At 61.3% G+C, this 111,041-nt stretch carries 114 protein-coding genes, 7 tRNA genes and 2 pseudogenes (2 of these 123 only partly in view); 54 read left to right on the forward strand and 69 right to left on the reverse strand.

What is annotated here, in order from left to right; translation table 11 throughout:
- Positions 1-1,329: the 3' portion of a carboxy terminal-processing peptidase gene (locus tag VMP31_RS18180; RefSeq protein ID WP_325509113.1), read on the forward strand. Its footprint begins 753 nt before the window's first position; only the last 1,329 of its 2,082 coding nucleotides appear in the window; its start codon lies off the left edge, out of view; it ends in the stop codon at positions 1,327-1,329.
- Positions 1,330-1,422: 93 nt separating this feature from the next.
- Positions 1,423-3,183: a bifunctional diguanylate cyclase/phosphodiesterase gene (locus VMP31_RS18185; RefSeq protein ID WP_325509114.1), complete on the forward strand. Its 1,761-nt coding sequence runs from the start codon at positions 1,423-1,425 to the stop codon at positions 3,181-3,183.
- Between the two features lie 8 nt (positions 3,184-3,191).
- Here the strand turns inward: VMP31_RS18185 and VMP31_RS18190 are convergent, their stop codons facing one another.
- From VMP31_RS18190 to VMP31_RS18200, 3 genes are read right to left on the reverse strand one after another with little or no spacing between them, the layout of a single operon-like run.
- On the reverse strand, positions 3,192-3,653 hold the full coding sequence (locus VMP31_RS18190) for a sel1 repeat family protein (protein WP_325509115.1): 462 nt from the start codon (positions 3,651-3,653) through the stop codon (positions 3,192-3,194).
- The gene (locus VMP31_RS18195) at positions 3,653-4,018 is read right to left on the reverse strand and encodes a hypothetical protein (RefSeq protein WP_325509116.1); all 366 of its coding nucleotides are present in this window, start codon (positions 4,016-4,018) and stop codon (positions 3,653-3,655) included. The genes VMP31_RS18190 and VMP31_RS18195 overlap by 1 nt, the downstream gene beginning before the upstream one ends.
- A complete protein-coding gene (locus tag VMP31_RS18200; RefSeq protein ID WP_325509117.1) occupies positions 4,015-4,338 on the reverse strand; it encodes a helix-turn-helix transcriptional regulator in 324 nt (107 codons plus the stop codon). Before VMP31_RS18200 ends, VMP31_RS18195 begins: the two co-directional genes overlap by 4 nt.
- 175 nt (positions 4,339-4,513) lie before the next feature.
- Between VMP31_RS18200 and VMP31_RS18205 the strand changes: the two genes are divergently transcribed.
- Positions 4,514-5,236, forward strand: coding sequence for a transporter substrate-binding domain-containing protein (locus tag VMP31_RS18205; RefSeq protein WP_325509118.1), 723 nt, complete (start codon positions 4,514-4,516; stop codon positions 5,234-5,236).
- Between the two features lie 5 nt (positions 5,237-5,241).
- On the opposite strand, the gene VMP31_RS18210 is transcribed toward VMP31_RS18205, so the two are convergent.
- The 4 genes from VMP31_RS18210 to VMP31_RS18225 form a co-directional block, all read right to left on the reverse strand.
- Complete coding sequence (locus VMP31_RS18210; RefSeq protein WP_325509119.1) at positions 5,242-5,688, reverse strand: YkvA family protein; 447 nt, start codon at positions 5,686-5,688, stop codon at positions 5,242-5,244.
- Positions 5,689-6,058: 370 nt separating this feature from the next.
- A complete protein-coding gene (locus tag VMP31_RS18215; protein WP_325509120.1) occupies positions 6,059-6,790 on the reverse strand; it encodes an FKBP-type peptidyl-prolyl cis-trans isomerase in 732 nt (243 codons plus the stop codon).
- A 188-nt stretch (positions 6,791-6,978) separates the two neighbouring features.
- Positions 6,979-7,055 (reverse strand) — tRNA-Asp (locus VMP31_RS18220).
- Between the two features lie 22 nt (positions 7,056-7,077).
- Positions 7,078-7,153, reverse strand: a tRNA-Val gene (locus VMP31_RS18225).
- 265 nt (positions 7,154-7,418) lie between these two features.
- Here VMP31_RS18225 and rdgC point away from each other — a divergent pair.
- Together rdgC and sugE are read left to right on the forward strand one after the other, a co-directional pair.
- A complete protein-coding gene (gene rdgC / locus VMP31_RS18230; protein ID WP_325509121.1) occupies positions 7,419-8,339 on the forward strand; it encodes a recombination-associated protein RdgC in 921 nt (306 codons plus the stop codon).
- 146 nt (positions 8,340-8,485) lie between these two features.
- Positions 8,486-8,800 (forward strand): quaternary ammonium compound efflux SMR transporter SugE, encoded by a 315-nt coding sequence (sugE, locus tag VMP31_RS18235; RefSeq protein WP_325509122.1) that lies wholly within the window; start codon positions 8,486-8,488, stop codon positions 8,798-8,800.
- Between the two features lie 173 nt (positions 8,801-8,973).
- Here the strand turns inward: sugE and VMP31_RS18240 are convergent, their stop codons facing one another.
- The 5 genes from VMP31_RS18240 to VMP31_RS18260 all read right to left on the reverse strand — a co-directional run bounded on the left by VMP31_RS18240 (position 8,974) and on the right by VMP31_RS18260 (position 13,680).
- On the reverse strand, positions 8,974-10,848 hold the full coding sequence (locus VMP31_RS18240; RefSeq protein ID WP_325509123.1) for an MFS transporter: 1,875 nt from the start codon (positions 10,846-10,848) through the stop codon (positions 8,974-8,976).
- Between the two features lie 282 nt (positions 10,849-11,130).
- Positions 11,131-11,460: an AzlD domain-containing protein gene (locus VMP31_RS18245; protein WP_325509124.1), complete on the reverse strand. Its 330-nt coding sequence runs from the start codon at positions 11,458-11,460 to the stop codon at positions 11,131-11,133.
- Positions 11,457-12,173 (reverse strand): AzlC family ABC transporter permease, encoded by a 717-nt coding sequence (locus VMP31_RS18250; protein WP_325509125.1) that lies wholly within the window; start codon positions 12,171-12,173, stop codon positions 11,457-11,459. The genes VMP31_RS18245 and VMP31_RS18250 overlap by 4 nt, the downstream gene beginning before the upstream one ends.
- Positions 12,174-12,264: 91 nt before the next feature.
- The gene (locus VMP31_RS18255; protein WP_325509126.1) at positions 12,265-13,107 is read right to left on the reverse strand and encodes an AraC family transcriptional regulator; all 843 of its coding nucleotides are present in this window, start codon (positions 13,105-13,107) and stop codon (positions 12,265-12,267) included.
- A gap of 3 nt (positions 13,108-13,110) precedes the next feature.
- Positions 13,111-13,680, reverse strand: coding sequence for a GNAT family protein (locus VMP31_RS18260; protein WP_325509127.1), 570 nt, complete (start codon positions 13,678-13,680; stop codon positions 13,111-13,113).
- Positions 13,681-13,918: 238 nt separating this feature from the next.
- Between VMP31_RS18260 and VMP31_RS18265 the strand changes: the two genes are divergently transcribed.
- Positions 13,919-17,395 (forward strand): hybrid sensor histidine kinase/response regulator, encoded by a 3,477-nt coding sequence (locus VMP31_RS18265; protein ID WP_325509128.1) that lies wholly within the window; start codon positions 13,919-13,921, stop codon positions 17,393-17,395.
- Between the two features lie 198 nt (positions 17,396-17,593).
- Positions 17,594-18,850: an MgtC/SapB family protein gene (locus VMP31_RS18270; protein ID WP_325509129.1), complete on the forward strand. Its 1,257-nt coding sequence runs from the start codon at positions 17,594-17,596 to the stop codon at positions 18,848-18,850.
- On the opposite strand, the gene VMP31_RS18275 is transcribed toward VMP31_RS18270, so the two are convergent.
- Complete coding sequence (locus VMP31_RS18275) at positions 18,836-19,660, reverse strand: MerR family transcriptional regulator (protein WP_325509130.1); 825 nt, start codon at positions 19,658-19,660, stop codon at positions 18,836-18,838. The genes VMP31_RS18270 and VMP31_RS18275 overlap by 15 nt on opposite strands.
- Positions 19,661-19,919: 259 nt before the next feature.
- On the opposite strand from VMP31_RS18275, the gene VMP31_RS18280 reads away from it, so the two are divergent.
- From VMP31_RS18280 to VMP31_RS18290, 3 genes are read left to right on the forward strand one after another with little or no spacing between them, the layout of a single operon-like run.
- A complete protein-coding gene (locus VMP31_RS18280; protein ID WP_325509131.1) occupies positions 19,920-20,795 on the forward strand; it encodes a M24 family metallopeptidase in 876 nt (291 codons plus the stop codon).
- Positions 20,792-22,567, forward strand: a complete 1,776-nt coding sequence (locus VMP31_RS18285; RefSeq protein ID WP_325509132.1) for an SDR family oxidoreductase — start codon at positions 20,792-20,794, stop codon at positions 22,565-22,567. Before VMP31_RS18280 ends, VMP31_RS18285 begins: the two co-directional genes overlap by 4 nt.
- Before the next feature lie 14 nt (positions 22,568-22,581).
- A complete protein-coding gene (locus tag VMP31_RS18290; protein WP_325509133.1) occupies positions 22,582-23,472 on the forward strand; it encodes a metal-dependent hydrolase in 891 nt (296 codons plus the stop codon).
- Positions 23,473-23,738: 266 nt separating this feature from the next.
- On the opposite strand, the gene rmuC is transcribed toward VMP31_RS18290, so the two are convergent.
- The 4 genes from rmuC to VMP31_RS18310 form a co-directional block, all read right to left on the reverse strand.
- Positions 23,739-25,100 carry a DNA recombination protein RmuC gene (rmuC, locus tag VMP31_RS18295; RefSeq protein ID WP_325509470.1) on the reverse strand — a complete coding sequence of 454 codons (1,362 nt, stop codon included), beginning with the start codon at positions 25,098-25,100 and terminating at the stop codon, positions 23,739-23,741.
- Positions 25,101-25,288: 188 nt separating this feature from the next.
- Complete coding sequence (locus VMP31_RS18300; RefSeq protein ID WP_325509134.1) at positions 25,289-25,636, reverse strand: sel1 repeat family protein; 348 nt, start codon at positions 25,634-25,636, stop codon at positions 25,289-25,291.
- A gap of 561 nt (positions 25,637-26,197) precedes the next feature.
- The gene (locus tag VMP31_RS18305) at positions 26,198-26,950 is read right to left on the reverse strand and encodes an RES family NAD+ phosphorylase (RefSeq protein WP_325509135.1); all 753 of its coding nucleotides are present in this window, start codon (positions 26,948-26,950) and stop codon (positions 26,198-26,200) included.
- 70 nt (positions 26,951-27,020) lie between these two features.
- On the reverse strand, positions 27,021-27,389 hold the full coding sequence (locus tag VMP31_RS18310; RefSeq protein WP_325509136.1) for an MbcA/ParS/Xre antitoxin family protein: 369 nt from the start codon (positions 27,387-27,389) through the stop codon (positions 27,021-27,023).
- Positions 27,390-27,532: 143 nt separating this feature from the next.
- Here VMP31_RS18310 and VMP31_RS18315 point away from each other — a divergent pair, with 143 nt between their 5' ends.
- Genes VMP31_RS18315 through VMP31_RS18325 form a run of 3 tightly spaced genes read left to right on the forward strand, consistent with a single transcriptional unit; the run spans position 27,533 to position 30,753 of the window.
- Positions 27,533-30,151, forward strand: a complete 2,619-nt coding sequence (locus VMP31_RS18315; RefSeq protein ID WP_325509137.1) for a YdbH domain-containing protein — start codon at positions 27,533-27,535, stop codon at positions 30,149-30,151.
- Positions 30,152-30,205: 54 nt separating this feature from the next.
- Complete coding sequence (locus VMP31_RS18320) at positions 30,206-30,397, forward strand: YnbE family lipoprotein (protein WP_257779194.1); 192 nt, start codon at positions 30,206-30,208, stop codon at positions 30,395-30,397.
- 11 nt (positions 30,398-30,408) lie between these two features.
- A complete protein-coding gene (locus VMP31_RS18325) occupies positions 30,409-30,753 on the forward strand; it encodes a YdbL family protein (RefSeq protein WP_325509138.1) in 345 nt (114 codons plus the stop codon).
- Between the two features lie 76 nt (positions 30,754-30,829).
- Here the strand turns inward: VMP31_RS18325 and VMP31_RS18330 are convergent, their stop codons facing one another.
- From VMP31_RS18330 to VMP31_RS18375, 11 genes and pseudogenes are all read right to left on the reverse strand, one after another.
- The gene (locus VMP31_RS18330) at positions 30,830-31,888 is read right to left on the reverse strand and encodes a methyl-accepting chemotaxis protein (protein ID WP_414705477.1); all 1,059 of its coding nucleotides are present in this window, start codon (positions 31,886-31,888) and stop codon (positions 30,830-30,832) included.
- A gap of 258 nt (positions 31,889-32,146) precedes the next feature.
- Positions 32,147-32,428, reverse strand: a pseudogene (locus VMP31_RS23475) (PAS domain-containing protein); the annotation flags it as partial.
- Complete coding sequence (locus tag VMP31_RS18335) at positions 32,425-34,686, reverse strand: putative bifunctional diguanylate cyclase/phosphodiesterase (RefSeq protein WP_325509471.1); 2,262 nt, start codon at positions 34,684-34,686, stop codon at positions 32,425-32,427. The pseudogene VMP31_RS23475 and the gene VMP31_RS18335, both read right to left, overlap by 4 nt.
- 167 nt (positions 34,687-34,853) lie before the next feature.
- Positions 34,854-35,159 (reverse strand): hypothetical protein, encoded by a 306-nt coding sequence (locus VMP31_RS18340; RefSeq protein ID WP_325509140.1) that lies wholly within the window; start codon positions 35,157-35,159, stop codon positions 34,854-34,856.
- Positions 35,160-35,446: 287 nt separating this feature from the next.
- Complete coding sequence (gene pcaD, locus VMP31_RS18345; protein ID WP_325509141.1) at positions 35,447-36,235, reverse strand: 3-oxoadipate enol-lactonase; 789 nt, start codon at positions 36,233-36,235, stop codon at positions 35,447-35,449.
- Between the two features lie 386 nt (positions 36,236-36,621).
- On the reverse strand, positions 36,622-37,827 hold the full coding sequence (gene pcaF, locus VMP31_RS18350) for a 3-oxoadipyl-CoA thiolase (protein ID WP_325509142.1): 1,206 nt from the start codon (positions 37,825-37,827) through the stop codon (positions 36,622-36,624).
- Positions 37,824-38,606 (reverse strand): CoA-transferase subunit beta, encoded by a 783-nt coding sequence (locus VMP31_RS18355; protein ID WP_325509143.1) that lies wholly within the window; start codon positions 38,604-38,606, stop codon positions 37,824-37,826. Before VMP31_RS18355 ends, pcaF begins: the two co-directional genes overlap by 4 nt.
- On the reverse strand, positions 38,606-39,478 hold the full coding sequence (locus tag VMP31_RS18360) for a CoA transferase subunit A (protein WP_325509144.1): 873 nt from the start codon (positions 39,476-39,478) through the stop codon (positions 38,606-38,608). The genes VMP31_RS18355 and VMP31_RS18360 overlap by 1 nt, the downstream gene beginning before the upstream one ends.
- Positions 39,479-39,654: 176 nt before the next feature.
- Positions 39,655-40,500 (reverse strand): IclR family transcriptional regulator, encoded by an 846-nt coding sequence (locus tag VMP31_RS18365; protein ID WP_325509145.1) that lies wholly within the window; start codon positions 40,498-40,500, stop codon positions 39,655-39,657.
- 607 nt (positions 40,501-41,107) lie between these two features.
- A complete protein-coding gene (locus VMP31_RS18370; protein ID WP_325509146.1) occupies positions 41,108-41,509 on the reverse strand; it encodes a type II TA system antitoxin MqsA family protein in 402 nt (133 codons plus the stop codon).
- A 2-nt stretch (positions 41,510-41,511) separates the two neighbouring features.
- Positions 41,512-41,808 carry a type II toxin-antitoxin system MqsR family toxin gene (locus tag VMP31_RS18375; protein WP_325509147.1) on the reverse strand — a complete coding sequence of 99 codons (297 nt, stop codon included), beginning with the start codon at positions 41,806-41,808 and terminating at the stop codon, positions 41,512-41,514.
- Between the two features lie 503 nt (positions 41,809-42,311).
- Between VMP31_RS18375 and VMP31_RS18380 the strand changes: the two genes are divergently transcribed.
- Positions 42,312-42,587 carry a hypothetical protein gene (locus VMP31_RS18380; protein ID WP_325509148.1) on the forward strand — a complete coding sequence of 92 codons (276 nt, stop codon included), beginning with the start codon at positions 42,312-42,314 and terminating at the stop codon, positions 42,585-42,587.
- 120 nt (positions 42,588-42,707) lie between these two features.
- Complete coding sequence (locus tag VMP31_RS18385) at positions 42,708-43,760, forward strand: DNA cytosine methyltransferase (RefSeq protein WP_325509149.1); 1,053 nt, start codon at positions 42,708-42,710, stop codon at positions 43,758-43,760.
- Positions 43,761-43,772: 12 nt separating this feature from the next.
- On the opposite strand, the gene VMP31_RS18390 is transcribed toward VMP31_RS18385, so the two are convergent.
- Both VMP31_RS18390 and VMP31_RS18395 read right to left on the reverse strand, forming a co-directional pair.
- A complete protein-coding gene (locus VMP31_RS18390) occupies positions 43,773-44,495 on the reverse strand; it encodes an MAE_28990/MAE_18760 family HEPN-like nuclease (protein ID WP_325509150.1) in 723 nt (240 codons plus the stop codon).
- Positions 44,482-45,585, reverse strand: a complete 1,104-nt coding sequence (locus VMP31_RS18395) for a DUF262 domain-containing protein (RefSeq protein ID WP_325509151.1) — start codon at positions 45,583-45,585, stop codon at positions 44,482-44,484. The genes VMP31_RS18390 and VMP31_RS18395 overlap by 14 nt, the downstream gene beginning before the upstream one ends.
- A gap of 773 nt (positions 45,586-46,358) precedes the next feature.
- Here VMP31_RS18395 and VMP31_RS18400 point away from each other — a divergent pair.
- Both VMP31_RS18400 and VMP31_RS18405 read left to right on the forward strand, forming a co-directional pair.
- On the forward strand, positions 46,359-46,637 hold the full coding sequence (locus tag VMP31_RS18400; RefSeq protein WP_325509152.1) for an antitoxin of toxin-antitoxin stability system: 279 nt from the start codon (positions 46,359-46,361) through the stop codon (positions 46,635-46,637).
- Positions 46,634-46,918, forward strand: a complete 285-nt coding sequence (locus VMP31_RS18405; RefSeq protein ID WP_325509153.1) for a type II toxin-antitoxin system RelE/ParE family toxin — start codon at positions 46,634-46,636, stop codon at positions 46,916-46,918. Before VMP31_RS18400 ends, VMP31_RS18405 begins: the two co-directional genes overlap by 4 nt.
- A 98-nt stretch (positions 46,919-47,016) precedes the next feature.
- Here the strand turns inward: VMP31_RS18405 and VMP31_RS18410 are convergent.
- The 4 genes from VMP31_RS18410 to dapA all read right to left on the reverse strand — a co-directional run bounded on the left by VMP31_RS18410 (position 47,017) and on the right by dapA (position 50,411).
- Positions 47,017-47,106, reverse strand: a tRNA-Ser gene (locus VMP31_RS18410).
- Between the two features lie 195 nt (positions 47,107-47,301).
- Positions 47,302-48,171 (reverse strand): phosphoribosylaminoimidazolesuccinocarboxamide synthase, encoded by an 870-nt coding sequence (locus VMP31_RS18415; RefSeq protein WP_325509154.1) that lies wholly within the window; start codon positions 48,169-48,171, stop codon positions 47,302-47,304.
- Positions 48,172-48,393: 222 nt separating this feature from the next.
- Positions 48,394-49,512 carry an outer membrane protein assembly factor BamC gene (gene bamC, locus VMP31_RS18420; RefSeq protein WP_325509155.1) on the reverse strand — a complete coding sequence of 373 codons (1,119 nt, stop codon included), beginning with the start codon at positions 49,510-49,512 and terminating at the stop codon, positions 48,394-48,396.
- Between the two features lie 17 nt (positions 49,513-49,529).
- Complete coding sequence (gene dapA / locus VMP31_RS18425; RefSeq protein WP_325509156.1) at positions 49,530-50,411, reverse strand: 4-hydroxy-tetrahydrodipicolinate synthase; 882 nt, start codon at positions 50,409-50,411, stop codon at positions 49,530-49,532.
- A 216-nt stretch (positions 50,412-50,627) separates the two neighbouring features.
- On the opposite strand from dapA, the gene VMP31_RS18430 reads away from it, so the two are divergent.
- Together VMP31_RS18430 and VMP31_RS18435 are read left to right on the forward strand one after the other, a co-directional pair.
- Positions 50,628-51,185, forward strand: coding sequence for a glycine cleavage system protein R (locus VMP31_RS18430; protein WP_325509157.1), 558 nt, complete (start codon positions 50,628-50,630; stop codon positions 51,183-51,185).
- Positions 51,186-51,195: 10 nt separating this feature from the next.
- Complete coding sequence (locus tag VMP31_RS18435) at positions 51,196-51,669, forward strand: peroxiredoxin (RefSeq protein WP_325509158.1); 474 nt, start codon at positions 51,196-51,198, stop codon at positions 51,667-51,669.
- A 356-nt stretch (positions 51,670-52,025) separates the two neighbouring features.
- Here VMP31_RS18435 and VMP31_RS18440 read toward each other — a convergent pair whose 3' ends face one another.
- The gene (locus tag VMP31_RS18440; RefSeq protein ID WP_325509159.1) at positions 52,026-53,090 is read right to left on the reverse strand and encodes an AI-2E family transporter; all 1,065 of its coding nucleotides are present in this window, start codon (positions 53,088-53,090) and stop codon (positions 52,026-52,028) included.
- A gap of 43 nt (positions 53,091-53,133) precedes the next feature.
- Positions 53,134-53,385, reverse strand: a complete 252-nt coding sequence (locus VMP31_RS18445; protein ID WP_325509160.1) for a sulfurtransferase TusA family protein — start codon at positions 53,383-53,385, stop codon at positions 53,134-53,136.
- A gap of 105 nt (positions 53,386-53,490) precedes the next feature.
- Here VMP31_RS18445 and VMP31_RS18450 point away from each other — a divergent pair, with 105 nt between their 5' ends.
- A complete protein-coding gene (locus VMP31_RS18450) occupies positions 53,491-54,924 on the forward strand; it encodes a M48 family metalloprotease (RefSeq protein ID WP_325509161.1) in 1,434 nt (477 codons plus the stop codon).
- Positions 54,925-55,066: 142 nt separating this feature from the next.
- On the opposite strand, the gene nadA is transcribed toward VMP31_RS18450, so the two are convergent.
- From nadA to aspS, 16 genes are all read right to left on the reverse strand, one after another.
- Entirely contained in the window at positions 55,067-56,125 is a 1,059-nt protein-coding gene (gene nadA, locus VMP31_RS18455) for a quinolinate synthase NadA (RefSeq protein ID WP_325509162.1), read from the reverse strand.
- Positions 56,126-56,315: 190 nt separating this feature from the next.
- Positions 56,316-56,391: transfer RNA gene (locus tag VMP31_RS18460), tRNA-Lys, on the reverse strand.
- Positions 56,392-56,449: 58 nt separating this feature from the next.
- On the reverse strand, positions 56,450-57,124 hold the full coding sequence (gene queC / locus VMP31_RS18465) for a 7-cyano-7-deazaguanine synthase QueC (protein ID WP_325509163.1): 675 nt from the start codon (positions 57,122-57,124) through the stop codon (positions 56,450-56,452).
- A 1-nt stretch (position 57,125) separates the two neighbouring features.
- Positions 57,126-57,773, reverse strand: coding sequence for a 7-carboxy-7-deazaguanine synthase QueE (gene queE, locus VMP31_RS18470; protein WP_325509164.1), 648 nt, complete (start codon positions 57,771-57,773; stop codon positions 57,126-57,128).
- A 657-nt stretch (positions 57,774-58,430) separates the two neighbouring features.
- Positions 58,431-59,249, reverse strand: coding sequence for a tol-pal system protein YbgF (gene ybgF, locus VMP31_RS18475; RefSeq protein WP_325509165.1), 819 nt, complete (start codon positions 59,247-59,249; stop codon positions 58,431-58,433).
- Positions 59,250-59,255: 6 nt separating this feature from the next.
- Positions 59,256-59,753 carry a peptidoglycan-associated lipoprotein Pal gene (gene pal, locus VMP31_RS18480; protein ID WP_325509166.1) on the reverse strand — a complete coding sequence of 166 codons (498 nt, stop codon included), beginning with the start codon at positions 59,751-59,753 and terminating at the stop codon, positions 59,256-59,258.
- 66 nt (positions 59,754-59,819) lie between these two features.
- On the reverse strand, positions 59,820-61,118 hold the full coding sequence (gene tolB, locus VMP31_RS18485; RefSeq protein ID WP_325509167.1) for a Tol-Pal system beta propeller repeat protein TolB: 1,299 nt from the start codon (positions 61,116-61,118) through the stop codon (positions 59,820-59,822).
- Positions 61,115-62,071: a cell envelope integrity protein TolA gene (gene tolA, locus VMP31_RS18490; RefSeq protein WP_325509168.1), complete on the reverse strand. Its 957-nt coding sequence runs from the start codon at positions 62,069-62,071 to the stop codon at positions 61,115-61,117. The genes tolB and tolA overlap by 4 nt, the downstream gene beginning before the upstream one ends.
- Positions 62,071-62,523: a protein TolR gene (gene tolR / locus VMP31_RS18495; protein ID WP_325509169.1), complete on the reverse strand. Its 453-nt coding sequence runs from the start codon at positions 62,521-62,523 to the stop codon at positions 62,071-62,073. Before tolR ends, tolA begins: the two co-directional genes overlap by 1 nt.
- Positions 62,524-62,557: 34 nt before the next feature.
- Positions 62,558-63,253, reverse strand: a complete 696-nt coding sequence (gene tolQ, locus VMP31_RS18500; RefSeq protein ID WP_325509170.1) for a protein TolQ — start codon at positions 63,251-63,253, stop codon at positions 62,558-62,560.
- A 2-nt stretch (positions 63,254-63,255) separates the two neighbouring features.
- Positions 63,256-63,708, reverse strand: coding sequence for a tol-pal system-associated acyl-CoA thioesterase (gene ybgC, locus VMP31_RS18505; protein WP_325509171.1), 453 nt, complete (start codon positions 63,706-63,708; stop codon positions 63,256-63,258).
- A gap of 52 nt (positions 63,709-63,760) precedes the next feature.
- Positions 63,761-64,813: a Holliday junction branch migration DNA helicase RuvB gene (ruvB, locus tag VMP31_RS18510; RefSeq protein WP_325509172.1), complete on the reverse strand. Its 1,053-nt coding sequence runs from the start codon at positions 64,811-64,813 to the stop codon at positions 63,761-63,763.
- On the reverse strand, positions 64,813-65,418 hold the full coding sequence (ruvA, locus tag VMP31_RS18515; RefSeq protein WP_325509173.1) for a Holliday junction branch migration protein RuvA: 606 nt from the start codon (positions 65,416-65,418) through the stop codon (positions 64,813-64,815). Before ruvA ends, ruvB begins: the two co-directional genes overlap by 1 nt.
- A 23-nt stretch (positions 65,419-65,441) precedes the next feature.
- On the reverse strand, positions 65,442-65,966 hold the full coding sequence (gene ruvC, locus VMP31_RS18520; protein ID WP_325509174.1) for a crossover junction endodeoxyribonuclease RuvC: 525 nt from the start codon (positions 65,964-65,966) through the stop codon (positions 65,442-65,444).
- 239 nt (positions 65,967-66,205) lie between these two features.
- On the reverse strand, positions 66,206-66,955 hold the full coding sequence (locus tag VMP31_RS18525) for a YebC/PmpR family DNA-binding transcriptional regulator (RefSeq protein ID WP_325509175.1): 750 nt from the start codon (positions 66,953-66,955) through the stop codon (positions 66,206-66,208).
- Positions 66,956-67,059: 104 nt separating this feature from the next.
- On the reverse strand, positions 67,060-68,835 hold the full coding sequence (gene aspS / locus VMP31_RS18530; RefSeq protein WP_325509176.1) for an aspartate--tRNA ligase: 1,776 nt from the start codon (positions 68,833-68,835) through the stop codon (positions 67,060-67,062).
- A 297-nt stretch (positions 68,836-69,132) separates the two neighbouring features.
- On the opposite strand from aspS, the gene VMP31_RS18535 reads away from it, so the two are divergent.
- The 6 genes and pseudogenes from VMP31_RS18535 to VMP31_RS18560 all read left to right on the forward strand — a co-directional run bounded on the left by VMP31_RS18535 (position 69,133) and on the right by VMP31_RS18560 (position 73,927).
- Positions 69,133-70,251 carry an HD domain-containing phosphohydrolase gene (locus VMP31_RS18535; RefSeq protein ID WP_325509177.1) on the forward strand — a complete coding sequence of 373 codons (1,119 nt, stop codon included), beginning with the start codon at positions 69,133-69,135 and terminating at the stop codon, positions 70,249-70,251.
- Positions 70,252-70,380: 129 nt separating this feature from the next.
- Positions 70,381-71,199, forward strand: coding sequence for an SDR family oxidoreductase (locus tag VMP31_RS18540; RefSeq protein WP_325509178.1), 819 nt, complete (start codon positions 70,381-70,383; stop codon positions 71,197-71,199).
- A 133-nt stretch (positions 71,200-71,332) separates the two neighbouring features.
- Positions 71,333-71,803: a Dps family protein gene (locus VMP31_RS18545; RefSeq protein WP_325509179.1), complete on the forward strand. Its 471-nt coding sequence runs from the start codon at positions 71,333-71,335 to the stop codon at positions 71,801-71,803.
- Positions 71,804-72,070: 267 nt separating this feature from the next.
- The gene (locus tag VMP31_RS18550; RefSeq protein WP_325509180.1) at positions 72,071-73,138 is read left to right on the forward strand and encodes a GGDEF domain-containing protein; all 1,068 of its coding nucleotides are present in this window, start codon (positions 72,071-72,073) and stop codon (positions 73,136-73,138) included.
- 174 nt (positions 73,139-73,312) lie between these two features.
- Positions 73,313-73,585, forward strand: a pseudogene (locus VMP31_RS18555) (cold shock domain-containing protein membrane protein); the annotation flags it as partial.
- Between the two features lie 117 nt (positions 73,586-73,702).
- The gene (locus VMP31_RS18560; protein WP_169852850.1) at positions 73,703-73,927 is read left to right on the forward strand and encodes a cold-shock protein; all 225 of its coding nucleotides are present in this window, start codon (positions 73,703-73,705) and stop codon (positions 73,925-73,927) included.
- Positions 73,928-74,088: 161 nt separating this feature from the next.
- Here VMP31_RS18560 and VMP31_RS18565 read toward each other — a convergent pair whose 3' ends face one another.
- A complete protein-coding gene (locus VMP31_RS18565) occupies positions 74,089-74,325 on the reverse strand; it encodes a SlyX family protein (protein WP_414705473.1) in 237 nt (78 codons plus the stop codon).
- A complete protein-coding gene (locus tag VMP31_RS18570; protein ID WP_325509181.1) occupies positions 74,300-74,725 on the reverse strand; it encodes an HIT domain-containing protein in 426 nt (141 codons plus the stop codon). The genes VMP31_RS18565 and VMP31_RS18570 overlap by 26 nt, the downstream gene beginning before the upstream one ends.
- A gap of 725 nt (positions 74,726-75,450) precedes the next feature.
- Here VMP31_RS18570 and VMP31_RS18575 point away from each other — a divergent pair.
- Complete coding sequence (locus VMP31_RS18575; protein WP_325509182.1) at positions 75,451-76,746, forward strand: OprD family porin; 1,296 nt, start codon at positions 75,451-75,453, stop codon at positions 76,744-76,746.
- 83 nt (positions 76,747-76,829) lie between these two features.
- Here the strand turns inward: VMP31_RS18575 and VMP31_RS18580 are convergent, their stop codons facing one another.
- Positions 76,830-77,237, reverse strand: coding sequence for a PaaI family thioesterase (locus tag VMP31_RS18580; protein ID WP_325509473.1), 408 nt, complete (start codon positions 77,235-77,237; stop codon positions 76,830-76,832).
- 280 nt (positions 77,238-77,517) lie between these two features.
- On the opposite strand from VMP31_RS18580, the gene VMP31_RS18585 reads away from it, so the two are divergent.
- The 3 genes from VMP31_RS18585 to VMP31_RS18595 all read left to right on the forward strand — a co-directional run bounded on the left by VMP31_RS18585 (position 77,518) and on the right by VMP31_RS18595 (position 80,973).
- On the forward strand, positions 77,518-79,233 hold the full coding sequence (locus VMP31_RS18585; RefSeq protein ID WP_325509183.1) for a proline--tRNA ligase: 1,716 nt from the start codon (positions 77,518-77,520) through the stop codon (positions 79,231-79,233).
- A 206-nt stretch (positions 79,234-79,439) separates the two neighbouring features.
- Positions 79,440-80,393, forward strand: a complete 954-nt coding sequence (locus VMP31_RS18590; protein WP_325509184.1) for a hypothetical protein — start codon at positions 79,440-79,442, stop codon at positions 80,391-80,393.
- Positions 80,394-80,400: 7 nt separating this feature from the next.
- The gene (locus VMP31_RS18595) at positions 80,401-80,973 is read left to right on the forward strand and encodes a transglycosylase SLT domain-containing protein (protein WP_325509185.1); all 573 of its coding nucleotides are present in this window, start codon (positions 80,401-80,403) and stop codon (positions 80,971-80,973) included.
- Positions 80,974-80,975: 2 nt separating this feature from the next.
- Here VMP31_RS18595 and VMP31_RS18600 read toward each other — a convergent pair whose 3' ends face one another.
- Both VMP31_RS18600 and VMP31_RS18605 read right to left on the reverse strand, forming a co-directional pair.
- On the reverse strand, positions 80,976-81,251 hold the full coding sequence (locus VMP31_RS18600) for an acylphosphatase (RefSeq protein ID WP_325509186.1): 276 nt from the start codon (positions 81,249-81,251) through the stop codon (positions 80,976-80,978).
- Between the two features lie 3 nt (positions 81,252-81,254).
- Positions 81,255-81,728 (reverse strand): TlpA disulfide reductase family protein, encoded by a 474-nt coding sequence (locus VMP31_RS18605; protein WP_414705478.1) that lies wholly within the window; start codon positions 81,726-81,728, stop codon positions 81,255-81,257.
- Positions 81,729-81,763: 35 nt separating this feature from the next.
- On the opposite strand from VMP31_RS18605, the gene VMP31_RS18610 reads away from it, so the two are divergent.
- Entirely contained in the window at positions 81,764-83,173 is a 1,410-nt protein-coding gene (locus tag VMP31_RS18610) for a PilZ domain-containing protein (RefSeq protein ID WP_325509188.1), read from the forward strand.
- A 127-nt stretch (positions 83,174-83,300) separates the two neighbouring features.
- A complete protein-coding gene (locus VMP31_RS18615) occupies positions 83,301-83,693 on the forward strand; it encodes a hypothetical protein (protein ID WP_325509189.1) in 393 nt (130 codons plus the stop codon).
- Positions 83,694-83,744: 51 nt separating this feature from the next.
- Here VMP31_RS18615 and VMP31_RS18620 read toward each other — a convergent pair whose 3' ends face one another.
- The gene (locus VMP31_RS18620) at positions 83,745-83,948 is read right to left on the reverse strand and encodes a hypothetical protein (protein ID WP_325509190.1); all 204 of its coding nucleotides are present in this window, start codon (positions 83,946-83,948) and stop codon (positions 83,745-83,747) included.
- Positions 83,949-84,116: 168 nt separating this feature from the next.
- The gene (locus tag VMP31_RS18625; protein ID WP_325509191.1) at positions 84,117-85,346 is read right to left on the reverse strand and encodes a virulence factor BrkB family protein; all 1,230 of its coding nucleotides are present in this window, start codon (positions 85,344-85,346) and stop codon (positions 84,117-84,119) included.
- 105 nt (positions 85,347-85,451) lie between these two features.
- Here VMP31_RS18625 and arsC point away from each other — a divergent pair, with 105 nt between their 5' ends.
- Genes arsC through VMP31_RS18640 form a run of 3 tightly spaced genes read left to right on the forward strand, consistent with a single transcriptional unit; the run spans position 85,452 to position 86,807 of the window.
- Positions 85,452-85,805 (forward strand): arsenate reductase (glutaredoxin), encoded by a 354-nt coding sequence (gene arsC, locus VMP31_RS18630; protein WP_325509192.1) that lies wholly within the window; start codon positions 85,452-85,454, stop codon positions 85,803-85,805.
- Positions 85,802-86,407: an NAD(P)H:quinone oxidoreductase gene (gene wrbA / locus VMP31_RS18635; protein WP_325509193.1), complete on the forward strand. Its 606-nt coding sequence runs from the start codon at positions 85,802-85,804 to the stop codon at positions 86,405-86,407. Before arsC ends, wrbA begins: the two co-directional genes overlap by 4 nt.
- Positions 86,400-86,807, forward strand: coding sequence for a DUF2069 domain-containing protein (locus tag VMP31_RS18640; RefSeq protein ID WP_325509194.1), 408 nt, complete (start codon positions 86,400-86,402; stop codon positions 86,805-86,807). The genes wrbA and VMP31_RS18640 overlap by 8 nt, the downstream gene beginning before the upstream one ends.
- A gap of 99 nt (positions 86,808-86,906) precedes the next feature.
- On the opposite strand, the gene hda is transcribed toward VMP31_RS18640, so the two are convergent.
- A complete protein-coding gene (hda, locus tag VMP31_RS18645) occupies positions 86,907-87,611 on the reverse strand; it encodes a DnaA regulatory inactivator Hda (RefSeq protein ID WP_325509195.1) in 705 nt (234 codons plus the stop codon).
- A 421-nt stretch (positions 87,612-88,032) separates the two neighbouring features.
- On the opposite strand from hda, the gene VMP31_RS18650 reads away from it, so the two are divergent.
- The 8 genes from VMP31_RS18650 (at position 88,033) to VMP31_RS18685 (ending at position 92,317) form a co-directional block, all read left to right on the forward strand.
- Positions 88,033-88,500, forward strand: a complete 468-nt coding sequence (locus VMP31_RS18650; protein ID WP_325509196.1) for a GNAT family N-acetyltransferase — start codon at positions 88,033-88,035, stop codon at positions 88,498-88,500.
- A gap of 84 nt (positions 88,501-88,584) precedes the next feature.
- On the forward strand, positions 88,585-89,013 hold the full coding sequence (locus VMP31_RS18655; RefSeq protein WP_325509197.1) for a VOC family protein: 429 nt from the start codon (positions 88,585-88,587) through the stop codon (positions 89,011-89,013).
- Between the two features lie 87 nt (positions 89,014-89,100).
- The gene (locus VMP31_RS18660; RefSeq protein ID WP_325509198.1) at positions 89,101-89,616 is read left to right on the forward strand and encodes a metal-dependent hydrolase; all 516 of its coding nucleotides are present in this window, start codon (positions 89,101-89,103) and stop codon (positions 89,614-89,616) included.
- A gap of 59 nt (positions 89,617-89,675) precedes the next feature.
- A complete protein-coding gene (locus VMP31_RS18665) occupies positions 89,676-89,984 on the forward strand; it encodes an NIPSNAP family protein (protein ID WP_325509199.1) in 309 nt (102 codons plus the stop codon).
- Between the two features lie 103 nt (positions 89,985-90,087).
- A complete protein-coding gene (locus VMP31_RS18670) occupies positions 90,088-90,531 on the forward strand; it encodes an MAPEG family protein (RefSeq protein WP_325509200.1) in 444 nt (147 codons plus the stop codon).
- A gap of 29 nt (positions 90,532-90,560) precedes the next feature.
- On the forward strand, positions 90,561-90,977 hold the full coding sequence (locus VMP31_RS18675) for a hypothetical protein (protein WP_325509201.1): 417 nt from the start codon (positions 90,561-90,563) through the stop codon (positions 90,975-90,977).
- A gap of 75 nt (positions 90,978-91,052) precedes the next feature.
- The gene (locus VMP31_RS18680) at positions 91,053-91,526 is read left to right on the forward strand and encodes an OsmC family protein (protein WP_325509202.1); all 474 of its coding nucleotides are present in this window, start codon (positions 91,053-91,055) and stop codon (positions 91,524-91,526) included.
- A 170-nt stretch (positions 91,527-91,696) separates the two neighbouring features.
- Positions 91,697-92,317, forward strand: a complete 621-nt coding sequence (locus VMP31_RS18685) for a dihydrofolate reductase family protein (protein ID WP_325509203.1) — start codon at positions 91,697-91,699, stop codon at positions 92,315-92,317.
- Between the two features lie 90 nt (positions 92,318-92,407).
- Here the strand turns inward: VMP31_RS18685 and VMP31_RS18690 are convergent, their stop codons facing one another.
- The gene (locus VMP31_RS18690; protein WP_325509204.1) at positions 92,408-93,478 is read right to left on the reverse strand and encodes an AI-2E family transporter; all 1,071 of its coding nucleotides are present in this window, start codon (positions 93,476-93,478) and stop codon (positions 92,408-92,410) included.
- A gap of 109 nt (positions 93,479-93,587) precedes the next feature.
- The gene (locus tag VMP31_RS18695) at positions 93,588-94,628 is read right to left on the reverse strand and encodes a DUF2066 domain-containing protein (protein WP_325509205.1); all 1,041 of its coding nucleotides are present in this window, start codon (positions 94,626-94,628) and stop codon (positions 93,588-93,590) included.
- A gap of 213 nt (positions 94,629-94,841) precedes the next feature.
- Here VMP31_RS18695 and purM point away from each other — a divergent pair, with 213 nt between their 5' ends.
- From purM to VMP31_RS18710, 3 genes are read left to right on the forward strand one after another with little or no spacing between them, the layout of a single operon-like run.
- Positions 94,842-95,900: a phosphoribosylformylglycinamidine cyclo-ligase gene (gene purM, locus VMP31_RS18700; protein ID WP_325509206.1), complete on the forward strand. Its 1,059-nt coding sequence runs from the start codon at positions 94,842-94,844 to the stop codon at positions 95,898-95,900.
- Positions 95,900-96,550, forward strand: coding sequence for a phosphoribosylglycinamide formyltransferase (purN, locus tag VMP31_RS18705; protein WP_325509207.1), 651 nt, complete (start codon positions 95,900-95,902; stop codon positions 96,548-96,550). Before purM ends, purN begins: the two co-directional genes overlap by 1 nt.
- 8 nt (positions 96,551-96,558) lie before the next feature.
- Positions 96,559-97,278 carry a DUF3108 domain-containing protein gene (locus tag VMP31_RS18710; protein WP_325509208.1) on the forward strand — a complete coding sequence of 240 codons (720 nt, stop codon included), beginning with the start codon at positions 96,559-96,561 and terminating at the stop codon, positions 97,276-97,278.
- 95 nt (positions 97,279-97,373) lie between these two features.
- Here the strand turns inward: VMP31_RS18710 and VMP31_RS18715 are convergent, their stop codons facing one another.
- The 5 genes from VMP31_RS18715 to cysM form a co-directional block, all read right to left on the reverse strand.
- Positions 97,374-97,913, reverse strand: coding sequence for a DUF2058 domain-containing protein (locus tag VMP31_RS18715; protein WP_325509209.1), 540 nt, complete (start codon positions 97,911-97,913; stop codon positions 97,374-97,376).
- Between the two features lie 74 nt (positions 97,914-97,987).
- Positions 97,988-98,821 carry a nucleoside triphosphate pyrophosphohydrolase gene (gene mazG / locus VMP31_RS18720; protein WP_325509210.1) on the reverse strand — a complete coding sequence of 278 codons (834 nt, stop codon included), beginning with the start codon at positions 98,819-98,821 and terminating at the stop codon, positions 97,988-97,990.
- A gap of 93 nt (positions 98,822-98,914) precedes the next feature.
- The gene (gene relA, locus VMP31_RS18725; protein WP_325509211.1) at positions 98,915-101,158 is read right to left on the reverse strand and encodes a GTP diphosphokinase; all 2,244 of its coding nucleotides are present in this window, start codon (positions 101,156-101,158) and stop codon (positions 98,915-98,917) included.
- 172 nt (positions 101,159-101,330) lie between these two features.
- A complete protein-coding gene (gene rlmD, locus VMP31_RS18730; RefSeq protein WP_325509212.1) occupies positions 101,331-102,683 on the reverse strand; it encodes a 23S rRNA (uracil(1939)-C(5))-methyltransferase RlmD in 1,353 nt (450 codons plus the stop codon).
- Positions 102,683-103,594: a cysteine synthase CysM gene (cysM, locus tag VMP31_RS18735; RefSeq protein WP_325509213.1), complete on the reverse strand. Its 912-nt coding sequence runs from the start codon at positions 103,592-103,594 to the stop codon at positions 102,683-102,685. The genes rlmD and cysM overlap by 1 nt, the downstream gene beginning before the upstream one ends.
- Before the next feature lie 150 nt (positions 103,595-103,744).
- On the opposite strand from cysM, the gene VMP31_RS18740 reads away from it, so the two are divergent.
- Genes VMP31_RS18740 through VMP31_RS18755 form a run of 4 tightly spaced genes read left to right on the forward strand, consistent with a single transcriptional unit; the run spans position 103,745 to position 108,381 of the window.
- The gene (locus VMP31_RS18740) at positions 103,745-106,495 is read left to right on the forward strand and encodes a response regulator (protein WP_325509214.1); all 2,751 of its coding nucleotides are present in this window, start codon (positions 103,745-103,747) and stop codon (positions 106,493-106,495) included.
- Positions 106,496-106,516: 21 nt separating this feature from the next.
- Positions 106,517-107,512 carry a 2-hydroxyacid dehydrogenase gene (locus VMP31_RS18745; protein ID WP_325509215.1) on the forward strand — a complete coding sequence of 332 codons (996 nt, stop codon included), beginning with the start codon at positions 106,517-106,519 and terminating at the stop codon, positions 107,510-107,512.
- 27 nt (positions 107,513-107,539) lie between these two features.
- Positions 107,540-107,980, forward strand: coding sequence for a hypothetical protein (locus tag VMP31_RS18750; RefSeq protein WP_325509216.1), 441 nt, complete (start codon positions 107,540-107,542; stop codon positions 107,978-107,980).
- A complete protein-coding gene (locus VMP31_RS18755) occupies positions 107,977-108,381 on the forward strand; it encodes an META domain-containing protein (protein ID WP_325509217.1) in 405 nt (134 codons plus the stop codon). Before VMP31_RS18750 ends, VMP31_RS18755 begins: the two co-directional genes overlap by 4 nt.
- A gap of 66 nt (positions 108,382-108,447) precedes the next feature.
- Here VMP31_RS18755 and dinB read toward each other — a convergent pair whose 3' ends face one another.
- Positions 108,448-109,509, reverse strand: coding sequence for a DNA polymerase IV (gene dinB / locus VMP31_RS18760; protein WP_325509218.1), 1,062 nt, complete (start codon positions 109,507-109,509; stop codon positions 108,448-108,450).
- 16 nt (positions 109,510-109,525) lie between these two features.
- Positions 109,526-109,741: a zinc ribbon domain-containing protein gene (locus tag VMP31_RS18765; RefSeq protein ID WP_325509219.1), complete on the reverse strand. Its 216-nt coding sequence runs from the start codon at positions 109,739-109,741 to the stop codon at positions 109,526-109,528.
- A gap of 239 nt (positions 109,742-109,980) precedes the next feature.
- On the opposite strand from VMP31_RS18765, the gene VMP31_RS18770 reads away from it, so the two are divergent.
- The 4 genes from VMP31_RS18770 to VMP31_RS18785 form a co-directional block, all read left to right on the forward strand.
- Positions 109,981-110,057 (forward strand) — tRNA-Met (locus VMP31_RS18770).
- 121 nt (positions 110,058-110,178) lie between these two features.
- Positions 110,179-110,255: transfer RNA gene (locus tag VMP31_RS18775), tRNA-Met, on the forward strand.
- Between the two features lie 124 nt (positions 110,256-110,379).
- Positions 110,380-110,456 (forward strand) — tRNA-Met (locus VMP31_RS18780).
- Positions 110,457-110,607: 151 nt separating this feature from the next.
- A protein-coding gene (locus tag VMP31_RS18785; RefSeq protein WP_325509220.1) for a cytochrome b crosses the window boundary here: on the forward strand, positions 110,608-111,041 show its 5' portion. The gene runs 115 nt beyond the window's last position; the window shows 434 of its 549 coding nt (coding positions 1-434); it begins with the start codon at positions 110,608-110,610; its stop codon lies beyond the right edge, outside the window.

Consider the following 111,041-nt stretch of genomic DNA (forward strand, 5'->3'; position numbering starts at 1 on the left):
GCCGTGCTGCAGAGCGATAACGAACACGTCAAGGTGGTGCGCCTGGTTCCGGCCGGCCCGGCCGAGAAGAGCAAGCAGATCTCTCCCGCCGACAAGATCATTGGTGTGGCCCAAGGCGACAAGGAAATGGTCGACGTGATCGGCTGGCGCCTGGACGAAGTGGTCAAGCTGATCCGCGGGCCGAAAGGCTCCAAGGTCCGCCTGGAAGTCATCCCCGCCAGCAACGCGCCGAATGACCCGACCAGCAAGGTGGTCGCCATCACCCGCGAGGCGGTCAAGCTGGAAGAGCAGGCGGCGAAGAAGTCGGTGCTCAAACTCAACCACGAAGGCCGTGACTACAAACTCGGCGTTATCGAGATCCCGGCCTTCTACCTGGACTTCAAGGCCTTCCGCGCTGGCGATCCGAACTACAAGAGCACCACCCGCGACGTCAAACGCCTGCTCACCGAGCTGGAGAAGGAAAAAGTCGACGGCGTAGTCATCGATCTGCGCAACAACGGCGGCGGTTCGCTGCAGGAAGCCACCGAGCTGACCGGCCTGTTTATCGATCAGGGCCCCACCGTGCTGGTGCGCAACAGCGACGGCCGCGTCGATGTACTGGCCGATGAAAACACCGGCATCTACTACAAAGGCCCGCTGGCCGTGCTGGTCAATCGCCTGTCCGCCTCGGCTTCGGAGATCTTCGCCGGTGCCATGCAGGACTATCACCGCGCGCTGATTCTCGGCGGCCAGACCTTCGGCAAAGGCACCGTGCAGACCATCCAGCCGCTTAACCATGGCGAGCTCAAGCTGACCCTGGCCAAGTTCTACCGGGTTTCCGGGCAAAGCACCCAGCACCAGGGGGTGATTCCGGACATCCAGTACCCGGACATCATGGACACCAAGGAAATTGGCGAAAGCGCCCTGCCCGAGGCCTTGCCATGGGACAGCATCAAGCCGGCGATCAAACCGGAGCTGGACCCGATCAAGCCGTTCCTCGCCGAACTGCAATCCCGCTACGACAACCGTACGGCCAAGAACGCGGACTTCACCTTCGCTCGCCAGCGCCTGCAGCTGTCGCAGAAGCTGATGGAAGAAACCACCGTCAGCCTCAACGAAAGCAAGCGGCGCGCCCAGCACAGCGATATCGAGGGTCAGCAACTGGCCATCGAGAACAGCCTGCGCAAGGCCAAAGGCGAAACCTTGCTGAGCAAGCTCAAGGTAGAGGAGGAGGACGCATTGCCGGTTGAAGACAAGAAAACCAAACCGGAAGATGATGCCTACCTCACCGAAACCGGGCGCATCCTGCTCGATTACCTGGGGTTGAACACTCGCCTGGCCAAACACTAAATAGCGAGCGTCATCAAAGGGTCATCAAACTGTCGTGAAATGCGGGGACTGGTAGCAATGCCAGTCCCCGTTTTTTATGCACAGAGAGCCGCCATGATCGTCACCGAGCAGTTCAGCGCGTTGGACACTATCCTCGCCAATGGCGACCTGCACAGTCTGTTTCAACCGATTTTCTCGCTCTCCGAACGACGTATTCTTGGCTATGAAGCCCTCAGCCGTGGCCCGTCCAATAGCGCCCTGCACTCGCCGATCAATCTGTTTGCCGTGGCGCGCAGCGCGGGCCGTTTGAGTGAGCTGGAGCTGCTGTGCCGCAAGAATGCCTGCCAGCGTTTCAGCCAGCTCAAGCTTGAAGGCAAGCTGTTTCTCAACGTCTCGCCCGACTCGCTGATGGAACCCAAGCACCAGCCGGGGCGCACCCTGCAACTGCTGCAAACCCTGGGCATTCCACCGAGTCAGGTGGTGATCGAGCTGACCGAACAATCGCCCACCGATGATTTCGCCCTGCTCGACACCGCCCTGCATCACTACCGCGCCATGGGCTTTTCCATCGCCCTGGATGACCTCGGCGCGGGCTACTCGAGCCTGCGTCTGTGGTCTGAGTTGCGCCCGGATTATGTGAAGATCGACCGTCACTTTATCGACGGCATCCATCAGGACGCGGTCAAGCGCGAGTTCGTCGGTTCCATCCTGAAAATGGCCAAAGCCTCCCGCGCCCAGGTAATCGCCGAGGGCATCGAACTGCCCGAGGAACTCGCCGTGCTCGCGGAAATGGGCGTCGACCTGATTCAGGGTTACCTGCTCTGCCGCCCGCAGGAGCAGCCGCCGCGGGAAGCCACCAATTTGCTGCCCCGCACCACCACCAGCAGCACACTGAGCGAGGACGTCAGCGACCTGCGCGGCCTGCTCAACCCGCAACGTGCAGTGGCCCTGAGTACCCCCACCAGCGAAGTGCTGGAGATGTTCCGCGCCCAGGCCAACCTGAACTCGCTGGCGGTGCTTAACGAAGCTCAGCAGCCCAGCGGCATCGTCCATCGCCATTCGCTGGCCGAAGCCCTGCTCAAGCCCTTCGCCAACGAGCTGTTCGCCCGCAAACCGATCAGCCGACTGATGAGTGATGACTACCTGGCGGTGGAATCCAGTCAGTCACTGCAGCAGGTCAGCCGCCTGCTTACCAGCCGCGCCCGCCAACGTATCGAAGAAGACTTCATCATCATTGAAGATGGCTGTTATGTCGGGCTGGGGCGGGTGATCGATGTGCTCAAGCTGATCACCGAACTGAAGATCCAACAGGCCCGCTACGCCAACCCGCTGACCCTGCTGCCGGGCAATGTGCCGATCCAGCAATGCCTGACCCGCTTGCTGCAGCAGAGCCGCGAAGCCGTGGTGTGTTACGTGGATATCGACAACTTCAAGCCGTTCAACGATATCTACGGCTACGCCAAGGGCGATGAAGTGCTGCTCAGCCTGGCGCAGTGCCTGAATGATAGGGTCGACCCGACGCGGGACTTTGTTGGCCATATTGGCGGCGATGACTTTCTGCTGGTGCTCGGCTCGCAGGACTGGCGCGCGCGGCTCAATCGTCTGCTGGAGGACTTCCAGAGCCAGTGCCGACGTTTCTACCGTGAAGAAGACCTGAACGCCGGTTGCTTTGTCGCCCATGACCGCAACGGCAAACGCCAGGAGTACGCCCTGCTCTCACTCTCACTGGGTGTGGTGCATGTGCACCCCGAGCAGTGCGCGCAACTGGATGCCAGCCAGCTGGCAGCCCTGGCCTCAGAGGCCAAACGCCACGCCAAGGCCGTGCCGGGTTACAGCCTGCATATCATCGACACCCAGGCCGATACGGCGGCCTGATCGCTGACTCAAAGGCCGCTCAAGCGATTCGACAGCGCGGCTAAATGCTCGGCCTGCGCCACATCGGCGGCAACGCCGCAGCGGTACAACTCAGCCAGGCGATAAGCCGCCGCCGGATGCCCGGCCTGTGCGGCCAGGGTCCACCATTCAATGGCCTGCTGCGCATCCGCCGCATGTTGGGTGTCGCCGGACAGACTCAGAACGCCGAGCTGGTAAGCGGCCTTGGCATCGCCGGCCCTGGCCGCCAGACCGAGCAAACGCCGACCTTCATTGCGTGCGCCCAAGCCCTGGCCGCGAAACAGCAGGATATGCCCGTAGAAGCTTTGCGCCTGGCGATCACCGCGCTTGGCCATACGGGCGAACTGCCCTTCCATCCAGCCCCAGGCCCGCGGTTGCTTGACCAGCCACGCCCAGTGGAACAGGCGGCGCGCCAGCAGATAGCCGATACGCGCCCGCAGCGCGCCGAACATCAGGCGTCTTCCGGGTAGCTGAACTCGAACACCCGAGCCACTTCGGCGGCATGCCAGGAGGCTGCGGCAATGCCATCGGAAGCACCGCTAAAGCGCCCCAATCGGCTGACACATTCGAAGAAGCCGGTACGCGGTAGACGGCTGGCACCCTGGCTGATCACCAGGGCACTGCGCAGCGGGCGCTCGGCCCGCGCGTCCATGGCCGCCAGATGCTCCAGCGCCGCCGCCAGGGTCTGCATCGCCGGGCTGGGCAGCGCCAGCCGTTCGATCAGCGCCCTGTAGGTCAGCAAATGCCGTTGTCGCTGGGCATCCTCCAGCTCGGCGAGCAAGGCTTGCCAGTGTTGTCGACTGATGCTCACGCTCAAGACTGTAACTCCCAACCATCCACACCCAGATGCCAGGCCAGGGCGCGCTGGATAGCGGCATCCGGCTGACGCTCACCGCTTTCGATCATGCCCAGATAATGCGGGCTGATCCCCACGTTGCGCGCCAGCTGCTCGGCGCTCAGGCCTTTGGCCTCACGCAGGGCCGCCAGCTGGCTCAAGGCCGGCCGTCCCTCAGGAGCAGCCTGTTCGGCAGCAGCTGGGGCTGTGCGCCCGGCCGCCTGTAATAACGCCTGATACTGCGCCCAGGGCAACACCGCATATTCCGGCTCACCGTCGCGCTCGATCACCTGCACATTCATCTATCCATCTCCATGCAAAGCGCTGGGACGCCAATTACCCGCTACAACTCCAACACAACGCCCCGGCCACGCTCTTAGCTACTCCAGTTCAGGTCCGCATCTTAACAGCCCATCGCGGCAAAACGCGTGTTCTATACTGCCCCTGCGACACCCCGTACACACCGAGGGCCGTGCCTTGCGTAGATTGCTATTCCTAGTATTGACCAGTTGCAACGCGTGGAGCAGCGCCGAGGAGCTACGCTGGGGGTTCGCCACCGCCGATGGCATGCCCTATGTCGAGGTGGTCGGACAGCAACTGCGCGACGGCTTTATCTATCGCCTCGGCCAGCAGGCCAGCCAGCAGCTCGGTTACCAGCCACGCTTCGTGGAGACGCCCAACAAGCGCATCGAAGAATTTATGCAGCGCGGCCACATCCACGTGATCTGCAACAGCAACCCACAATGGATGGCCGAGCCGCAGCGCTATCACTGGTCGCCACCGCTCTATGAAGAAGAAGATGTGTTGCTGCAACATCGCCAGCGCCCCCCCATCGTCAGCCTCGACGACCTGCTTGGCAAAGTGCTCGGCACCCAGCTCGGTTATGTCTACAGCGTTCCCCTGATGAGCGCATTCGCCAACCAGCAGATCACCCGCCAGGATCTGCGCGACATCGGCAGCGGCCTGAACCTGCTGCGCAAACAGCGCTTGGACGCCATTATCGAGATGCGCCGCCCCGCCAGCTTCCAGCTGGCCAAGCTGCCGGACGCACCACTGCAGATCAGCCCCTGGGTCATCGAGCGTTATCAGATGCACTGCACCTACAGCCCCACGCTACCGGTAAGCCCCGAGCAACTGGACCAGGTGCTGCAGACGCTACGCGATCAAGGGGTGATCAGCCGGCTGCTGGGCGATACCTGAGCCTGCTAGCTCCCCAGCCCCTGCTGCGGCTCATCCGCCACCGGCAAACGCTCTATCTTGAGTAATGTTTCCGGAGACTGGGCCATTCGCCACGCCTGGAATGCCGCAAGCTCATCGCGCCAGGTACGCAGCACCCAGGCCAGCACCGCCAGGTCGTCGACAAAGCCGATCGCCGGCAACCAGTCCGGTAGCGCATCCATGGGGGTAACGAAGTACAGCAAGGCCGCCACAACCGCCAGTAACGCTTGCCGGCTGACAGCTCGGTACTCGCCCCGCCACCAGGCCATACACAACCCTTGCAAAAGCTCCAGATCGCCGCGCAATGCCGCCAGAGAGACTCCGGCCTTTTCTCGCTTGCGCGCCACCGACAGGAGCAACCCGGGCAAGCGTCCTGCGCCGAGAAAACGTTGTGCCAAAAGCAGGTAACGCTCGAATCTTTTCGGTGCTTTCATCGCCTTATCCCTTCAATCCCGCGTGCTTACTGGGCTGGCCTGGGTTATCCACTAAAGCTGTGGATAACCTTGTGAACAGATTATCCATAACCCCGGCAAACGCCCAGCCCGTGCGGCCTCGCCACAGATCGGGTATTTTTTATCCAGCGCCTTAAAAACCATATAAATCAATAAGTTAAAAATAACAAATGGTTTCTATAGGCATCTTGTCGCAGGCCCTGACAAAGATTATGGAAAATGTGCATAACCGTAACAGCCATACCTCGATAACACCCCTTCAAGACCCTTCAGTCACGCTTGAAAACACTTTACCGAGGGCAGAAACAACAACGCCCCGTCGAGACGGGGCGTTGTACACAGCAGAGGCCTGTTACTCCTCGCTGGCAGCTTCGGCTTCGGCTTCGGCGTTAGCGTCCTTGATGGCGATCAGTTCCAGATCGAACACCAGTACCGAGTTGGCTGGAATAGCCGGCGTCGGGCTCTGCTCGCCATAGGCCAGCTCGCTCGGGATATACAGCTTGTACTTCTCGCCAACGTGCATCAGTTGCAGGCCTTCAACCCAACCCGGGATCACGCCACCCACCGGCAGGTCGATGGGGCTACCACGCTCGATGGAGCTGTCGAATACGCTGCCGTCGGTCAGCTTGCCTTCGTAGTGAACAGTCACCACGTCGGTGGCTTTCGGCTGGGCACCTTCGGCCTTCTTGACCACTTCGTACTGCAGGCCGGATTCAGTGGTGACCACGCCTTCACGCTTGCCGTTGTCGTCGAGGAATTTCTTGCCGGCCTTGGCCGACTCTTCGTTCAGAGCGACCATGCGCTCTTCGGCACGCTTTTGCAGGAAAGCAAAGGCTTCGATCAGCTCTTCGTCTTTCAGGCGCTGTTCTTTCTTGCCAATGGCGTCTTCGATGCCTTGGGCAACGGCGTCGGAATCCAGGTCATCCATGCCTTCCTGAGCCAGGCTCTTGCCCATGTTCAGGCCAATACCGTAGGAGGCTTTCTGTGCTGGGGTTTCCAGGGTGATTTCGCTGGTTTGCGAATCGCAACCTGCGAGAACCAAACCTACCAGGGCGACCGCCGCCGCTAAACGATGCTGTTTCATGCTTGTTCCTTGTCCGGTGCGCCCTAGGGCTAAATGGTGTGAAAGCGCGAGCTTAGCAGGCTGCCGCGATCACTGGCTACCGTGTTAGGAGACAGAAAATGCGTATAAGTTCAGATGTTTAGCGGAATTAAGCGAATGCTTGAGAGGGCGTTGCGAAGTGTCACTGGGGAGATGAGGCGAGTAAAAAATGGCGCAGCGGACGGGACTCGAACCCGCGACCCCCGGCGTGACAGGCCGGTATTCTAACCGACTGAACTACCGCTGCGCGTAACTTCAAAAAGCGAGTTTGGTGGGTGATGACGGGATCGAACCGCCGACCCTCTGCTTGTAAGGCAGATGCTCTCCCAGCTGAGCTAATCACCCTTCACTCTCGAAGTGGGGCGCATTCTAGACAGCCATCCGCACCTTGGCAAGCTCTGATTTAAATATTTTTTATCGACATAGCAAAGGCTTAGCGCAGGGTTGGCCTAAACCGCCAAGGGGAGAATAATGCGTCCCCGAATGCAACTTGCAAGCCGAGCAGTGAGTCGCAACGATCTGCACCCCTGGGTCTGGACTGGAACCAGGCACTGACGGCTTATGCTGCCTGCCCCTGCCGGCAGGCCTGTTAATGGAGAGTCACCCCCTTATGTGGTTTCGCAATCTGCTGGTTTATCGCCTCACCCAGAATATCCCCTTCGACGCCGAAGCCCTGGAAACGGCACTAGCCGCCAAACCGGCCCGCTCGTGCGCCAGCCAGGAACTCAGCACCTACGGCTTTATCGCCCCCTTCGGCAAAGGCGGCGACGCCCCGCTGGTGCATGTCAGCGGTGATTTCCTGCTGATTGCCGCGCGCAAGGAAGAACGCATCCTGCCGGGCAGCGTGGTGCGCGATGCGCTGAAGGACAAGGTCGACGAGATCGAAGCCGAGCAGATGCGCAAGGTCTACAAGAAGGAGCGCGACCAGCTCAAGGACGATATCGTGCAGACCTTTCTGCCACGCGCCTTTATTCGTAAATCCGCCACCTTTGCCGCCATCGCGCCGAAACAGGGCCTGATCCTGGTCGACTCGGCCAGCGCCAAGCGCGCCGAAGACCTGCTGTCGACCCTGCGTGAAGCCATCGGCTCGCTGCCGGTACGTCCGCTGACCGTGAAGATCGCGCCAAGCGCCACCCTCACCGACTGGGTCAAGGTGCAACAGGCCGCTCCGGACTTCCACGTGCTGGATGAGTGCGAACTGCGCGACACCCACGAAGATGGCGGCGTGGTGCGCTGCAAGCGTCAGGACCTGACCAGCGATGAAATCCAGCTGCACATGACCTCCGGCAAGCAGGTCACCCAGCTGTCCCTGGCCTGGCAGGACAAACTGTCCTTCGTGCTGGACGACAAACTGGTGGTCAAGCGCCTGCGCTTCGAAGACCTGCTGCAGGATCAGGCCGAACAGGACGGTGGCGACGACGACCTCGGCCAGCAGGACGCCAGCTTCACCCTGATGATGCTGACCCTGGTGGACTTCCTCCCGGCGCTGTTCGAAGCCCTGGGCGGTGAAGAGATTCCCCAGGGGATCTAAGGCCATGCATGCCCCTGGACCGTCGGTCCCGGGGCGCTTGCCAGCATCGACTCAATGTGCAAAATACTGCACAGCGTGAGGACGACCTCACCACTGCGCAAGTGATCAATACGGGACGGCCCCTCTATCTGTAATTGGAGGTGTTTATGTCCTGGATCATTTTGCTGCTGGCCGGCCTGTTTGAAGTCGGCTGGGCTGTCGGCCTGAAATACACCGACGGCTTTACCCGCCCCCTGCCTACCCTGCTCACCGTTGCGGCGATCATCGTCAGCCTGGCACTGCTTGGCCTGGCCATGAAGGAACTACCGCTGGGCACCGCCTATGCGATCTGGACCGGTGTCGGTGCCATCGGCACGGTGATAGCTGGCATCATCCTGTTTGGCGAAGCCCTGAGCCTGCTGCGCATCGCCAGCGTGGCGCTGATCCTCTGCGGGCTAGTGGGGCTTAAGCTCAGCCACTAGGCTCAAGGAAGTCATGCTGTTCACCTAAGAAAAATGCCGCTTCTCCTTGCCAGGGAAGCGGCATTTTTTCGCTCAGGGCCGGGGGGCCGACTAGGTGATAACCCATCAATTGGCTGATGGGTTATCACCCATCCTACGGTCGTGGGAGGGGCTTTAGCCGCGACAAACCCGCATCAGCGCCAATCCCCGCGCAGCGCCTCCACCTGAGCCTGTAATAGCTCGCGCTTGGCCAGCTCGGGCGCTACCGGCGTGCCAGCTACCAGAGTGATGCGCGACCAAATGCGTTTGAACAAACCCTTGCCTGGCGCGCGACTAAAGAAGCTGCCCCACAAGCCCTGCAGGGCCATGGGGATCACCGGCACCGGGTTTTCCTCGATGATCCGTTCGATGCCGTTCTTGAACTCGTTGAGCTCGCCATCGCCGGTCAGCTTGCCCTCCGGGAAGATGCACACCACCTCGCCATTACGCAGGTACTCGGCGATTTTCTTGAACGCCGCGTCGTAGATCAGCAGGTCTTCGTTGCGCCCGGCAATCGGCACCGTGCCAGCAGTGCGGAAGATAAAGTTGAGCACCGGCAGGTTGTAGATCTTGTAATACATGACAAAGCGCACCGGCCGGCGCACCGCGCCGCCGATCAGCAGTGCATCGACAAAGGACACGTGGTTGCACACCAGCACCGCCGCGCCCTCGTCGGGAATGATCTCCAACCCCTTGTGCTCGACCCGGTACATCGAGTGGCTGAGCAGCCAGATCAGAAAGCGCATGCTGAATTCGGGGACGATCTTGAAGATGTAGCTGTTGACCGCGATGTTCATCAACGAGATGACCAGAAACAGCTGCGGGATCGACAGCTCGGCCACCGTCAGAAACAGGATCGAGGCAATCGCCGAAATCACCATAAACAGGGCATTGAGGATGTTGTTGGCGGCGATCACCCGCGCCCGCTCGTGCTCCACGGTGCGCGACTGGATCAGCGCATAGAGCGGCACGATATAGAAGCCGCCGAACAGGCCGATGCCCAGGATCGAGCCGAGAATCCACCAGGCCTGGCCATAACTCAGCACCGCCTGCCAGTCATGGGCCAGTTCGGCCTGGGGGAAGCCGCCGGAATGCCACCACAGCAGCATGCCGAAAATGGTCAGGCCGATGGAGCCGAACGGCACCAGGCCGATTTCCACCTTGTGCCCGCTCATACGCTCGCAGAGCATCGAACCCAGGCCGATGCCCAGTGAGAACACGGTAAGAATCAGGGTGACCACACTCTCGTCGCCGTACAGCCACTCCTTGGCATAGGCCGGAATCTGCGTCAGGTACACCGCGCCGAGAAACCAGAACCAGGAATTGCCGATCAGCGAGCGCGACACCGCCGGGCGCTGACCCAGGCCGAGTTTCATGATCAGCCAGGACTGCCGCAGGATATTCCAGTCAAGCTTAAGTTCGGGCATCGCCGCATGGGCGCTGGGAATGGCGCGACTGGCCAGATAGCCCAGCACTGCCACGATCACCACCGACGCCGCGACGATGCTGGCGTAGCCCGTACTGGCCATGATGATGCCCGCGCCTATGGTGCCGGCGAGAATGGCCAGAAAGGTGCCCATTTCCACCAGAGCATTACCGCCGACCAATTCCTCCTCGCGCAGATGCTGGGGCAAGATCGAGTACTTCACCGGGCCGAACAACGCCGACTGGGTGCCCATGGCAAACAGCACCGCGAGCATCAGCGGCAGGCTGCCTAGCAGCACCCCTGTCGCACCCAGCAGCATGATGACGATCTCGGCCAGCTTGATCTTGCGGATCAGCGCGTCCTTGGGAAACTTCTCGCCGAACTGCCCGCCCAGGGCAGAAAACAGGAAAAACGGCAGGATAAACAGCAGCGCGCAAAGATTGACCAACAGACTCTTGTCGGCATCGGCGCTGATCTTGAAGAGAATCGCCAGAATCAGCGATTGCTTGAAGATGTTGTCGTTGAAGGCACCAAGTAGCTGGGTGAGGAAAAAAGGCAGAAAGCGCTTCTTACCCAGCAACGCGAATTGGGATTGTTCGGTCATCGTCCGTGTACCTGTCCGTAAGGCTGACTGAGGGCGTTGAGCATTGGACTGCAAGATGCCGCAGCAAAGCCACAGGTATCAACGATTTTTGCCGCTATTTCGCGGAGTGTGCTGTTCGTTGGGCTTCATGCCTCAGCGCCAACCTACCGGTGGCAAGCCATACGGGCGCGTTGGTAGCCCGGATGCAATCCGGGGGAAATATGCTGCGGTCAATACCGCTCCCCGGATTTCATCCGGGCTACAGGGTGCGTTTTTTTGTAGCCGTTGCAGACAACGGTGGAATCAGACCGGCAATTGTCCCAATGCCCAACGCAACAGAAAGAACACCAGCAAGCCGCCGCCGATGGTGGCCAGCAGGTGGCGGGTGACCGCGGCGATGGCAATACATGCCAGCCCCGCCAACAGGTAGGCATTATCCAGGGCCAGGGCCCACTGCTGGCCATCGGGCAGCAACATGCCTGGCACCACAATGGCCGTCAGCACCGCGGTGGGCACGTAGTGCAGGCCCTGGCGCACCAGGGGCGGAAAACGCAGATCGGGAAAGGCGAACAGGCTGTAGCGGATCACAAAGGTGATCAGCGCCATGCCGAGAATCAGCAGCCAGATGCTCATCGCGCGCCCTCCTCGACCGTCGCCGGCGACTCGCGCCGCTCCAGCGCTACACCGATGGCGATGCCGCTCAAGGCCGCGGCCATCAGCCCCAGTTTGTACGGCCAGGCATGGCAGAGCAGCGCCACCGCCGCGGCCACCAGGGCGGCGGCGATCTGCGGCTGGTTGCGCAGCGCCGGCACGACGATGCCGATAAAGGTCGCCAGCATGGCGAAATCCAGGCCCCAGCCCGCCAGGTTGGGGACGCTGTGGCCGAACAGCGCCCCCACCAGCGAACTGGAGATCCAGGACAGGTACAGCGCCAGAGTCACCCCGGCGTGGTACCACTGGCCATGCTCAGTCACGCCTTGGGACAGGTAGCGGCGCTGCACCACGGCAAAGGTTTCATCGGTCAGGCCGAAGGCCAGGGGCACCCGCCAGGTTTGCGCCAGCTGCCCGACGTAGGGCTGCAGGGCCGCGCTGTAGAGCACATGACGCAGGTTGACGACCAGGGTGGTGAGCAGGATCACCACTGCACCGCTACCCAGGCTCAACAGGCTGATGGCAATAAACTGCGCCGAGCCGGCATACACCAGCAGCGACATGCCCAGCGCCTGCCACAGACTCAAACCCGCCAGGCTGGCCAGCGCGCCGTAGATCAGGCCGAAAGGCAGGATGCCGACTATCATCGGGACGGAGTCCCGGCAGCCATAGAAAAAGTTACGTGAACGGCTCATGGCAAATCCTCCAGGCCGCCAAGCCTGCCCGATGCCCCGCGCGCCGTCTTGAACAATCTTGCGCAATGCCCCGCAGTTCGCGCGTCGAGCCCTATACCGTCACGCTGCAGGCCTTGCGGTATGCGCCAGGGCCAACGCCATAGGTCTGCTTGAATTGCCGGCTCAGGTGGCTCTGATCGGCGAAGCCCAGTTGCAGGGCCACGTCCAGCGGCGTGCAGCCTTTTTTCAGCAGACCGCGCGCCTGCTCCAGGCGGCGCTGCATCAGCCAGGCGTGGGGCGGCAGGCCGGTGGCGCGGCGAAATACCCGGGCGAAATGAAAAGGCGACAGATTGACTGCGGCCGCCAGCTGCTCCAGCGATGGCGGTTCGCACAACTGGCTGGCCAAGAGTTCCTTGCCCAGCGCCACGGCGCGCGGTTCCTGACCGACGCCACCCGCTGACGGCAGGCGCGCATAGCGCTGCAGCAACTCGAGCATCACTTCACGCCACAGGGTCTGGCGCTGCAGGGCGCAGGCCTGCGGGTCCTCCAGCAGTCGGTGCAGCGTACTCAGCCGCGCCGCCAGAGCCGGGTCCTGGTGCACGGTGTCGTGGAACATCGGCGACGCGGCTTGGGGCAAATCGAGTTCGCCCAGCAGCGTCTCGAGCGTGCCGGGCGGCGGGTAGAACACCCGGTACTGCCAGCCCTGCTCGACGCCCTTGGAGCCGGTGTGCACTTCATCCGGATTGAGCAGGGCGATGCTGCCAGCACCCGCCAGGTGCTCGACGCCGCGATAGCGATAACGTTCGGCACCGGCTTCAAGCACGGCGATCACATGACCGTCATGCACATGCGGGGCGAAACGGTGTTCGATAAAACGCGCGGACAACAACTCCAGTCCGTGCAAATCCTCGCTAGCGCTGAAGCGTGCGCGCTCCCCTCCCGTCAACGGCTGCATAGGTCAACCGCTGAAGCGCGCCTCCAGCTGCAGCTTGAGCGCCGGCCAGTCATGGTCGGTGATGCTGTACAGCACGCTGTCGTCCAGACGCCCGTCCGCCAGGCGACGGTGATTGCGCAGCTGCCCTTCGCGTACGGCCCCGAGCTTTTCGATGGCGCGCTGCGCGCGCAGGTTGCTGGCCGCGGTTTTCAGTTGCACGCGCACCAGCCCCCAGTGCTCGAAGGCATGCTTGAGCATCAGGTATTTCACCGTGGTATTCAGGCCGGTGCCGTGCTGGCCGCGGTCGAGCCAGGTCCAGCCGATCTCGGCGGCGGGCAGCGTGCTCATAAAGTCGCCGAAACGGGTGGTACCCACCAGCTGTTCGCCCAGGCGAATGACAAAGGGCAAGGCCTTGCCTTCGCGCTGCTCAAGCAGGCCCTGACGATACCAGTCAAGGCGCTGGGTGCCGCTCATATGGATCAGCTCCTGGCGATTGGCTTCGGCCAGGCTGATCAGGGCGGGAATATCGGCATCGACCATAGGTTCGATGCGCAACGCGCCACGTTGCAGGGTGATCAATTGCGGCTTGAACATAGGGTCCCTCCTCGGACAGAGTCGCAGGCTAGCCACGCTAACAGGGCTGGCCCGCGTGCACAATCCACAACAGTTTTACCCAAAGTTCATACCCCAAGCATTTGCGACCTTGGTCGCGCCTGACGGCATGGCGGTTTGCTGCGACACTGGGAACATTCACAGGCAAAATTGCCTGCTTAGCAGTGGGTCGCCCTGCTAAGACACGGAACGCCCCATTTAGTTTGCCAGTGGAGTAAGCATGACCCTGTCCAGCGGGCTCATCGCCGCGGTTGCGCTGATTTACATGGCCATCCTCTTCGCCATCGCCTTCTATGGCGACCGCCGCGCCACGCCCATGCCGCCCAAGGTGCGCGCCTGGGTCTACTCGCTGTCCCTGGCGGTTTACTGCACCAGCTGGACCTTCTTCGGCGCGGTCGGCCAGGCCGCCGAGCAGCTCTGGTCGTTTCTGCCGATCTACCTCGGGCCGATCATCATCCTGGTGTTCGCACCCTGGGTGCTGCAGAAGATGGTGATGATTAGCAAACAGGAAAACATCACCTCGATTGCCGACTTTATCGCCGCCCGCTACGGCAAGTCCCAGTCCCTGGCGATAGTGGTGGCATTGATCTGCCTGGTCGGCGTGCTGCCCTATATCGCCCTGCAGCTCAAGGGCATCGTGCTCGGGGTCAACCTGCTGACCGGCGCAGGCGCTGGGGCCACCGGTACCAGTGCCCAGGACACCGCCCTGATCGTGTCCCTGGTGCTGGCACTGTTCACAATATTGTTCGGCACGCGCAATCTGGATGTCACCGAGCACCACCGCGGCATGGTCCTGGCGATTGCCTTCGAGTCCCTGGTCAAGCTGCTGGCCTTCCTCGCCGTTGGCGCGTTCGTCACCTTCGGCCTGTACAACGGCTTCGCCGATTTGTTCAGCCAGGCCCAGCGTAGCCCGGCACTGGACGACTTCTGGGCAGAAACGGTGAACTGGCCGGCAATGATGACCCAGACCGGCCTGGCGATGATCGCCATCATCTGCCTGCCGCGGCAGTTTCACGTCACCGTGGTGGAAAACATCGAACCCAAGGATCTGCGCCTGGCGCGCTGGGTATTCCCCGCCTACCTGGTACTCGCCGCGCTGTTCGTGGTGCCCATCGCCCTGGCCGGGCAGATGCTGTTGCCGGCGGGCGTTACCCCGGACTCCTTCGTTATCAGCCTGCCGCTTGCCGAAGCCCATCCGGCCCTGGCCATGCTGGCCTTTATCGGCGGCGCGTCGGCGGCCACCGGCATGGTCATCGTCGCCTCGGTGGCCCTGTCGACCATGATCTCCAACGACATGCTGATGCCCTGGCTGCTGCGCCGGAAAAACACCGAGCGGCCCTACGAAGCCTTCCGCCACTGGATGCTCAGCGCCCGGCGGATCAGCATTGTGGCGATCCTGCTGCTGGCCTATGTGTGCTACCGCCTGCTCGGTTCCAACGCCAGCCTGGCCACCATTGGCCAGGTGTCCTTTGCCGCCATCGGCCAGCTGGCCCCGGCGATGTTTGGCGCGCTGGTGTGGAAGCAGGCCAACCGCCAGGGCGTATTTGCCGGGCTGATCTTCGGCGCGCTGATCTGGTTCTACACCCTGGTGCTGCCGCTGGTAGCCCGCAGCCTGGGCTGGCCACTGGAGAACTTCCCCGGTTTGCAGGGCCTGCTGTACGCGCCCCTGGGCTTTCAGGTCGACGCCCTGACCCGTGGCGTGGTGCTGTCGCTAGCAGGCAACTTCCTGCTGTTTGCCTGGGTTTCGTATTTTTCCCGCACTCGGGTCGCCGAACACTGGCAGGCCGGGCGCTTTATCGGCCACGACCTGGGCACCAAACCGAGCAACCGCAGCATGCTGGCGGTTCAGGTCGGCGATCTGCTGTTGCTGGCCAACCGTTTTGTCGGCGAAGACCGCGCGCGTCAGAGTTTTATGCGTTTCGCCTTCCGCCAGGGCAAGGCCTTCGACCCCAACCAGACCGCCAACAGCGACTGGATCGCCCACACCGAGCGCCTGCTGGCCGGGGTGCTGGGTGCCTCCAGCACCCGCGCGGTGGTCAAGGCCGCCATCGAAGGCCGCGAGATGCAGGTCGAAGATGTGGTGCGCATAGTCGATGAAGCCAGCGAGGTACTGCAGTTCAACCGCGCCCTGCTGCAAGGGGCGATCGAGAACATCACCCAGGGCATCAGCGTGGTCGATCAGTCGCTGCGTCTGGTGGCCTGGAACCACCGCTATATCGAGCTGTTCAACTACCCAGAAGGCCAGGTCTACGTCGGCCGGCCGGTGGCCGAGCTGATCCGCTTCAACGCCGAACGCGGCCTGCTCGGCCCCGGCAACACCGAGGAACACGTCAACAAGCGCCTGTACTGGATGCGCCAGGGCACCGCGCACACCTCCGAGCGGCTGTTCCCCAACGGCCGGGTGATCGAGCTGATCGGCAACCCCATGCCCGGCGGTGGGTTCGTCATGAGTTTTACCGACATTACCGAGTTCCGCGAGGCCGAGCGCGCCCTCAAGGAAGCCAACGAAGGCCTGGAACAACGGGTCGCCGCGCGCACCCATGAGCTGTCGCAACTGAATCAGGCACTGACCGAGGCCAAGGGCGTGGCCGAGGCCGCCAACCAGTCGAAAACCCGCTTTCTCGCCGCCGTCAGCCACGACCTGATGCAGCCCCTGAACGCCGCCCGGCTGTTCTCCGCCGCCCTCTCCCACCAGGACGAAGCTCTGCCGCGTGAGGCCCGGGAACTGGTACGCCATCTGGACAGCTCGCTGCGCTCGGCGGAAGACCTGATCAGCGACCTGCTGGATATCTCGCGCCTGGAAAACGGCCGCATCACCCCGAATCGCAACGCCTTCGTGCTGAATAACCTGTTCGATATCCTGGGAGCCGAATTCAAGGTACTGGCGGTCGAACAGGGCGTGGATTTCCGCCTGCGCGGCAGCCGCCTGCGGGTCGACAGCGACATCAAGCTGTTGCGCCGGGTGCTGCAAAACTTCCTCACCAATGCCTTCCGTTACGCCAAGGGCCGGGTGCTGCTGGGCGTGCGCCGCAGGAATGGCCAGCTGCGCCTGGAAGTCTGGGACCGCGGGCCGGGCATCCCGGAGGACAAGCGCAAGGTGATATTCGAGGAGTTCAAACGCCTGGACAGCCACCAGACCCGCGCCGAAAAGGGCCTGGGCCTGGGCCTGGCGATTGCCGACGGCCTCTGCCAGGTACTCGAACACAAGCTCGAAGTGCACTCCTGGCCGGGCAAGGGCAGCGTGTTCAGCGTTACCGTGCCCCTGGCCCTGAGCCCTGCACCCAAGACAGCGCTGCCGGCGCAGGAGATCAACGGCCAGGCCCTGAGCGGGGCCCAGGTGCTGTGCATCGACAACGAGGACAGCATCCTTACCGGCATGCACAGCCTGTTGTCGCGCTGGGGCTGCCAGGTGTGGACGGCGCGCAACCGTCTGGAGTGCGAGCACCTGCTCAGCGAGGATGTGCGCCCGCAGCTTGCTCTGGTGGATTACCACCTGGACGAAGGCGAAACCGGCACCGAGCTGATGGCCTGGCTGCGCACCCGCCTGGGCGACCCCATACCCGGCGTGGTGATCAGCGCCGATGGCCGCCCCGAGCTGATCGCCCAGGTGCACGCCGCCGGCCTCGACTTCCTGGCCAAGCCAGTCAAACCGGCCGCCCTGCGCGCCCTGCTGAGCCGGCATCTGACATTGCGCTAGGTCGCATGCTCCTGTAGGGCGGCCTGGCGGCTGGATGCCTGGTGCGCGCGGCGCACCCTACGGGCGACAACCCGACAAGCGAGGGAGGGGCTTTAGCCGCGACTGCCGGTAGCCGCGGCGCTCGCCCCTGACCTGTTGCAATGCGCCGCGCTTGCCAACTGGCTAGACTGCCAACAACCCGCCCCCCAAGGATGTGCCATGCCCGAAGCCCTCGACACCCTGCTGAACTTTGCCAGCGCCCTGGCCGCCGGCCTGCTGATCGGCATCGAGCGCGGCTGGCAGGGGCGCAATATCGAGGACAACAGCCTGGTCGCCGGTGTGCGTACCTTTGCCCTGAGCAGCTTGCTCGGGGCCTTTGCCATGCTGCTCAGCGAAAAATTCGGAGTAACAGCCTGGGCGGTGATCTTTATCGGCTTTGCCGCCCTGGTGGTGGCTTCCTACTTCGGCGAGTTGCAGCGCACCGGGGATATGGGCCTGACCAGCGAGGTGGCGATGCTGCTCACCTTCCTGCTCGGCAGCCTGGCCATGGCCGGCCATGCCCCGGTGGCCGCCGCCGGGGCCGTGGCGGTGGCCCTGCTGCTGAGCCTCAAGCGGGTGCTGCACAGTGCCCTGCTGCGGCTGAGCGAAGACGAGCTGTCCGGCACGCTCAAGCTGCTGTTTATCTCCCTGGTGCTGCTGCCGGCCCTGCCCAACCAGGGTTACGGCCCCTGGCAGGCCTTCAACCCCTACATCATCTGGTGGATGGTGGTGCTGATCGCCGCCATCGGTTTTGCCGCCTATGTAGCGATTCGTCTGGTCGGCACCCGCCATGGCCTGCTGATCACCGCCCTGCTCGGCGGCATTGTCTCCTCCACCGCCATGACCGTAACCCTGGCCCGCCTGGGCCAGGGCCGCAACCTACAGGCCATCCTCGCCTGCGGCCTGCTGGCCACCTCGGCCCTGATGTTTCCCCGGGTCTTGCTGGAGGCCGGCCTGGTCAATCGCGCACTGCTACCGGCACTGTTCTGGCCACTGAGCGTGACCGCCCTGATCTACACCGGCGGTGCCCTGCTGTATTACCGCCGGGCCGGCAACGAGAGCGAAGAAAGCCCTGAAGCGCCGCTGAAAAACCCCTTCGAACTCGGCCCAGCGCTGCGCTTCGCCGCGTTGCTGGCGTTGATCCTGCTGCTGATCGAAGCGGCGCAGCGCTGGCTGGGAGATGCTGGCGTATACCTGGTGGCGCTGGTCTCCGGGCTGGCCGATGTGGATGCCATCACCCTGTCCCTGGCGCGCAGTTCGCACACCGAACTGGACAATCAGGTGGCCGTACGGGGGATCCTGCTCGCAGCCCTGAGCAATAGCCTGGTCAAAGCCTTTCTGGTGGTCCTGATCGGTGGCCGCCAACTGGCCCTGCTGACCCTGCCGGTAATGGCCGCCGGGTTGCTGGCAGGGGCCCTGTTACTACTGCTGACCTGAGGAAGGCTGCAGAAAGCCCTGCAGCAACTGGTGCACCCGTTCGCTCAACTCGCGATTGGCCGCCTCGGGCAAGCCCCGGGCCAGTTCGGCATTGACCACCTGCTCCACCAGCGGCCGCAGTTGCAGCAACTGCAGGTTCAGGCGTTCCAGCTCCTCGGCATGGGGTAGCTCGCGCTGCAGCAGCGGGTTGACCAGTTGTTTGGCAATCATCTGCACGATGCCGGTCGCCACCTGCTGCACATGGCCACGGATCGCCGTCAGTTCATCGAGCAGGGCCTGCAGGGGAATACCTGCGCGGTATAACTCGACCCCGGCGGCAAACAGCCTGGGGCTTGGCACCCGCAGATGATCGCCGGCAAATTCCAGCAGGCCCAGAGCCTGGGCCTGCTCGATCACCCGATCATTCAGCTCATCACCAAACAGCGCCTGCAATTCGCCGAACTGCAAGGTGCCGGCCTGCTCTGGCTCATCGGCACCGCGAATGGCCTGCTCCAGGCCCAGCACGTGGGCCAGGTCGCGGCCCTGGGCCCAGGCGTCGAACAGCTCGCGGATGCTGGCGATGCTGTAGCCGCGCTCAAGCAACTGGCCGACCAGCTGCAAGCGCGCCAGGTGCTCGCCGCTGTAGATGCCCAAACGCCCGCGGCGCTCGGGGGGCGGCAGCAGGCCCTGATCCTGGTAGGCGCGCACATTACGCACGGTGGTCTGCGCCGCGCGGGCCAGTTCATCGACCCGGTATTCGGCGGCAACGGCACTGGCCAGGGGCGCGGCGCTGCCCAACAGGCGCTGGAGAAAAGCGGAGGCTGTATTCATGGTCGCGATCATAGCCGCCTCCCGGCAATGGCAACAACTGCCCCAACCAAGGGCTGGACTTTGCCTGCAAAGGCCTCGGCCAACCCCCGTCAGAATGGCGCAGAAGGCCGTGCCAGAGCCCTGCACGCCGGCCCGGTAACAGCGTAACAAGCCCCACAACATCGAGCTCGGATGGCTAGCCAGAAGTGCCAGGTAGGCACAACAATGATTGTTACATCAAACAATGTAACAGTCAGCCGTGACAGCCTGGAGAAACAAGATGCCTGCCAGCCCCACCCCGCTCAGCGAGCACGATCTCGAACAGTTTCGCAGCGTCCAGCGCCTGGCCTACCAGTGCGCGCAATGCATCGCCAGCGAACTCAAGCCCGGCATCAGTGAGAAGCAGACCGCCGCCCTGATGAAGACCTGGCTGCAGGATCACGGTGTGCGCGACTGGTTCCATCAACCCTTCGCCTGGTTCGGCCCGCGTACCGCGTTCAAGGGCTTCGACGGCCTGCGCCACCTGGGCGGCTTCAACCTGGCCTTCTACCCGGGCAAGACCGTGCTGGAGGAAGGCATGCCCTATATCCTCGACTGTGCGCCGACCCTGGGGGCCTACACCGCCGATATCGGCTACTCCGGGGCCCTGGGGCAGAACCTGCTGCTCGAGCGCCTGATGGACGACCTGATGGCGCACCGCCAGCTGATCGTCGAGCTGGTCAAGCAGCGCCGGCCCCTGGCCGAAGTCAGCCAGGCGGTAGACCGCCTCTGTGCCGAGCAAGGCACCTTGCCGCGGCACAAGGCCTACCCCTTCGAGGTGCTGGCCCATCGCGTGGAGAAACTCGACGCGCGCGACAGCGGCCTGTCCATCGCCCGCTTCGGCGTGCGCAATATCTACACCCTGACCCGCAACGCCCTGCTCACCGGCCGGCGCGCCGGCTGGTCGCCGCTGTGGTCGAGCAATAGCCGCTCCGCCCATGCCCCCACGCCCGGCCTGTGGGCGGTGGAACCGCACCTGGGCTGGCGTGGCGTAGGGGCCAAGTTCGAGGAGCTGCTGGTGGTCAGCGAGGATGACGCCTACTGGCTGGACGACGACCTGCCCCATGTACGGCGCTGGCAGCACCGCGGCCTCGGCAGCGCGCAGGTGGCGGCATGAACGCGCCCTTGCTGCTGGAGAGCGGCCTGCAGGCGCAGCACCTGCGGGTGCAGGGCGACGGCGTCGAGCTGGCGGTGTACCGCTGGGGCCAGGCCACGGGGCCGACCCTGCTGCTGGTTCACGGTTACCCGGACAACCACGAGATCTGGCTGCCGCTGGTGCGCGAACTGGCCGCCGACTACCAGATCATCGCCTACGATGTGCGCGGCTTCGGTGCCTCGCAGATTCCGCGCAAGCGCCTGGACTATCACCTGGAAAAACTGGCAAACGACCTGGAGGCGGTGATCGAGGCCACCAGCCCCGACCAGCCGGTGCATCTCGTGGCCCATGACTGGGGCTCGATCCAGGCCTGGGAAGCGGTCACCGAACCGCGTATCCAGCCGCTGCTGGCCTCCTACACCAGCCTCTCCGGGCCCTGCCTGGACCATGTCGGTCACTGGATGCGCGACCGTCTCGAGCAGAAGCGTCCGCGCGCCTGGGCCCAGGTCGCAGGGCAGCTGCTCAGCTCCTGGTATATCGCCCTGTTCCACCTCCCACTGCTGCCGGAGCTGAGCTGGCACCTGGGTCTGGGCAAGGCCTGGCCGCTGCTGCTGCGCAGGCTCGAAGGCCTGCGCAACGTGGCGATCAGCAACAGCCAGCGCGCCGATGGCGTGCACGGGGTCAAGCTGTACCGCGCCAACTTTATCCGCAGCCTGTTCAAACCACGCCTGCGCCACACCCAGGTGCCGGTGCAGCTGATCGTGCCGACCCGCGACCGCTTCGTGCGCCCGCAGCTGTTCGAGCAACTGGCGCTGTGGGCCCCAAAACTGTGGCGGCGCGAGGTCAATGCCGGGCACTGGCAACTGCTGGCCGAACCGCAGCAGCTGGCCGCCTGGCTGCGCGAGTTCACCGCCCACCTGGACGGTGCCCAGGCCAGCCGTGCCCTGCAGCAGGCCAAGGTCAGGGCCGGTGCCGCGCCCTTCGCCGGCAAGCTGGTGATTGTCACCGGCGCGGGCTCCGGCATCGGCCGCGCCACCCTGCTCGAGTTCGCCGAACAAGGGGCCACGGTGCTGGCCGCCGATATCAACCTGGCCGCCGCCGAACGCAGCGCCGAACTGGCCCGAGCCCTGGGCAGCGAAGCCTTCGTCTATCAACTGGACGTGGGCGACAGCGCGGCCATGGCCGCCTTTGCCGATTGGGTGGCTGCCGAATTCGGCAGCCCGGATATCGTTATCAACAACGCCGGCATCGGCATGGCCGGCAGCATGCTCGACACCAGCAACGCCGACTGGGAGCGCCTGCTGCGTATCAATCTGTGGAGCGTGATCGACGGCAGCCGCCTGTTCGCCCAGCAGATGATCGCGGCCGGCAAGCCGGGGCATATCGTCAACACCGCGTCGGCGGCGGCCTACGTGCCGTCGCGCAATTACCCGGCCTATGCCACCAGCAAGGCCGCGGTGCTGATGCTCAGCGAATGCCTGCGCGCGGAAATGGCCAGCCACGGCATCGGCGTCACCGCGCTGTGCCCGGGCCTGGTCAACACCGGGATCATCCAGGCTACCCGCTTTAACGGCCTAACAACCGAAGCAGAAGCCAAGCAGCAGGCCAAGACCCAACGCCTCTATAGCCGGCGCAACCTCAGCGCCGAAACTGTTGCGAAAAAACTGATCCGCGGCGTGCAGCGTAACCAGGCGGTGGTCGCCGTCGGGGCCGAGGCGCACCTGAGCATCGCCCAATGGCGGTTCGCCCCCTGGCTGTCGCGCCTGCTGGCACGCCTGAATCTGGCCGGTTGATAAGGAAGATAAAGATGAACCAAGAGCATCGCCTGCAACAGCGCAAAGTCCGTTTCGACTTCACCGACACCCCGCTGCACTGGGTGCCGAACGAGCCGGAAGCCTCGCATATCATGAACAGCCTGCACCTGATCCTGCCGGCCGGCGAATTCTGGTTCTGCCGGGTCTACAACAAAGCCCTGCCGCTGGTCACAGACCCGCAGTTGCGCGAGGACGTCCAGGGTTTCGTCAAGCAGGAAGCCCAGCATGCCCGCGCCCACGACAGCGCACTGACGCCCTACCTGCTGCGCCACGGCATCGATCCCACGCCCTTTACCCGACGCGTCCATTGGCTGTTCGACCAGGCGCTGTGCGACTTCCCCCTGGGCGACAACGCCATCAGCCGCGCCCTGCAACCCTGGTGGCTGCGCCAGCGGGTCGGCTTGATCGCCGCCGTGGAGCACTTCACCTGCGTGCTCGGCGACTGGATCATCACCACCCGCGGCCTGGATAACGCCGACCCGGTGATGCTCGACCTGTTGCGCTGGCACGGGGCCGAGGAAGTCGAACACCGCAGCGTCGCCCACGACCTGCACGTGCATATCGGCGGCAGCCTGCTGATGCGCTGGTTATTTATGCTGATTGCCACGCCGGCACTGATCTTCCTGTTTAGTACGGCGATGAAAACCATGATGCGCCAGGACCCGGTCACCCGTTACCGCCCCGGTTTTCTGCGCCTGTGGTACCACCTGGGCAAACGTGACCTGATGCCGCGCATGGGTCATGTCGGCCGCTCGGTGCTGCGCTATTTCAACCCCGGTTATCACCCGCGTAGCGAAGGTGATATCGGCGTGGCCCTCAACTACCTGGCCAGCTCGCCGGCGGCGCAGCGGGCGGCCGCGGAAAAGGGGCCGGTCAGCGCCTAACCCCGTAGGGCGTACTCGCGCAGCAAACTGGGGGGCAATTGCGTCTTTCAGCTTGTAGGTACCTGTAGGAGCGGGCCATGCCCGCGATGCGTTTCGCGGGCATGGCTCGCTCCTACAGGTCTTTGTGCAGATTTAATTTCTATATATAAAACAAAGAGTTATTTTTTGTTTTATGAGAGCGGCCCATGGCCGCGAAATGGCCCGTCGGCACAGCGCGGGCTTAGGCACCCCCGCCGCTCCTACACATTCCTGACGCGATGCACGCTCTACTCGGTGGCCTCGTCCAGCAACGCCACCCCGGCCGCCTGTTCGAGCAGGTCGGCGGGCAGGCTCTTGCTGGCGCGAGCGCCGAGCAGCTTGAGGTTTTCCACCCGGCTGACAATATTGCCGCGGCCGTCGCAGAGCTTGTTGCGCGCGCCGGCGTAGGCCTTGTCCAGTTGCTGCAGGCGCGCGCCCATTTCATCCAGGTCCTGGATAAAGGCGACGAACTTGTCGTACAGCGCCCCGGCGCGTTCGGCAATTTCGCGGGCGTTCTGGCTCTGCCGCTCCTGCCGCCACAGGCTGTCAATCACCCGCAGGGTGGCCAGCAAAGTGGTCGGGCTGACGATCACGATATGTTGATCAAAGGCCTCCTGGAACAAACCCGGATCGGCCTGCAGCGCCGCGGCGAAGGCAGCCTCGATCGGCACAAACAGCAAGACGAAATCCAGGCTGTGCAGGCCTTCAAGACGCTGATAATCCTTTAGCGACAAGCCCTTCAGATGGCTGCGCAGCGACAGCACATGCTGCTTCAGCGCCAGTTGCCGGCTGGCGTCGTCATCGGCGGCAATAAACTGCTGGTAGGCGGTCAGGCTGACCTTGGCATCGATCACCACCTGCTTGTCGCCCGGCAGCTGGATCAGCACGTCCGGCTGGAAGCGCTCGCCGTCGGCGCTCTTCAGGCTGACCTGGGTCTGGTACTCGCGACCCTTCTCTAGGCCGGCGTGTTCCAGCACCCGTTCGAGCACCAGTTCGCCCCAGTTGCCCTGGGTCTTCTGGCCCTTGAGGGCACGGGTCAGGTTGGTCGCCTCGTCGCCCAGACGCTGGTTGAGCTGCTGCAGGCGCTCCAGCTCCTTACCCAGGGAGAAACGTTCGCGGGCTTCCTGCTGGTAGCTTTCCTCGACACGTTTCTCGAAGGACTGGATGCGCTCCTTGAGCGGGTCGAGCAACTGGCCGAGCTGCTGCTGGCTGGTTTCGCTAAAACGCTGTTCGCGCTCATCGAAGATCTTCCCGGCCAGCTCAGCGAACTGGGCCCGCAGCTCATCGCGCGAACCCTGCAGATCGCTCAGGCGCTGCTGGTGGCTGTCCTGTTGTTCCTTGAGTTCGGCGGCCAGGGCGGCGCGCTGGGCATCCAGGCGGCGGATCTCGCCTTCCTGCTGTTCGCGCTGGCTGTGCCAGGCCTGGGCGGCTTCGCGGGCGATCTGCCGCTCGTGCTGCAGCAATTCGGTTTCGCGGTGCAGCGCGGCCAGTTCGGCCTGCTGATCGGCCTTGATCTCGCTGATCTCGGCGACCTCTTCGCGGCAATCATCCAGTTGCGCGGCCAGCCCGGCCTGGGCCAGTTGCGCATTGCTCAGGCGTTCCTGCAGCAGGCCGAACTCCAGCTGCTGGCTGGCCAGACGACGCTGCAGCGACCAGGCCATATAAAGAAGAGGAACAGCCGCCGCGGCAAAACCGAGCAGCGCCGGTGCCAGCGCGGTGGACAGATCGATTGGCATAAGCAGCTCCGCAGAAAAGTACTGGCAGTATAACCAGTATGTCTGGGCCTCGCTGCCTTGTGTCAGAGCTGTTTAAGCAGCTTCCTGGCCTCGGCCGAACCCTGGCCGGCAGCCAGTTCCAGCCAGTGGCGGGCCTGTTGCGGCTCGCTGCTGCGCGGCAGGCTGAGCAGTTCGCCCAGTTCGAGTTGGGCACGCATGTCGCCGGCACGCGCCGCCTGGCGCAGCAACTCCAGACCGATACGGCGATCACGCGGGTTGCCGCAGTCGCGGCAGAGCAATTGCCCCAGACGGCTCTGGGCCTGCACCACACCCTGCATGGCGGGCTGCTTGAGCAAGCCGCCGGCAAAACGCTTGACGCTCGACGCGTGGCCCAGGCGCGGGCTGTCGAGCAGCCACAGGGCGACGCGCATCGGCAGGCGAGCAGCAGTAGAAGGATGTTCTGCGGGTATACGAGGCAATACGCGAGGCATAGGAAGCAGCGGTAGCGGGAAAGGCGCGCAACTCTACTCCTTTTTTCGCCAAGGTAAAGCCTTGCCACAGGCTGTTTTAGCCGCCCTGGCGGCCAGGCCCCAAAGGGTCTGGCCGGGGTGTCTTGACGCCACTTTCCAGCCGCCAGCGCAGCGCTGCAAAAGAGCCGCCTGACGGGCTTTTCGCTGTCTTGTGGCCTGGCGACCGCCCCCTGGCCGCATGCGCGAGTTAATCCACAAAAGCTGTGGATAACTTCGTGGATAACATGGGAGCAAGCGCCCTGATCGCCTATGCCACGGGGGCCGAAGTCAAACTGGCGATTTTTTCACCAGTTAAAAAAGTTCATATTTTTCATTGACTTAAAAAAGCCGCATGAAGAATCAAGGGTTTACGTCAATCACGAAATGTACATTGACAAGACGCATCGCAAATGTGCACAAGTCTGCGCCGCCGTGCGTGAGCGCGCCCTTTTTCAGGGCAATAACAGCCGTAAAAGCCCCGCCCTAGGCGGGCAAGGGCAATTGGCCATCACGCAGAAAAATGGCCTGACGAAACACCCTCGGCTTGTCCGGCACCTGGGCGCTTTTGAAGGCGACATAGTCGGCCGTGGTTTCGCACAACCAGCTCAGCAGGTTGCGCGGCCGCTTCTCCGCCAGCGCTTGGGGCACGAACAGGGCCACATTGTTGCCACCCAGCGGGCAGCGCGCGGAACGGTACTCGAAAGCCTCGACCCCAGCCTCGCGCATGGCCGCCCCCAGCACCTGGGTGCTCTGGTAGGCCGCAACATGGCACAGCTCGGCCTGGTACGCGGCGAAGGGTGGGTGCTGCAACTGGATGCCGCGCTCGACCTGATAACGCGCCTCAAAGGTGCAGTGCTCGGAAAGGATGCGCCCGCTGGGCGGCGGTGTGGCCATGCCCTGCCACAGCAGAAAGCGGTAATAGGCCGCCTCGGCCATCGCCGTGTCGATACGCAGCGCACCATAGAACAGGCTGGGTTCGTGCAACGTGCCGAAGCGCGAGCCCCAGCGCAGGGGGGGATAGCGAAACGGGGTTTTCAGCAAGTAATGCAGGGGTTCGGCCTGCTGCGGCAATGGCGGCTTGCTGCCTTCCAGCAACTCCTCCAGTAGCGCCTGCTCAGCCAGGGTGTCCACCAGTTGCATGGTGGCGACCTGGGCCTGGCTTTCCACCAGGCGTACCAGACGCCCACGCAACGCTTTGATCTGCTCGGGGCCGTTACAGGCTTGCCAGATATCCATGGCGACCGGGTTCCTTATGCTTATTGTTATTCAGCCCCAGGCCGGGGCGCGGTCGGTTTGCAGTGCGGGCTCAGCCCTTGCCGCGAATGGCATCGAGGTATTCGACCACCCGCACCAGGCCTTGTACCTGCATCATCAGCAGCAGCGGCACGCCTTGTAGATGATGGTTATCGGTACGCAGGAAGTGCTGCATATCCGCCAGGTTGCCGCCAAACAGGGCGAACAGGGCGCGATAGGCGCGAATCAGCAGCAGCGCCAGCTCACCGGTCTTGCTCTGCACGCGCAGGCCGCTGTCGGTCCAGCGCGAAATCGCCGTGCGATGCACGCCAACGATATCGGCGAGCTCCTGCTGGGTCAGGCCCAACTGCTCGCGGGTATTGAGCAACGCCTTGGCCAGTACAGCGTCGGCGTCGGCCACCGGTCGAATCAATGCGCTCATCACCGCCTCCAATGTTCGTTTGCATCAAAAATAGCACTTAATGCTGCAAATACACAGCATAAAAAACACCCGGATTGGCAGCCCCAGGTCCATGGGTTAAGGTCTGCTGCAGAAATAGCCCTCCCCACCCTGGATCCGTGCCCATGATCAGCCGGCGTACCTGGCTGCGACTTATCAGCTTGCTCAGCCTGCTGGCCCTCGCGCTCGGCAGTTATACCTATCTCAGCTGGACCCGCCTGCTCGAACGCCAACAGATCGAGCAGCTGGACTGGCAAGGCCTGTCCCTCGACCTGGACGGCATCGCCCTGGCCCGCCTCGACGTGCGCCAGCGCCAGGCCGGGGGCAGCCTGCAGCTGCAGGTCGAGCAACTGCGGCTGCGCTGGACGCAACTGCGCCTGAGCCCGCCCTTCTGGCAACAGGTGCAGATCGCCAGCCTCACGATGAGCCTGCCGCAACCGACAACCACCACGGCAGCCAGCGGCCCCGAGCCCAGCATGCAGCTGGAACAGCTGGGTGCGGCGCTTGCCCTGCTGCCAGGTAACCTGGATATCCAGCGCTTTGTCATTGACCTGCCCTGCGCCACGCAGCGCTGCAGCCTGCTGGGCGACCTGCAGCTGAGCAGGCCGAACAACGCCGCGATTGGCGAACAGAGCCTGGCCTTGCAGCTCAACCTGCACCATCAACAACACCAGCTGAACTGGACGGCCCAGTGGCAAGGCAATAACGACGCCGTGGCGCTGCAACTGACCCTGGCGGTCGACCAGGTGCCACAACTGAGCCTTGAAAGCCACCTGTGGACCACTGCCGAGGGCCAGGCATGGCATGGCCAGTTTGCCAGCGCGTCAATGAGCCAGGCCGCTGTGCTGCAAAGCTGGCTGCAGCAATGGCTACCCGTTGCCCAGGGGGACGGCATGCAAGCGCCGACGGCGGCCAAGCTGCTGGCCGACTGGCAGCTGCAGCTCGGCCCTGGGCCGCTGAGCCTGAGTCAGCTGCTGCAGGCCAGCGGCCAGATCAGCGCCAGCGCCGACCTGCCCGAGCCCTGGCCGGTGCCCGGCATCGGCCTGCTGCAGGGTCAGCTCAACCTGGCCGCCCGTGCCCTCGACGGGCAGTGGTTCGCCGACAGCCTGGGGGCCGATCTGCAGCTCGCCCAGATCAGCAGCGCGGCGCTGCAGGCCCTGCCGGCCAACCTGCGCCCCGAGTCCCTGCACCTGCAGATAAAGGCCGCTGACCGTTTCGACGCCCTCGCCGCCAACCTGCTCGAACGCGCCCTGCCCCTGAGTTTCAGCCTGAGCAGCCAGGGCAGCAGCCGCTTCGACCTGCAGGGCCGCCTGGCCCTGGCCAACGCCGCGCCCTGGGCGCTGCAACTGGCGGACGCCAGCCTGACCTTGAACAGTCCCGGCCTGACCTTTGGCGACTGGGTAATCAGCGATCTGCGCAGCAAACTGGCGCTAAGCGGCTATCTGGACGAACAGCAGCTCACCCTCGCCCTGGGCCAGGGCTCGCAGCTCAGCCTGGGGCAGCTGCAGGGTGCCGAGATGCGCATGCAGCAGCTCAAGGCCAGCAGCAACGCCCTGCACCTGAGCGCCCAACATCAGGTCGGCGTGCTGCAGAGCTGGCAACTGCAGGGGCCGACCAGCCTCAGCCTACAGCAGTTGCACCAGGCCCAGCTCAAGCCCCAGGGCTGGCAATGGCAGGGCCAATTGGCGGCGAGCGAGGCGCAGATCAAACTGGACGGCAAACTCGGCAACGACGCGGATCTACAGCTCAACCTGCAGCTGCAGCACAGCAGCGCCGCCGGCCTGACCCTACAGGCAAAACTGGCCGAGCTGTTTCTGCGCAGCGGCAACCCACTGCAGCAGAGCTTCAGCGCCTGGCCGGCGCTGCTCAACCTGAGCGATGGCCGCCTCAACGCCAAGGCCAGCCTGAGTCTGGCCACCAATGCCAGCGCCCCCAGCGGCACGCTGGAACTCACCGGCAAAGGCCTGGGCGGCATCTATGACCGCACCGAACTGAGCGGCCTGGACACTCGCCTGCAGCTGCAACTGGACCCGCGCCAAGTAAAGATCGAGCTTCAAGAACTGCAGCTGCAGCAGGCCAATCCCGGCATTCCCCTCGGCCCGCTGCAGTTCAGCGCCAGTTACCAGGCCCCCCTGGCCACGCTCGACAAGGGCCGCTTGCAGGTACGCCAGGCCCGCGGTGAACTGGTGGGCGGCAGCGTGCAGCTCGACCCCGGCCAGTGGAACCTGGCCGAGGGCGATTTATTGTTGCCCCTGAGGGTCCAGGGCCTGGAACTTGAGCAGCTTTTTATTCTCTACCCGACAGAGGGCTTGGCCGGTAGTGGCACCCTTGATGGCCTGTTACCCCTGCGCCTCGGCAGCGCCGGGGCGACCATCGAACAAGGGCAGCTGGCCGCCCGCCAGCCCGGCGGCCAGTTGCAGTTCCACTCAGAGCGGATTCGCGCCCTGGGTCGCAGCAACCCGGCCATGCAACTGGTGACCCAATCGCTGGAGGATTTCCGTTATGCGACCCTGAGCAGCCAGGTCAACTATGATCAGCACGGCAAGTTGCAACTGGATATCCGCCTGGAGGGGCAGAACCCGGCCATCGAGAAAGGTCGGCCGATCCACTTCAACATCAGCCTGGAAGAAGACATCCCCACCCTGCTGGCCAGCCTGCAACTGACCGACAAGGTGAACGAGATCATCAAACAGCGCGTCCAGCAGCGTATGCTGGAGCGCCAGAAGGCCCCACAAGAGCCATAGGGCTTGCACCCTGCGCCACGCAAAGGCCGCAGGCCCTCACCAAGGAGAAGCGCCATGCGCTTACGCAGTTATTTCGCCGCCCTGCTACTGGGGTTGCTCAGCACCGCCTGCACCCCCACGGTACAGCTGGCCATGCCTAATGAGCCGATCAATATCAACCTCAATGTGAAGATCGAGCACGAAATCTATATCAAGGTGGATAAAGCCCTGGACAGTATGTTCAGCGAATCCAGCGGACTTTTCTGAGGAGCCAGACCATGACCCTGTTCAAACGTTTTGCCGGCCTGTTGCTGCTGCTCAGCCTGAGCCTGCCGGCCGCAGCCCTGAACCTTAATGAAGCCATGTCCGCCCTGAGCGACGCCAAGGCCAGCGGCCAGCTCGGGGAAATGCCCAACGGCTACCTCGGTGTGGTCAAGAGCGACGGCCAGGCCGCGGAAATCGCCCGCCTGATCAACCAGGCGCGGCGTGGCGAATACCAGAAGCTGGCGGCGCAGAACGGCATCCAGCTCAGCGATGTGGAAGCCATAGCCGGGCAGAAGGCCCTGGACAAGACCCCGCCCGGGCAATATATCCAGGTCAAGGGCCAGTGGCTGCGCAAGTAGCCGCAGCAGTAACCACAGGCCCCGTCGGCATCTGCCGGCGGGGCCTTTTTCTTGGTGATGTCCTTGCTCACCCCCCCTAGCTACGCCCTGACCTGCCCCGGTCGCCCCAGAACTGCTCGGCCAGCAGCTGCAGGCGTGTAGCCAGGCCGGCGACGTGGTGGGCGGCCTGGCGGCTCTGGTCGCCGGCCGTGACATTGCCGTCGGTGGCCAGGCGAATCCCTTCGAGGTTGCCCTGGATGGTGTCGCCCACTGCGCTCTGTTGCTCCACCGCCGCGGCGATCTGCACGCTCATATCGCTGATTTCGTTGACCCGCTGATTGATCCCGTCCAGCGCCACGGCGGCCAGTGCAGCCTGCTCGACACTGGCGGCGGCCTTGGCATGGCTGCGCTGCATGGCCGCCACCGCATTGGTGGTGGATTGTCGCAGGGTGTCGATGGTCTGCTGGATTTGCGCGGTGGAATGCTGGGTGCGCGAGGCCAGGCCACGCACCTCGTCGGCGACCACGGCAAAGCCGCGCCCGGCCTCCCCGGCCCGCGCCGCCTCGATGGCGGCATTCAGGGCAAGCAGATTGGTCTGTTCGGCAATGCCCTGGATCACCTCCAGCACCCGGTTGATTTCCAGGCCATGGCGTTCCAGTTGATGGATCACCGCACTGCTCTGCTGCACCTCGCCGGCCAGGCTGTCAATCTGCTGACGGGTCTGCTCGACCATCTGCAGGCCGCGGTCGGTTTCCTGATTGACCAGGCTGGCCGCGCTGGCGGTGAGCTGGGCATGCCGCGCCACCTCTTGCACGCTGCTGGCGAGCTGGCCGATGGCACTGACCACCTGGGCGGTTTCCCCCTGTTGTTGCACACAGGCCTGGTTACTGCTGCCCACCGCAGCCACCAGCTCGGCGGCTTCGAGATTCAACTCGCGCGCCGAGTCGGCCATGCGGCCGACCACCGCCCGGGTTTCCGCTTCGAGCATGCACAGGGCGAAATCGATCTGGCCAAAGGCATCGTTGCGCCCGGTATAGAGCGCCTGGCTCAGGGGGTTATCGGCAATCGCACAAGCCTTGCGCGCCAGTTTGTCGAGAGGGCTCAGGCTGTACAGCAGCCAGCCGCCCTGCAGCAGGCCGAGCAGCGCCACCAGCATCCCCGCCTGGGCCCAGCCGAGCAGACCAGAGGCTGCCAGCACAGCCGCCGCAACCAGGCTCAAGGCGACATTGCCCAAGCTGCAGCGCAGCGCCACGGCCAACCGCGGCCGGCGCAACAGCCGCGGCGTACGGCCGGCCCGCAGCTGGCCATAGAGCTGCTCGGCAGCCGCCTCCTGGGCCGGGCTCGGCAGAGTGCGCACCGATTGATATTCCACTACCTCACCATCGCGCAGCACCGGCGTGGCATAGGCGCTGACCCAGTAGTGATCACCATTCTTGCAGCGGTTCTTCACCAGGCCCATCCACGAACGGCCAGCCTTGAGGGTCTGCCACATATGGGCGAACGCCTGGGGCGGCATATCCGGGTGACGGACAATATTGTGGTTACTGCCCAGCAGTTCGGCCTCGCTGAAGCCGCAGATATCAATAAAGTCGCGGTTGACGTAGGTGATGCTGCCCTTGGGATCGGTGGTGGAAAGGATATTGGCACTGGCCTGGAAGCCGACCTGACGGCCACTGAGCGGAAGGTTGATTTTCATGCTTGGGCCTGGCTCCGTGCGGGTTGTGCGGCGGCTTCCGGCAGCAGGCAGACGACGCCCGCGCAGCAATCCGGCTGGCTGAACAGACGTTGCAGCTCGGCGGCAGGCTTGGGCCGGCCGAACCAGTAACCCTGGGCATAGCGACAGCCCTCGCCGAGCACGAAATCGAGCTGCTCGGGGCTTTCCACCCCTTCGGCCACCACCTCCATGCCCAGGCTGTGACCGAGCCTGATAATCGCCCGGCTGATCACCCTCAGCTCACCGTCGCCGCTGGTGCCATCGATAAAACTCTTGTCCACCTTGAGAATCTGCAGCGGGAAGCGCTTGAGGTAGCTCAGCGAGCTGTAACCGGTGCCGAAGTCGTCCAGGGCCAGCACCACCCCCAGGCGGGCCAGTTCACGCAGGCTGGCCAGGGTGTGTTCGCTGTCCTCCATCAGCAGGCTTTCGGTAATTTCCAGAATCAGGCTGGCGGGCGGCAGGCCGCTGGTCTGCAGAATGTCGATCAGGCGCGGGATAAAACTCGCCTGCTGCAGTTGCCGGCTGGAAATATTCACCGAGCAGCGCAGCTGCAGCTGACCGGCCAGTTGCCAGGCGCGGGTCTGCGCGCAGGCCTGTTGCAGCACCCAGTCGCCGACGCGGATGATTTCCCCGGACTCCTCCAGCGCCGGGATAAATTCCATCGGCGGGATCAGCCGCTCGCCACAGCGCCAGCGCAGCAAGGCCTCGACCCCGGCGAGGTAAGGCTGCTCCGCATCGAGACGGCAGATCGGCTGGTAGTGCAGTTCCAGCTCGCCGTTATCCAGGGCCTGGCCCATGGCCGATTCCAGCGCCAGGTTGTGCTGCGCCGCCACCTGCAACTCCTCACTGTAACGGGCGAACTGCGCCTTGCCCGCGGCCTTGGCCCGGTACAGGGCCAGGTCCGCAGCCTGCAGGGCGTCAAGCAGCTTGCCTTGGTCCTGCAGCGGCGCAATGCCGATGCTGGCGTTGACCACCAGGGTGCGCTCATCCAGCTGCAGCGGTTGGTGCAGACCATCGAGAATGCGCTGGGCCACCCGCTCGGCATCGCCGCTGCAATTGAGGTTGTCGAGCAGCACGACAAACTCGTCGCCGCCAAAACGAAACAGCTGATCGCCCGGACGCAGGCAGCCGCTCAAGCGCCTCGCCACCTCTACCAGTACGCGGTCGCCGACCGCATGACCGAGGCTGTCGTTGATCAGCTTGAAGCGATCCAGGTCGACGAACAGCAGGGCCGCCTCCCGCGCGCCCAGCTGGTGCTGACGTTGCACGGCCTGCTGCAATTGCTCATCCAGCCCGGTGCGATTAGCCAGCCCGGTCAGCGGGTCATGCCGGGCCGCATGCCTGAGGTGCTGCTCGGCCAGCTTGCGCGCGCTGATATCGGTTTGCGAGCCAGCCATGCGCTGCTGGCCCGGCTCGCTCTCCTCGGCCACCCCGCGCACCAGCACCCAGGCATAGTCGCCATCGCGCTTGCGCATGCGGTACTCGTGATGCAATAGCGCCGTGGCACCGCTCAGGTGAGCATCAATGGCCTGACGCAAGCCTGGCAGATCGTCCGGATGAACCCGGGCAAACCAGCCCTGGCTGGCATCACCGATAGCGTCGCGGCTGACCCCGAGCATGCTCGCCCAGCGCTCTGAGACATACAGTCGGTCTTCCCCCACATGCCAGTCCCAGAGGCCGTCATTGGCCCCGCGCAGGGCCCGGGTAAAGCGCGCCTCGCTGTCTTCCAGGGCGCTGTGCTGGGCCGCGCTGTAGGTGTCGATGGCCAGGGAAATATCGAAGAACACCGCCTTCAGCAAGCTGGTATACAGCTCGCAATGCGGGTGCTCGGCGAACAGGCTGGTAAGCATGCGGTCCAGGTACAGGCGATAGGCCCCCAGGTACCACTTCAGCTCCAAACCGACCTGCTGATGAATCATGCCGATACGCAAGCGCCCGTCGACATAATCGGCATCGAAGCGCCCCTCCCACAGGTCCCGGTAGTAAGCCCCCTGGCTGTGCTTGAGGCGGGCAACGGTCGCCGGCGAATGCAGCAGGGCCGAGGGCGTGGCGAAGTGTTCCAGATGGCCGTACAGCTGTTCGACAAAGGCATATTGCGCCTCGGCCATCTGCGCCCCGTGGGCCTGCAGCCGCCGAGCGTCCTCACGGCTCCAGTCGAGAAAGCGCAAGCGCTCGTCGATTTCCTCTTGATCCAGGCGCAAACGCCTGAGCAGCTCGGCAAAATTTTCTTTTATCTTCATCGTCATCACCGCCATCCTGGGTCAATGCGAAAGCAAAAAAAAACGCCGCGATGACCCGTTCGATAAAGGAACGATCATTGCGGCGCTTCGTCTTGCAGGCCCTGTGTCCTGCCCGGCAAAGCCGGTTCCCGCCTGAGGCGGAACCTACTGGGGGCATGTTTACAGCATCATTGCGGGCCTGACAATTCTGCCATCAGCTCACTCAGGCGTCGGCGCGCGCGCCCCACTTCCCGGGACTTGAAGGCATGCCGGGTGCTTTGCAGGATATCCACCACTTCGACCAGCGCCGCCTGTACTCGCCCCATCTGGCCCAACTGCGCCTCACCCAGCCAACGGCACAGCGGGGCATCGCGGCAGTCGCCAGCCTCGCACAGCACCTGCTGCGCCGCCTGGCCACCCAGCAACTCGCGCAGGGTGCTGGCCAGTTGCTGATCGTTACAGAGAATTCGCGCCTGCTGCCCGGAATCATTCATGCGAGCCAACTCCCTTGGAAAAGGAGTGCTTTTTATAATGGCAAATGGCCGCACCCGTTGATTCAGGTCAAACAAGCCGGCAACCCTGGGAAATGGCCGGACAATTGGCAGCAAAAGCCGGCCGAACTGCTCCCGCGCGCGCGCATGGGCGCGATAAACGAACGTTTTCCTGGTGGCTCTGACGGGTAGAGAAGTGATCTACCCGTTGCGGGTTGTAAGGCTATAAGTCGTAGGTTGGGTCGGGCGGCGTTCCGTTGAGCGCAGCGACGCCCAACAGGCAATGGCAATCAGGCTTTCAGAAAGGCCAACAACGCAGCGGTAAAGACCTCGCCGGCCTCGACATTGGACAGGTGCGCGGCATGCAACTCGACCAGCTGCGCGCCGGCGATCTGCTGCTGCATAAAGCGCCCGTGTTCGGGGGTGGTCACCGCATCCGCCGTGCCGCAGACGATCAGGGTCGGCTGTTTGATCGCGCCGAGTTGCTGGCGAAAATCGGCATCGCGCACCGCCGCGCAGTTGCCGGCGTACCCCTGGGCCGAGGTGGCTGCCAGCATCGCGGTAATACGGTTGGCCTGGGCCGGCTCGGCCGCGGCGAATTCGGGAGTGAACCAGCGCGCGATGGATGCATCGCGCAGGTCGCTCATGGCCTGCTGGCCGCCTTGCAGCACCATGTCGATGCGGCTGTTCCACACTTCATCGTTGGCAATCTTGGCCGCGGTGTTGCACAGCACCAGCTTGTCCAGGCGCGCGCCGGCATGGATGCCCAGCCACTGGCCGATCAGGCCGCCCATGGACAGGCCACAGAAATGCACCTGGGCGATATCCAGGTGATCGAGCAGGGCCAGCACGTCGCGGCCCAGTTGCGCGATGCTGTAGAAACCGTCACTGACCTGCGACTGGCCATGCCCGCGGGTGTCGTAGCGTAGCACCCGGAAATGCTCGGTAAAGGCCGGCATCTGCGTGTCCCACATGCCCAGGTCGGTGCCCAGGGAATTGCTTAGCAGCAGCACCGGCGCGCCAGCCGGGCCTTCGAGTTGGTAATTCAGGTCGCCATCGGCGAGGTGGACAACAGGCACGGGAAACTCCTTCCAATACATAGGGTTCGATGTTCGGCCAGGGCGCGTGCGCCCCAGCGGCATTGCCGTTGGCGATCAAGACCATTGTCACGGGCTCTTATCAAACAACAAATAATTTATTGTTTTACATGTAAAAATTAGATCAACACGAAGTCTTGTAGGCACCGATAACCGTAGGATGGGTGATAACCCATCGCCGCGATTGATGGGTTATCACCCATCCTACGGTCTTGATCCTTGAGCACCAGTTTGCTGCGCGACAGCGCGGTGTCGAAGACGGGGCAGGATCTCCTACATGAAGCACTGGTGCAGGCCGGCTCGGCTCGATACAACGAAGTTAGCCTGCGGTGCGCACGGTCTAGGTGGCCCCGCGTCACCCGCAGAACTCAGACCCGTTCGATGGCCAGCGCCAGCCCCTGGCCGACACCCACGCACATGGTCGCCAGGCCGCGCTTGCCGCCGGACTTTTCCAGCTGATGCAGGGCGGTCAGCACCAGGCGCGCGCCGCTCATGCCCAGCGGGTGACCGAGGGCGATGGCACCACCATTGGGGTTGACCTGGGCCGCGTCGTCGGCCAGGCCGAGGTCGCGAGTCACCGCCAGGCCTTGCGCAGCAAAGGCCTCGTTGAGTTCGATCACGTCGAAATCACTGACCTGAAGATCTAGCCGCTCGCACAGCTTGCGCACCGCCGGCACCGGGCCATAGCCCATGATCCGCGGCTCTACCCCGGCGCTGGCCATGCCGAGCACCCGCGCCCGCGGCGTCAGACCGTGTTTTTTCACCGCCGCGGCAGAGGCCAGGATCAGCGCCGCAGCACCATCGTTGACCCCCGAGGCGTTGCCGGCGGTGACGGTTTTGTCCCCTCCGTTTACCGGTTTGAGTTTGCTCAGGGCTTCCAGGGTGGTGTCCGGACGCAGGTGTTCGTCCTGATCGATCACGCTGTCGCCCTTCTTGCCCTTGATCGTCACCGGGACGATTTCTTCGGCGAAGAAGCCGGCGGCCTGGGCAGCAGCCGCACGCTGCTGGCTGCGCAGGGCGAAGGCGTCCTGATCGGCACGGCTGATCCCGAACTGATCGGCGACGTTGTCGGCAGTCTGCGGCATGGCATCCACGCCGTATTCGGCCTTCATCAGCGGGTTGATAAAGCGCCAGCCGATGGTGGTGTCTTCAATCTTCTGGCTGCGTCCGTAGGCGCTGTCGGCCTTGCCCATCACATAGGGCGCGCGCGACATCGACTCGACGCCGCCGGCAATCGCCAGCTCCACCTCGCCGCTGGCGATGGCGCGAAAGGCCGTGCCGATTGCGTCCATGCCCGAAGCGCAGAGGCGATTGAGGGTCACCCCCGGCACGCTGTCCGGCAGGCCGGCCAGCAGCAGGGCCATGCGCGCGACGTTGCGGTTGTCTTCACCGGCCTGGTTGGCGCAGCCCATAAAGACTTCATCGACCGCCGTCAGATCCAGGCCCGGATTACGCTCGATCAACGCCTTCAGCGGTACCGCGGCCAGGTCGTCGGCGCGCACTGGGGCCAAGCCGCCGCCGAAGCGGCCGATGGCCGTGCGCACGGCGTCGCAGATAAAGACTTCGCGGCTCATTCCTCACCCCCGGCCTGGCCGTGGGCGGCTGCGGTGCGGGCTTCCAGGGCGCGCAGGGCAGCGAGTTCGATCTCGGTCGGCGCGGCGGTGACGCTAAGACTATCGGCAAAGCGGATCTGCCAGCCGGTGGCCTCGATCACCTGCTCGCGGGTCACGCCCGGATGCAGGGTGGTGACGATAAATTCATTGGTGCCGGCTTCCGGCTCCATGATGCACAGGTCGGTGATGATGCCCACCGGTCCCGCGCCAGGCAGGCCCAGCTGCTTGCGGTGATCGCCGCCCTCGCCATGGCCGACCGAGGTGATAAAGGCCAGCTTGTCGACAAAGGTGCGGTGCGACTGCTTGAGGATGATCAGCACCTGCTTGGCGCTGCCGGCAATCTCCGGCGCGCCGCCGGCACCGGGCAGGCGCACTTTCGGTTGGTGGTAATCGCCAATCACCGTGGTGTTGATATTGCCGTACTTGTCGACCTGGGCCGCGCCGAGGAAGCCGACGTCGATACGCCCGCCCTGCAGCCAGTAGCGGAAAATCTCGCCGGTCGGCACCACGGTGTCGGCGGTTTCGGCCAGCTCGCCATCGCCGATGGACAACGGCAGCACGCTCGGCTTGGCCCCGATCGGGCCGGATTCGTAGATCAGAACCACGTCCGGCGAGGAGGTCAGACGCGCCAGGTTGGCGGCCTTGGATGGCAGGCCGATGCCGACGAAGCACACCGCACCGTTCTGCAGGCGGCGGGCGGCGGCCACGGTCATCATTTCATTGGTGCTGTAGGCGCTCATCAATTGGCCTCCTGCTGAGCAACCAGTTTGGCCTGGCGCAGTTTTTCTTGAAAAGCGGCGAAATCAGCGGTGCCGCGGATATATTCGTCGATCCAGGCGCTGAAGGTTTCGCGGTCGCGGGCAATCGGATCCCAGGCCTGATAGAAGCGGTTGTCGCGCTCGGAGTAGCCGAGGGCGTAGGACGGATGGGCACCGCCGGGCACATGGCAGACCGCGGTCAGCGCCCAGCTCGGCAATACGCAGGCGTTCATCGATGCATTGAGGTCGTCGACAATTTCTTCCACGGTAACGATGCAGCGCTTGGCCGCCAGGGCCGCCTCCTTCTGCACGCCGAGGATGCCCCAGAGCAGCACGTTGCCCTTGCGGTCGGCCTTCTGCGCGTGAATCACGGTGACATCCGGACGGACGCTCGGCACCGCCGCCAGCTTCTCGCCGGTGAACGGACAATCGATGAACTTGATTCGTGGGTTGACCTTGACCAGGTCCGAACCCTGATAGCCGCGCAGCACGGCGAATGGCAGGCCCGAGGCACCGGCGACGTAGGCGTTGGCCATGGCTGCGTGGCTGTGTTCCTCAATTTCCAGCGGCTGCGGCCAGCCCTTCTCCACCGCATCGCGCAGGCGATGGAGGGAACCGACACCCGGGTTGCCGCCCCAGGAAAACACCAGCCTCTTCGCGCAGCCGGCACCGATCAGCAGGTCATAGACCAGGTCGGGGGTCATGCGGATCAGGGTCAGCTCGCGCTTGTTCTGGCGGATAAGCTCGTGGGACGCCGCCGTCGGGATCAGGTGGGTAAAGCCTTCGAGGGCGATGCTGTCGCCGTCGTTGACGAAGCGCTGTATGGCTTCGGCGAGGGAAATGATTTCGGCCATCGGTGCTGCTCTCACTGGTTGGACAGTGCCACCGCTTGCAGGTGGCGAGTGAGTCAACAGTAGGCCGAGGGACAGCGGCAAACAATCCGATAATCGTCTTACCGTTCGATTATCGAACCATTAATAGCATTCCCCTCCACGCCTCGCGGCCACTGCAACCAACCGCAGGCAGCGATTTAGAGCGGTTTGAACAGCTGGCTGCTCAGCTCGCGGCTGGCATTGAGCATGATCGGCAGAAAGCGCTGCACCAGCTCGCTGGCGGGCACGCGCCCGGCGTGAGTGCTGACGTTCATCGCGGCCAGCACATGGCCCGCTGAGTCGTATACCGGCACGGCCAGCGAGCGCAGGCCTTGCTCAAGCTCCTGATCGACCAGACACCAGCCCTGCTGACGCACCTGCTGCAGGCACTCCCAGAGCGCATCCGGGGTATGCAGGGTGCGGCTGGTCTTGGCCTGCAGGTCGGCGTGATTGAGGTAGTCGTGCAGGCTGTCGTCGTCCAGCGCGGCGAGCAGAACCCGCCCCATGGAGGTGCAGTAGGCCGGCAGGCGACTGCCGACACTCAAGTCCACCGAGATCAGCCGCTGCGGAATCGCCGAGCGGGCGATATACAGCACCTGCTCACCTTCCAGGGTGGCCAGGTTGCAGGCCTCGTGCAGCTGCTCGCTGATGCGGTCCAGATAGGGCTGCGCCGAAACCGCCAAAGGCGTTGAAGACAGATAGGCATGGCCGAGGGTCAGCACCTTGGGCAACAGCGAATAGGTGCGCCCGTCGGTGGTCGCGTAGCCCAGCTGCATCAGGGTATACAGGCAACGGCGCACGGCGGCGCGGGGGATCTCGGTGCGGTGGCTGATCTGCGCAATGGTCAGGTGGCGCTTGCGCTCCTGAAAGGCATTGATCACCGCCAGGCCCCGGGCCAGGGAGGACATAAAGTTGGGATCGCCCGTGAACTCCTCGATACGCTTGGCCGGCGACACATAGGGCGGCGGTGCCAGGGTGGACAGCGGCGGACGATTTTCGCTCATGGGGCCTCCAGGGCAAGGGGACAGCGCCAGGCGATTATCGAACTGGTGCGCGATAATCGCAAACGCTGTTAGCGCCTGGCTCTGGCTCAGATGTGGCTGCGAACTGATGGAGGCCAGCTATACCCTACCCGCTTGATAACTAAGCGCCGGCTGAATGCGGTAAGGCTTAGCCGCATGTGGAGGCCGCTGTAACAGCACTGACCGTTCAGCTGGGTAAAGGCGGATTTGCGGACTTTTTTGAAATAGATGCCATGACAGGCGGCCCTCCAGATACTAAGAAGGATTCCGCCGCCCACATCGCGTGGTACAAAACGGTACCAGCAGACTCACTCTGACTGGCCCAGCACTGCGCCATTGCGGCTACAGCGTTTACAACGTATCGCTGACCGGACATCGATTCCAGTGCGTTTTAGACACTTAACCAGCCCGAAACAAAAAAGCCCCCGAAACTCTAGGAGCTTCAGGGGCTAGGCTTGCTATATGGCAGAAAGATCGGGATTTGAACCCGCCTGTGAGCCTTTCAGTGCGTGCCAAACCCGCTCAATTCTGGGCTTCCGCCCTCCTCACATGCTCGTTTCTGCTCAATTCGGCACAGTGATTTCGACACTCAGCCTGCACGCAGTTCGTTGATCAACTCTGGATGGCGCCCCAGGATCTTGAACAACTGTACCAAAGGTTGAGGGGCTTCCGTGCTGCCACGCTCGTAACGAGAAAACGCATTAGGTCCGCCGCCGAACAACTCGGCAGCCTCGCGTTGGCTCAAGTGCAATTGCTTGCGCACACTGCGAATCAACTCCTGATTGCCGCCCTGGGCGTTAACCTGTTGGCGGAACTCATTCATGGCGCGCATAACACGCTCGCTTTCAGCAGGCCCAGTCAGGGACTCGCCGCACGCATCGCACCAGTCAGCCGTTACGGCAGTAATCTGGGTGGTTTGCCCCTTGTAGGTGAAGGGCATATCGCGGGTCTCGTGAACCAGTTCCGCCCCGCCGCATACTGGACATTTCATGGTCACTTCTCCTTAAAGGAAACGATCAGCAAATCGGCCACCAGCGTGAACTTTAGGTACACCTGCCCAAATTCGGTTTCGGGCCGGTAAACGTCCTGCCAGTTCGTATGATCTGCATAGGTTGTCATACTCTTGAGAAAATCGCGGCTGCTCAAGGCATCGATCACGGCCAGCATATCGGCCACCTCCATGCCCATCTCAGCGCCCCCTTCAAGGGCCACGCGAGTGAAGCGATAACGCTGCTCGGCTACGGCCTGCTTCACCAGCTCCAGCTTGAAATGGGGTTTGCGTTTTTCCATGCGGCACAAAATAACCTTTTAGGTTAATTTCTTCAAGGCGGTTTTACATGGAAAATGACGTACGTACGCAACTGCGCGACCAGCTTCTCTCGGGGGCTGCATCCAGCCCCACGGTGCCGGTTGATCGTCAATATTTTGCAAGCCTTCGCCGCCGGGTACAGCAGGCCAAGCCCGCCGCAAGGCCTACCCCATCGGGCTAAAACTGCTCGCCGCCGAGCAATAGCGCTGCTTCATACGGTCACTATGATCCTTGCGATCATTGTCGTAGCGCGCTCGCCATGTTCTGCATTCTTCGTGGTAGTGCTGTTTGGCGGCTTTACGGCATTCGCGATAGTCGATTGAACCTTTGCGGTGGTTGGCGCAGACGCTGCTGCTGTCGATGTAGTTATTAACGGCTACCCACTCAGCCAGGTAGTTCGTGCCGCCATTCCAGCCTTTGATCCACTTTGAGGTGCGCTCTCGCCTTACGGTGTTCGTCTTTCTTTCGGGACTGGTGTTGGCAGATGTCTGATTTCATGAGCTTTTCCTTGCTGCTAGCCAATGGTCAGCAAATAAATCTGTCCCCTTTATCCTCTCTAGCAAAATTTGGAAAGCTCGCCTGCGAAGCATGCGGCTTCGACTTTCAAACGCGTTACGGTAACGCCGGGGCCGGCCTGATTGATGTTCACCACGTTCGCCAGCTTCACACCCTGCAGCTAGATCAAAAAACCCACCTGGATGACCTGGCCTGCTGTGTGCGAACTGCCACCGAGTCGTCCACGCTACACGCCATTGGCTGAGCCTTGAAGATCTCAAAAAGACACTTGAGAATGGTCAAAAGCATGTATAAATTTTCAGTATTCGTGCTCGATCTTTCACGACCAAACCGTTAGAATGAGCTCCGCCAGGAGACCATTACCATGCAAGACATTGACGCCGTTGACCTTTTCTGTGGTGCTGGCGGGCTGACCGCAGGCCTGCTTAAGACCGGTATTAGCGTACGTGCCGGCTACGACATTGATCTCAATTGCGAATATGCCTACAAGACGAACAACGGCGCGGAATTCATCGCTGAAAGCGTCGCCCTTGTTAAGGCCGATGACGTTGCGGCCTGGTATCGCCCAAATCGCCTCAAGCTACTGGCAGGCTGCGCCCCATGCCAGCCGTTTTCAAGCTACAACCAAGGCCGTGACACCACCACAGATGTTAAGTGGCCCCTGCTCTACTCCTTTGAAAAACTGATCAAAAGCATCAAGCCTGAGCTTGTCACCATGGAGAACGTTCCGGATGTGACTAAGCACCAGGTCTACAATGATTTTGTTAAAGGGCTTGAGGACGAGGGCTACCACATCTGGGCAGATACAATTCGCTGCATTGACTACGGCCTTCCTCAGCATCGCCGCCGTCACGTGCTGCTCGCCTCCAAGCTTGGCCCAATTACCATGATTCCCAAGACTCACAGCAAACCTGTGACCGTCAAAGAGGCAATTGGCAACCTTCCGAAGTTAGCGGCCGGAGAATGCGACCCTAAAGACCCGCTGCATCGAGCAGCAACCCTAACGCCGATCAACCTACAGCGCATCATGCTGTCGGAGCCAGGTGGCACATGGAAAGATTGGCCAGAGCACTTGCGCGCTGACTGCCATCGCAAAGCCAGCGGTAAAACCTACCCAAGTGTTTACGGCCGCATGCGCCATGACGAGCCAGGCCCCACCATGACAACTCTTTGCTATGGTTTTGGTAACGGCCGTTTTGGTCATTACGACACGACCCAAGCTCGAGCAATCTCGTTACGCGAAGCAGCAACGCTGCAATCGTTTCCAAAGAATTACAAGTTCATGCCTCCAGATAAAATCACCTTCAAAGCAGTCGGCCGCATGATTGGTAATGCAGTACCTGTCCGCCTAGGTGAAATTATCGGTCTCAGCATTCAAAGCCATCTTAAGGAGCTGGAGCAAAATACTGACTCCTGAATAGCTCCTTAATTAGACAGCTGCATACTTCCTTTGTCTAAGGTAGAAAGAAACAGACCACAACACTGATCTTAAATATACTGTTGTCTGATATTTAACCTTAGACAAATATTCCGGAGAAGTATCCTGTCCGCACTGCTCAAAAGAAAGCCTACCATGCGCCAGGGCATTCCTCTTATCCCTCAAGTCCTTTAATTGACGCAGTATCGGCCTTCCACTTAGATTAGGATCTGCAGTTTGGAAGCCATACCTCTTAGCTGTAGACTTTATTTCACCACAATCTACATTTCCGGAAAAAATCTTCTCTCTATCGTACCCCAATCGAGCCATAGCAACTTCAATGGGATGTATTCGTCCATCTATAGCTACGCCATGATTATCTTTAATAGCTCGCTTGAAGTGACTAAGAGCGACATTCTGAAGGCTTACACTTAACTGATCAAACCCTAGATTATCACTATCCACTGCTTTATGTATTGCATCTATAGCGTTGGTCATCGTAGCCTCGACCAAGTTATATAGTAGAAGATAGGTATTGGCCCTTAGCGTCTTAGTCAACTCCCTGGAAAGCTCCCCACCCTCAATTGACTGCATCACACCGTCAACTTCTCCAGCCAACGTAACTGATCGATTATTAGCGATCATCTCTACAAACTCGGTATACCTGCTAACCTCTGCACAACGCTGCCGAAAAAGATCATATAACTCAACAACGAGCACTTCACTGTTGGTCATACTCAACCTCTCGGCCAAGCAGGTTATCCCTTACGAAGTGAATGCGATTGAGCACCTTCGGCCTGGAGTTACTTGCATCTGAACGCGTGAGCACTTTGAACTCTTCGCTTGCGAGCCAGCCCATCGAAGCAGGTACGAGCCCAGGAATCTCTTGCTGAGCTAATGCCACCCCTACAGAAATTGATTCGAAGCGAATACGAGGTACAGATGAGTTATTCGGCGCTTTCTTGAACCCATTAGTAAAGAAACGCTGAACAAAGTTGAGCATATTTTCGAAGACCGCGCGCAAACCTTCCTTATCGAAACCCTTCTTATTCATGCGATCAAGATATTCGTCTAAGAATTCGTCGACACGCTTATTAAATTCTTTATAACGATGAAAATAGGCATAGAACCTCAACACCATTTCTTCATAATCACGGTGGTTTATCCGCACGTCGCTGATAGGGCAAAGCTGCCTAAAACGCAAATCAGCAGCTACTTCACGAATGAAATCCGTGAACTGACCATCTTGAGAGCCAAACCGCTGCTCCATATCTTTTAGCTTTGTACCACCTGTATTGAGTCGATCGAATAGCTGACGACGCGCCTCCTCATCGACCTCCATCAATTCAATCATCCGCATGGTCTTTCGTCTAAATCTAAGCTGACGGGAGACAGGAAAGTCTTTAAAGTGAAAGCCATTCAACATAGGCAGCATCTTCAAGTCATCTAGCTTGAACTCATTACTTAAAAACCTAACCAAGGTCCTTATACGCTGAGAACCGTCAACAATCTCTAAACGACCTTCATTCTCCCCTGTATGCACATCCGCCACATACAAATAGGGGATAGGAAGATTCAAAAGGATTGATTCAATAAATCGCCCCTGCTGCTCTTCACTCCAAACAAGCTCCCTCTGGTAATCCGGAATAAAAAGCTCTGCCTTATCCGTCTCTTCCAGCTTGTCCAAATACTTAGATACAATTACCTCAATCGGGTATTCTCGTATATCAAAATCTGTTTCTTTCTGCCGCTCAATTATTTGTTTTTCAGCGGCCAGCTTTTGATCATCACCTATAAGTGCGAACATTTCGCTTTGCTTAGCCATACACTCCCTCTTATTTGCTCAACACTTCAAAATCTTATTAGCAATTAGACTTTTCTTGCGAAAACTTAACGGGTATACCAGCATCTAACCACTTCTTTCGTGATCGCTATCACGCGTGTTAATTGGGCAACTCTGAATCAGCTTCTTCGTATTTTGACGATACATGGCCTTTGGCGGGGTCTACATCCCTTTCCAAAGCCATAGCTCGTATTGAGGGAAGGCTCTCCGCAGCTCTTCCAAACCCTCAATCCGAGTCTTCACCTTCCGATTGGTTGCCACAGTCTGCCACCGCTGGCGCTCCTTGATCGTTGTGGTTTCAGCGAACCTTGTCGCACCGAGGTGCCTTACAAGATTTCTGAGCCTCTCTTCGAATCATTCCAAAAAACTAATCGCGCGCTGTGTAAATCCACACGAATAGTGACGGAACGAGCATGGAACTGGAAGAGCTGGAACCGTCGAATCCTGGGCGGATCGCAACGGCCTTACCTACGGCACTGCACGCGCCTGGGCCATAAAAGGCGTAGTGCCTACCGTAAAGCTCGGCAAACACCGCATACCACCTTGGCCATGACCATGCGCTATCCACACCTTGCATCCGATCACCTGCAAGATGCCGTCAAGCTAGGCCCAGCTAGCGATCATCAGCGCTTTCTCAGCATCATCACACCTCAGCCATAACCGATGACCTGTGCTTTCCTATGCGGCGTGCATTGTTTAGCATGCATACAACGTATATACGTTGTAGATACGAATTTACTTAGAGGTGTCGCACCATGGCCAAAGAAGCCGTTTTCAATTTGAAGTTGGAGCCCGAGCTACGCGAAGGATTTATGGCAGCCGCAAAAGCCGCACACCTGCCGGCCTCTCAAGTGATGCGTGACCTTATGCGCGATTTCATCCGCCAGCAGCAACAGGCCAAAGAGCATGATGAGTTCGTGCAACGCAAGGTTGCTGTAGCCAGGGCATCGCTCGAGACTGGCCGTGGTCGATCGAATGATGATGTAGAAGCAGAATTCGCCACTCGCCGTGCTAAGGCTCAAGGCAACGAATGAAGGTTATTTGGACACCCGAGGCTTTGCAGGATCGTCTGGATATCTGGGAATACATCGCCGCCGATAACCCTGTCGCTGCCGTGCATATGGATGAACTATTCAGCGCGGCTGCGTCCACCCTTGCTGACTTTCCGCAAAGAGGGCGACTGGGAACGGTTGCCGGCACCCGCGAGCTGATACCTCACGAGAACTACCGCCTGATCTATCAGACCGAGAGTGACGCGGTCTGGATTCTTGCCCTGGTGCACGTCGCCAGAATGTGGCCTCCGCTCCAAAGCTAACCCTACCCCCGCTTTCGACACTTCTTCGACACTTGCCCAGCCTGAAACGAAAAAGCCCCCGAAACTCTATAAGTTTCGGGGGCTTCGGTACTTCGATATGGCGGGAAGATAGGGATTTGAACCCTAGGTGCTATCGCTAACACAACGGATTTCGAATCCGTCCCGTTCGGCCACTCCGGCATCTTCCCGTGGCGGCGCGCATGATAGCAGCTGAATGGCTTTTGGCGAACCCCCGTTTTTAAATTTTTCACATGCTTTCAGATGCTTGCGCTCAAAAGCCGTAATCAGGGGTTAAGCCTGGGTGACAGGGACCTGAGCCAGCGCCCACAAAAAGGGGCACCGCAGTGCCCCTCTGTGTCGCTGTGACAGCGGTTTAAAGCGGGTTAGACGGTCAGGCGGGTCAGGGCTTCGCGGTATTTGTCGGCGGTTTTCTGCGCGACGTCGGCGGGCACTGTCGGGGCCGGGGACTGTTTGTCCCAGCCGGTGGATTCCAGCCAGTCGCGTACGAACTGCTTGTCGAAGCTCGGCGGGTTCTGCCCTTCGACGTAGCTGTCGGCGGGCCAGAAGCGGCTGGAGTCGGGGGTCAGCACTTCGTCCATCAGGGTCAGGGTGCCGTTTTCATCCAGGCCGAATTCGAACTTGGTGTCGGCGATGATGATGCCGCGGGTGGCGGCGTATTCGACCGCGGCGCTGTACAGGGCGATGGCGGTATCACGCACCTTGGCCGCCAGCTCGGCACCGATGATGGCTTCGCACTGGGCGAAGGAGATGTTCTCGTCGTGGTCGCCGACGGCGGCCTTGGTCGAGGGGGTGAAGATCGGCTGGGCCAGCTTGGAGGCTTCTTTCAGGCCGGCCGGCAGGGCGATGCCGCAGACGGTGCCGCTCTTCTGATATTCCTTCCAGCCGGAACCGACGATATAGCCGCGCACGATGGCTTCCACGGCCACCGGCTTGAGGCGTTTGGCGACGACTGCACGGCCCTCGACCAGGGGCAGTTCGGCGGCCGGCACCACGTCTTCGACCTTATCCCCGGTAAAGTGGTTGGGCACCAGGCCGGCCAGCTTGTCGAACCAGAAATTGGAGATGGCGGTGAGGATCTTGCCCTTTTCCGGAATAGGCTCGTTGAGGATCACGTCGAAGGCCGAAAGACGGTCGGTGGCGACCATCAGCATACGCTTGTCATCGATTTCGTAGAGGTCGCGAACTTTGCCCGAGTAGATCTTCTTCAGGCTGAGGGTCGAGGCTGTGGTCATATCGAGGTTTCCGCCTATAGCGTGAAAGTCGCGTAGCGACGCCATCCTTGTGCCCTTCCCCCGGGGAGAAGGTGGCACGTTGCGCCGGGTAAGGGCAGCGGACGCACCGCGACGGCTTGCATGGGTCTGGCTGCCATTGCTGGCGGGCCCGTTGGTAAACGAAACAGGCGAAACCCACTGGGTTTCGCCTATCGGTATTGCAGGTACGGCGCGAACCTGGCGTTAGCCGAGGTTGTCCTGGATCAGGGTCAGCACGCGGCGCGCGACATCAGCCGGGGCCACGGTATCGATGTCCTTGTCCACGGTCACCTGCACGCTCTCGCCAACGGCGGTCAGGCGTACCTGATAGCGCTCGGCGCGGGCGTCGACCTCTTCCTTGCTCGGCGCGCTGCCGAACACCTTGCCGAAGAAGCCCGGCTCCTGGTCCTTCTTCTGAGCACCTTCGGCCAGGTTGACGTAATACACACCCAGGCTGCGGTTGATATCGTCGATGCGGATATCGGCCATTTCCAGGGAGCGGCCCACGCCCGACCAGGCGCGGTCGAAGTCGGCACCCAGGCTCAGCAGCGGGTTGCCGTTGCCGTCTTCGCTCAGGCTGACACGGCTCGGCGCATCGAAATCGCGGGCGGCCAGCAGAGACACCGAACCGCCCTGCTCGGCGCTACGCGCCAGGGCGACCAGCATTTCGTCGAGCAGCGCGGCATCCAGGCTGGGGTTGCTGCTGCGGTTGGTAAAGGCGACATCGGCCGTGCTACCGGCTGGACGCTCGGCGCTGACCACGAAGATTTCGCTGGTATTGCGCTGCACGCCTGGCTCGATGCGCACCCGCACGCGGGTTTCGGCATCCGGAGCAACGCCGGAAACACGGCTGCTCAGGCGACGCGCCATGGACGCGGACAGGGCATCGAAACGCTGCCAGGCGGTGCTGAACTCGCCGGTCTGCGGGCGATCTTCGCTGATCTGGAAGCCGTTGTCGGCAAAGAACTGACGCGCCACCGGCCAGACTTCGGCCGGTACGCGCTGGGCAACAACCCAGCGCGACTCGCCGCTTTTCTGCAGGCTGAACTCGCTGGCATCGGCCAGCACAGCCAGGGGCTGGGGCCGCGGTACTTCAAATTCGCCAACCACGGTGCTGCTAGCAACCTGTTGCGGTACGGGCAGCAGGGGGTCGAGGCGCTTGGTTTCGACATTGGCTGGCAGTTGCATCGGTGCCGTCTGACGGGCGTCTAGGTAGTCGCTACCGCGATCGCGGAAGTAGCCGTTTTCGCCATAGATCCAGCCACAACCGCTGGCACTGCCAATGATCAGGGCCAGTGCTGAAAGTCCGGTGAGTCGCTTCATGCGTAGTAATTCCTCAATTAAACCAATACGCCGGACTGGCGCAGGGCCTGACGCAGCGGTTCATGACAACGTGGGCTGAGCCAGGTCAGTGGCAGACGGATACCGTCCGGCATCAAACCCATTTCGTGCAGAGCCCATTTCACCGGAATCGGGTTGGATTCAATAAACAGTGCCTTGTGCAGGGGCATCAGGCGGTCGTTGATGGCGCGGGCAATCGCCGCTTCGCCACGCATGGCCGCGGCGCACAGGTCGCTCATGGCGCGCGGGGCGACGTTGGCGGTTACCGAGATATTGCCCTTGCCGCCCATCAGCATCAGCTCGACGGCGGTTGCGTCATCGCCGGAGTAGACGAAGAAGTCCTTGCTTACGCGGTCCAGTACCTCCTGGCCGCGCTGCAGGTCGCCGGTGGCTTCCTTGATACCGATAATGTTGTCGATCTTCGACAGACGCTCGACGGTCTCGGGCAGCATGTCGCACACGGTACGACCCGGCACGTTGTAGAGAATCTGCGGGATGGCCACCGACTCGGCGATATGGCGGAAGTGCAGGTACAGGCCTTCCTGGGTCGGCTTGTTGTAATACGGGGTGACCAGCAGGCAGGCGTCGGCACCAACCTCCTTGGCGGCCTGGGTCCACTCGACGGCTTCGCGGGTGCAATTGGCACCCGTGCCGGCAATCACCGGGATACGGCCGTTGACCTGATCGACGACGCGACGGATGACTTCCAGATGCTCCGTGGCGAAATCCAGCGTCGGGGATTCACCCGTGGTACCGACCGCGACGATGGCGTTGGTGCCCTCTTGCAGGTGGAAATCCACCAGTTTGCTCAGGCTGTCCCAATCAAGACCACCTTGCGCATCCATGGGCGTAACCAGTGCCACCATACTGCCCGCAATCATGCAACCGCTCCTGCCGGAAAAAGAGAGCCGTAATGGTACTGGTGCCACCTGCCTTGTACAAGCGAAGTACTGCGGCCCGGCGCAAGCAATCTTTATTGGCAAAGCATCGTCTGCGGTGCCCGCGAGCATTCCCCTGAGCAGCGCTTTTCGCTACCCTTCAGCCTTTATTCGGCGCTGCTTGTAAAAGCCGACCGCCCATCGTTTTAGGAAGGCTGCATGTCCACCCCCCCAGTTCGCGAACAATTCCTCCTTATCAGCGCCCTCGGCCCCAACGCCATGGAGCTGACCAACGTACTCTGCCGTACCAGTCATGAAAATCGCTGCGCCGTGGTCAGCACCCGCTTGAGCCGCCATGGCGAGTTCAGCGCCCTGGTGCTGCAGATCTCCGGCAGCTGGGATGCCCTGGCGCGCCTGGAGGCAAGCTTGCCCGCCCTGGCCAAGAAGCACAGCTTCTCAGTCAACGTGATCCGCAGCGCGGCCTCCGAGATCCGCCCGCAGGCCCTGCCTTATGTGGCCTACGTCAGCTCGGCCTACCGCCCGGACATTCTCAACGAACTGTGCCAGTTCTTTATCGACCACCATGTCGAACTGGAAAACCTGACCTGCGACACCTACCAGGCTCCCCAGACCGGCGGCACCATGCTCAACGCCACCCTGACGGTGACCCTGCCGGCCGGCACCCAGATCAGCTGGCTGCGCGATCAGTTCCTGGATTTTGCCGATGCCTTGAACCTGGACGCCCTGATCGAACCCTGGCGCCCACAGACTCCTTGAGGATTGCCTTATGGCCGTAGCACTCGACACCCCGGTTGCCGATTTCCAGGCCCTGGCCACCAGCGGCCAGCAGGTGCAATTGTCTGCGCTGCAGGGCCAACAGGTGGTGATCTACTTCTACCCCAAGGACAGCACACCGGGCTGCACCACCGAAGGCCAGGGCTTTCGCGACCAGTACCCGGCCTTCCAGGCGGCCAACACCCTGGTATTCGGCGTATCGCGCGACAGCCTCAAGTCCCACGAGAACTTCAAGTGCAAACAGGCGTTTCCGTTTGAGCTGATCTCGGACAAGGACGAGACCCTGTGCCAGCTGTTCGATGTGATCAAGCTGAAGAAGCTCTACGGCAAGGAATACCTGGGGGTGGACCGCAGCACCTTCCTGATCGATAAAGCCGGCGTACTGCGCCAGGAATGGCGTGGCGTCAAAGTACCGGGCCATGTCGATGCCGTACTGGCCGCCGCCCAGGCGCTGAACAAGGCCTGAAGCTTCACGCAATAAAAGCCGGTCAACTGACCGGCTTTTTATTGCGCTATGTACCCGTTAACGGCTGCACGATTGTCCGGTTTACGCCGATTAGCCCCCTCGCCCCTCAGGGGGCGGCCGGCTAGGCGAGGGTTAGGGAGAGGAGCTGCGCCACCCAGACCTGCACAACTGGCGGTTTGCCCCCCGCTTCTTGAACCGTAGGATGGGTGATAACCCATCAATTGACTGATGGGTTATCACCCATCCTACGGCTCTGAGCGCAAAAAATGCCGCTTCCCTGGCAAGGGAGAAGCGGCATCCTTCTTACTGTGAACAGCACCAGGTCAACTGACCGGCTTTTTTGTGCCTGCTATTACCTACTCCGCCACCACCTGCTCGCGGCGCGGCCAGGCGTCGATCACTGCCTTGAACAGGGTGGCCAGGGGAATCGCGAAGAACACCCCCCAGAAGCCCCACAGGCCGCCGAACAGCAGCACTGCGCAGATAATGGCCACCGGGTGCAGGTTGACCGCCTCGGAGAACAGCAGCGGTACCAGCACGTTGCCGTCCAGCGCCTGGATAATGCCGTAGACCACCATCAGGTAGACGAACTGGTCGCTAAAGCCCCACTGGAACAAGCCGATCAGCGCCACCGGCACGGTCACCACCACCGCGCCGATATAAGGCACCACCACCGACAGACCGACCAGCAGGGCCAGCAACGCGGCGTAGTTGAGCTCCAGATAGGCGAAGGCAATATAGGTGACCACGCCACAGATGATGATTTCGATCACCTTGCCGCGGATATAGTTGGCGATCTGCTTGTTCATTTCCTGCGCCACCTGACTGATCAGGGTGCGCTCGCGGGGCAGATAACTGCGGAACCACTCACCGATCAGTTGCCGGTCCTTGAGGAAGAAGAACACCAGAATCGGCACCAGCACCAGGTAGATCATGATGCTGACCAGCATCGGCAGACTGGACAGCGAGAAGGACACCGCCCACTGGCCGAACTTGCCCACCTCGCCGCGCACCGACTCGATCAGCTGCAGCACCTGGGCATCGGTAATCAGGGTCGGATAACGCTCAGGCAGCAGCAGAAACAGCGACTGCCATTCGCCGAGCATGCGCGGCAGCTCGTTGAACAGGGTGCTCAGCTGCTGCCAGAGCAACGGCATCAACACCAGCAGAAACAGCCCGAGCATGCTCATAAACAAGGTGAACACCAGCCACACCGCGGCCACCTGGGGCAGGCGCAAGCGCTCGAAGGCATTGACCAGCCCCTGCATGAGAAATGCCAGAATCAGCCCGGTGAGCACCGGGGCCAGCATGCCGCCAAGGGTCAATACCGCGGCAAAGCCAAGAATCAGCAGCACCGCCAGCACCACCGCCTGCTCGTCCGAGAAGTAGCGATGCATCCAATCGCGTAGCACCTTAACCATCAGCATTCCTTAAATACGCAGCAAGCGGAGCATCCGCAGGCAGTCAGGCCTTACGCAGCCAGTAGCGATAAATGCCATTGTCGACTTCTTCGCGCAGCAGACTATGCCCTGCCAGGGTGGCGAAGGCACGGAAATCACGCTGCGAACCCGCATCCGTGGCTTCCACTTTAAGCACCGCTCCACTGGCCAGGCGGTTCAACTCCAGCTTGGCCTTGAGCAGCGGCAGTGGGCAGCTCAGGCCGCAGGCGTCCAACTGCGCATCGCAGTCCTCGGCCGGCCATTCAATATCGGTCATGTTCTACTCCTGGAAGAGGATAAGGATACCCAAGGCCGCACAGGCCTGGCCAGCGGAGCAACCGGGCGGCTACAGTAGCGGCTTTGTTCGACACGAGCTTTGTGCATGAATCTTCTGCGCCCTACCCTGCTGATGCTCACCTGCCTGCTGACGACGCCTGGCATGGCCAGCGACCTGCCATCGCTGGGCGACGCCAGTTCCTCCATGGTTTCCCCCCAGCAGGAGCACCAACTCGGCCGCGCCTGGCTAAGCCTGGTGCGTGGCCAGGTCAGCCAGCTGTCCGACCCGCAACTCAAGGACTTCGTCGAGACCAGCGTGTATCGCCTCAGCGAAACCAGCCAGCTGCAGGACCGCCGCCTCGAATTCGTGCTGCTTAACAGCCCGCAGATCAACGCCTTCGCCGCCCCGGGCGGCATTATCGGGGTTAATGGCGGGCTGTTTCTGTATGCCCAGACCGAAGCCGAATACGCCTCGGTCATGGCCCACGAACTGGCTCACCTGTCGCAACGCCACTTTGCCCGCGGCCTGGAAGCCCAGCAGCGCATGCAGATCCCGGTCATGGCCGGCATGCTCGCCGGCATAGTCGCGGCCGCAGCAGGCGCAGGCGATCTGGGCATTGCCGCCATCGCCTCGACCCAGGCGGCCGCCATGCAGGAGCAACGGCGCTTCTCCCGGCAGAATGAACAGGAAGCCGACCGCATCGGCCTGGTCAACCTGGAGAAAGCCGGTTTCGACCCGCGCGCCATGCCAAGCATGTTCGAACGCCTGATGCGCCAGTATCGCTACGACCGCAAGCCGCCGGAGTTCCTTCTCACCCACCCGGTCTCTGAATCGCGTATCGCCGACACCCGCAACCGTGCCGAGCAGTACACCGGCCAGGGCACCACCGATAGCGTGCGCTACCAGTTGATGCGTGCCCGCGTGCAACTGATCTATGAAGACACCACCGGCCTGGCCGCCAAGCGCTTTCGCAATATGCTCGATGAAAACCCCGAACTGGAGGCCGCGCGCTACGGCCTGGCCATCGCCCAGATCAAGGGCGGCCAGTACAAGCAGGCCCGCGAAACCCTGCAACAACTGCTGGCCAAGGCCCCGAGCGATGTGGTCTACAACCTGGCCCAGATCGAACTGGACATGGCCTCCAACCACCTGGGCGAGGCGCAGAGCCGCATCGAGCGCCTGCAGACCCTGTACCCGAGCAACTACCCGCTGAAACAGGCGCGTATCGACCTGCTGATGAAGCAGGGCCGCACCCAGGACGCCGAACGCGACCTGGACCTGCTGCTGAAGGACCGGAGCAAGGACCCGGACGTGTGGTATCAAGTCGCCGAAGTACGCGGCCTCAGTGGCAACACCATCGGCCTGCACCAGGCCCGCGCCGAGTTCTTCGCCCTGGTTGGCGACTACAACCAGGCCATCGAACAGCTGGATTTCGCCAAACGCCGCGCCGTCAACAACTTCCAGCTGGCCTCACGGATCGACGCCCGCCAGCGCGAGCTGATGGATGACAAGCGGATTATCGAACAGATGCTGCGCTAGACCGGAAACCCCTGGAACACCGCTCACCGAAAGTAGCCCGGATAAACCTTGGCGCAATCCGGGAAGGACGTAGGCCGTAGGATGGGCTACGCACTAGAAACGCAAAAGCCAGGCAAATGCCTGGCTTTTTTGTGTCGCACGCTTATGCGTTGCCGCTGAGCTTGAGCCGCGCCGCCTGGGTAAAGTCGAGCATGCGTTTGAGCGGTTTGATCGCCTTGGGGATCAGCGCCGGGTCGACGAAGACCTCGTTGCTGCCCTCGCGCAGGCACTCCAGGGTGCGCTGCAGGGTATTCATGGCCATCCACGGGCAATGGGCGCAACTGCGGCAGGCCGCGCCGTTACCGGCGGTGGGAGCGGCGACAAATTCCTTGTCGGGGCACAGCTGCTGCATCTTGTAGAAGATGCCCGCGTCGGTGGCGACGATAAAGGTCTTGTTCGGCAGACGCTGCGCAGCGGCAATCAGCTGGCTGGTGGAGCCCACAGCATCGGCCAGATCGATCACGGCCGTTGGCGACTCCGGGTGCACCAGCACCGCAGCATCCGGGTACAGCGCCTTCATATCCTCCAGCTGCCTAGCCTTGAACTCCTCGTGAACGATGCAGGCACCGTCCCACAGCAGCATGTCGGCCCCGGTCTTGTTCTGGATATAGCGGCCCAAATGCTGATCCGGTGCCCAGATAATGCTTTCGCCGTTGTCCATCAGGTGCTCGACGATTTCCACCGCGCAGCTGGAGGTCACCACCCAGTCGGCCCGCGCCTTTACCGCTGCCGAGGTGTTGGCGTAAACCACCACGGTGCGCTGCGGGTGCTGGTCGCAGAACGCGGCGAACTCTTCCACCGGACAACCAAGATCCAGCGAGCAGGTAGCTTCCAGCGTCGGCATCAGCACGCGCTTTTCCGGGTTGAGGATCTTCGCCGTCTCGCCCATAAATTTGACGCCCGCCACCAGCACGGTCTGCGCCGGATGGGCATTGCCGAAACGGGCCATCTCCAGGGAGTCGGAGACGCAACCGCCGGTTTCTTCGGCCAGGGCCTGCAGCACCGGGTCGCAGTAATAGTGCGCCACCAGCACGGCATTCTGCTTTTTCAGTTCGGCGGCAATCTCGGCCCGGTAAAAAGTTTCCTGCTCAGGCGTCAGCGGCTTGGGCTGCTTGGCGTCGAGGTGGGCTTGAACCAGAAGGCGTTCGGAAATCTGCGTCATGTCATCAGGCCCTGTGAAGGTCTATCAGCGCGGAACTCGAGTATACCCGCCAGCCGGGCGTACGCGCAGAGCCGGCGGGAATATGGGGTGCCAGGCAAGGGATCGGGATAAAAACTACAGATAAAAAAAAGCCTGAAAATTCTTTCAATCAGAACTTTCAGGCTTTCTCGACCTTCCGTAGAAGGGAATATGGTGGGTCGTGTGGGATTCGAACCTACGACCAATTGGTTAAAAGCCAACTGCTCTACCAACTGAGCTAACGACCCGACGCGAGGCGCATGATACTGATTTAATTCAGTAATTCAACACTTTGCGAAAGTTTTTTTAGAAATAACGGGTCGGGTCATCCAACCCGGCCGCAGCAAAACCTGCCGCACGCAGGCGGCAGCTGTCGCACTTGCCGCACGCGCGACCCTGGTCATCGGCCTGGTAGCAGGACACCGTCAGCGCGTAATCGACGCCATGACGCATACCGGCCTGAACGATTTCGGCCTTGCTCATATTCTGCAGTGGAGCCTGGATGCGAAAGCCCTGCCCTTCTACGCCGGCCTTGGTGGCCAGATTGGCCATGCGCTCGAAGGCCTCGATAAACTCGGGGCGGCAATCCGGGTAGCCGGAGTAATCCACGGCATTGACCCCGATAAAGATATCCCGCGCGCCCAGCACCTCGGCCCAGCCCAGGGCCAGGGAGAGAAACACGGTATTGCGTGCCGGCACATAGGTCACCGGAATGCCCTCACCCGGCGTCTCCGGCACCGCGATGCTGCTATCGGTCAACGCCGAGCCGCCGATACCATTGAGGTTGAGGCCGATCACCTTGTGCTCGACCACGCCCAGATGCCGGGCCACCTGCTCGGCGGCCTGCAGCTCGGCGCGATGACGCTGGCCGTAGTCGAAGCTCATGCTGTAACAGCTATAACCCTCGGCCTTGGCCAGGGCTACCACGGTGGCCGAATCGAGGCCGCCGGAGAGAAGAATCAGTGCTTTCTTGTCGCTCATATCAGTGTCCCGGCTCGTCATTCCAGAGAATCTTGTGCAGCTGCATCTGCAGGCGTACGGGCAGGTTGTCCGCCACTATCCAGTCCGCCAGGGAACGTGCATCCAGCTCATGGTGGCTGGGCGACATCAGCACCTCGCCGGCACGTTTGTCCAACTGATACTGGATCAGTTTGGTCACCGCCCAGTCGTAGTCTTCCCGGGAACAGATGACGAACTTGACCTGGTCGTTGGGCGTCAGCAACTCGATATTTTCATAACGGTTGCGCGCCACTTCGGCCGAGCCGGGGGTCTTCAGATCCAGCACCTTACTGACCCGCGGATCGACCGCCGACACATCCAGGGCACCGCTGGTCTCCAGGGACACCTCGTAACCGGCATCGCACAGGCGCTTGAGCAAGGGAATGCAGTTGGGCTGAGCCAGGGGCTCGCCACCGGTCACGCAGATATAGCGCGGCTTGTAACCGGCAATCTGCTTGACGATGGCGTCCAGCGACTGGATCTCGCCGCCACTGAAGGCATAGGCGGTGTCGCAATACTGGCAACGCAGGGGGCAGCCGGTCAGGCGAACGAACACAGTCGGCAAGCCGGCGGTGCGCGTTTCGCCCTGCAGCGAATAGAAAATTTCGGTAATGCGCAGGGTTACTTGCATATCAGCCACGGGCGTGACGGCTAGACAGGCCATCCGCCTCCGTTGCGGGAAAAGGGCCGCGAATTGTATACGAAAAAAATTCCGGGAGAAATTTTTAACGTCGCGCAGCGACGGCCCGAAGGGTGGCCGCCAGGGATGGCAGGCCATAAAAAACTGCCTGGAGCAGTTTTTAACGTTGCGCAGCAACGGCCCGCAGGGTGGCCGCCAGGGATGGCGGGCCATAAAAAACTGCCTGGAGCAGTTTCTAACGCCGCACAGCAACGGCCTTAGAGGTCGCTTATCGCGGGTAGCAGGTTCTAAAAATGACGACGTACCCGTTATGCGCTGCATACGGCTTTTGTAGGGTGGATGACGCCTTATCCATCCACCGCACACTCTGAGGGTCTGGGTGGATGAAAAAGCGTCACCCAGCCTTGCCTACAAGAGCGGCTGGACGGCATTAGCCGCGAGCATGGACTTCACGTGATAAAAGCTCGCGGGCAAGCCCGCTCCTACAAAAGCGCCCATTTCACGCAACAGGTTATGGGGACATAGCCATAAAAACGGCCTGGAGCAGTTTTTAACGTTGCGCAGCAACGGCCCGCAGGGTGGCCGCCAGGGATGGCGGGCATAAAAAACCCGCGCAAGGCGCGGGTTCTTTGATCCGGCATCCGGCCTTTACGGCAGACGCTGCAAGTCGCGCTGGGCCAACTGCGCCGCCGAGCTGCCCGGGTACTGCGCAATCACCTGCTGCAGAATCCCCTTGGCCTTGCCGGTGTTACCCAGGCGCTGCTCGACATCGGCAAGCTTGAACAGCGAGTCCGGCACCTTGGCGTGGCTCGGGTAGGTCTGGCTGACTTGGGCAAAGGCCTGTCCGGCACCCTGCAAATTGCCCTGGGCCAGATTCACCTCGCCCAACCAGTACTGGGCATTGCCCGCGTACTGGCTATCTGGGTACTTGCGCAAGAAGGCGCTGAAGGCCTGATTGGCCTTGTCGAAGTCCTTGGCCTTGATCAGGTCGAAGGCGGCCTCATAGAACAGTTTTTCCTTGGCCGGATCGGCCGGCTCACTGCCGGCCGAGGCCTGCTGACCCGCTGGCGGGGTCGGCGTACCGCTGGCATCGATAGCGCCAGCAGCTGAAGAATTCTGATTGGTCGCGGCACCTGTTGCACCGCCACGCATACGTCCATCAAGGTCCTGGTAACGCTCCAGACTTTCCTGTTTCAGGCGCTGGATTTCATTCTGCTGCTCTTCAAGCAGGCCGCGCAGCTGCGCGATCTCCTGTTGCATCTGCTGCAACTGGTTGAACAGCATGCCCTGCGCCGAAACAGGGGCCGCAGCCCCTGCATCGGCGTAGGTGCCGGACGTACCATAACCAGCAGGGGGATAACTACTGCTGCCGTAACCGGCATTGTTATCCACCACGGGAATCTCAGCCAAGGCCGCGAACGGCAGGCTGAGCGCTATAACGGTCATGACACGGCGGCAAATACGCATATCGAATTACTTACGCAGTTCGACGCGGCGATTCTGAGCCCAGGAGGACTCGTCGTTGCCAGTAGCGATTGCACGCTCTTCACCGTAGGAAACCAGTTCCAGCTGAGCCGGGGAAACACCCTGCAGCACCAGGTAGCGCTGTACGGCCTTGGAGCGACGCTCGCCCAGAGCCATGTTGTACTCACGGGTACCGCGCTCGTCAGCGTGGCCTTCCAGAACGACGCGAGCGCCATTGCCTTGCAGGTCTTTGGCGTGAACGTCCAGAGCGCGCATGGCTTCTGGCTTCAGGTCAGAGCTGTCGTATTCGAAGTAGAAGGTGGTGATAGCGCGCAGAGCAGCTTCTTCGCTCAGGCTGCCATCAACAGCGCCAGTGTTGGCACCGTAACCAGCGTTAGGATCGGTAGCGCCTTCGCCAGCAGCGTCGCCGCCTTTGGAGGAACAACCTACAGCCACAGCGAGAGCCAAGCTCAGTGCAGCAAACTTACCAAATTTCAGCATTTCCATCATGTAACTCCTAATGAACCCCAGTGTGTTAAGCAGTTTGTAGCAATAAAACGGTGTAGCGCCGCATCAGTTCAGGTAAGGGGACCAAGAAGGCTCTCGAACTTCGCCTTGAGCGGTAGGCAGAGGGAGCCTTACGCGACCATTAGTGGACGCCAACATCAAGACTCCCCGACCCTGCTGGCGGGTCGCGTAGATTAGCATGCCGCCATTGGGCGCAACAGTAGGCGACTCATCCAGACTGGTGTCGGAAAGAATGCGCAAATTGCCGCGCTGCAGATCCATCGCAGCGACCTTGAACACGGTGTAACCATCCTGGCGGTGAATCATGACCAGGGTCTTTTCATCGGCGGACAGCTTGGGGTTGGCGTTGTAGTTGCCTACAAAAGTCACCCGCTCAGCGGCACCGCTGTTGATATTGGTTTTGTATATCTGTGGTTTGCCGGAACGATCCGAGGTGAAGTAGATGGTTTGCCCATCCTTGCCCCAGAACGGCTCGGTATCGATCGAGCCCTGATTGGTTACCCGGCGCAGCTGACGGCTGCCCATATCCATCACATAAATTTCCGGATTGCCGTCCTTGGACAGCACAAACGCCAGGCGATTGCCGTCCGGCGACCAGGCCGGTGCGCCGTTCAGGCCTTCAAAATTGGTGACCTGCTCGCGGCGACCGGTATCGATATGCTGAACGAAGACGCGCGGACGCTTCTGCTCGAACGATACATAGGCAATACGCCGACCATCGGGAGCAAAGGATGGCGACAGAATCGGCTCGCGCGACTGCAGCAGGGTCACCGCACGAGCACCGTCGTAGTCGGAGCGCTGCAGGGTGTAGCGCGTGTTATTGACCGAAAAGCGCTCGGCCGTCACGTACAGCAGACGGGTGGAGAACGCGCCCTTGACCCCGGTCAACTTCTCGAACGACTGGTCGGCGATATGGTGGGCCATGTCGCGCAGTTGATCGACGGCACCGCCCACGCTACCGGCCAGCACCTGCTGCTGGGTGGTCACGTTGAACAGAGCAAACTGGATCTGCAGACGACCGGCGTTCGGCACGATATTACCCACCATCACATACTGGGCCCCCAGGGCCTGCCAGTCGCGGTAGATAACTTCGCTGGCCTGGGACGGCAGGCTGATCATGTTCTGCCGCGGGATGGGCTCGAACACGCCGGAATTGCGCAGGTCCTTGCCGATGATGTCGGCCATGTCCTCGGGCAGTATATTGCCACCCTGCCAGCCAAACGGCACTACGGCGATGGGTGTCGCACGATCGGTACCACTGCTGATCACCAAAGGATCAGCCGCCTGCACAGTGCCGACCATCAGGGTCAGGCCTAGCAGAACGATACGCATCAGGGTATTCACAGACCTAAATCCTCCGGTTTGAAGACAGCGCGACGCTGCCGGTAGAGCCGATCAAAAGTGGCACGATCCAGCTGTTGCATTTCCGCGATGCGCCCAACATTGCGCACCGCCTGTACCGCTGAACTATCGAATGGGCCATCGCCGCTGGAGCGGGTCACGCTGGCATTGATAATGGTGCCATCGGGCAGCATCTCTATCAGCACTTCTACGCTCATGCCATTACGCGCAGATGGCGGACGTCGCCACTGCTCGCTGACCAGTTTTACGATCAGATCATCCAGGCTGCCTGCCACCTGGTCGCCATGGGTTTCGGCCAGCGCCTGCTGGCGGCCCACATCATCAGACAGCAATTCGGCCAGGGCCGCAGCCTTCTTGTCTTCTGTGGCTTTACGCTGGGCGGCCTCGGAAGTCTTTTTCTTGGCGTCATCGGCGGCTTTTTTCTTCGCAGCCTCTGCAGCCGCTTTCTTCTTGGCCTCTTCGGCGGCCTTTTTCTTGGCATCCTCAGCGGCTTTTTTCTTTGCTGCCTCATCCGCCGCCTTTTTCTTGGCGACGGCGGCCAGCTTCTTTTGCTCGGCAGCCTTGGCCGCCTCATCCGTTTTCTTCGCCGCTTCGGCCTTTCGAGCCTCTTCGGCCTTCTTTTGTTCCGCAGCCTTGGCCGCTACCTGCTGCTTTTCCTGCTCAGCCTTCTTCTGCTCGAGCTGCTCGGTTTCGTAGAGCGGCGCAGTGGTTTTCTTGGTTTCGCCGGCAATTTTCTGATTGGTCTGGGTGGTCGCCTGGCTTTGCGATTGCAGCTTGTACAGGGTTGCCTGCACCACTGGCCGAGCGGGCGGCAAATCCGGGGCAAAGGCGAAGCTGACGAACAGCATGGCAAACATGATGACGTGCAGGCCCACAGCCCAGACGACGGGCCAGAACAGATTTTCCGAAGGCGACGGCTCGCGCTGGTATTGCATCAGGGGGCCTCGGTAATCAGCCCGACGTTACCCACGTCGGCCTGCTGCAGACCACCCATGGCCGCCATCACCGTGCCGTAATCGACCGACTTGTCGCCGCGCACGAACACCTGCACCTGCTTACCCGTGGCACGGCTCTGGTTGATGATCGCGGTGACGGCGCGGGTCATTTCATCCAGGGTCATGGCCTGGTCCTGCACCGTATCGACATCGACCTCGGTGCCCATATTCCAGAAATAGGTCTTGTCGGCCTTGATCGAGATGGTCAGCACCTGGGCGTTATTGTCCTGCGGCAAGGCTTCACTGCTGACTTGCGGCAGATCGACCTTGACCCCTTGGTTGAGCATGGGCGCGGTCACCATAAAGATCACCAGCAGCACCAACATCACGTCGATGTAGGGCACCACGTTCATCTCGGCGACGGGCTTGCGTCTGTTGCGAATTCTGGCCATGGCTTGAGAAACCTGTATTGAGAATGCCTAAGGCTTAGTCGTCGCTGGTGTGCACTTTGCGGTGCAGGATCGCCTGGAACTCGTCGGCGAAGGTGTAGTAACGGCCAATCAGCATCTCGCCGCGGGAGGCAAAACGGTTGTAGGCGATAACCGCAGGAATGGCGGCGAACAGGCCGATGGCGGTGGCGATCAGCGCTTCGGCGATACCCGGAGCCACGGTGGCCAGGGTCGCTTGCTGCACCTGAGCCAGGCCGCGGAAGGAGTTCATGATCCCCCACACGGTACCGAACAGGCCGATATAGGGGCTGGTGGAACCAACGGTGGCGAGGAACGGCAGGCTCTGCTCGAGCTTCTCTTCTTCGCGCGAGATGGCTACACGCATGGCGCGCGCCACGGCATCCATCACCGCATCCGGGTCAACCCCCGCCTGCTGACGCAGACGCGAGAATTCCTTGAAGCCGGCGCGGAAGATCTGCTCCAGACCGGAATCCGGGTCCGGGTTGCTACCGGCCTGGCGGTAAAGCTTGGACAGGTCGATACCCGACCAGAAACGCTCTTCGAAGTTATCCAGAGCACGCTTGGCCGCGCGCAGCAGCGCGGTACGCTGGAAAATCATGATCCAGGACGTGACCGATGCGGCCACCAGCGTCAGCATTACCAGTTGTACTACCAGGCTGGCGTTGCTGATCAGACTCCACATCGACATGTGGTCAACGGCGTTGGCTTCCACGCTTACTCTCCTGCTTTAGATGTACCCGCGCCGCTCTGCTCGGCAAAGGCCGCACGCAGAGCTGGGGGAATGGCCCGGGGTTTCAAATTGTCGGCGCTCACACAGGCCACCAAAAACTGCCCTTCACAGAGCAGCACATCGTCTTGCACTCGCCTGACCTGTTGACGAAAACGCAGGCTGGCGCGGTTCAACTCCACCACTTCGGCACTTACCAGCAGCTCATCGTCCAGACGTGCCGGGGCGTGATAACGCGCCTCGGCCGAATGCACGACAAATAACAGGCCCTCACCTGCCAGAGCCGACTGGAGAAAACCCAGATCGCGCAGGCGTTCGGTGCGAGCCCGTTCCATAAACTTGAGGTAATTGACGTAGTAGACGATGCCGCCGGCATCGGTGTCTTCGTAGTAAACCCGACAACGATGGGCGAAAGACTGAACTCCGTTTTCTGCGCGCATACTCTAGTGCTAGCTCCTGCTCTTGCCAATCGTCTTGATCAAGTATTTTTTCCTACTCATCGTCGCCGCCAAACAGATCGGCTGTGGGCAGCTCACCCATGCGCTTGGGCACATTCAGGCCGAAATGCAGATAGGCGTGACGAGTGACCACGCGCCCACGGGGGGTGCGCATGATATAGCCCTGCTGAATCAGGTAGGGTTCCAGCACATCTTCGATGGTATGCCGCTCTTCGCTGATGGCCGCCGCCAGGCTGTCGACCCCCACGGGCCCGCCATCGAACTTCTCGATCATGGTCAGCAGCAGACGCCGATCCTGATGATCGAAGCCACGCTCATCGACATCCAGCAGGTTCAGCGCCAGATCGGCAATCTGCCGAGTAATATCGCCCTGCCCGCGCACTTCGGCGAAGTCGCGCACCCGGCGCAGCAGACGGTTGGCGATACGCGGCGTGCCACGGGCGCGCCGGGCAATCTCGTAGGCACCCTGCACTTCGATGGGCAAACCAAGAATTCCGGCCGAGCGCATGACGATGGTGGTCAGGTCGTCGACATTGTAGAACTCCAGGCGCTGAACGATGCCGAAACGGTCGCGCAGCGGGTTGGTCAGCATGCCGGCACGGGTGGTGGCACCGACCAGGGTGAAGGGCGGCAAATCGAGCTTGATCGAGCGCGCTGCCGGCCCTTCGCCGATCATGATATCCAGCTGGAAGTCCTCCATGGCCGGATACAACACCTCTTCGACAATCGGCGAAAGGCGGTGGATCTCGTCGATAAACAGCACATCGCCTGGCTCGAGATTGGTCAGCAGCGCCGCCAGATCGCCCGGTCGTTCCAGCACGGGACCCGAGGTGCTCTTGATCGAGACGTTCATTTCCTGGGCGATGATATTGGCCAGGGTGGTCTTGCCCAGCCCGGGCGGGCCAAAGATCAGGGTGTGATCGAGCGCCTCGCTACGCCCACGGGCGGCCTGGATAAACAGCTCCATCTGCTCGCGCACGCTGGGCTGACCGATATAATCGGCCAGTTTCAACGGGCGAATGGCGCGGTCGACCTGCTCGTCGCGGTCGCGCGGGGTGGAGGTAATCAGGCGATCAGCTTCTAGCACTACAGCATTCCCTTAAGGGCACGACGAATCATATCTTCACTGCTCAAACCGTCTTCCTTAATAGCTGAGACAGCGCGACTGGCTTCCTGGGGTTTGTAGCCGAGCGAAATAAGTGCACTGACCGCATCATTCTCCGCGCTTGAGACTGCACCCGCGCCCCGAGGTTCCACCACCAGGGCGGTCATCCCAGGCACGGTTTCCCAGGCCTTGAAGCGATCTTTCAACTCCACCAGCAGGCGCTCCGCGGTTTTCTTGCCGACCCCGGGGATCTTCACCAGCACCGAGGTGTCCTGCGCCTGCACGCAGCGTACCAGCTCATCAACCTCAAGCCCGGACATCAGCGCCAGCGCCAGTTTCGGCCCCACACCATTGAGGCGGATCAGCTCGCGAAACAGCTCGCGCTCGCGCTTCTCGAAAAAGCCATAGAGCAGGTGTGCATCCTCACGCACCACCAGATGGGTGTGCAAGGTCAAGGGTTCGCCCAGCGAGGGCAAACGGTACAGGGTGGTCATGGGCACTTCCAGCTCATAACCCAAACCATTTATGTCAAGAATCACGTGGGGCGGATGCTTTTCCGCCAGGGTGCCGCGCAAACGTCCGATCACCGCTGCTTTCCTTAAAAATTACGTTACAAACGAAGGCGCCCGGCGCGCCGCTTGGCACCGACCAGACCATGGGGAATCAGACTCTGCCTGTGATGGGCATGACACAGGGCAATCGCCAGGGCGTCCGAGGCGTCGATCTGCGGTTTCTGCACCAACTTGAGCAGGTGCATAACCATCATCTGCACCTGCTCCTTATCCGCCCCGCCGCTGCCGGCAATCGCCTGCTTGACCTGAGTCGCGGTGTATTCGGCGATATCCAACCCCGCTTCCATCCCCGCGACTATGGCCACACCACGGGCCTGGCCGAGTTTCAGCGCCGAGTCGGGATTGCGCGCCATAAACACCTGTTCGATACCCATGGTCACCGGGCCGTAGGTGTCGATCACCTCACGCACCCCACGAAACACGATCTGCAAGCGTTCAGGCATGGAGCCGCTGCCGGTACGGATACAGCCGGAGGCGATATATTCGCAACTGCGCCCGGTGTCGCGCACCACACCGTAACCGGTAATGCGCGAGCCCGGGTCGATACCGAGTATCAGCGTCATGCCTCTGTTCCACCCCGAGTGCCGGCCCACTGACGGCCGCCACACTGTCTATTTATCCAGTTGCCGAGTATAGGGCCCGCCCACGGCCCCGTCACCCGGGTAGCGGCTATAAAAAATCGTCAGGAACGATTTTTGACGTCACACCGCGACGGCACCGGAAGGGATGGCAGGACACAAAAAAACCGGCAGCGCCTGGGCATCTCACCCCTGCGCTTCCGGCTCGCCTATTGCGCCAGGACTCAGCCAAGCTGATCCATGATCTCATCGGGGATTTCGGCGTTGTGGTAGACGTTCTGCACATCGTCGAGGTCTTCGAGCATATCGATCAACTTGATCACTTTCTGTGCGGTTTCCAGGTCAGCAACCGGCGCGCTGATCGAGGGGATCATGGCGATATCGGCTTCATCGGCCTTGAAACCAGCAGCACTGAGCGCCTCGTTGACCCCATGGAAATCGGTAAAGCTGGTGGCCACCAGTGCCGAACCGTCCTCGCCCATCTCCACGTCGTCGGCACCGGCCTCCAGCGCCGCCTCCATCAGGGCGTCTTCATCGACACCCGCGGCGAAGCTGAGCTGCCCCTGGCGCTCGAACATATAGGCCACCGAACCATCGGTACCCAGGTTGCCGCCGCACTTGGTAAAGGCGTGGCGTACTTCGGCAGCGGTGCGGTTGCGGTTGTCGGTCATGGCTTCGACGAAGATCGCCACGCCACTTGGCGCGTACCCTTCATAGGTCAGCTCGATCATATTGTCGGCTTCGTCGTTACCGGCACCCCGTGCGATGGCGCGGTCGATGACATCACGCGACATATTGGCCGTCAGCGCCTTGTCCACCGCCAGGCGCAGGCGCGGGTTGTCTGCCGGCAGCGGCCCGCCATGCTTGGCAGCAACGGTCAGCTCACGAATCAGCTTGGTGAAGATCTTGCCGCGCTTGGCGTCCTGACGCCCTTTGCGGTGCTTGATGTTGGCCCACTTGGAATGACCAGCCATAACTCACTCCGTTTGTTTCAAATTCGATATCGGGGCGTGAGAGTTCGAGTCTCTCCGTCCAGCCATAAAGAAGAAGCCTGGAAAACCAGGCTTCTTTTGACGCTTTATTCCGCTTTCGGCTGCTCGCGCAGGCGAATATGCAATTCGCGTAGCGACTTGTTATCCACCTCACCCGGGGCCTGAGTCATGACGCAGGCGGCACTCTGGGTTTTCGGGAAGGCGATCACTTCGCGAATCGACTGCGCACCAGTCATCAGCATCACCAGGCGATCCAAGCCGAAGGCCAGGCCACCGTGGGGCGGCGCGCCGAACTTGAGGGCGTCGAGGAGGAAGCCGAACTTCTCCTGCTGCTCGTCTTCGCTGATACCCAGCACACGGAACACGGTCTGCTGCATCGACTTGTCGTGGATACGGATCGAACCGCCACCCAGCTCGGTGCCGTTGAGCACCATGTCATAGGCGCGCGACAGCGCTGCCGCCGGGTTGGCTTCCAGCTCGGCCGGGCTGCACTTCGGCGCGGTGAACGGGTGGTGCATGGCGGTCAGGCTGCCGTCGTCGTTCTCTTCGAACATCGGGAAGTCGACGACCCACAGCGGTGCCCACTCGCAGGTCAGCAGGCTAAGGTCATGGCCCAGCTTGATACGCAGCGCGCCCAGGGCCTCGCTGACGATCTTGGCCTTGTCGGCACCGAAGAACACGATGTCGCCATCCACGGCACCGACGCGATCGAGGATCACATTGATGTTATCCAGAGGGATGTTCTTGACGATCGGCGACTGCAGACCTTCAACGCCAGCGGCACGCTCGTTGACCTTGATATAGGCCAGGCCCTTGGCACCGTAGATGCCGACGAACTTGGTGTAGTCGTCGATCTGCTTGCGCGGCATGCTCGCCCCGCCCGGTACACGCAGCGCGGTGACGCGGCACTTGGGATCGTTGGCCGGGCCGGCGAACACCTTGAAGTCGACGTCCTTGAGCTGATCGGCGACATCCACCAGTTCCAGCGGGTTACGCAGGTCCGGCTTATCCGAGCCGAAACGACGCATGGCTTCGGCCAGGGTCATATGCGGCAGCTCGCCGAATTCGACGCCCAGCACTTCCTTGAACAGCTGGCGAATCATCTTCTCGGTGATGGCCATGATGTCGGCCTCATCCATGAAGCTGGTTTCGATGTCGATCTGGGTGAATTCCGGCTGGCGGTCGGCACGCAGGTCTTCGTCGCGGAAGCACTTAGCGATCTGGTAGTAACGGTCGAAGCCAGCAACCATCAGCAGTTGCTTGAACAGCTGCGGCGACTGCGGCAGGGCGAAGAAGCTGCCGGCGTGGGTGCGGCTTGGCACCAGATAGTCACGCGCACCCTCGGGGGTGGCGCGGGTGAGGATCGGCGTTTCCACATCGAGGAAGCCGTTGTCATCCAGGTAGCGACGGATGCTGCTGGTGATGCTCGAACGCAGCTTCAGTTTGGCCGCCATTTCCGGGCGACGCAGGTCGATAAAGCGGTAGCGCAGGCGGGTTTCTTCGCCCACGTCGGTGTATTCGTTGAGCGGGAACGGCGGGGTTTCCGCTTCGTTCAGCACTTCCAGCTCATAGCCCAGCACTTCGATAGCGCCGGAAGCCATATTGGCGTTGCCGGCACCGGCCGGACGCAGGCGCACCTTACCGGTGATCTTGACTACGTATTCGCTGCGCACTTTGTCGGCAGTGGCGAAAGTCTCGGCACGGTCCGGGTCAAATACCACCTGGGCCAGACCTTCACGGTCACGAATGTCGAGGAAAATCACCCCGCCATGGTCACGACGGCGATGTACCCAACCGCAAAGGGTGACTTCCTGGCCGTCCAGGCTCTCGTTCAGTTGGCCGCAATAATGGCTGCGCATCATGATGGTGGTCGCTTCTCTTGAGTCTTGAATTCGTTGGGCCGCACTGCTGGCGACGCTCATGGCCGGACTGACAGGCCGTTAACCGCAGCGGCTGACGCATGCGCCATGTGCTGCAATTGCGCTGTCTATGCCGAGGCAAAAGGTCCGAAGCGGACGCCCCACCCCCGCAGAACGCGGCAAAGCGCGGGATTATATATGGTTAAGCCGCCACTTGCAGCCGCCAGGCCACGCGCTTTTGCCAAGCCTTCCTATACTCAGACAGGCACCTGCCCGGCCAAGGCCGAATTGGAGAGGGTCATGTCCACCCCTAACCCTGGCGAAATAACCGACGACCTGCTGGCGGACTTCCGCCTGGAGAGCGCCGAACAATTCCAGCGCTGTGAACAGTTGCTGATCGAACTCGAGCACGCCCCCGACGACGCCGAACGCCTGCGTGAGCTGTTTCGTCTGGTGCACACCCTCAAGGGCAATCTGGGCTATATAGGCCTCGCCCAACTGATGCCGGTACCCCAGGCACTGGAAGACATACTGGCCCGCCTGCGCGAATCGCAACTGCAATTCGACAGCCTGCTGGGCGATATCCTTCTGCTCAGTCTGGATCACCTCAAGGCGCTGATCCAGCAGACCCTGGGCGGCCCCGCTGCCCAGCTGACCCCACAACAGAGCCAGGCCCTCAGCCAGGCGTTGAGTGCATTGGCCACCGCCCCGGCAACCCAGCAGACCAGTTTTCGCAGCGCCCTGCTGCAGCAACTGGACCCCAGCTCGCGCCCACCCGAGGCACAACAGACGGCGCAGCCTAGCGCCAGCGACCTGCTCCAGCGCCACGCCATCGAGGCGGACGCCGACCTGCTGTTCTTTATCGAGCTGATGCAGGCCAGTGAACGCCGCTCACACTACTGGCAAGGCCGCGGCATACGCCAGCTGGACCTGGCCCTGGCGATCAACCGACTCGGCGGCAACCCGGAACAACCGGCGCAGCTGGCCGCCGCGATCTGCCTGCACGATATCGGCATGGCCTTTCTGCCCCTGGAACTGCTGCATAAGGAGGCGCACCTCAACCGCGAAGAGCGCCGCCAGATGCAGTCGCACCCACGCCTGGCCCACGAGCTGCTCAAGCACATGCCGAAATGGCGCGCCGCGGCAGAGATCTGCCTGCAACACCAGGAGCACGCCGACGGCTACGGCTACCCCAAAGGCCTGAACGAACGCGAAACCTGCCCGGGCGCGCTGATCCTCACCATCGTCGACACCTTCGACGCGCGCACCCACGAGCGCGCCCATCAAGCCCTGAACAAGCGCCCGCTGCTGCGCGCCATTCTGGAAATCAACAACCTTGCCGGCCGCCAGTTCAGCAGCCACTGGGTCACGCTGTTCAACCAGACCCTGCAACAACAGCCGGAGCTGGCCCATCGCTGAGAGCGCATGCCTGCGGACTATCAGGCTCCAGCCCATTGCCCCCACTCCCGCATCGCACTACCCTCCTTGACTGCGGGCCCGCCAGGCAGCGGCCCCGTCGCCAATCCGCACCAATTAAAGGGAATTACCATGCAAACACTGGCAGGCAAGGTCGCCGTGATCACCGGCGCGGGCTCGGGCATAGGCCGGGCACTGGCACAACTGCTCGCCGAGGAGGGGTGCGACCTGGCCCTGGCCGATATCAACGGCGCAAACCTGCAGAGCATCGCCGATGAGCTGAGCCGGCACGGCCGCCGAATCAGCTGCCATGCCCTCGATGTGGCCGACCGCGCCGCCGTGTACGCCTTTGCCGACGACGTATTGCACCAGCACGGCAGCGCCTACCTGATAATCAACAACGCCGGCGTCGCCGTCTCGCAACGAATTGCCGAGCTGAGTTACAGCGATTTCGAGTGGATCATGGGGATCAACTTCTGGGGCGTGGTGCACGGCACCAAGGCTTTTCTGCCGCACCTGCTGCAGAACAACGCCGGACATATCGTCAATGTCTCGAGCATCTTCGGCATTATCAGCCTGCCCAGCCAGGGGGCCTATAACGCCAGCAAGTTTGCCGTGCGCGGCTTTACCGAAGCCCTGCGCCAGGAGCTCTGCAGCAGCAAGGTCGTGGCCTGCTGCGTACACCCCGGCGGCATCAAGACCAATATCGCCCGGGCGGCGCGCTTCTATCAGGGCATCAACGGCCAGTGCGATGCCGACCGCGCCGCCGCCGACTTCGACAAGCTCGCCCGCACCACGCCGGAACAGGCCGCCAGAGTCATAGTCGATGGCATCAAGGCCAAGCACCCACGCATCCTGATTGGCAATGACGCGCGCCTGCTCGACTGGATACAGCGCCTGCTCCCGGCCGCCTACCCCAAGCTACTGGCCAAGCTGCTGCAGAAAAAATGAACCCAGCTGCAGCGATAGCCTCCAACCATCGGCCCCATTGAGGTAAATCAGGCTAACGCCCAGAGCAGCCATGTTAGGCTCTGCGCATTACTGCGGGCAGCACAGCCCCGATCCACCAGAGAGGAGAAATGGTATGGAAATCAATATCGGAATTGCCGAACAGGACCGCGCCGCCATCGCTGAAGGCCTGTCGCGCCTGCTGGCCGACACCTACACCCTGTACCTGAAGACCCATAACTTTCACTGGAACGTCACCGGCCCGATGTTCAATACCCTGCACCTGATGTTCGAAGGGCAGTACACCGAGCTGGCACTGGCCGTCGACCAGATTGCCGAGCGCATCCGCGCCTTGGGCTTCCCGGCACCGGGCACCTACGCCGCCTATGCGCGCCTGTCCTCGATCAAGGAAGAAGAAGGCGTACCGAGCGCCGCCGACATGATCAAGCAACTGGTCCAGGGTCAGGAAGCCGTCACGCGCACCGCCCGCGGGATCTTCCCCCTGCTGGAAAAAGTCAGCGACGAACCCACCGCCGACCTGCTCACTCAGCGTATGCAAGTGCACGAAAAAACCGCCTGGATGCTGCGCAGCCTGCTCGACGCCTAGGCCAATCATGCAAAAAGCCCGATACATCGCAACGCTGTCCACTTAAGAAAAATGCCGCTTCCCTTCACAGGCAAGCGGCATTTTTCTAGGCCTAGAGCCTGCTTTAAACCCTTCTGTCTTTTCAATAAGAGAGGCCAACAGAGATAGCTTCTCAACTCCACACCAGGCAAATCATGCAAAAGGCCCGATAGATCAAGCCTTTTGCTAGGCGCGCGCGCCGCACCTGTTCTATCCTTTGGCCAATTGCAATTTGCCACAGTGACGTGCATGAACAATCCCAACCAAGCCCCCGGTATTCTTGATCTGTACCCCGAGGAGACCCGCGAAGCCGCGGCACTCCTGAAAAAGGCGGTACCGCTGATGATGCGCCACGACATTCCGCCGAACCCGGTGCATTACGCCCTCTGGTACACCTACTGCAAAGGCCTGGAGCCGGAACTTAATCGCCGCCTGGATAAAACCGTCAGCGACTTCGACTACTTCCCCCCCGAAACAGCCACCAAGCTCTTTCGCGACTACATCATCCACGACGAACTGGAAATGGCCCGCGCCGGGCAGCAACAGGTGATCGACCTGGTCGACGATATCGAGGGCAACGTATCGCGCAGCCTGCTCGGCAGCCGCAATTACCAGTCCAGCCTGGAACATGGCCTGGCAGCGCTGCAGGAGCCGATAATCGACGACCTGCCCAGCGTTCTCAACGAACTGCAACAAAGCACGCAACTGATGCAGGACCAGCAGGATAAATTCCTCTACCGCCTGCGCGCCGCCCAGGACGAGATCAAGAACCTGCGCAACCAGCTGGAACGCGCCCATATCGCGGCAACCCTCGACAGCCTTACCCAGGTATTCAACCGTAGCGCCTTTAACAAGCTGCTGGAACAAGCCCTGCGCGACGACCACCAGGGGGTCGCCCTGGTGATGCTGGATATCGACCACTTCAAACAATTCAACGACCAATATGGCCATCCCCTGGGCGACCGCGTGCTCCAGCATGTCGGCCAATTGCTGCGCGACCTGCTGCCGCCTCGCGCCACGGCCGCCCGCTACGGCGGTGAAGAATTCTGCGTAATCCTGCGCGACTGCTTCGACCCCGAAAAAGCCCACGCCATTGCCGAGAAGCTACGCCTGAAGATTCAGGCCTTGCGCATCAAGGTCCGGCGCACCGATGAAGTGCTCGACAGCATTACTGCCTCCTTCGGCTTTGCCTTGGCCGTCCCCGGTGACACCTTCGAAAGCCTGCTCACCCGCGCCGATGACGCGCTCTATCAGGCCAAGCGCAATGGCCGTAACCAGATAAACCCGGACCCCGCCCAAGCCGCCCTCAGCGCCTGATTGAGAAGCCCCTCTCTTTGCTGTTAAATACGCCCCGTGTCGCCGGCTCGAATTGACGAGCCAGCGCATAGGCCGACCTCGCGTGCGCAGCAATATCCTTCCTTTATTAATCACAGCGCATACGCAGCCAGCTCTTCCTTCGTGATCCTTGTTCAATAAGTGAGCTCACTCAACATGCTGAAAATTGTCCACCTGGTTACGGGCTTTGCCGCCCTCCTCCTGTCGCTTACTCCCAGCCTCGGCACTAACGCCCTGACGCTCGTACAGCAACCCAGCGCCCTGTGCCTCGCCCTTTTCGGCCTACTCAACCTGATCCTGGCCCCCCAACTGCCCATCTGGCACGCCGGCGCACGCCACCAACTGCAAAACCTGGTGTCCGCCCTGCTGATCCTCGGCTCCCTGCTGCAAGCGCTGATTCTCCTGGCCCCTCTGGAGCTGATTGCCAACCAGCCCGCCAGCCTCTTCAGCCTGCTGATCATCGCCCTGGCAGTCGCCGTACACCTGGCCACCAACCTGCGCATGCAGACCCGCAGCTATAGCCACAACACTAGCCCCAGCCAGGATATCGGCGACCGCGAAACCGGCACCGTCAAGTGGTTCAACACTTCCAAGGGCTTCGGCTTTATTTCCCGCGACTCGGGAGACGATATCTTTGTGCACTTTCGCGCCATTCGCGGCGAAGGCCACCGCGTATTGGTCGAAGGCCAGCGTGTCGAGTTCGCCGTCATGCAACGCGACAAAGGCCTGCAAGCCGAAGATGTAATTGCCGCATTGCCCGCACGCCGCTAACTTGCGCGACAACACTAGCTGCCCATTGCGCAATACAGTTAGTTAGTCACGGACGGACGGGCTTGACTTGCAAAACAAAACGCCGCTTACCCCTATAGGGATAAGCGGCGTTTTGTTTAATCCAGCGCAAACCTCAAGTTGTTACGAGCAACTCCCGGCACTTAATAATGCGGTGGCGGCGACTCATCCTCACTCAAGCCAAACTGTGAGCTGTTCTCCTCCTGTCGCTTGGCCAGGGCCGCAATCTGCAACTGCAAACGCTCCAGCACTCGCTGCTGTGCAACCAGCACATCATTCAAGGCCTGAATAGTGTCGTCCTGAAAGGCCAGACGACTCTCCAGCTCATTGATTCGCTCCTCCTGATCCACGCGCTCAGCCCTCTGCAAAACAGAAATCATCCGTCAACACCAGACGTAAGCGCGCCTTTACAGCCGCCACCTGCTCCTCGCTGTAAGGCTGCGCGGCGTGCTTGCCCCATACAGGTGCAGGCCATGCGGCATCATCACGCCGCCGCACAATCACATGCATATGCAGCTGGCTGACCATATTGCCCAGGGTCGCCACATTCATCTTGTCGGCAGCAAAGGTATCCTTGAGCAGCTCAGCCAGAGCGGTGGCCTCCTGCCACAGCGCCAGCTGATCGCTGGCATCGAGCTGGAACAACTCACTGACATCTTCCCGCCGCGGCACCAGGATAAACCACGGGTACTGCCGGTCATTCATCAGCAGCAGCCGACACAGCGGGAAGTCGCCCACCAGCAGCGTGTCCTGCTGCAACCTCGAATCCAGAACGAACATGTCAAAATCTCCTGCCGTCATCGTTATCCAAGCCTAGCAAGCAAGGCCGCGGCCCGACCTATAAGCGCCAGACCGGCAGGATACCCATATGCCTCAGCACATTCACCCCGCAGGGCCAGCCGAGTGCAATGCACCGCGAACCGGCAAACCGCCCCACCACCCCCAGTGGAGTGCACCATTTTGTTCCTTTCAGTAATCGCGCCCCCAGCGGCGGCGTTACCGCGACCACCACAACAGGAAAATCCGGATAAAGAAATCACTCGCCAAGAGTGCTCGCGATAAGGCAAAAAATAGATAAAACCCTTATAAAACAGTAAAAAAACCTAAAAAATAACAAAAAAACCAGATCAGAGACCAAATCCAGCCACAAAAACAGCCACCACCTCAGCGCGCGAAGCGCCTGAAGGGATTTTAGGCGCGCTTCTTGCTTTCGCATCCCCAGCCATTGCACCACAAGGCCACAGCCACCAAGAGCTGCCCGACGCAAAACGGCTAATGAGTTCAAGTTGACGGCCAATAGCAGATGCCCGAGCTGGAATCTACAGATTTGCGACGTTTCTCTTCATGATTTGCGACAAGGTCATGAAGAATTCGTAACGAATAGATTGCAACTATCGCCAATTCGGGCGGCATGCTATAAGTTACCGCCGACACAAAAAGAAAGAGCTGTCCATACAACAATGATATGGCTGGCGCAACTTTTCTAAACCAAAGGAGCAATCACGATGCAAGTGATGAAGTGGAGCGTAATCGCCCTGGCAGTAGCCGCGGGCACTTCCCAAATGGCAGTGGCATCCAGCCAGTCCGAATCCAAAGGCTTTATTGAAGACAGCAGCTTCAATATCTTCAATCGTGCCCTGTACCTGAACCGTGATTTCAAGAATGGTGCCGATAGCAGCACCGATGGCTATAACGCCAAAGAAAATGGTTATATCGAAGAGGCCGGCCTGGGCATCCGCCTGCTTTACGAATCTGGTTTCACCCAAGGTACTGTCGGTGTCGGTGTAGACGCTCACTCCCTGAGCAGCATCAAGATCGACAGCGGCCGTGGCCGCTACGGTACCGGTCAATTCGCTCAGACCGATAGCGGTCGTGGCGACGACACCCAGAGCGAAATCGGCGGTGCCATCAAGTTCCGTATCTCCGACTCCGTATTGAAGTACGGCAACCAGATGGTTGGCAGCCCGGTATTCAGCACCGACGACGCTCGAATCCTGCCTGAAGTCGCTACCGGCACCCTGCTGACCAGCAATGAAATTGAAGGCCTGGAGCTCACCGCAGGCCGCTTCACCGCTCTTAACAGCCAAACCGCAACCAGCACTGATAGCAAAACAAAATCGGGCAGCACCCTGAAATCGGCAAACATTGTCGGTGCAAGCTACAGCTTCACCGACAACTTCAGCGGTGCCATCCACGCCTCCGACGTTGAAGATTTCTGGAAAAAGAAGTACGTAAACCTGAACTACAACCTGCCTCTGGCAGAAGAACAGGCCCTGAGCTTCGACTTCAACTTCTACAAAACCGATGATGATGGCCAAGCACTTGCTGGTGAAGTAGACAATAAAATCTGGAGCCTCGGTGCCGTTTACTCCATCGGCGCTCATAGCTTTGGCATTGTTCACCAGCGCTCTACCGGTGATACCGGCTACAACTACGGTATCGACGGCGGCGGCACAATTTGGCTGGGTAACTCGGTCCAAATCTCCGACTTCGACAGCAAGGATGAAAGATCCTGGCAAGCCAACTATAACCTGGACATGGCGACCTATGGCGTACCAGGCCTGAGCTTTATGGCCCGTTATATCACTGGTGACAACATCGACAACGGGGTCAACAACGAAGAAGGCGAAGAAAACGAATTCGACTTCGAAACCAAATACGTGATTCAGGAAGGTGCCGCCAAGGACCTGTCTTTCCGTATCCGCAGCGCGATCTATCGTGCTAACAGCGCACAGAATGGTTATAGCGCCGATCTGAACGATTTCCGTCTGATCGTTGAGTACCCGCTGAGCGTCCTGTAATTCAGGTCATTCAGTTAGCGGTATAGCTGCATAGAAAAGCCCGACTTCGGTCGGGCTTTTTTGTGGGCGATGATTTTTTGCAGTCACAGCGGCAACGCGTAGGTCCCCGTCACATGGGCCACCAGCTCTTCCTCATTGCCCGCCGAATACAACGACACCTCGCACACCGCCTGACGCCGGCTTAACCGCAGAATCCGCGCCTCGGCCAGTAGGTCCACCGGCTTGGGTTTGACCAGAAAGTTGATATTCAGGTTCGAGGTCACAGCCATCTCCACCCTGCCCAGCCGCCCCAGCACCACCGCATACATGGCCGCATCGGCCAGGGCCATGATGGTCGGCCCTGACAGCGTGCCACCTGGGCGAATCAATTTACTGTGGAAAGGCACTCGCGCCAGCACGCCCGCCTCGTCCAGCCGATCGATACACAGACTGATATCTTCCGCCATGGGCAAACCCGCCCGAATCAGCGCCTGGACCTGCTCTGCCGTCAAGGTCGACATATTCCCCTCCTTAATTCGCACCCCATATATCTCATGTTTATGGGCAAGCGATTTTGCCCCCACCCTTGTAGGAGCCAGGGGGACGCCTAGTTCTTGCTGGCGATGCTCTTTCTCAGTCTTGATCGCCAGCAAGCTGGCTCCTACAGATGTCTCGTCCATCGCTGCATATCCGCTTGCCTGCAGTACCGCTGTCCCGTCCTGTACGCATCTGTACAGGCACCGTACAATGCCGGCCATTGAAATCCTCTTGCAACCGACAGAACAGCCAAATATGCGTACCAGCCAGTTCCTGCTCTCGACCCTGAAAGAAACCCCCTCCGATGCCGTGGTGATCAGCCACCAGCTGATGCTGCGCGCCGGGATGATCCGCAAACTGGCTTCCGGCCTCTATACCTGGCTGCCCATGGGCCTGCGCGTGCTGCGCAAGGTGGAGAAGGTGGTGCGCGAGGAAATGAACGCCGCTGGTGCCCTCGAAGTCCTGATGCCGGGCATCCAGCCGGCAGAACTGTGGCAGGAGTCCGGGCGCTGGGAACAGTACGGCCCCGAGCTGCTGCGTATGAAGGATCGCCACGGTCGCGACTTCTGCGCCGGCCCGACCCACGAGGAAGTGATCACCGATCTGGCGCGCAACGAGCTGAACAGCTACAAGCAGCTGCCGATCAACCTGTATCAGATCCAGACCAAGTTCCGCGACGAGATCCGTCCGCGCTTTGGCCTGATGCGTGGCCGCGAGTTCATCATGAAGGACGCCTACTCCTTCCACGTCGACCAGGCGTCCTTGCAGCAAACCTACGACCGCATGCACCAGGCCTACTGCAACGTGTTCACCCGCCTGGGCCTGAACTTCCGTCCCGTGCAGGCCGATACCGGCTCCATCGGCGGCACCGGCTCCCATGAGTTCCACGTGCTGGCCGAGTCCGGCGAAGACGATATCGCTTTCAGCGACAGCTCCGACTACGCCGCCAATATCGAGAAGGCCGAAGCCGTTCCGCGCGAAAGCAGCCGTAGCGCGGCAACTGAAAGCATGCGCCTGGTCGATACGCTGGACACCAAGACCATCGACGCCCTGGTGACCGGTTTTGGCCTGGCCATCGAGAAGACCATCAAGACCCTGCTGGTGCACGGTGCCAAAGAAGGCACCCTGGTTGCCCTGATCGTACGTGGCGACCATGAGCTCAACGAGATCAAGGCCGCCAACCTGGAGCAGGTCGCCAGCCCGCTGCAGATGGCCAGCGAAGCCGAGATCCGCGCCGCCGTAGGCGCAGGCCCCGGCTCCCTGGGCCCGGTCAACTTGCCGATTCCCTGCATCATCGACCGCTCGGTGGCCCTGATGAGCGACTTCGCTTCCGGTGCCAATATCGAGGACAAACACTACTTCGGCGTCAACTGGGAGCGCGACCTGCCCCTGCCCGAGGTGGCCGACCTGCGCAATGTCGTGGCCGGCGACCCCAGCCCGGACGGCAAAGGCACCCTGGAGATCAAGCGCGGCATCGAAGTCGGGCATATCTTCCAGCTGGGCACCAAGTACAGCGAAGCGCTGAACTGTCAGGTACTCGGCGAAAACGGCAAGCCGGTGATCCTGACCATGGGCTGCTACGGCATCGGCGTTTCCCGCGTGGTGGCGGCCGCCATCGAGCAGAACAACGACGAGCGCGGCATTCTCTGGAACGATGCCCTGGCCCCCTTCCAGATCGCCCTGGTACCGCTGCGTTATGAAACCGACGCCGTGCGCGAAGCCACCGACAAGCTGTATGCCGAGCTGACCGCGGCCGGCTATGAAGTGCTGCTCGACGACCGTGACAAGAAGACCAGCCCGGGGATCAAGTTCGCCGACATGGAGCTGATCGGCATCCCGCACCGTATCGTCGTCAGCGACCGCGGCCTGGCCGAAGGCAATCTGGAATACAAGAGCCGCCAGGACACCGAGGCCCAGGCCGTGCCCGTGGCTGACATCCTCAGCTATATCCAGACCCGCATCAGCCACTGATCTCAGAGGTCGTGAAACAACCGAAGGCCGTCGCGAGAGCGCCGGCGGGCGAGCGAAACAAGGCGTGCTACGTGAAAACGAGGGAGTTTGGCGAGCCAAATGACCGAAGTTTTTGCGTAGCACAACGCAGTTGCAGCCGCCTGGCGACGGTCACAGCAGGCAAGCGATTTTTTCACAACCTCTCAGCCCTTTCAGCAAGAGCCATCATGTTCAAGCGAAGCACCTTCAACCTTATAGGCGGCGCATCATGCGCCGCCTTGCTGCTCACCGGTTGCGCCAACCAGCTGCCACAGCGCAGCGAACACGAGGAACGCATCGAGCGCAAACTGCTCGATCACAGCCTACAGATTGAAGTCGGCGAACCTCGCGTACTGGAGCTGCCACAACGCCGGGTGCGCGTGCATGAACAGAAATCCTTTGAGGTCACCGCCTTCGAAGTCACCCGCCGCTATGACCGCTACACCCCTTATCAGCCCTGGCGCGAGCTGTATGAGGTGCCACTCGGCGCATTGGCGGTAGTCGGCGGTATCGGGGCCAATGTGCTCAATGTGGTCTTGCTCGGCAGCCTGCCGGACTCCGCCACCAAAGACTGGATCAGCTACGGCTTTGCCGGCCTCAACCCGGCCATGAACGTCGAGTCCAATGGCCGCTCCCAGCAGAACCTCGCCAGCCTCGAGGAGCGCCGCCAGGATGCCCGCACCGAATACTCCAGCCTGCCCTGGGCCGAACGTCCGGTACGGGTCAAAGCCGGCGACCAGAACCACGAACTGCTCACCGACCGTAACGGCATCCTGCGCCTCAACCTGCTCGACAGCCCCTTTGCCGAACAGGATGTCACCCGCATCAGCACCCTGCTGCTGAGCGTGGAGGACGACCAGGGCAGCGCCCGCGCCGACGCCTCGCTGATGGTTAGCCGCACCCTGCGCGGCAAGCTGCAGGAAGCCCACACGCTGATTTACGACGATCTGGAAGACGACGACATCGCGCAGTGGGTACACCGGGTCAAGCGCCTGTCCGAGCTGGGTCTGGAGGAGGAAGCCAGCGAGCTGGAGCAGAGTCTGATCGAGCTGACGCGCAACGACCCCGAGTTGCAACAGCTCTTCCTCAAGGCCCTGACCCAGGATGCCGGACGCCTGGTGGCCGACCCGGGTAACGACTGAAGCGCCCATGGCCGCCCGCCTGCTGGTCGCACTGCTGAGCCTGCTGCTGTGCGTCGCCGCGCACGCCCAGGTGCGCCAGGCCGCGGAGCCCGAACTGCGCGAGCTGCTGCAGCACACCGTGGCCCAGGCCGACAGTTTTCAGGACCGTTTCGAAGCCGAGGTCTGGCTGCTGGATATGTCCACGCGCATGCGCCGCTATATCCCGAATGCCGAAGAGCGCCTGAGCCTGCTGCGGCTCGTGCACCGTGAAGCCAGCAAGGCCGGCTTGCGTCCCGATCTGGTGATTGCCCTGATCCATGCCGAAAGCCATTTCGATCGCTTCGCCATCTCCTCGGTCGGAGCCCAGGGCATGATGCAGGTGATGCCCTTCTGGAAAGCCGAGCTGGGTCGCCCCCAGGACAATCTCACCGACAACGCCACCAATCTGCGCTATGGCTGCACCATCCTCAGCTTCTATCTACGCAAGGAAAACGGCGACCTGAACCGTGCCCTGGCGCGCTATAACGGCAGCCTGGGCAAGCACACCTACTCCGCCAAAGTGGTCGGTTTCTGGCACGATTTCTGGTACGTCAAACCCTGACTTCAGCGGCGCAGCAGAAAGCCGGCTATGCCCTGCAGCGACTGCTCGTAGAGCTCAAGGGTGGCGACCTCGGCCTGCTCCGGCCCCTGCTGCAGCCAGATCGCCAACTCGCGCACAGGCTCCTCCTCGCCCTCGAACAGAACCTCGACGCGGCCGTCGTCCAAGTTACGCACCCAGCCGGCGAGATCCAGACGCTCGGCCTGCTCGGCAGTCGCCTGGCGAAAATACACGCCCTGCACCCGGCCACTGACATAGGCATGCATACACAGCTGCGTCATTGCTTACTCCTCGGCCTTGAGGGCCAGCAAGCGGGCGTTTAACCCCGCCGCGCTCTGCTCGCCGAGCAGACGCTCACGCATACGGCCCTGGTTATCGACGATATAAGTCACCGGCAACACCTCGTTGCGGGGCAGTGCATAGCGCGCGGCCGGGTCCTGCTCCAGCACGGTGAATTCGATCCCCAACGCCTGCACCGCACGGTTCAGCGCCTCGCCCTGCAGACCATCGAAGTTGACCCCCAGCACCGTTACCGCCTGCGCCTCGTGCTCGCGCGCCAGGGCATTCAGCTCGGGAATCTCGGTGCGGCAAGGCCCGCACCACTCGGCCCAGTAATTAATCACTAACCACTGGCCATCCAGGCGCTCAGCCGCTACCTTTCGTCCATGCTGATCGACGCCAACATCCTCAGCGCAAGCCGCCAGAATCAGCGCCATGCCTATGCCTGCAACAGTACGAATGACCGTCTGGAACCGCATATCCATGCATTCGCTCCCGCTTACCCAAGGTTGATATGACAATAGATGCCTTGCGTCTGGAAGTGCCAGACATCGTCGAAGAAAGCCCGGTCTCGCTCGCCGAGCTCAACGAACTGCTGGCCCAGGCCCGCACGGAGAAGCAGGACGTCGCATTGCAACAGGTGCTCAGCCTGCTGCTGCGCTGCAACCGCAGCGCCATGACCTTACTTGAAAGGCAGCGCGCACTGCAAAGCTTCAGCGATGAATACCGCCACTACGCCAAGGCCTGCCAGGCCGACACCGCGCCGCCGGCGCTGTTTGTGCACCTGTGCAGCGAGCTGGCCATGGGCTTCAAGCGTTTGCTGCTGCAGATCCTCCAGGGCCGCCAACCCTCGCAGGCGCATCTGGCCTGGTGCCTGTATATGGCGCAGCACTTTCTCGGCCAATGCCAGCTACGCCATTACCAGCTGTATCAGGAACCGCCCCCGGGACTATGGCGCGACAGCCACCTGCTGTACTGGATTGGCGAGCACCAGAACTGCCTGGATGAACCCATAGCGGCACCCTTTCAGCCAGCCCCGGCCAGCACCCTGCGCGGCCTCTACCAACAGATGCTGTTGCTGGCCCTGAGCAACCCGTTTCACCTGGCCGAAGGCGAATGTCTGGTTCTGTTTGCCGCCCTTTCGCCCCTGGCCGGGTTGGCGCGCCTGCTGCCATGGGACGACGATGACGGTGCCGAAGGCCCCGCCATCGACCTGACCGAGTCCTATCCCTGCCTGGGCCCGGAACAAGTGATCGATGGCAACTACGACGCTCTGCGCCGCTTCGAGCTCGGTGCGCTGCTGGTGGCCCTGTATGAACCGGCCCCACTGCAAAGCCCCCACGAACGAGCCGTGCTCGAACGCGTACAGCAGCACTGGCTGGGCCGCCAGCAACGGCGTCATCCGCGCGCCGAGCATGCCAGCGAGTGCCGGCTAGTCGTGGGCCTGGCCAGCATTCACGCGCAACTGCTGGAACAACGCCCGCTGCATGCGGCCGCGCAGATGCTCGATGCCAGCCCTGGCGGCGCACGCCTGCTCTGCGACAAAGAACAGGCGGGGCAGCTCGCCGTCGGCCAATTGGTATTGCTGCTGACCGCCAGTGATACCCCGACCCTGGCGCTGGTGCGCTGGCGTCACCTCAATAGCCAGGGCCTGCATCTAGGCCTGCGTTATCTGAAGGGCCTCCCCCGCCCGGCCTGGCTACGTCGCGCGCCAAGCGCGCAGACCCACCCTGGCATCCTGCAGAGCACCCCAGCCCCCGGCAATGGCTGGCATCACGGCCTCTGGTTGCCCAACGGGCAATTTGTCGAAGGGGAAAATGTCTGGCTGCAACTGGCCAACGCCAATAACCAACGCGCACTGCCGCTGCCCGCGATCAACCTGAGCAGCAACGCAGTGGCCCGTTATCCGCTGCAGTTGGCATAAACAACAGAAACTGCGAGAGCGATCACGCTCCACCTCGGCCGAGCGCACAGTTTGACCGGCAGAGCCACGCTTATAATTCTCCGGACTCGTGCTTGATACGACCTGTTATTAGCCTGGAAACGCAACCATGACCCAAGCCCACGACAAGCTGATTGGCCCGGTACCTTCCCAGATCGTCAACCTGGCCCGCTTGCAGGTCACGCCTTACGAAGGCCGCATCGCCGAGTTCAATGTCGCCGCCTGGCTGCAGCTGCCCGGCTTGGCCAACCTGCCGGTCTCCCTGCTGATCAGCTACCTCGATGGCACCACCCGCCGCGAGGTGATGGTCGATCACGGCAAGGTCAGCCAGCACAACAAGATTCTCCTCTCCGGCGTCGCTCGCCTGCCGGTGAAACAGAAGATCGAAGACATGCAGGTACGCCTGCGCTCGGCAGTCACCGCGCAAAGCCTGGTGGTTGAGGAGCTCTTCGTGCAGGCCGTGGAATTGCAGCAGAGCAACACTCGCCAGGCCACGGCCTAAAGCGATCCCAGCTCTGCCCTAAACCCCGCGCATCGACGCGGGGTTTTGCATTTAGCCCGATACCCCACTGACCTGGGTTGCGTCCGGCTCCTGGGTACAAACCTCGGCTGCCGCCTGCTCAGGGGGATCACTCGGGGGTACCAGCGACTGCGGCCAACTCGAGAAACGCAAACCGGTAATCCGGTTAAGCCGCTCCAGCGCCTCTTGCGGGTCGCGCAGGTACAGATGAATCACATTGCCTTTGCTGGCTGTCATAGCGCCCTTCGCACTCCATCAATCCCTGCCATGCTGGCAATCTGATTGCAATCAACGGAGTGATTGCCAGAAGCGTGCCAGCCTCCTTTACCCGCGTTTAGTGCATCGCCTCTTACTGCACGCCCCCACAACCCCGATAGCGCGCCGCAAAATGACGTTTTTTGTCACCTACTCAACCGGCTCCGCTTCCGGGTGCAGCCAGTGCGCCAGGCTCTCGCCAAACAGCGCCAGTTGTTCCTCATGCAGTTTTTCCAGCCCGCTGCGCAATGCCGGATACCAAGGCTCGTCGAGCTGCTCAGGCAGCTGCGCCAAACGCGGCAGCGGCCAGGGGCTGCGGCTGAGCAACTGAGCCAGGGTGTACTGACCGAGATCACGGCTCAGCACCCAGGTGCCCGAACCGGTCGAGGCAATCAGCTGCTGCTGTTCGAGAAACTCCAGCACCTCTTCCCACTCATGCTCAGCCAGCATCCAGCCCTGACGCTGCACATCGCGCAGGCGCACCTTGAAGCCCGACTGCTGACGCTCATGGAACACCCGCAAAACCCCCAGCACGACCAGCAGGCGGGGTACCGCGCGTTTGCGCCACTGGTGCGAAGACCCCAGGTTGCACACCACCTCGGCTCCGAAAAGCACGATCAACCAGGACACATAGATCCACAGCAGAAACAGCGGCACGGTGGCGAACGCGCCGTAGATCAGCTGATAACCCGGGAAAAGTCGCACATAGAGACCGAACAGCATCTTCGCCACTTCAAACAGGACCGCAGCGAACAGGCCGCCCAGCAAGGCATGGCGAATCGGCACCTGAGCATTGGGCACCGTGGCATAGAGCAAGGTGAATGCCGCCACGCTGAACAGCAGGGGCATGAACTTCAGCATGGTTTGCACCCCAAGCAGCGCATCGGGCCCGGAAATCAGCGAGAGCGAAGCGATATAGGTGCTGATGGCGAAGCCACCGCCGAGCAGGATCGGCCCCATGCTGAGGATCGCCCAATACAGCAAAAAGCTCGACACGCCACGCCGCGGCTGACGCACGCGCCAGATGGTGTTGAAGGCCCTCTCGATGGTCACCAGCATCCAGAAGGCCGTGCCCGCCAGAATCACCACCCCGATCCAGGTCAGCTGACGGGCCTGAGTAGTGAAGTCGCGCAGGTACTGCTGCAGGGTCTCCCCCGCCGAAGGCACGAAGTTGCGGAAGATAAAACTCTGGATCTGCTCGCCGGTGTCCTGAAAAGCCGGAATGGCCGACAGCATGGAGAAGGTCACAGTCATCATCGGCACCACGGCGAACAGCGTGGTGTAGGTCAAGGCCGCGGCATTGTTGGCACCCCGGTCGGCAAGAAAGCGCTGCAGCAGAAAACGCCAGAACTCCCACCAATTGTTAACGCGCTGACGCATGCCCTCTCCTTAGCCACTTGCACCGCGACAACCCGCTTCAGACACAGGCGCAGCTGTCGTAAGCGGTTAGAATAGCCGCCATCCATGGCAACAAGCGACCCGTATATGACCGACCTTACGCTCTACCATAATCCGCGCTGCTCAAAATCCCGGGCTGCCCTGCAGCTGCTCGAAGAGCGCGGCCTGACGCCCAGCATCGTGCGCTACCTGGAAACACCACCCGATGTAGGCCAGTTGCAGACCCTGTTACGCCAGCTTGGGATCGCCCCACGCCAACTCTTGCGTAGTGGCGAAGACGCCTACCAGCAGCTCGGCCTGGCCAATCCTGCGCTGACCGACGCGCAGCTGATCGAAGCGATGAGCCAGCACCCGAAACTGATCGAACGGCCGATTCTGGTCGCCGGCGACAAGGCCGTGATCGGCCGGCCGCCGGAGAAAGTCCTGGAGGTACTGCCGTGAGCGCTCCCTATGTTCTGGTGCTGTATTACAGCCGCCACGGTGCCACCGCCGAGATGGCCCGGCAGATTGCCCGCGGTGTGGAGATGGCCGGCCTGGAAGCGCGCCTGCGTACCGTCCCGGCCGTCTCCAGCGAGTGCGAAGCAGTCGCGCCGCAGATCCCGGCAGAAGGCGCGCCCTACGCCAGCCTCGACGAACTGAAGAATTGCGCCGGCCTGGCTCTGGGCAGCCCGACCCGCTTCGGCAACATGGCCGCGCCACTCAAGTATTTTCTCGACGGCAGCAGCAGCCTCTGGCTGACCGGCGGCCTGGTCGGCAAACCGGCCGGCGTGTTCACCTCCACCGCCAGCCTGCATGGCGGCCAGGAAACCACCCTGCTGTCGATGATGCTGCCGCTGCTGCACCACGGCATGCTGATTACCGGCCTGCCCTATAGCGAAGCCGCGCTGCTGGAGACCCGTGGCGGCGGCACGCCCTACGGTGCCAGTCACCATGCCGGTGCCGATGGCAAACGCCCGCTGGACGAGCACGAAATAGCCCTGTGCCGCGCCCTGGGCCAGCGCCTGGCGCAAACCGCAGAAAAACTGGAGAGCCGCCGTGGCTAAAACCCCCAAGCCCCTGCCATCGCTGGAATGGCTCAAGCCGCGCCTGGCCATCAGCCGCACCGCCAGCCTGCTCAGCTTCCTGGCCCTGACCCTGCTACTGGTGGTGTGGAATCTGCAGTTCGCCGAGATACCCGGCACGCTGCTCTGGGTGATCCTGGCTTTCCAGCTGGCTCCCCTGCTGCTGCTGGCTCCCGGGATATTTCTGGGCAACGCCCGCGCTCACGCCTGGGCCTGCTTTGTGGTCAACCTGTACTTTATCCAGGGCGTACTGGCCGCCTTTGACCCCTCCAAGGCGCTGTATGGCTGGCTGCTGACGCTGCTCAGCTTCAGCCTGTTCTGCGCCGCCCTGATGTTCACCCGCTGGCGCTTCCAGTACGACCGCAAGTTGGCCGGTGAATAACAGCAAGCTGCATGGGGGGTCAGCGTGCTGCCCGCGCGCTGACAACATCAGGCTTTTACGGGCGGCTCATCGCTTTGGCTTGCTGCCTATGGCAGGCCTTTACCAGCCCAGGGTTTCTTTCAGAAAGGGAATGGTCAGTTTGCGCTGGGCCTGCAGCGAGGCCTGGTCGAGGCGTTCGAGCAACTCGAACAGCGCACTCATGCTGCGCTCGCCGCGGGTCAGGATAAAGCGCCCGACTTCATCGCTCAGGTGCAGGCCGCGGCGCGAGGCGCGTAACTGCAGGGCACGCAGTTTGTCCTCATCGGACAGTGACTGCAGCTGAAACACCAGCGCCAGGGTCAGGCGCGACTGCAAGTCGGCCAGCTGCACCGGCAGCTCCCGCGGCGACGCGTTGGCCGCCAGCAGCAACCGCCGACCACTGTCGCGCAGGCGGTTGAACAGATGAAACAGCGCCTCCTCCCAGTCGGCACGCCCGGCCACCGCATCCAGATTGTCCAGACAGACCAGCTCGCACTGTTCCAGGTTATCCAGCAGCGCCGGACCGTACTCGACCACCTCGGCCAGCGGCAGATACACCGCCGGCTCGCCACGCTGCTCGAAACGCAGACAGGCCGCCTGCAACAGATGGCTGCAGCCCACACCCGCGCCGCCCCAGAGATAGATCAGACTTTCCGTCCACCCCGCATCCGCTTCGCACAGACGCTCGACATAACCAAGCGCCGCAGCGTTGGCTCCGGGGTAGTAGTTGGCGAAGGTGGCGTCATCGCGTAAACGCACACCTAATGGCAGTTGGATGGGTGTCATACAGGCTGGGCGGTCCGTCGGAACCGCAGGGGGCTCTCCATAAAGTCCGCAAAGTTTATAGCCTTCTTAGCGCTAAGTCATTGATGGATAAAGCGAGTCTTTACTGGCCGCTGCGCCCCCTGCCCGCCCGGCTTCAGCCCCAGCCTGCCAACCCGGGAGATATGTGCGGCACTTTTTCAACACCGTTGCTAGACAGCTGCAGGGGCGATCAGTAGTTTCTAGCGGAATGGTGCCGTGTCGGTACCCGGTATTGTTCTATGTCGCTTTGCTCCCTCCCGTGTCGTGTTTATCGTTCGGGTTTGCAGGCAATTCAAAATCTTAGCGCGTGACAGAGTGATTATCAGGCACCGACAGGTGTGTTGTGCGACAGCGATGTCGCCTAATTATTAGTTAGCCGAAAGCAGTGGCATCAAAGGGACTTATGAGAACCAGAGAAGCGGAAGCAACGGACTTAGAAGCATTATTGGTGCTGAATGAGCAAATAGGTACTTTTCATTTCGTAAATGCACCAGAAGCATTTACAAAACCTTCCGCCGCTGACAAAGAGTTTTTACAAAATACTCTGAGTGATAAATCAAGGCTGTTTTTGGTAGCAGAAATAGAAAGTAGAGTTGTCGGGTTTATGACGGCAATAATCACTAAAAACGAGACAATACCATTTCTAGTTAGCTGTCCGGTTTGTCGTGTAGGGACGATAGTCGTTGACGAAAAATATCGTGCTTCCGGCGTTGGCACAAAACTTATGTCGGCATGTAGCAAGTGGGCTGCCTCGCAAGGCGCGGAGCAAATTAGACTAGAGGTTATGGCCTTTAACCAATCAGCACAAAAATTTTATGAGAAGCTAGGTTTTAAAGATCACTCGCACATCATGTGCAAGCTTATCGGCTAACAAACAAGTGGTTCAACCCGTTCGCCGCGCTCGCCGGGACGGGCTAAAGCCCGCCCCTTGACCTATCGCTATGCGGTATAAATCATGGCCAATATCGGAATATTTCCACCATTAACACCAGAGCTGTATGTCCGTAATCTTGGAGAATCCCTAGAATTCTATATAGGGCTACTTGGTTTCTCTATTTGCTTCGAGCGCCCAGAGAATAATTTTGCAACAATAGAACTCGATGGCGCTTTTATAATGCTTGAGCAGATAGATAACCTTGACCCGAACAATGACCCTTGGGTTACAGCAAAGCTCGAATACCCATTAGGCAGAGGTATAAATTTCCAGATAACCGTTACGGATCTTGACGGCATTCACAGTCGTTTACTGAGGTATGGCTATCCCATCAAGCTCCCCTTAGAGCAAAAATCATATCGAACCAATAACAGTTTTTTAAATATTCGACAACTTATGATAATGGACCCGGACGGGTATCTACTCAGGCTAAGTCAATTTATAGCCTAAACGAATTGGAAGGATTATTTTTATTCACCCTCGCTTACCCGGAAACATTGAACTAAAGCAGCCCATTAACTAAACATCAGGACCTTTATGTTTATTGGCCATCTACCAGCGGGGTATATTACCGCCAAATTACTGCTCAAGAAATTTGCAAACACCGGCATTACAACAAGATTCTTTATCTTAGCAGCGGTACTGGGTGCAATCGCCCCTGACTTTGATATGTTCTATTTCTACTTGCTCGACAATAGACAAAATCACCACCATACATACTGGCCGCATTATCCGGCGCTGTGGCTGACCATGCTTGCGGCGTCAAGTGTTTGGTTCAAACTCGCCTCAAAGAAATCATATGCCGCACTCGCACTCATCTTTTCAATCAGCGGTTTTATTCATATGCTGCTAGATTCAATAGTAGGTGACATCTGGTGGTTTGCCCCGCTCATAGATCAGCCCTATGCTCTCTTCACCGTCGAGGCTGTTTATAAACCCTGGTGGCTAAACTTTATTTTGCATTGGTCGTTCGCGCTTGAAATACTGATGTTTACTTGGGCTATTTATTTATGGCATTTTAAGCCTAGCACTTCTAGAAATGCGCCCACCTAGCTCGCCGGAACCGAAAAATGGATTTTTTAGCTTAACCCTTAGGCATATAGGAAAACACCATGATTACCTGCCACCTCCGATACGTAATTGACCCATACAAACTCAAAGAATTTGAGTACTACGGCAAATTATGGATTCCCTTGGTCGAAAAATTCGGCGGCAAACATCACGGCTACTTCTTGCCATCAGAGGGTGCCAATAACATTGCGCTCGCCATGTTCACCTTCTCAAGCCTTGCTGAGTATGAGCAGTACCGGGAAAAATCACTTCAAGACACGGCATGCATCGCGGCCTTCAAGTATGCCGAAGAAACAAAATGTATCGTCAGCTATGAGCGAACATTCTTTAGCCCCGTGTTCAATGCCTAAAAAGTGATTGGAATTGCTCTTTTCACTCACAGACATAGGCTAAAGCTCGCTCTTTAGCCTATGGTCATACTTCACTAGACAATTCAAAAATAGGGAAATTCTTATGGCAATATCAGTTCAGTTTATTGGCCCAACACTCGCTTTAATTGCATGGACGATGGTGATGTGGTTATGGATGTACGCCACGCGACTCCCTGCTATGCGCGCCGCGAACATTAAACCTGACCCAAGCGCCCCGCGAGGCGAGCAAATGTCTTTGCTGCCGCCGCGAGTACGCTGGAAAGCAGATAATTACAATCACTTGCTGGAACAGCCAACCCTATTCTATGCACTTACAATTTCGCTTGCGTTGCTGGGTGTTCAATCTCAAACAAGCCTACTGCTTGCATGGGCGTATGTCTTTCTACGCATTGGACATAGCCTTGTACAGTCGCTGATCAACAAAATCGAAATACGTTTCTTGCTTTTTGCCTTGTCAAATATCCCATTATTTGCACTGACCTATATTGCAGTTATCGCACTCTTGAATGTTCCAGGTGCCGCATAACCAATGTTTCAAACATTAAGGGGTTATCAATGCGCAAAACGGTAGTGCAGGAAGAAACCACGGGATGCGGAATTGCATCGGTTGCCAACATCCTGGGCAAAACGTACTCAGAGATGAAGACCATAGCCAATGCCATGGGTATTTATGCGTCAGATAAATCACTCTGGTCCGATACCCAGTATGTTAGACGCCTGTTGTCCAGTGCAGGCGTTCAAACCTCTCAGGACGAAGTTCCATTTGAGTCCTGGCAGGCATTGCCCGATCTGGCGTTATTGTCCATCAAGCACCATCAGGAAGAAGGTAAAGACTTCTGGCATTGGGTTGTATTCAAGCGCATGGATGGCCAAGCTTTTGTACTGGACTCTGCCGGCTATCTGCCATCCAATACCCGTCAGGATTTCGAGACTATGCAGCCCAAATGGTTTATCGAGGTCAATACGGTTTAAGCTGCTCGTGGCGCTTACCGGACCGAGCTATAGCGCCGCGCAGACCGAAAGACTCAAACACGGGAAGGAAACCTTATGGCTGAGTATGTTGCTGAAGTTATTTGGACACGCAATGGGCAAGACTTTCTCGGCAATCGTTATAGCCGAGAACATATCCTCCGCTTTGATGGCGGTATAGACGTGCCGGGGTCTTCATCGCCGCATGTAGTGCCCATTCCCATGTCGGTCGCAGCGGCGGTTGATCCCGAGGAGGCATTCATTTCTTCACTTTCAAGCTGTCACATGCTCTGGTTTCTCTCCATCGCAGCCAAACGGCGATTTTGCGTAGATCGCTACGTCGACAAAGCTATTGGCGTAATGGAGAAAAACCCAGACGGAAAACTGGCCATGACAGTCGTCACCCTTAAACCCGAGGTGAGTTTCTCAGGTGAAAAAGTGCCGACCCGAGAGCAAATCGAAAAAATGCACCATGAAGCACATCAAGAGTGCTTTATCGCCAACTCAGTAAAAACCGAAGTGCGTTGCGAGCCCGTGTATGTTGCCGTCTAACCAGTCGCCACCCGAACGGGCTACCCACCTTTCAAGCATCCAGACATCGCCTTGTCGATTTCGCAGAGCCGCGCTCGACTATCCATTAGGAAATGCAGCTGATTGGCTGTCGTGACTACAGAGGCATTCCCCGTAGGAGGATTTTTACGAGGACAAACCTGGAGAAACCTATGCGCAAGCTGATCGTTGCCGAACACATCAGCCTGGATGGCGTTATTCAATCCCCCGGTGGGCCTGAAGAAGACCCCAGTGGCGAGTTTCGCCTCGGTGGCTGGATAGCGCCCTACTCCGATGAAGTCCTCAGCCAGGACTTGCAGGAGCTGCTCTCGCAACCGTTCGAGTTGCTGCTGGGGCGTCGTACCTACGAAATATTCGCGGGATATTGGCCACACATACAGGCCGGTTCAGCCAATCACGCCATCGCGGAGCGATTTAACCGCATGCCCAAGCACGTGGCCACGCACCGCCCCGATACGCTGGACTGGCAGAACAGTCGGGCGCTGGAGGGCGAATTTGCCGATGCGATACGCGCGCTTAAACAGCAGGACGGAGCCGATCTATTGACCTGGGGTAGCGGCGAGATGGTGCGTCAACTGCTTGCGGCCGGCTTGGTGGACGAGCTTCGACTGATGATTTACCCCGTCATGCTCGGGCGCGGTAAGCATTTATTCGGCGACGATATACAACCCTCTGCCCTCACCCTGGTGCACTCAGTCGGCACGCCTAGCGGTGTACTGCTTGCCCGCTACGCGCGCAGCGGTGAAGTACGCACAGGGCGTGCTGATAAGTAAGCAGTGACGACTGACAAGCGCTTCCAGACGCCGCCCTCGCGCTATGCGCCCGGGCGCGCCTAACCGCGCTGTCAGCCTCTGCTGTGCAAATCAGTCTTCCGCTGTTGGCGCGCCGTAGGTATCGGACTGTTTGTAGAAGTCGTGCAGGTGACGCGCTAGCACCATGATCACCGCAGCCACCGGCAGGGCCAGGAGGATGCCGGTAAAGCCGAACAACTGCCCGCCCGCCATAATCGCGAAGATCACCGCAACCGGGTGCAGGCCGATGCGATCACCCACCAGCAGCGGGGTCAGCAGCATGCCTTCGAGCATCTGCCCGACCACAAACACCGCGGTAATGCCCAGCAGCGGGTAAAAATCCACGCCGAACTGGAACAGCCCAGCCGTCAGGGCCGCGCCTATGCCGACCACCACCCCCAGATAGGGCACGATACTGGCCAGGCCGGCCAGCACACCGATCAGCAGGCCCAGCTCCAGGCCGATCAGCATCAGACCGGTGGCGTACATCACGCCCAGCGCCAGCATCACCAGCAACTGGCCGCGCAGAAATGCACCCAGCACCTCATGACACTCGCTGAACAACTTCACCACCAGCCCTTCCCGGCCGCGCGGCAGCAGGTTGCGCAGCTTGGCGACCATCAGGTCCCAGTCGCGCATCAGGTAGAAGCTCACCACCGGGATCAGCATCAGGTTGGCCAGCCAGGCCAACAGCGCCAGCCCCGAAGCGGTGGCCTTGGACAGCAGCATGCCGAGGATATCGGTGGTTTTATCCACCTGCCCGGAAAAGGCTTCCTTGAGTTTGTCGAAACGCCAGAAGCCTTCGTCCAGGCCGAGCTTGAGCTGCACCCAGGGCAGCGCTTTGTTCTGCAGCCAGTCGAGCATCTCGGGAGCCATTTCGTAGAGCCGCATCAACTGCTTGCCCAACATGGGTACCAGCACCAGCAGCAGGATGGCCATCACCAGGCCGATCAGCGCGAATACCGCCACCACGCCCCAAGTGCGCGAAAGCTTCCAGCGCTCGAAACGATCCACCAGCGGGTCGCCCATATAGGCCAGCAACACGCCGATCAGAAAGGGCGAAAGAATCGGATGCAGCAGATACAGCAACCAGCCCAGCAGCAACACCCCTGCTATCCATAACCACCGCTGAGATTCAATCATGCCGCGCTCTCCATTAGCCAAACAGTCCAACCGGGGGGATGCCCGAACACGGGCAGCCAGGGCGCAACGACAGAGCAGTTCTGCCGCCGGCCAGGCTTAGGCCCGCAGTCTACCAGCGAAAGCGCAGCACATCAGTGCGCGGCAGAATGCGTGGCGCGGGTTCGCCAGAGGCCGTGGGTGCCGCGTCGGGTTCAGCACTCGGAGCTGGCTCGGTGACCTCATGCAGCTGCGCCAAGGCCAGCTGGGCGCGCAGCTGTTCGGCACTGGCCTTGACCTGGAAGGTCAGGGTTTCGCCCTGGACCTTGCTCAGCTGGGCGGCAAAGGGTTCGAGAAGCCGTTGCAGTTCGGCGTAACGTTTGAGGTCAACGCCTTGTATTTCCAGGGTCAGGCTGGTGGCGGCACCCGGGGTGACGACAAAACGCGGTGCCAAGCGCTGGCTGACGGCCAGCAGCAGCGCATCGGCCAGCGCCGCCTGATCAGCGCCCTGGGCCTTGCCCTGCTCGCGCTCATCGCCGAGCCATAAGCGCCACTCGGCCTGCCACTGGCCGTCGGCCTCACGAGCCAGCACGGCCAGCTGCGCATCCGCGGCATAGCGCTCCGAGGCCGAACGCAGGGCGTCGGGCTTGCCCGCCAGAAGGTTCTCCGGGGTCGCCAGCAGCTGCTCTTCAAGATCGGCCAAGGGCAAGCGCAGCGGTAAACCGCGGTACTGCGCCGCCTGGCGCAATACCTGGGCACTGCTCTGGCCGTCGCCGACGAGGCTGCTGCCATCAGTCGCATCATTCAACCACCAGGCCAGAATCGCCGGGCGATTGGCACCCCACAGGGCAAAACCCGCCTGGCGCAGCTCGCGCTCGGTGCTTGTCGAATCGAACTCGACCAGCAAGGCGTCGCCTTCATAGCCGTATTTGCTCACGACCTGCTGCGGCTCCTTGCGCAGCTGCGCCAGCGCCGGGCTTTGCGCTGCATCGGCCTTGCCGGTCAAACGCTGGATCAAGATATCCAGGGCGCGCCCCAGCGCCGCGTCGCGCTCTTCCGGCTGCTGGCTGGCGACCGGCTCGCGGACCTGATACAGATCGGCCACCGACGCAGCCAGGCCCGGCAGGCTGAACAGCGGCAAACACACAAGGAGCAGGCGAGCAGACAAGCGCATGGGGGGATTCTCGACGGACGGAAAGTGGCACACGACGGTCTGGCAAGCCGCGCGCGAAGGCCTATACCTTAAACAGCCGCCCCAACGCCCGCAACCATCGCACCGCCCGGGTGGCCGCTGCCCGGCAAGCCTGATAAAATCGCGCGCCTTCGTAGACGGGCTGCACAGCAGCGCCGTTGCATCCCCGAATTCCCTCCTTAAAGGCCTGGATCTATGAGCAAGCAACCCTCCATCAGCTACAAGGACGCAGGCGTGGATATCGACGCTGGCGAAGCCCTGGTCGAGCGCATCAAAAGCGTGGCCAAGCGCACCGCCCGTCCGGAAGTCATGGGTGGGCTGGGCGGCTTCGGCGCGCTGTGTGAGATCCCGGCCGGCTACAAGCAGCCTGTGCTGGTCTCCGGCACCGACGGCGTGGGCACCAAGCTGCGTCTGGCGCTGAACCTGAACAAGCACGACAGCATCGGCCAGGACCTGGTCGCCATGTGCGTCAACGACCTGGTGGTGTGTGGTGCCGAGCCGCTGTTCTTCCTCGATTACTACGCCACCGGCAAGCTCAATGTCGACGTGGCTGCCACCGTGGTCACCGGTATCGGTGCCGGTTGCGAACTGGCCGGCTGCTCCCTGGTCGGCGGCGAAACCGCTGAAATGCCGGGTATGTACGAAGGCGAAGACTACGACCTGGCCGGCTTCTGCGTCGGCGTAGTGGAAAAGGCCGAAATCATCGACGGCTCGAAAGTCGCCACTGGTGATGCCCTGATCGCCCTGCCATCCTCCGGCCCGCACTCCAACGGCTACTCGCTGATCCGCAAGATCATCGAAGTGTCGGGTACCGAAATCGAAACCACCCAGGTTGCTGGCAAGCCGCTGACCGACCTGCTGATGGCCCCGACTCGCATCTACGTCAAACCGCTGCTCAAGCTGATCAAGGACACTGGCGCAGTCAAGGCCATGGCCCACATCACCGGCGGCGGCCTGCTCGACAATATCCCGCGTGTACTGCCAAAAGGCGCACAGGCCGTGGTCGACGTGGCCAGCTGGACTCGCCCGGCGGTCTTCGACTGGCTGCAGGAAAAAGGCAACGTCGATGAGCACGAGATGCATCGCGTACTCAACTGCGGCGTTGGCATGGTTATCTGCGTGGCTCAGGATCAGGTCGAGATCACCCTGCAAACCCTGACCGCCGCCGGCGAGCAACCATGGGTAATCGGCCAGATCGGTGAAGCGGCCGAAGGTGCCGCCCAGGTCGTACTGAACAACCTGAAACAGCACTAATGTCGGCACAGTGCAATGTGGTAGTGCTGATCTCCGGCTCCGGCAGCAACCTGCAGGCGCTGATTGATAGCATCGCCCATGACGGTAATCCGGCACGTATCAGCGCGGTGATTTCCAACCGCGCCGATGCCTACGGCCTGGAACGCGCAAAACAGGCTGGCATCGCCACCGCCGTGCTCGACCACAAGCAGTTTGAGGGCCGCGAGGCCTTCGACACCGCGCTGGTCGAGGCCATTGATGCGTTTGATCCGCAGTTGGTGGTGCTGGCCGGCTTTATGCGCATCCTCACCCCCGGCTTCGTTCGTCATTACGCCGGCCGCCTGCTGAATATCCACCCTTCCCTGCTGCCCAAGTACAAAGGCCTGCATACCCATCAACGGGCTCTGGAGGCCGGTGACAGCGAGCATGGCTGCAGCGTGCACTTCGTCACCGAGGAACTCGATGGTGGACCACTGGTCGTACAGGCAGTAATACCGGTACAGTCGGACGACTCGCCAGAAAGTCTGGCGCAGCGGGTTCACGCCCAGGAACACCTGATCTATCCGCTGGCCGTCACCTGGTTTGCCGAAGGTCGCTTGCACCTTGAAGCCCAAGGCGCAATGCTCGACGGACACGCACTGCCAAGTACCGGCCAGATAATTCGAACCTAGGAGAGAACATGCGTCGCGCCTTACTGTTCGCACTTGCACTGTTCAGCCTGCCGGCCCTCGCCGCCGGCGCGCTGAAGCCCTTCTCCGCCAGCTACACCGCCGACTGGAAGCAACTGCCCGTCAGCGGCACGGCCTCACGTAGCCTGGAGGCTATAGGCAACGACCAGTGGAAGCTCAGCTTCGAAGCCTCGATGCTGGTCGCCAGCCTTACCGAACAAAGCACCCTGCGCTTCGAAAACTCAGCCCTGCTGCCTCAGTCCTACCTGTATGAGCGCAGCGGCCTGGGCAAGGGCAAGAAAATCGAGCACACCTTCGACTGGAAGGGCAAACAGGTCGTCGGCTCGGATCGCGGCAAGCCCGTGCGCCTGCCGCTCAATCGCGGCCTGCTGGACAAGTCGTCCTACCAACTGGCCCTGCAGTACGACGTGGCCGCCGGCAAGCAGAGCATGAGCTACCAGGTGGTCGACGGCGACGAGGTGGAAACCTACGACTTCCGCGTGCTGGGTGAAGAAGTGGTGCGCACCAAGGCCGGCATGGTCGATGCAATCAAGGTCGAACGCGTACGCGATCCGACCCAGACCACCCGCAAGACCGTGCTCTGGTTCGCCAAGGACTGGAACTACCTGCTGGTGCGCCTGCACCAGGTGGAAACCGACGGCAAGGAATACCAGATCATGCTTAAAGAAGGCACGGTCGACGGTAAGCCGGTCGAAGGCCGCCGCGACTGAGCAAACACCAGGTACAAAAAAACCGAGCCACTGGCTCGGTTTTTTTATGGTTGGTGATACGTGGATAGCAATGGCTGTTTAAGCGGCGTTCGCCATCACCACATCAGATCATCCGGCACCTGATAGGCCGCGTACGGATCGTCGGCATCCGCCGCTTCGGTCGGGGTATTGAGCAGAATTACCCGCTGCGGGTCGCGCTCCTGGATTTTCAGCGCGGCCTCGCGCGGAATCACTTCGTAGCCGCCGCCGTGGCGGACGATGGCCAGCGAGCCGCTGCTGAGTTTGTCGCGCATCAGCTTGTTTACCGACAGGCGCTTGACCTTCTTGTCGTCGACGAAGTTGTAGTAATCCTCGGTGGTCAGCTTGGGCAGGCGCGACACTTCGACCAGCTGCTTGACCTGAGCGGCGCGGGCTTTCTGTTCGATCTTTTCCTGTTGCTGACGGTTGAGTTCCTGATCGCGGGCAGCCTTTTCAGCCATGGCCTGCTGAGCGGCGAGCTTTTGCGACTCGTCCTTCTCGATATGGCCTTTCTGCTCCAGACGCTGCTTCTTCTGTTTTTCCTTGCCGGCCTGCTTGACCTGCTTTTCGTTGACCAGCCCGGCTTTAAGCAACTGATCGCGTAGTGAGAGAGCCATAACCTACCTTTCCAACAATCAATATTGGGTGGACGTACCCACCAGAATCGTTATGCGGTATCCCGCCCAGGTGCTCAGCAACCCGGCGCTTGCTGCTTTTCCATCTTCTTGGCTTCGCCCCAGAGCGCGTCCAATTCATCCAGGGCGCAATCTTCCATGTTGCGCCCTGCTTCGCGCAATGCCTGCTCGATAAAACGAAAGCGTCGCTCGAACTTGCCATTGGCCGCACGCAGGGCGGTTTCCGGATCGACCTTGAGATGCCGCGCCAGATTGCTGACTACAAACAGCAGGTCGCCTATTTCATCGCTAATCGCCTCGGGGTCGTTCTCGCTCATGGCTTCGAGCACTTCATCCAGCTCTTCGCGCACCTTGTCGACCACCGGCAGCGCCTCGGGCCAGTCGAAACCAACCTGGGCGGCGCGCTTCTGCAGCTTGATCGCCCGGCTTAGCGACGGCAGAGCCGTGGGCACATCGTCGAGCAGCGACAGTTGCTCGGGGGCTGCGGCTTTTTCGGCGCGCTCTTGGGCCTTGATCTCTTCCCAACGCTGTTTGACCGCGGCCTCTTCCAGCTTGGCCACGTCCACTGCGCCATACAGATCGCCATCGGGGAATACATGGGGATGGCGGCGAATCAACTTGGTCGTGATGCCATCGACCACCTGAGCAAACTCGAAACGCCCTTCTTCGCGGGCCAGCTGGCTGTAATACACCACCTGAAACAGCAGGTCGCCCAGCTCGCCCGGCAGATGATCGAAGTCACCGCGTTCGATGGCGTCGGCCACCTCGTACGCCTCCTCGATGGTGTGCGGCACAATCGTCGTGTAGCTCTGCTTGAGGTCCCACGGGCAGCCGTGCTGCGGGTCACGCAGCCGGGCCATCAGGTGCAGCAGGTCGTCGAGTTGGTACATGACAGATTCCGGTTAATACGCATTGCGAATCGTAGGATGAGTCGGGCCACGCAGGTGATAACCCATCAACTGGCCGATGGGTTATCACCCATCCTACGAAACTCGGTGGCGACGGGCTTCGATGATATTGGGCAGCTGCGAAATACGCCCCAGCAGCCGGCCCAATGCATCCAGCCCGGGAATCTCCACGGTGATCGACATGGACGCGGTGTTGTCGTCCTTGTTCGAGCGGGTGTTGACCGCCAGCACATTGAGCTTCTCGTTAAGCAGCACCTGGGTCACGTCACGCAGCAGGCCAGAACGGTCGTAGGCCTTGATGATGATTTCCACCGGGTAGGTCTGCACCGGCACCGGACCCCAGTTGACCTGGATAATCCGCTCCGGCTCACGACCAGCCAGTTGCAGCACCGAGGCACAGTCCTGACGATGGATGCTCACGCCACGCCCCAAGGTGATATAGCCGACAATCGGATCGCCCGGCAGCGGCTGGCAGCAGCCGGCCATCTGCGTCAGCAGGTTACCCACGCCCTGGATCTGGATATCACCGCGCTTGCCCGGCTTGAAGCCCAGGGCCTTGCGCGGAATCAGCTCAAGTTGCTCGTTGACCCGATCCGGCTCGACCAGTTGTTGCGCCAGGTTGACCAGCTGCGCCAGGCGCAAATCGCCCGCGCCGAGGGAGGCGAACAGGTCCTCGCTGGTCTTCATATTGGCCTTCTCGGCCAGCTTGTCGAAGTCCACATGGGGCAGCGCCAGACGCGCCAGTTCGCGCTCCAGCTGTACCTTGCCCGCCGCAACGTTCTGGTCGCGGTCCTGCAGCTTGAACCAGTGGACGATTTTCGCCCGCGCCCGGCTGGTGGTGACGTAACCCAGGTTGGAGTTCAGCCAGTCGCGGCTCGGCGTGCCGTGCTTGCTGGTGATGATTTCCACCTGCTCGCCGGTCTGCAGGCTGTAGTTAAGCGGCACGATACGCCCGTTGATCTTCGCCCCACGGCAGTTGTGGCCGATCTCGGTGTGCACCCGGTAGGCAAAATCCAGCGGCGTTGCGCCCTTGGGCAGGTCGATGGCGTGACCGTCGGGGGTAAACACATAGACCCGGTCCGGTTCGATATCCACGCGCAGCTGTTCGGCCAAGCCGCCGATATCACCGAGTTCCTCGTGCCATTCGAGCACTTGACGCAGCCAGGAAATCTTCTCTTCGTAATGGTTGGAGCCGGCCTTGACGTCGGTGCCCTTGTAACGCCAGTGCGCGCACACGCCCAGCTCGGCCTCTTCATGCATGGCCTGGGTGCGAATCTGTACTTCCAGCACCTTGCCTTCCGGGCCAAGTACGGCGGTGTGCAGCGAGCGGTAGCCGTTTTCCTTGGGGTTGGCGATGTAGTCGTCGAACTCCTTGGGAATATGTCGCCACAGGGTGTGCACGATACCGAGGGCGGTGTAGCAGTCGCGCACTTCCGGCACCAGCACCCGCACCGCGCGCACGTCGTAGATCTGGCTGAACTGCAGGCCCTTGCGCTGCATCTTTCGCCAGATCGAATAGATATGTTTGGCCCGGCCGCTGATGTCGGCCTTGACCCCGGTGGCCTCCAGTTCCACGCGCAGCTGACCCATCACTTCGTTGATGTACTGCTCGCGGTCCATCCGCCGCTCGTGCAGCAACTTGGCGATCTGTTTGTACTGATCCGGCTCCAGGTAACGGAAGGACAGGTCCTCCAGCTCCCACTTGATATGGCCGATACCCAGGCGGTGCGCCAGCGGTGCGTAGATGTCGAACACCTCACGGGCCACACGCTGACGCTTCTCGTCGTCGGCTTCCTTCACCGCTCGGATCGCGCAGGTGCGCTCGGCCAGCTTGATCAGCGCCACGCGCACGTCATCGACCATGGCCACGAGCATCTTGCGCAGGTTTTCCACCTGCGCCTGGGAGCCGAGCACCAGGGAATCACGCGGGTTCATCGAAGCGCTGATCGCGGCCATGCGCAGCACGCCTTCCACCAGCTTGGCCACCACCGGGCCGAAACGCTGATGGACCAGCGCCAACGGCACCTTGCCTTCACGCACGCAGCGGTAGATCACGGCTGCGACCAGAGAGTCCTGATCGAGCTTGAGGTCCGCCAGGATTTCGGCGATTTCCAGGCCGGAGCGGAAGCTCGACGCGCCCTCGGTCCATAGATTCTGTGCGGCATTGGCCTGCTGCTCGGCCTCGCGGGCAAACTCGCAGGCCTCACGCAGGGCCTCGCGATCCAGTGCCGGATCGACACTCAGTACATGCCCGAGCCAGGCCTCAAGGTTGATGCTGCCGTCGTCGTTGATCGGCTGATGCGCTCTAACCTGAACCATCTTGCTTACCTTCCATAGGCTGCTCCGCGGGGCAGCCGAACTGTCGACGACCTTTACAGGCCTGTCGGTTTAACCACCTAAGGCGCAATTCCTTCGCGCCCCTGCTGCACCTAGATAAGGGCGGGCGCGGATAAATCCAAGCACCCTGCCGCCGTATCCCGGCGCGTTCAATCTACTGCCGGACAAACAGCGCCATCGCTTCGACGTGCGCGGTTTGTGGAAACATATCGAGGATACCGGCGCGTTCCAGCCGATACCCCTGCGCCAGCAACTCGGCGCTATCGCGAGCCAGGGTCGTCGGGTTGCACGACACATACAGCACCCGTTTGACGCCCAACAGCGTCATTTGCTTGACCGCCTGCAACGCGCCATCGCGCGGCGGGTCCAGCAGCACGGCGGCAAAACCGCCCTGGGCCCAGCCAGCCTCGACCAGCGGGTTGGACAGATCGGCCTGGTAAAAGTGCGCATTACTTAGGCCGTTGCTGGCGGCATTCTCGGCGGCGCGTTCAACCATGGTCTGCACGCCCTCCACCGCCACCAATTCCCGCACCCGCTGGGCCAGCGGCAAAGCGAAATTACCGAGGCCGCAGAACAGATCCAGCACCCGTTCATCGGCCTGCGGCGCGAGCCATTCCAGGGCCTGGGCAACCATGGCGTCATTCACCGGCTGGTTGACCTGGACAAAATCGCCAGGCCGGTAAGCCAGGTCGAGATCAAAAGCATCCAGGCGATAACTCAGCTGCTGCGCCGGATCAACCGGCTGCGGCTCGGCAGTGCCGTGCAACCACAGCTGGGCATCCTGCTCAGTGCAGAACGCCTGCAAACGGGCCAAGTCCGCCTCACTCAATGCAGCGGTATGCCTTATCAGCACAGCACTGGAGCTGCCGCTGAACAACTCGACATGACCAATGGCTTGGGGTTTATCCAACTCACGCAACACCAGCGGTAACGCGCGCAGGATCGGCTGCAAGGGTTGTACCAGCACCGGGCAATCGCTGATGGCGATGATGTCCTGACTGGCTGCCGCGCGAAAACCAACGTCCAGGCGCTTGGCCTTGTTGTCCCAGCGCACGGCAATGCGCGCGCGGCGGCGGTAGCCCAGTTCCGGACCGACCAGCGGTGCGGCCCATTCCTGCGGCTCAAGGTTGGCCAAGCGGCTGAGCTGCTCGGCAAGCATGCGCTGTTTCAGGGCGAGCTGATCGGCATGGGGCATATGCTGCAGGCTGCAACCACCGCAAACCTTGGCATGCACGCAGGCCTCGCTGCGGCGTTCGGCGCTGGCCGCCAAAATCCGCTCGACCCGTGCCTCGACCACCTTGCCATGGGCACCCAGCACCCGCGCTTCGATCTGCTCACCGGCCAGTGCGCCGCTGACAAACCAGGTACGCCCTTCGCTGAAACCGATGCCACGGCCATCGTTGGCCAGGCGCTCGATAGTGAGCTTCTGCTTCTTGCCCACCGGCACCTGCGGCGCACGGGAACCACCGCTGGGTTGAAAGCGCAGACCGCCGTCTTTCTTGGCCATCAGTTGCTTTTGCCATCAGTGCTCGGTGCGTCGTAAACGCCACTGGACAGGTAACGGTCGCCACGGTCACAGATGATCGCCACCATCACCGCGTTCTCGACTTCCTGCGACAGGCGCAGCATCGCCGCCACCGAACCGCCGGAGGACACCCCGCAGAAGATGCCTTCTTCACGGGCCAGGCGGCGCATCACGTCTTCGGCTTCCTGCTGGCCCATATCGATGATGCGATCGACCCGCTCGGCCTGATAGATCTTCGGCAGGTACTCCTGCGGCCAACGGCGAATACCGGGAATCGCCGCGCCTTCCATCGGCTGCAGACCGACGATCTGCACCTCGGGATTCTGTTCTTTCAAGAACCGCGACACGCCCATGATGGTGCCGGTGGTGCCCATGGAGCTGATGAAATGAGTGATCTGCCCGCCCGTCTGCTGCCAGATTTCCGGAGCGGTGCTGGTGTAGTGGGCAATCGGGTTGTCGCCGTTGGCAAACTGATCGAGCACCTTGCCTTTGCCGTCAGCCTGCATCTGCAGGGCCAGGTCGCGGGCCTCTTCCATGCCGCCGACCAGAATCAGCTGCGCGCCGTAGGCGGTCATCGCCGCCTTGCGTTCGGCGGTGGAGTTGTCCGGCATGATCAGCACCATGCGGTAACCCTTGATCGCCGCGGCCATGGCCAGGGCGATGCCGGTGTTGCCGCTGGTGGCCTCGATCAACACATCACCGGGCTGGATGTCGCCGCGCTGCTCGGCGCGGGTGATCATCGACAACGCCGGGCGGTCCTTTACCGAACCCGCCGGGTTATTGCCTTCCAGCTTCAGCAGCAAGGTGTTGCTGGTGTTACCCGGCAGACGCTGCAAACGCACCAGCGGGGTGTTGCCGATGCAATCGGCGATGGTTGGGTAATGCAGGCTCATGGCGAACGAGATGATCCAGAAGCAAAGAAGGCCGTCATGATAACGGCAAACCTCGCTCGGCCATATAACAGAGCCGATATGGGCAACAGCATTTGCCATAAGAACAGGTGCAGCCGCTAAACTGCACAAGATCAATACAGGAGGCAGCGCGTGTTAAAGGATCTAGGCATCAAAGGCCGTGTGCTTATGCTCACCCTGCTGCCCACCAGCCTGCTGGCACTGGTGCTGGGCGGCTATTTCACCTGGGTGCAGCTCTCCGCCCTGCAGGCCCAGTTGCTGCAGCGCGGGCAGATGATCACCGAACAGCTCGCGCCCCTGGCCGCCCCCGCCCTGCAAGCCGGCGACAGTATCCTGCTGCTGCGCATCGCCACCCAGGCGCTGGAGCAACCGGACGTGCGCGCCGTGAGCTTTCTCGCCAGCGAACGCACGACCTTGGCCCATGCCGGCCCACGCATGCTCAACAGCGTGCCCAGCGGCGAAAGCCTGCTTGCCGCGCAGCACAGCAGCCAGGACGCCACGCGCTTTCTCTTGCCGGTATTCGAACAGCACTTGAGCCTGACCGGCAAAGCCGTCGGCGAAAACGGCAACAACCTGCTGGGCTGGGTCGAGCTTGAGCTGTCGCACCACAGCACCCTACTCAGCGGTTACCGCAGCCTGCTGGCCAGCCTGCTGCTGATTGCCACCGGCCTGGCGGTTACCGCCCTGCTGGCGGTGCGCATGAGCCGCACCATCAACGACCCTCTGCGGCAGATCAAACAGAGTGTTGCCCAGCTCAAGGACGGCCATCTGGAAACCCGCCTGCCGCCGCTCGGCAGCCATGAGCTGGACGAACTCGCTTCGGGCATCAACCGCATGGCCGAGTCCCTGCAGAACGCCCAGGACGAGTTGCAGCAGAGCGTCGACCAGGCCACCGAGGACGTACGGCAGAACCTGGAAACCATCGAAATCCAGAACATCGAGCTGGATCTGGCGCGCAAGGAGGCCCTGGAGGCCAGCCGGATCAAGTCCGAGTTCCTGGCCAATATGAGCCACGAGATTCGCACCCCGCTCAACGGCATCCTCGGCTTTACCAACCTGCTGCAGAAAAGCGAGCTGACCCCGCGCCAGCAGGATTACCTGGGCACCATCGAGAAATCCGCCGACAACCTGCTGGCGATCATCAACGAGATCCTCGACTTCTCGAAGATCGAAGCCGGCAAACTGGTGCTGGAAAATATCCCCTTCAACCTGCGCGACCTGCTCCAGGACACCCTGACCATCCTCGCCCCCGCTGCCCACGAAAAGCAGCTGGAACTGCTCAGCCTAGTCTACCGCGACACCCCGCTGTCGCTGATTGGCGATCCGCTACGCCTCAAGCAGGTGCTGACCAACCTGGTCAGCAACGCCATCAAGTTCACCCGCGAAGGCAGCATCATCCTGCGCGCCATGCTCGAGGACGAAACCCCCGACCGCGCGCAGCTGCGCATCAGCGTGCAGGACACCGGCATCGGCCTGTCCGACGAGGATCTGGGCGAACTGTTCCAGGCCTTTAGCCAGGCCGACAACTCGCTATCGCGCCAGGCCGGCGGCACCGGGTTGGGCCTGGTGATTTCCAAGCGCCTGATCGAACAGATGGGCGGCGAGATCGGCGTCGACAGCACCCCCGACGAAGGCTCGGAATTCTGGATCAGCCTGAGCCTGCCCAAGGCCCGCGACGATGCCGAAGACCTGCCGCGCGCGCCGCTGCTGGGTCGCCGCGCCGCGCTGCTGGAAAGCCACGAACTGGCCCGCCAGGCCCTGCAGCACCAGCTGGAAGATTGCGGCCTGTTGGTCAGCGCCTTCGACAGCCTCGACAGCCTGTGCGCCGCCGTCATCGCCGCGCGCCACGACGGGCAACCGATCGAACTTGCGGTACTTGGCGTCAGCACCCAGGCCTTGCCGCCGGAACGGCTCGGCCAGTACATCTGGGACCTGGACCGCGTCGACTGCAAGGCCCTGGTGCTCTGCCCCACCACCGAACAGGCGCTATACCACAGCCTGCTGCCCAACGCCTACAGCCAGCTGCAGGCCAAACCGGCCTGCACGCGCAAGCTGCAGCGCGCCCTGGCGGAGCTGGTCAGCCCCCGGCATACCCGCAGCGAACCGCAGAACAGCACCTCCAGCCGTCCGCCACTGATCCTCTGCGTCGACGACAACCCGGCCAACCTGCTGTTGGTGCACACCCTACTGGAAGACATGGGCGCAACCGTCAGCACCGCCAGCAGCGGCTACGAGGCTCTGGAGAAAGCCAAGCAGCAGGTGTTCGACCTGATCTTTATGGATGTGCAAATGCCCGGCATGGACGGTCGCCAGGCCACCGAAGCGATTCGCCAGGTGGAAAGCGAACGCGGCCAGAACCCCGTGCCCATCGTTGCCCTCACCGCCCATGCCCTGGCCAACGAGAAACGCGCCCTGCTGCAAAGCGGCCTGGACGACTACCTGACCAAACCCATCAGCGAACGCCAGCTGGCCCAGGTGGTGCTCAAGTGGACCGGCCTGGCGCTGCGCAATCAGGCCGTCGAACAGCCTAGCGAAAGCGGCCCGCGCTACGACCTCAGCGTCCTAGATGCCGCCGAGGGCCTGCGCCTGGCCGCCGGCAAACCTGATCTGGCCGCCGATATGCTGAACATGCTGCTGGCCGGCTTGCCGACGGACCGCCAGGCCATTCGCCAGGCGCGCCAGGCCGGCGAGCGCAGTGCGCTGATCGAACGCGTGCATCGCCTGCACGGGGCCACCCGCTACTGTGGCGTGCCGCAATTGCGCGCCGCCTGCCAGCGCAGCGAAACCCTGCTGAAACAGAATGATCCGGCAGCCAATCAGGCCCTCGACGAACTCGACGCCGCCATTGAGCGCCTGGCCAGTGAAGCCAGCGTCAGCGCCTGACCCATCGCCCCGGAAACCGCCATGCGCATGATTGTGTTCAGCAGCAAAAGCTACGACCAGCAGAGCTTTCTGGCCGCCAACTTGCCCGACGCCTGGCAGACGAGCTTCCAGGAAGCGCGCCTCAACCTGGCCAGTGTCGACCTGGCCAAGGGCTGCGAGGTGGTCTGCGCCTTTATCAATGACGACCTCAGCGCTCCGGTGCTCAGGCGTCTGGCCGCCGGCGGCACACGCCTGATCGCCCTGCGCTCGGCCGGCTACAACCATATCGACCTGGCGGTCGCCGAGCAGCTCGGCCTCAGCGTCGTCAGGGTGCCGGCCTACTCGCCCCACGCCGTGGCCGAACATGCCCTAGCCCTGATTCTGACCCTCAACCGCCGCACCCACCGCGCCTTCAACCGCACCCGCGAGGGCGACTTCTCGCTGCACGGCCTGACCGGCTTCGACCTGCACGGCAAGAACGTCGGCATCATCGGTGCCGGGCAGATCGGCCTGACCTTCGCGCGGATCATGGCCGGCTTCGGCTGCCAGTTGCTGATCAACGACCCCTACCCCGTCGCCAACCTGGCAGACCTCGGCGCACGCCAGGTCGAACTCGACGAGCTGATCGAGCGCAGCGACATCATCAGCCTGCACTGCCCGCTCAACGCCGCCACTCACCACCTGATCAATGCCCAGCGTCTGCAGCAGATGAAACCCGGGGCGATGCTGATCAACACCGGGCGCGGCGCGCTGATCGACACCCCGGCGCTGATCGGCGCGCTGAAAAGCGGCCAGTTGGGCTACCTGGGCCTGGATGTCTATGAAGAGGAAGCCGAGCTGTTCTTCGAGGACCGTTCCGACCAGCCGCTGCAGGACGATGTGCTGGCACGGCTGCTGAGTTTCCCCAATGTACTGATCACCGCGCACCAGGCCTTTCTGACCCACGAAGCCCTGGCCGCGATAGCCGCCACCACCCGCGACAATATCGCCGCCTGGCTGGCGGGCACGCCGATCAATCAGGTGCGTCCTGTCGCGTGATAGCATTTGCGCCCATTTGGAGGACCCATGGCCGAACACGACTTTCGCTACAACCTGCTCAACCCTGAACACACCCTGATCGAATGCCGCGCACTGGCACCCGGTCGCTATCAGGTCACCGGCAACGGCGGCTCGATCCAGAGCGGCGACGTTCTGCTGGTGACCCTCAAGGGCAGCCGCGAGCTGTCCATGCGCTTGCAGGCCGACAAGGTCCGCCACCTGATCAACCCCCGCGGCCAGTGGGTGGCGGTGGCCACCGGCCCGGTCTTCGGCGAGTTGGCAATCTTCAACTGGCAGGTCAAATGCGACAGCTGCCAGGCGCAACTGGATTTCGAATTCGCCGTGGATGCGGCCCTCGGCAAGAAGGCCCAGGCTCCGGCCGCCGAAGCGCGCATCACTGAACTCGGCTGGCGCAAACAGAACAACCGGCACCTGTGCCCGCAATGCATCGACAAGGAGGTTGCATGAAACGCGTACTCGCCACCGGCCTGTTGGCCGCCGGCCTGCTCGGCTGCGCCGCCACAGCGCCGCAGCTGGAAACCGAACACAGCTATAAGGTGGAATGGATCGGCGAACGCCCGCTGATTGATCGCAGCCACCTGACCATCACCCTGGGCGACGATGGCCGCGCCTATGGCAACGCCGGCTGCAACCACTGGTTCGCCGGTTACCAGCTCGATGGTGACAAGCTCAGCTTCAGCGCCGCCGGCAGCACCCGCAAGATGTGCGCAGAGGCGCTGATGGAGCAGGAAGCGCGTTTTCTCGACAGCCTGAGCAAGGTCAAGCGCTGGGACTTCAACGATATCGGCCAGCTGCAGCTATGGCCGACCGAAGGCAAGCCGATCCGGCTGTGGCCGGAAGACAACTAAGCCCCGTCAATACGTAGAGAAGAAGCGCCACAGCCTCAAGGTGGACAAGCCTGCGGCATGTCCACCCTACGGCGCAAACAATTCCAGCTGCTCATGGCGGCCACGCAAATCATGCAGGCGCACCCCCACCCCGAGCAGCCGCACCGGCTTGTTGCCCCGGGCAAAGGCCGCACTTATCAGCAACTGGTAACTGTGCAGATCGCGCCGGGCCCCGGCCTGTTCCAGGGTGGTCTGACTGAAATCGTGGAACTTGATTTTGACAAAGGGCTTGTCCGGCCGATAACTCTGATCCAGCCGCGCCATGCGTCGGTCCAGTTCGGCGAGTAGCTGTGGCAACTGCTCGAGGCACGCGGGCAGATCCGCCAGATCCTTGTCGTAGGTATTTTCCACGCTGACGGTCTGCCGGCGACTGTCGGTCTGCACCGCACGCTCGTCGATGCCCCGCGCCAAACCCCACAAGCGCTCGCCAAAACTGCCGAACTCCCTGACCAGGGCCAGCTTGTTCCACTCACGCAGGTCGCTGCAGGTGCGAATCCCCAGGCGCGCGAGCTTGTCCGCGGTGACCTTGCCAACGCCATGCAGCTTGCTGACGGGCAAGGCGGCGACAAAATCCTCGATCTGCTCCGGGGTGATCACAAACAGGCCGTTGGGCTTTTTCCAGTCGCTGGCGATCTTCGCCAGAAACTTGTTCGGGGCCACCCCGGCCGAGACGGTGATATGCAGATCCTGGGACACCCGCCGGCGGATATCCTGGGCGATGCGCGTGGCGCTGCCGGCAAAATGCGGGCTGCCCGTTACATCCAGGTAGGCCTCATCCAGCGACAACGGCTCGATCAGCTCGGTGTACTCGCGAAAGATCGCCTGAATCTCGCGCGATACCGCCTTGTAGGCATCCATCCGCGGCTTGACGATCAACAGATCCGGGCACAGCTTCAGGGCCTGCCCGGACGCCATGGCCGAACGCACACCATAGGCGCGCGCCTCATAGTTGCAGGTGGCAATCACCCCACGCCTGTCCGCCGAACCGCCCACCGCCAGCGGCTTGCCCGCCAGGGCGGGATCGTCACGCATCTCGATGGCGGCATAGAAGCAGTCGCAATCGACATGGATGATCTTCCGGCTTGTCATGGTCCGCAGGCGTGCCCTACTGCTCGGCCGAGCTGGCCGGTGCGGCAGGTTCTACGGTGACGGAGCTGGCCTCGTCCTTAGTGATATAAGACTGGATGATCAGAATGACGATCAACATAAAGGCCGCCAACGGCAACAGTTTCATCTTCGCCGCCAGGGCAGCGCCGCAGCTCGGGCAGGTTGTTGCCTCATCGGTTACCTGTGCGCCACAGGCTTTGCATTCACGACTCATGGGCTTGCTCCAGAAAAATGGCTCGGGACTCTAGCCCAACAACACTCACAGGGGCTATGCCGAATATGGGCTGCAAGGCAGTTTAAAGTCGCCAGCCCGCGCAGGCGAGCGGTCCCAGGCGATAAGCACCGCTCACTTGGCCTGCATTTTTACACTGGTTCGCAGCTAAGCATCTGAATAAAAAACACTTTGCTCGCCCGTCAGGTTGACAGCCTGTTTTTTGCCGCTACAATGGCGACCGCGGGATGGAGCAGTCTGGTAGCTCGTCGGGCTCATAACCCGAAGGTCGTCGGTTCAAATCCGGCTCCCGCAACCAGATACCCAGAAAGGCCACTCAATCGAGTGGCCTTTTCTGTTTCTGCGCCCTAATCATTTAAGTTATTGATTAAAAAGCAACAATCGATTGACAGAAGAGCATTTCTGTATAGAATGGCCGGCGCGGGATGGAGCAGTCTGGTAGCTCGTCGGGCTCATAACCCGAAGGTCGTCGGTTCAAATCCGGCTCCCGCAACCAGATACTCAGAAAAGGCCACTCAATCGAGTGGCCTTTTTTGCTTTAGCCCTCCTGCAAAACTTAAGCGATTGATTAAAAACAACTATTTTGTTGACAGCTATCGAATTCTATATAGAATGGCCGGCGCGGGATGGAGCAGTCTGGTAGCTCGTCGGGCTCATAACCCGAAGGTCGTCGGTTCAAATCCGGCTCCCGCAACCAGATACTCAGAAAGGCCACTCAATCGAGTGGCCTTTTTGTTTTCCGCCCTTCTGGTTTCCAGGCGCGAACATCATTTGCGCTCAGCAAAGCTTAAGTTTCAGGTGCCTATGCTTGCGCTGTTTAAACCAAACAGCAGCGGAGCCGCATCACCATGTCCTGGAAAAACACCGACACGCGTTATGGCAGTCTATCGATCACCCTGCACTGGCTGATGCTGGTGCTGATCGCAGGCGTGTATGCCTGTATCGAACTCAAAGGCAACTTCCCCAAAGGCAGCGACATCCGCGAGCTGCTTAAGCAGTGGCACTTTATGCTCGGCATGGCGGTATTCGCGCTGGTCTGGCTGCGTCTACTGGCGCGCTTCGTTGCCCCGACACCGAAGATCAAGCCCGCCCTGCCCGCCTGGCAAAACCTGCCCGCGCAGATCATGCACCTGGCGCTCTACGCCCTGATGATCGGTGCGCCACTGGCCGGATGGTTGCTCCTCAGCGCGGCCGGCAAGCCCATCCCCTTCTTTGGCCTCGAACTGCCGGCACTGGTCGAAAAGACGCCCAAGCTTGCCGAGACTATAAAGGAATGGCACGA

The organism is Pseudomonas sp. (genome assembly GCF_035512415.1).
Lineage (GTDB): Bacteria > Pseudomonadota > Gammaproteobacteria > Pseudomonadales > Pseudomonadaceae > Aquipseudomonas.

Bases quoted from the DNA above. Each gene is read 5' to 3' on its own strand.
- VMP31_RS18390 (WP_325509150.1), bottom strand. From the start codon at position 44,495: ATGACCAACAGTGAAGTGCTCGTTGTTGAGTTATATGATCTTTTTCGG.
- queE (WP_325509164.1), bottom strand. From the start codon at position 57,773: ATGCAAGTAACCCTGCGCATTACCGAAATTTTCTATTCGCTGCAGGGC.
- VMP31_RS18660 (WP_325509198.1), top strand. From the start codon at position 89,101: ATGTTTATTGGCCATCTACCAGCGGGGTATATTACCGCCAAATTACTG.
- mazG (WP_325509210.1), bottom strand. From the start codon at position 98,821: ATGTACCAACTCGACGACCTGCTGCACCTGATGGCCCGGCTGCGTGAC.
- ybgC (WP_325509171.1), bottom strand. From the start codon at position 63,708: ATGCGCGCAGAAAACGGAGTTCAGTCTTTCGCCCATCGTTGTCGGGTT.
- VMP31_RS18330 (WP_414705477.1), bottom strand. From the start codon at position 31,888: ATGCTGGTGGCGCTGCTCGGCCTGCTGCAGGGCGGCTGGCTGCTGTAC.
- VMP31_RS18615 (WP_325509189.1), top strand. From the start codon at position 83,301: ATGACCCAAGCCCACGACAAGCTGATTGGCCCGGTACCTTCCCAGATC.
- VMP31_RS18415 (WP_325509154.1), bottom strand. From the start codon at position 48,171: ATGACCACAGCCTCGACCCTCAGCCTGAAGAAGATCTACTCGGGCAAA.
- VMP31_RS18440 (WP_325509159.1), bottom strand. From the start codon at position 53,090: ATGGTTAAGGTGCTACGCGATTGGATGCATCGCTACTTCTCGGACGAG.
- ybgF (WP_325509165.1), bottom strand. From the start codon at position 59,249: ATGCGTATTTGCCGCCGTGTCATGACCGTTATAGCGCTCAGCCTGCCG.
- VMP31_RS18255 (WP_325509126.1), bottom strand. From the start codon at position 13,107: ATGCAGCCGTTGACGGGAGGGGAGCGCGCACGCTTCAGCGCTAGCGAG.
- dinB (WP_325509218.1), bottom strand. From the start codon at position 109,509: ATGACAAGCCGGAAGATCATCCATGTCGATTGCGACTGCTTCTATGCC.
- VMP31_RS18540 (WP_325509178.1), top strand. From the start codon at position 70,381: ATGCAAACACTGGCAGGCAAGGTCGCCGTGATCACCGGCGCGGGCTCG.
- rdgC (WP_325509121.1), top strand. From the start codon at position 7,419: ATGTGGTTTCGCAATCTGCTGGTTTATCGCCTCACCCAGAATATCCCC.
- aspS (WP_325509176.1), bottom strand. From the start codon at position 68,835: ATGATGCGCAGCCATTATTGCGGCCAACTGAACGAGAGCCTGGACGGC.
- VMP31_RS18320 (WP_257779194.1), top strand. From the start codon at position 30,206: ATGCGCTTACGCAGTTATTTCGCCGCCCTGCTACTGGGGTTGCTCAGC.
- tolA (WP_325509168.1), bottom strand. From the start codon at position 62,071: ATGCAATACCAGCGCGAGCCGTCGCCTTCGGAAAATCTGTTCTGGCCC.
- VMP31_RS18210 (WP_325509119.1), bottom strand. From the start codon at position 5,688: ATGAAAGCACCGAAAAGATTCGAGCGTTACCTGCTTTTGGCACAACGT.
- VMP31_RS18625 (WP_325509191.1), bottom strand. From the start codon at position 85,346: ATGCGTCAGCGCGTTAACAATTGGTGGGAGTTCTGGCGTTTTCTGCTG.
- VMP31_RS18525 (WP_325509175.1), bottom strand. From the start codon at position 66,955: ATGGCTGGTCATTCCAAGTGGGCCAACATCAAGCACCGCAAAGGGCGT.
- VMP31_RS18550 (WP_325509180.1), top strand. From the start codon at position 72,071: ATGAACAATCCCAACCAAGCCCCCGGTATTCTTGATCTGTACCCCGAG.
- purN (WP_325509207.1), top strand. From the start codon at position 95,900: ATGTCGGCACAGTGCAATGTGGTAGTGCTGATCTCCGGCTCCGGCAGC.
- VMP31_RS18665 (WP_325509199.1), top strand. From the start codon at position 89,676: ATGATTACCTGCCACCTCCGATACGTAATTGACCCATACAAACTCAAA.
- sugE (WP_325509122.1), top strand. From the start codon at position 8,486: ATGTCCTGGATCATTTTGCTGCTGGCCGGCCTGTTTGAAGTCGGCTGG.
- VMP31_RS18190 (WP_325509115.1), bottom strand. From the start codon at position 3,653: ATGTTCGGCGCGCTGCGGGCGCGTATCGGCTATCTGCTGGCGCGCCGC.
- VMP31_RS18280 (WP_325509131.1), top strand. From the start codon at position 19,920: ATGCCTGCCAGCCCCACCCCGCTCAGCGAGCACGATCTCGAACAGTTT.
- VMP31_RS18380 (WP_325509148.1), top strand. From the start codon at position 42,312: ATGTCTGATTTCATGAGCTTTTCCTTGCTGCTAGCCAATGGTCAGCAA.
- VMP31_RS18325 (WP_325509138.1), top strand. From the start codon at position 30,409: ATGACCCTGTTCAAACGTTTTGCCGGCCTGTTGCTGCTGCTCAGCCTG.
- VMP31_RS18200 (WP_325509117.1), bottom strand. From the start codon at position 4,338: ATGAATGTGCAGGTGATCGAGCGCGACGGTGAGCCGGAATATGCGGTG.
- VMP31_RS18710 (WP_325509208.1), top strand. From the start codon at position 96,559: ATGCGTCGCGCCTTACTGTTCGCACTTGCACTGTTCAGCCTGCCGGCC.
- VMP31_RS18570 (WP_325509181.1), bottom strand. From the start codon at position 74,725: ATGTTCGTTCTGGATTCGAGGTTGCAGCAGGACACGCTGCTGGTGGGC.
- bamC (WP_325509155.1), bottom strand. From the start codon at position 49,512: ATGAAGCGACTCACCGGACTTTCAGCACTGGCCCTGATCATTGGCAGT.
- queC (WP_325509163.1), bottom strand. From the start codon at position 57,124: ATGAGCGACAAGAAAGCACTGATTCTTCTCTCCGGCGGCCTCGATTCG.
- VMP31_RS18565 (WP_414705473.1), bottom strand. From the start codon at position 74,325: ATGATTTCTGTTTTGCAGAGGGCTGAGCGCGTGGATCAGGAGGAGCGA.
- VMP31_RS18185 (WP_325509114.1), top strand. From the start codon at position 1,423: ATGATCGTCACCGAGCAGTTCAGCGCGTTGGACACTATCCTCGCCAAT.
- VMP31_RS18260 (WP_325509127.1), bottom strand. From the start codon at position 13,680: ATGTTCAAGCCGCAATTGATCACCCTGCAACGTGGCGCGTTGCGCATC.
- VMP31_RS18620 (WP_325509190.1), bottom strand. From the start codon at position 83,948: ATGACAGCCAGCAAAGGCAATGTGATTCATCTGTACCTGCGCGACCCG.
- hda (WP_325509195.1), bottom strand. From the start codon at position 87,611: ATGACACCCATCCAACTGCCATTAGGTGTGCGTTTACGCGATGACGCC.
- VMP31_RS18395 (WP_325509151.1), bottom strand. From the start codon at position 45,585: ATGGCTAAGCAAAGCGAAATGTTCGCACTTATAGGTGATGATCAAAAG.
- VMP31_RS18300 (WP_325509134.1), bottom strand. From the start codon at position 25,636: ATGCGCGTCGCCCTGTGGCTGCTCGACAGCCCGCGCCTGGGCCACGCG.
- VMP31_RS18250 (WP_325509125.1), bottom strand. From the start codon at position 12,173: ATGAGCCGTTCACGTAACTTTTTCTATGGCTGCCGGGACTCCGTCCCG.
- VMP31_RS18275 (WP_325509130.1), bottom strand. From the start codon at position 19,660: ATGAATACAGCCTCCGCTTTTCTCCAGCGCCTGTTGGGCAGCGCCGCG.
- arsC (WP_325509192.1), top strand. From the start codon at position 85,452: ATGACCGACCTTACGCTCTACCATAATCCGCGCTGCTCAAAATCCCGG.
- VMP31_RS18765 (WP_325509219.1), bottom strand. From the start codon at position 109,741: ATGAGTCGTGAATGCAAAGCCTGTGGCGCACAGGTAACCGATGAGGCA.
- VMP31_RS18400 (WP_325509152.1), top strand. From the start codon at position 46,359: ATGGCCAAAGAAGCCGTTTTCAATTTGAAGTTGGAGCCCGAGCTACGC.
- VMP31_RS18405 (WP_325509153.1), top strand. From the start codon at position 46,634: ATGAAGGTTATTTGGACACCCGAGGCTTTGCAGGATCGTCTGGATATC.
- pal (WP_325509166.1), bottom strand. From the start codon at position 59,753: ATGGAAATGCTGAAATTTGGTAAGTTTGCTGCACTGAGCTTGGCTCTC.
- VMP31_RS18375 (WP_325509147.1), bottom strand. From the start codon at position 41,808: ATGGAAAAACGCAAACCCCATTTCAAGCTGGAGCTGGTGAAGCAGGCC.
- VMP31_RS18270 (WP_325509129.1), top strand. From the start codon at position 17,594: ATGCCCGAAGCCCTCGACACCCTGCTGAACTTTGCCAGCGCCCTGGCC.
- VMP31_RS18605 (WP_414705478.1), bottom strand. From the start codon at position 81,728: ATGCGGTTCCAGACGGTCATTCGTACTGTTGCAGGCATAGGCATGGCG.
- nadA (WP_325509162.1), bottom strand. From the start codon at position 56,125: ATGACGCAGATTTCCGAACGCCTTCTGGTTCAAGCCCACCTCGACGCC.
- VMP31_RS18370 (WP_325509146.1), bottom strand. From the start codon at position 41,509: ATGAAATGTCCAGTATGCGGCGGGGCGGAACTGGTTCACGAGACCCGC.
- ruvC (WP_325509174.1), bottom strand. From the start codon at position 65,966: ATGACGCTGATACTCGGTATCGACCCGGGCTCGCGCATTACCGGTTAC.
- VMP31_RS18265 (WP_325509128.1), top strand. From the start codon at position 13,919: ATGACCCTGTCCAGCGGGCTCATCGCCGCGGTTGCGCTGATTTACATG.
- VMP31_RS18535 (WP_325509177.1), top strand. From the start codon at position 69,133: ATGTCCACCCCTAACCCTGGCGAAATAACCGACGACCTGCTGGCGGAC.
- VMP31_RS18595 (WP_325509185.1), top strand. From the start codon at position 80,401: ATGGCCGCCCGCCTGCTGGTCGCACTGCTGAGCCTGCTGCTGTGCGTC.
- VMP31_RS18585 (WP_325509183.1), top strand. From the start codon at position 77,518: ATGCGTACCAGCCAGTTCCTGCTCTCGACCCTGAAAGAAACCCCCTCC.
- VMP31_RS18715 (WP_325509209.1), bottom strand. From the start codon at position 97,913: ATGGCTCTCTCACTACGCGATCAGTTGCTTAAAGCCGGGCTGGTCAAC.
- VMP31_RS18285 (WP_325509132.1), top strand. From the start codon at position 20,792: ATGAACGCGCCCTTGCTGCTGGAGAGCGGCCTGCAGGCGCAGCACCTG.
- VMP31_RS18575 (WP_325509182.1), top strand. From the start codon at position 75,451: ATGCAAGTGATGAAGTGGAGCGTAATCGCCCTGGCAGTAGCCGCGGGC.
- VMP31_RS18245 (WP_325509124.1), bottom strand. From the start codon at position 11,460: ATGAGCATCTGGCTGCTGATTCTCGGCATGGCGCTGATCACCTTTGTG.
- VMP31_RS18340 (WP_325509140.1), bottom strand. From the start codon at position 35,159: ATGAATGATTCCGGGCAGCAGGCGCGAATTCTCTGTAACGATCAGCAA.
- VMP31_RS18600 (WP_325509186.1), bottom strand. From the start codon at position 81,251: ATGACGCAGCTGTGTATGCATGCCTATGTCAGTGGCCGGGTGCAGGGC.
- dapA (WP_325509156.1), bottom strand. From the start codon at position 50,411: ATGATTGCGGGCAGTATGGTGGCACTGGTTACGCCCATGGATGCGCAA.
- VMP31_RS18240 (WP_325509123.1), bottom strand. From the start codon at position 10,848: ATGACCGAACAATCCCAATTCGCGTTGCTGGGTAAGAAGCGCTTTCTG.
- VMP31_RS18590 (WP_325509184.1), top strand. From the start codon at position 79,440: ATGTTCAAGCGAAGCACCTTCAACCTTATAGGCGGCGCATCATGCGCC.
- VMP31_RS18680 (WP_325509202.1), top strand. From the start codon at position 91,053: ATGGCTGAGTATGTTGCTGAAGTTATTTGGACACGCAATGGGCAAGAC.
- VMP31_RS18290 (WP_325509133.1), top strand. From the start codon at position 22,582: ATGAACCAAGAGCATCGCCTGCAACAGCGCAAAGTCCGTTTCGACTTC.
- VMP31_RS18545 (WP_325509179.1), top strand. From the start codon at position 71,333: ATGGAAATCAATATCGGAATTGCCGAACAGGACCGCGCCGCCATCGCT.
- tolR (WP_325509169.1), bottom strand. From the start codon at position 62,523: ATGGCCAGAATTCGCAACAGACGCAAGCCCGTCGCCGAGATGAACGTG.
- VMP31_RS18750 (WP_325509216.1), top strand. From the start codon at position 107,540: ATGGCCGAACACGACTTTCGCTACAACCTGCTCAACCCTGAACACACC.
- VMP31_RS18685 (WP_325509203.1), top strand. From the start codon at position 91,697: ATGCGCAAGCTGATCGTTGCCGAACACATCAGCCTGGATGGCGTTATT.
- VMP31_RS18450 (WP_325509161.1), top strand. From the start codon at position 53,491: ATGAATCTTCTGCGCCCTACCCTGCTGATGCTCACCTGCCTGCTGACG.
- VMP31_RS18690 (WP_325509204.1), bottom strand. From the start codon at position 93,478: ATGATTGAATCTCAGCGGTGGTTATGGATAGCAGGGGTGTTGCTGCTG.
- VMP31_RS18610 (WP_325509188.1), top strand. From the start codon at position 81,764: ATGACAATAGATGCCTTGCGTCTGGAAGTGCCAGACATCGTCGAAGAA.
- VMP31_RS18310 (WP_325509136.1), bottom strand. From the start codon at position 27,389: ATGAGCGCATTGATTCGACCGGTGGCCGACGCCGACGCTGTACTGGCC.
- VMP31_RS18670 (WP_325509200.1), top strand. From the start codon at position 90,088: ATGGCAATATCAGTTCAGTTTATTGGCCCAACACTCGCTTTAATTGCA.
- VMP31_RS18335 (WP_325509471.1), bottom strand. From the start codon at position 34,686: ATGAAGATAAAAGAAAATTTTGCCGAGCTGCTCAGGCGTTTGCGCCTG.
- cysM (WP_325509213.1), bottom strand. From the start codon at position 103,594: ATGAGCCTGCATTACCCAACCATCGCCGATTGCATCGGCAACACCCCG.
- VMP31_RS18675 (WP_325509201.1), top strand. From the start codon at position 90,561: ATGCGCAAAACGGTAGTGCAGGAAGAAACCACGGGATGCGGAATTGCA.
- VMP31_RS18435 (WP_325509158.1), top strand. From the start codon at position 51,196: ATGGCCGTAGCACTCGACACCCCGGTTGCCGATTTCCAGGCCCTGGCC.
- relA (WP_325509211.1), bottom strand. From the start codon at position 101,158: ATGGTTCAGGTTAGAGCGCATCAGCCGATCAACGACGACGGCAGCATC.
- VMP31_RS18755 (WP_325509217.1), top strand. From the start codon at position 107,977: ATGAAACGCGTACTCGCCACCGGCCTGTTGGCCGCCGGCCTGCTCGGC.
- VMP31_RS18655 (WP_325509197.1), top strand. From the start codon at position 88,585: ATGGCCAATATCGGAATATTTCCACCATTAACACCAGAGCTGTATGTC.
- VMP31_RS18445 (WP_325509160.1), bottom strand. From the start codon at position 53,385: ATGACCGATATTGAATGGCCGGCCGAGGACTGCGATGCGCAGTTGGAC.
- VMP31_RS18745 (WP_325509215.1), top strand. From the start codon at position 106,517: ATGCGCATGATTGTGTTCAGCAGCAAAAGCTACGACCAGCAGAGCTTT.
- VMP31_RS18430 (WP_325509157.1), top strand. From the start codon at position 50,628: ATGTCCACCCCCCCAGTTCGCGAACAATTCCTCCTTATCAGCGCCCTC.
- VMP31_RS18695 (WP_325509205.1), bottom strand. From the start codon at position 94,628: ATGCGCTTGTCTGCTCGCCTGCTCCTTGTGTGTTTGCCGCTGTTCAGC.
- VMP31_RS18385 (WP_325509149.1), top strand. From the start codon at position 42,708: ATGCAAGACATTGACGCCGTTGACCTTTTCTGTGGTGCTGGCGGGCTG.
- VMP31_RS18650 (WP_325509196.1), top strand. From the start codon at position 88,033: ATGAGAACCAGAGAAGCGGAAGCAACGGACTTAGAAGCATTATTGGTG.
- pcaF (WP_325509142.1), bottom strand. From the start codon at position 37,827: ATGAGCCGCGAAGTCTTTATCTGCGACGCCGTGCGCACGGCCATCGGC.
- VMP31_RS18360 (WP_325509144.1), bottom strand. From the start codon at position 39,478: ATGGCCGAAATCATTTCCCTCGCCGAAGCCATACAGCGCTTCGTCAAC.
- VMP31_RS18215 (WP_325509120.1), bottom strand. From the start codon at position 6,790: ATGAAACAGCATCGTTTAGCGGCGGCGGTCGCCCTGGTAGGTTTGGTT.
- VMP31_RS18315 (WP_325509137.1), top strand. From the start codon at position 27,533: ATGATCAGCCGGCGTACCTGGCTGCGACTTATCAGCTTGCTCAGCCTG.
- purM (WP_325509206.1), top strand. From the start codon at position 94,842: ATGAGCAAGCAACCCTCCATCAGCTACAAGGACGCAGGCGTGGATATC.
- VMP31_RS18355 (WP_325509143.1), bottom strand. From the start codon at position 38,606: ATGAGCGCCTACAGCACCAATGAAATGATGACCGTGGCCGCCGCCCGC.
- VMP31_RS18305 (WP_325509135.1), bottom strand. From the start codon at position 26,950: ATGGATATCTGGCAAGCCTGTAACGGCCCCGAGCAGATCAAAGCGTTG.
- rlmD (WP_325509212.1), bottom strand. From the start codon at position 102,683: ATGGCCAAGAAAGACGGCGGTCTGCGCTTTCAACCCAGCGGTGGTTCC.
- VMP31_RS18365 (WP_325509145.1), bottom strand. From the start codon at position 40,500: ATGAGCGAAAATCGTCCGCCGCTGTCCACCCTGGCACCGCCGCCCTAT.